This window comes from Acidovorax carolinensis, from assembly GCF_002157145.1.
GTDB classification, from domain to species: domain Bacteria; phylum Pseudomonadota; class Gammaproteobacteria; order Burkholderiales; family Burkholderiaceae_C; genus Acidovorax; species Acidovorax carolinensis.
Map to the genome: position 1 here is coordinate 960,458 of NZ_CP021361.1, position 113,694 is coordinate 1,074,151.

89 protein-coding genes, 14 pseudogenes and 1 other annotated feature (2 of these 104 only partly in view) are annotated in these 113,694 nt (G+C 65.4%); of the genes and pseudogenes, 59 read left to right on the plus strand and 44 right to left on the minus strand.

The annotated features are described in order from the left end of the window. The 3 genes and pseudogenes from CBP34_RS04515 to CBP34_RS04525 all read left to right on the plus strand — a co-directional run. A pseudogene (locus CBP34_RS04515) lies at positions 1-2,061 on the plus strand (efflux RND transporter permease subunit) (it extends 1,097 nt beyond the left edge of the window). Next, positions 2,054-3,529 (plus strand): efflux transporter outer membrane subunit, encoded by a 1,476-nt coding sequence (locus CBP34_RS04520; protein ID WP_094097426.1) that lies wholly within the window; start codon positions 2,054-2,056, stop codon positions 3,527-3,529. The pseudogene CBP34_RS04515 and the gene CBP34_RS04520 overlap by 8 nt, the downstream one beginning before the upstream one ends. 141 nt (positions 3,530-3,670) lie before the next feature. Continuing rightward, positions 3,671-5,013: pseudogene (locus tag CBP34_RS04525) on the plus strand (glycerate kinase type-2 family protein). A gap of 141 nt (positions 5,014-5,154) precedes the next feature. On the opposite strand, the gene CBP34_RS04530 reads toward CBP34_RS04525, so the two are convergent. Beyond that, positions 5,155-6,177 carry a porin gene (locus tag CBP34_RS04530; protein WP_094097427.1) on the minus strand — a complete coding sequence of 341 codons (1,023 nt, stop codon included), beginning with the start codon at positions 6,175-6,177 and terminating at the stop codon, positions 5,155-5,157. Between the two features lie 255 nt (positions 6,178-6,432). Between CBP34_RS04530 and CBP34_RS04535 the strand changes: the two genes are divergently transcribed. The 4 genes and pseudogenes from CBP34_RS04535 (at position 6,433) to CBP34_RS04550 (ending at position 11,603) form a co-directional block, all read left to right on the plus strand. Continuing rightward, positions 6,433-7,056, plus strand: coding sequence for a Crp/Fnr family transcriptional regulator (locus tag CBP34_RS04535; protein ID WP_086911586.1), 624 nt, complete (start codon positions 6,433-6,435; stop codon positions 7,054-7,056). 175 nt (positions 7,057-7,231) lie between these two features. Then, positions 7,232-9,343, plus strand: a complete 2,112-nt coding sequence (locus CBP34_RS04540; RefSeq protein WP_086911587.1) for a sensor domain-containing diguanylate cyclase — start codon at positions 7,232-7,234, stop codon at positions 9,341-9,343. A 113-nt stretch (positions 9,344-9,456) separates the two neighbouring features. Further along, a pseudogene (locus CBP34_RS04545) lies at positions 9,457-10,320 on the plus strand (IS30 family transposase); the annotation flags it as partial. 50 nt (positions 10,321-10,370) lie between these two features. Then, positions 10,371-11,603: pseudogene (locus CBP34_RS04550) on the plus strand (IS3 family transposase). Then, positions 10,649-10,765, plus strand: a sequence feature (AL1L pseudoknot). (Overlaps the previous pseudogene by 117 nt.) A 572-nt stretch (positions 11,604-12,175) precedes the next feature. Here the strand turns inward: CBP34_RS04550 and xdhB are convergent. Together xdhB and xdhA are read right to left on the minus strand one after the other, a co-directional pair. Continuing rightward, positions 12,176-14,599, minus strand: coding sequence for a xanthine dehydrogenase molybdopterin binding subunit (xdhB, locus tag CBP34_RS04560; protein WP_208616371.1), 2,424 nt, complete (start codon positions 14,597-14,599; stop codon positions 12,176-12,178). Then, entirely contained in the window at positions 14,596-16,284 is a 1,689-nt protein-coding gene (gene xdhA, locus CBP34_RS04565; protein ID WP_094097428.1) for a xanthine dehydrogenase small subunit, read from the minus strand. Before xdhA ends, xdhB begins: the two co-directional genes overlap by 4 nt. Before the next feature lie 277 nt (positions 16,285-16,561). On the opposite strand from xdhA, the gene CBP34_RS04570 reads away from it, so the two are divergent. From CBP34_RS04570 to CBP34_RS04590, 6 genes and pseudogenes are all read left to right on the plus strand, one after another. Then, on the plus strand, positions 16,562-18,187 hold the full coding sequence (locus tag CBP34_RS04570; RefSeq protein ID WP_094097429.1) for an ABC transporter ATP-binding protein: 1,626 nt from the start codon (positions 16,562-16,564) through the stop codon (positions 18,185-18,187). Further along, on the plus strand, positions 18,174-19,256 hold the full coding sequence (locus CBP34_RS04575) for an ABC transporter permease (RefSeq protein WP_094097430.1): 1,083 nt from the start codon (positions 18,174-18,176) through the stop codon (positions 19,254-19,256). The genes CBP34_RS04570 and CBP34_RS04575 overlap by 14 nt, the downstream gene beginning before the upstream one ends. Beyond that, the gene (locus CBP34_RS04580) at positions 19,256-20,176 is read left to right on the plus strand and encodes an ABC transporter permease (RefSeq protein WP_094097431.1); all 921 of its coding nucleotides are present in this window, start codon (positions 19,256-19,258) and stop codon (positions 20,174-20,176) included. The genes CBP34_RS04575 and CBP34_RS04580 overlap by 1 nt, the downstream gene beginning before the upstream one ends. 50 nt (positions 20,177-20,226) lie before the next feature. Then, positions 20,227-21,393 (plus strand): BMP family ABC transporter substrate-binding protein, encoded by a 1,167-nt coding sequence (locus CBP34_RS04585; protein ID WP_094097432.1) that lies wholly within the window; start codon positions 20,227-20,229, stop codon positions 21,391-21,393. Between the two features lie 96 nt (positions 21,394-21,489). Next, positions 21,490-21,636, plus strand: a pseudogene (locus tag CBP34_RS19940) (DoxX family membrane protein); the annotation flags it as partial. A gap of 243 nt (positions 21,637-21,879) precedes the next feature. Beyond that, positions 21,880-22,929 (plus strand): adenosine deaminase, encoded by a 1,050-nt coding sequence (locus CBP34_RS04590; protein ID WP_167372745.1) that lies wholly within the window; start codon positions 21,880-21,882, stop codon positions 22,927-22,929. A 16-nt stretch (positions 22,930-22,945) separates the two neighbouring features. Here the strand turns inward: CBP34_RS04590 and CBP34_RS04595 are convergent, their stop codons facing one another. After that, complete coding sequence (locus CBP34_RS04595; RefSeq protein WP_094099069.1) at positions 22,946-23,392, minus strand: HIT family protein; 447 nt, start codon at positions 23,390-23,392, stop codon at positions 22,946-22,948. 298 nt (positions 23,393-23,690) lie between these two features. On the opposite strand from CBP34_RS04595, the gene CBP34_RS04600 reads away from it, so the two are divergent. From CBP34_RS04600 to dcd, 6 genes are all read left to right on the plus strand, one after another. Beyond that, on the plus strand, positions 23,691-23,945 hold the full coding sequence (locus CBP34_RS04600; protein ID WP_094097434.1) for a hypothetical protein: 255 nt from the start codon (positions 23,691-23,693) through the stop codon (positions 23,943-23,945). Positions 23,946-23,979: 34 nt separating this feature from the next. Further along, positions 23,980-24,138, plus strand: coding sequence for a DUF3309 family protein (locus CBP34_RS04605; RefSeq protein ID WP_086911596.1), 159 nt, complete (start codon positions 23,980-23,982; stop codon positions 24,136-24,138). Between the two features lie 206 nt (positions 24,139-24,344). After that, on the plus strand, positions 24,345-24,665 hold the full coding sequence (locus tag CBP34_RS04610; protein ID WP_094097435.1) for a collagen-like protein: 321 nt from the start codon (positions 24,345-24,347) through the stop codon (positions 24,663-24,665). A gap of 113 nt (positions 24,666-24,778) precedes the next feature. Continuing rightward, the gene (locus CBP34_RS04615; protein ID WP_094097436.1) at positions 24,779-25,918 is read left to right on the plus strand and encodes a BMP family ABC transporter substrate-binding protein; all 1,140 of its coding nucleotides are present in this window, start codon (positions 24,779-24,781) and stop codon (positions 25,916-25,918) included. A gap of 151 nt (positions 25,919-26,069) precedes the next feature. Further along, positions 26,070-27,368 carry a guanine deaminase gene (gene guaD / locus CBP34_RS04620; RefSeq protein ID WP_094097437.1) on the plus strand — a complete coding sequence of 433 codons (1,299 nt, stop codon included), beginning with the start codon at positions 26,070-26,072 and terminating at the stop codon, positions 27,366-27,368. Positions 27,369-27,422: 54 nt separating this feature from the next. Beyond that, positions 27,423-27,995, plus strand: a complete 573-nt coding sequence (dcd, locus tag CBP34_RS04625) for a dCTP deaminase (RefSeq protein WP_086911600.1) — start codon at positions 27,423-27,425, stop codon at positions 27,993-27,995. Between the two features lie 63 nt (positions 27,996-28,058). Here dcd and CBP34_RS04630 read toward each other — a convergent pair whose 3' ends face one another. The 3 genes from CBP34_RS04630 to pcp form a co-directional block, all read right to left on the minus strand. Beyond that, positions 28,059-29,756 carry a sensor domain-containing diguanylate cyclase gene (locus CBP34_RS04630; RefSeq protein ID WP_094097438.1) on the minus strand — a complete coding sequence of 566 codons (1,698 nt, stop codon included), beginning with the start codon at positions 29,754-29,756 and terminating at the stop codon, positions 28,059-28,061. Next, positions 29,753-30,742, minus strand: a complete 990-nt coding sequence (locus tag CBP34_RS04635; RefSeq protein WP_094097439.1) for a delta(1)-pyrroline-2-carboxylate reductase family protein — start codon at positions 30,740-30,742, stop codon at positions 29,753-29,755. The genes CBP34_RS04630 and CBP34_RS04635 overlap by 4 nt, the downstream gene beginning before the upstream one ends. Before the next feature lie 83 nt (positions 30,743-30,825). Further along, positions 30,826-31,500, minus strand: a complete 675-nt coding sequence (gene pcp, locus CBP34_RS04640; protein ID WP_094099070.1) for a pyroglutamyl-peptidase I — start codon at positions 31,498-31,500, stop codon at positions 30,826-30,828. A gap of 180 nt (positions 31,501-31,680) precedes the next feature. On the opposite strand from pcp, the gene ypfJ reads away from it, so the two are divergent. Further along, a complete protein-coding gene (gene ypfJ / locus CBP34_RS04645; RefSeq protein WP_086911603.1) occupies positions 31,681-32,553 on the plus strand; it encodes a KPN_02809 family neutral zinc metallopeptidase in 873 nt (290 codons plus the stop codon). A gap of 221 nt (positions 32,554-32,774) precedes the next feature. Further along, positions 32,775-34,268: a DEAD/DEAH box helicase gene (locus CBP34_RS04650; protein ID WP_086911604.1), complete on the plus strand. Its 1,494-nt coding sequence runs from the start codon at positions 32,775-32,777 to the stop codon at positions 34,266-34,268. A gap of 109 nt (positions 34,269-34,377) precedes the next feature. On the opposite strand, the gene CBP34_RS04655 is transcribed toward CBP34_RS04650, so the two are convergent. From CBP34_RS04655 to nosZ, 7 genes are read right to left on the minus strand one after another with little or no spacing between them, the layout of a single operon-like run. After that, a complete protein-coding gene (locus CBP34_RS04655) occupies positions 34,378-35,040 on the minus strand; it encodes a nitrous oxide reductase accessory protein NosL (RefSeq protein ID WP_094097440.1) in 663 nt (220 codons plus the stop codon). A 4-nt stretch (positions 35,041-35,044) separates the two neighbouring features. Then, positions 35,045-35,638 carry a nitrous oxide reductase accessory protein NosL gene (locus CBP34_RS04660; protein WP_094097441.1) on the minus strand — a complete coding sequence of 198 codons (594 nt, stop codon included), beginning with the start codon at positions 35,636-35,638 and terminating at the stop codon, positions 35,045-35,047. Then, the gene (locus tag CBP34_RS04665) at positions 35,635-36,450 is read right to left on the minus strand and encodes an ABC transporter permease (RefSeq protein WP_094097442.1); all 816 of its coding nucleotides are present in this window, start codon (positions 36,448-36,450) and stop codon (positions 35,635-35,637) included. The genes CBP34_RS04660 and CBP34_RS04665 overlap by 4 nt, the downstream gene beginning before the upstream one ends. 2 nt (positions 36,451-36,452) lie before the next feature. Then, on the minus strand, positions 36,453-37,397 hold the full coding sequence (locus CBP34_RS04670; RefSeq protein WP_094097443.1) for an ABC transporter ATP-binding protein: 945 nt from the start codon (positions 37,395-37,397) through the stop codon (positions 36,453-36,455). Continuing rightward, positions 37,372-38,619 carry a nitrous oxide reductase family maturation protein NosD gene (locus tag CBP34_RS04675; RefSeq protein ID WP_204246700.1) on the minus strand — a complete coding sequence of 416 codons (1,248 nt, stop codon included), beginning with the start codon at positions 38,617-38,619 and terminating at the stop codon, positions 37,372-37,374. The genes CBP34_RS04670 and CBP34_RS04675 overlap by 26 nt, the downstream gene beginning before the upstream one ends. Positions 38,620-38,639: 20 nt before the next feature. After that, positions 38,640-41,264 carry a 4Fe-4S binding protein gene (locus CBP34_RS04680; protein WP_094097444.1) on the minus strand — a complete coding sequence of 875 codons (2,625 nt, stop codon included), beginning with the start codon at positions 41,262-41,264 and terminating at the stop codon, positions 38,640-38,642. Between the two features lie 60 nt (positions 41,265-41,324). Beyond that, positions 41,325-43,262: a TAT-dependent nitrous-oxide reductase gene (nosZ, locus tag CBP34_RS04685; RefSeq protein WP_094097445.1), complete on the minus strand. Its 1,938-nt coding sequence runs from the start codon at positions 43,260-43,262 to the stop codon at positions 41,325-41,327. A 698-nt stretch (positions 43,263-43,960) separates the two neighbouring features. On the opposite strand from nosZ, the gene CBP34_RS04695 reads away from it, so the two are divergent. Both CBP34_RS04695 and CBP34_RS04700 read left to right on the plus strand, forming a co-directional pair. Further along, the gene (locus CBP34_RS04695; protein WP_094097447.1) at positions 43,961-44,386 is read left to right on the plus strand and encodes a c-type cytochrome; all 426 of its coding nucleotides are present in this window, start codon (positions 43,961-43,963) and stop codon (positions 44,384-44,386) included. Between the two features lie 12 nt (positions 44,387-44,398). After that, entirely contained in the window at positions 44,399-45,439 is a 1,041-nt protein-coding gene (locus tag CBP34_RS04700) for an FAD:protein FMN transferase (protein WP_094097448.1), read from the plus strand. An 11-nt stretch (positions 45,440-45,450) separates the two neighbouring features. Here the strand turns inward: CBP34_RS04700 and CBP34_RS04705 are convergent, their stop codons facing one another. Continuing rightward, complete coding sequence (locus tag CBP34_RS04705) at positions 45,451-46,296, minus strand: symmetrical bis(5'-nucleosyl)-tetraphosphatase (protein WP_094097449.1); 846 nt, start codon at positions 46,294-46,296, stop codon at positions 45,451-45,453. Between the two features lie 24 nt (positions 46,297-46,320). Here CBP34_RS04705 and CBP34_RS04710 point away from each other — a divergent pair, with 24 nt between their 5' ends. The 4 genes from CBP34_RS04710 (at position 46,321) to CBP34_RS04725 (ending at position 52,791) form a co-directional block, all read left to right on the plus strand. Continuing rightward, positions 46,321-47,625, plus strand: a complete 1,305-nt coding sequence (locus CBP34_RS04710) for a hemolysin family protein (RefSeq protein WP_094097450.1) — start codon at positions 46,321-46,323, stop codon at positions 47,623-47,625. 127 nt (positions 47,626-47,752) lie between these two features. Then, the gene (locus CBP34_RS04715; protein ID WP_086911616.1) at positions 47,753-48,040 is read left to right on the plus strand and encodes an H-NS histone family protein; all 288 of its coding nucleotides are present in this window, start codon (positions 47,753-47,755) and stop codon (positions 48,038-48,040) included. A gap of 556 nt (positions 48,041-48,596) precedes the next feature. Further along, positions 48,597-51,506, plus strand: coding sequence for an aconitate hydratase (locus CBP34_RS04720; protein WP_094097451.1), 2,910 nt, complete (start codon positions 48,597-48,599; stop codon positions 51,504-51,506). Positions 51,507-51,582: 76 nt separating this feature from the next. After that, a complete protein-coding gene (locus CBP34_RS04725) occupies positions 51,583-52,791 on the plus strand; it encodes an FAD-dependent monooxygenase (protein ID WP_094097452.1) in 1,209 nt (402 codons plus the stop codon). A 55-nt stretch (positions 52,792-52,846) separates the two neighbouring features. Here CBP34_RS04725 and CBP34_RS04730 read toward each other — a convergent pair whose 3' ends face one another. From CBP34_RS04730 to kynB, 4 genes and pseudogenes are all read right to left on the minus strand, one after another. After that, complete coding sequence (locus CBP34_RS04730) at positions 52,847-54,058, minus strand: MFS transporter (RefSeq protein ID WP_208616388.1); 1,212 nt, start codon at positions 54,056-54,058, stop codon at positions 52,847-52,849. Positions 54,059-54,338: 280 nt separating this feature from the next. Next, positions 54,339-55,226 carry a tryptophan 2,3-dioxygenase gene (gene kynA, locus CBP34_RS04735; protein WP_094097454.1) on the minus strand — a complete coding sequence of 296 codons (888 nt, stop codon included), beginning with the start codon at positions 55,224-55,226 and terminating at the stop codon, positions 54,339-54,341. Between the two features lie 21 nt (positions 55,227-55,247). After that, positions 55,248-56,627: a kynureninase gene (gene kynU / locus CBP34_RS04740; RefSeq protein WP_094097455.1), complete on the minus strand. Its 1,380-nt coding sequence runs from the start codon at positions 56,625-56,627 to the stop codon at positions 55,248-55,250. Between the two features lie 88 nt (positions 56,628-56,715). Then, positions 56,716-57,341 (minus strand): annotated as a pseudogene (gene kynB / locus CBP34_RS04745) (arylformamidase). A 195-nt stretch (positions 57,342-57,536) separates the two neighbouring features. Between kynB and CBP34_RS04750 the strand changes: the two are divergent. From CBP34_RS04750 to CBP34_RS04765, 4 genes are all read left to right on the plus strand, one after another. After that, positions 57,537-57,854: a FeoA family protein gene (locus CBP34_RS04750; RefSeq protein WP_236748509.1), complete on the plus strand. Its 318-nt coding sequence runs from the start codon at positions 57,537-57,539 to the stop codon at positions 57,852-57,854. Next, complete coding sequence (gene feoB, locus CBP34_RS04755) at positions 57,851-59,722, plus strand: ferrous iron transporter B (protein ID WP_094097457.1); 1,872 nt, start codon at positions 57,851-57,853, stop codon at positions 59,720-59,722. Before CBP34_RS04750 ends, feoB begins: the two co-directional genes overlap by 4 nt. 2 nt (positions 59,723-59,724) lie before the next feature. Beyond that, a complete protein-coding gene (locus CBP34_RS04760) occupies positions 59,725-59,955 on the plus strand; it encodes a hypothetical protein (RefSeq protein WP_094097458.1) in 231 nt (76 codons plus the stop codon). 216 nt (positions 59,956-60,171) lie between these two features. Then, positions 60,172-61,293, plus strand: a complete 1,122-nt coding sequence (locus CBP34_RS04765; protein ID WP_236748510.1) for a sensor domain-containing diguanylate cyclase — start codon at positions 60,172-60,174, stop codon at positions 61,291-61,293. Between the two features lie 22 nt (positions 61,294-61,315). On the opposite strand, the gene CBP34_RS04770 is transcribed toward CBP34_RS04765, so the two are convergent. Genes CBP34_RS04770 through CBP34_RS04780 form a run of 3 tightly spaced genes read right to left on the minus strand, consistent with a single transcriptional unit; the run spans position 61,316 to position 63,798 of the window. Further along, positions 61,316-61,651 carry a YkgJ family cysteine cluster protein gene (locus CBP34_RS04770; RefSeq protein WP_094097460.1) on the minus strand — a complete coding sequence of 112 codons (336 nt, stop codon included), beginning with the start codon at positions 61,649-61,651 and terminating at the stop codon, positions 61,316-61,318. Positions 61,652-61,658: 7 nt separating this feature from the next. After that, the gene (gene argF / locus CBP34_RS04775; RefSeq protein WP_094097461.1) at positions 61,659-62,579 is read right to left on the minus strand and encodes an ornithine carbamoyltransferase; all 921 of its coding nucleotides are present in this window, start codon (positions 62,577-62,579) and stop codon (positions 61,659-61,661) included. 22 nt (positions 62,580-62,601) lie between these two features. Next, positions 62,602-63,798, minus strand: coding sequence for an aspartate aminotransferase family protein (locus CBP34_RS04780; RefSeq protein WP_094097462.1), 1,197 nt, complete (start codon positions 63,796-63,798; stop codon positions 62,602-62,604). Between the two features lie 230 nt (positions 63,799-64,028). On the opposite strand from CBP34_RS04780, the gene CBP34_RS04785 reads away from it, so the two are divergent. Next, positions 64,029-64,355, plus strand: coding sequence for a DUF3579 domain-containing protein (locus CBP34_RS04785; protein ID WP_094097463.1), 327 nt, complete (start codon positions 64,029-64,031; stop codon positions 64,353-64,355). 263 nt (positions 64,356-64,618) lie between these two features. Here CBP34_RS04785 and rpsT read toward each other — a convergent pair whose 3' ends face one another. Further along, positions 64,619-64,918 (minus strand): 30S ribosomal protein S20, encoded by a 300-nt coding sequence (rpsT, locus tag CBP34_RS04790; protein WP_086911630.1) that lies wholly within the window; start codon positions 64,916-64,918, stop codon positions 64,619-64,621. 190 nt (positions 64,919-65,108) lie between these two features. Between rpsT and murJ the strand changes: the two genes are divergently transcribed. Both murJ and CBP34_RS04800 read left to right on the plus strand, forming a co-directional pair. After that, positions 65,109-66,674, plus strand: a complete 1,566-nt coding sequence (gene murJ, locus CBP34_RS04795) for a murein biosynthesis integral membrane protein MurJ (protein ID WP_094097464.1) — start codon at positions 65,109-65,111, stop codon at positions 66,672-66,674. Positions 66,675-66,783: 109 nt separating this feature from the next. Beyond that, positions 66,784-67,635: a SirB1 family protein gene (locus CBP34_RS04800; protein ID WP_086926817.1), complete on the plus strand. Its 852-nt coding sequence runs from the start codon at positions 66,784-66,786 to the stop codon at positions 67,633-67,635. A 69-nt stretch (positions 67,636-67,704) separates the two neighbouring features. Here the strand turns inward: CBP34_RS04800 and CBP34_RS04805 are convergent, their stop codons facing one another. From CBP34_RS04805 to CBP34_RS04820, 4 genes and pseudogenes are all read right to left on the minus strand, one after another. After that, positions 67,705-68,103: a universal stress protein gene (locus CBP34_RS04805; RefSeq protein ID WP_094097465.1), complete on the minus strand. Its 399-nt coding sequence runs from the start codon at positions 68,101-68,103 to the stop codon at positions 67,705-67,707. A 133-nt stretch (positions 68,104-68,236) separates the two neighbouring features. Further along, positions 68,237-69,223 (minus strand): GlxA family transcriptional regulator, encoded by a 987-nt coding sequence (locus tag CBP34_RS04810; protein ID WP_094097466.1) that lies wholly within the window; start codon positions 69,221-69,223, stop codon positions 68,237-68,239. 132 nt (positions 69,224-69,355) lie between these two features. After that, positions 69,356-69,981 (minus strand): annotated as a pseudogene (locus CBP34_RS04815) (DJ-1/PfpI family protein). Continuing rightward, on the minus strand, positions 69,978-70,562 hold the full coding sequence (locus CBP34_RS04820) for a cysteine hydrolase family protein (protein ID WP_094097467.1): 585 nt from the start codon (positions 70,560-70,562) through the stop codon (positions 69,978-69,980). The pseudogene CBP34_RS04815 and the gene CBP34_RS04820 overlap by 4 nt, the downstream one beginning before the upstream one ends. 309 nt (positions 70,563-70,871) lie before the next feature. On the opposite strand from CBP34_RS04820, the pseudogene CBP34_RS04825 reads away from it, so the two are divergent. Beyond that, positions 70,872-71,953 (plus strand): annotated as a pseudogene (locus CBP34_RS04825) (extracellular catalytic domain type 1 short-chain-length polyhydroxyalkanoate depolymerase). A gap of 162 nt (positions 71,954-72,115) precedes the next feature. Here CBP34_RS04825 and CBP34_RS04830 read toward each other — a convergent pair. The 3 genes and pseudogenes from CBP34_RS04830 to purM all read right to left on the minus strand — a co-directional run bounded on the left by CBP34_RS04830 (position 72,116) and on the right by purM (position 76,067). After that, positions 72,116-73,711 carry a methyl-accepting chemotaxis protein gene (locus CBP34_RS04830; protein WP_086911638.1) on the minus strand — a complete coding sequence of 532 codons (1,596 nt, stop codon included), beginning with the start codon at positions 73,709-73,711 and terminating at the stop codon, positions 72,116-72,118. 214 nt (positions 73,712-73,925) lie between these two features. Next, positions 73,926-74,905, minus strand: a pseudogene (locus tag CBP34_RS04835) (AI-2E family transporter). 115 nt (positions 74,906-75,020) lie between these two features. Then, positions 75,021-76,067: a phosphoribosylformylglycinamidine cyclo-ligase gene (purM, locus tag CBP34_RS04840; protein ID WP_094097468.1), complete on the minus strand. Its 1,047-nt coding sequence runs from the start codon at positions 76,065-76,067 to the stop codon at positions 75,021-75,023. Positions 76,068-76,242: 175 nt separating this feature from the next. Between purM and hda the strand changes: the two genes are divergently transcribed. The 6 genes and pseudogenes from hda to CBP34_RS04870 all read left to right on the plus strand — a co-directional run bounded on the left by hda (position 76,243) and on the right by CBP34_RS04870 (position 82,813). Next, positions 76,243-76,941 (plus strand): DnaA regulatory inactivator Hda, encoded by a 699-nt coding sequence (hda, locus tag CBP34_RS04845; protein WP_086926823.1) that lies wholly within the window; start codon positions 76,243-76,245, stop codon positions 76,939-76,941. 192 nt (positions 76,942-77,133) lie between these two features. After that, the gene (locus CBP34_RS04850) at positions 77,134-77,874 is read left to right on the plus strand and encodes a histidinol-phosphatase (RefSeq protein ID WP_094097469.1); all 741 of its coding nucleotides are present in this window, start codon (positions 77,134-77,136) and stop codon (positions 77,872-77,874) included. A 52-nt stretch (positions 77,875-77,926) separates the two neighbouring features. Further along, positions 77,927-79,512: pseudogene (gene pcnB, locus CBP34_RS04855) on the plus strand (polynucleotide adenylyltransferase PcnB). Between the two features lie 14 nt (positions 79,513-79,526). Next, a complete protein-coding gene (folK, locus tag CBP34_RS04860; RefSeq protein ID WP_094097470.1) occupies positions 79,527-80,054 on the plus strand; it encodes a 2-amino-4-hydroxy-6-hydroxymethyldihydropteridine diphosphokinase in 528 nt (175 codons plus the stop codon). A gap of 157 nt (positions 80,055-80,211) precedes the next feature. Then, entirely contained in the window at positions 80,212-81,234 is a 1,023-nt protein-coding gene (locus CBP34_RS04865; protein WP_094097471.1) for a glycosyltransferase family 2 protein, read from the plus strand. A 298-nt stretch (positions 81,235-81,532) separates the two neighbouring features. Then, positions 81,533-82,813 (plus strand): glycosyltransferase family 39 protein, encoded by a 1,281-nt coding sequence (locus CBP34_RS04870; RefSeq protein ID WP_236748511.1) that lies wholly within the window; start codon positions 81,533-81,535, stop codon positions 82,811-82,813. On the opposite strand, the gene CBP34_RS04875 is transcribed toward CBP34_RS04870, so the two are convergent. After that, positions 82,761-83,195 (minus strand): GtrA family protein, encoded by a 435-nt coding sequence (locus CBP34_RS04875; protein ID WP_094097472.1) that lies wholly within the window; start codon positions 83,193-83,195, stop codon positions 82,761-82,763. The genes CBP34_RS04870 and CBP34_RS04875 overlap by 53 nt on opposite strands. 42 nt (positions 83,196-83,237) lie before the next feature. Between CBP34_RS04875 and CBP34_RS04880 the strand changes: the two genes are divergently transcribed. Then, on the plus strand, positions 83,238-84,056 hold the full coding sequence (locus CBP34_RS04880; RefSeq protein WP_236748512.1) for a ChbG/HpnK family deacetylase: 819 nt from the start codon (positions 83,238-83,240) through the stop codon (positions 84,054-84,056). Positions 84,057-84,157: 101 nt separating this feature from the next. Here CBP34_RS04880 and CBP34_RS04885 read toward each other — a convergent pair whose 3' ends face one another. Together CBP34_RS04885 and CBP34_RS04890 are read right to left on the minus strand one after the other, a co-directional pair. Next, a complete protein-coding gene (locus CBP34_RS04885) occupies positions 84,158-85,135 on the minus strand; it encodes a tripartite tricarboxylate transporter substrate binding protein (protein ID WP_094097474.1) in 978 nt (325 codons plus the stop codon). 104 nt (positions 85,136-85,239) lie between these two features. Continuing rightward, positions 85,240-86,298 (minus strand): CDP-6-deoxy-delta-3,4-glucoseen reductase, encoded by a 1,059-nt coding sequence (locus tag CBP34_RS04890; protein ID WP_094097475.1) that lies wholly within the window; start codon positions 86,296-86,298, stop codon positions 85,240-85,242. 181 nt (positions 86,299-86,479) lie between these two features. On the opposite strand from CBP34_RS04890, the gene CBP34_RS04895 reads away from it, so the two are divergent. Then, the gene (locus CBP34_RS04895; RefSeq protein ID WP_094097476.1) at positions 86,480-87,430 is read left to right on the plus strand and encodes an NAD-dependent epimerase/dehydratase family protein; all 951 of its coding nucleotides are present in this window, start codon (positions 86,480-86,482) and stop codon (positions 87,428-87,430) included. 18 nt (positions 87,431-87,448) lie between these two features. Here CBP34_RS04895 and CBP34_RS04900 read toward each other — a convergent pair whose 3' ends face one another. The 4 genes and pseudogenes from CBP34_RS04900 to CBP34_RS04915 form a co-directional block, all read right to left on the minus strand. Further along, positions 87,449-88,099: a DUF4124 domain-containing protein gene (locus tag CBP34_RS04900; protein WP_094097477.1), complete on the minus strand. Its 651-nt coding sequence runs from the start codon at positions 88,097-88,099 to the stop codon at positions 87,449-87,451. Between the two features lie 23 nt (positions 88,100-88,122). Further along, positions 88,123-88,710 (minus strand): hypothetical protein, encoded by a 588-nt coding sequence (locus tag CBP34_RS04905; protein ID WP_094097478.1) that lies wholly within the window; start codon positions 88,708-88,710, stop codon positions 88,123-88,125. A 315-nt stretch (positions 88,711-89,025) separates the two neighbouring features. Continuing rightward, positions 89,026-89,991, minus strand: a complete 966-nt coding sequence (locus CBP34_RS04910) for an IS1595 family transposase (protein WP_094097479.1) — start codon at positions 89,989-89,991, stop codon at positions 89,026-89,028. Between the two features lie 110 nt (positions 89,992-90,101). After that, positions 90,102-91,060, minus strand: a pseudogene (locus tag CBP34_RS04915) (chemotaxis protein). A gap of 239 nt (positions 91,061-91,299) precedes the next feature. Between CBP34_RS04915 and CBP34_RS04920 the strand changes: the two are divergent. Then, positions 91,300-91,788, plus strand: a complete 489-nt coding sequence (locus tag CBP34_RS04920; protein ID WP_094097480.1) for a hypothetical protein — start codon at positions 91,300-91,302, stop codon at positions 91,786-91,788. Positions 91,789-92,188: 400 nt separating this feature from the next. Here the strand turns inward: CBP34_RS04920 and CBP34_RS04925 are convergent, their stop codons facing one another. The 3 genes from CBP34_RS04925 to CBP34_RS04935 form a co-directional block, all read right to left on the minus strand. After that, complete coding sequence (locus tag CBP34_RS04925) at positions 92,189-93,751, minus strand: methyl-accepting chemotaxis protein (protein WP_094097481.1); 1,563 nt, start codon at positions 93,749-93,751, stop codon at positions 92,189-92,191. 330 nt (positions 93,752-94,081) lie between these two features. After that, the gene (locus tag CBP34_RS04930) at positions 94,082-95,347 is read right to left on the minus strand and encodes a CaiB/BaiF CoA transferase family protein (protein WP_094097482.1); all 1,266 of its coding nucleotides are present in this window, start codon (positions 95,345-95,347) and stop codon (positions 94,082-94,084) included. A 206-nt stretch (positions 95,348-95,553) separates the two neighbouring features. Beyond that, on the minus strand, positions 95,554-96,747 hold the full coding sequence (locus tag CBP34_RS04935) for an acyl-CoA dehydrogenase (protein ID WP_086911657.1): 1,194 nt from the start codon (positions 96,745-96,747) through the stop codon (positions 95,554-95,556). 218 nt (positions 96,748-96,965) lie between these two features. Between CBP34_RS04935 and CBP34_RS04940 the strand changes: the two are divergent. From CBP34_RS04940 to CBP34_RS04965, 6 genes and pseudogenes are all read left to right on the plus strand, one after another. Further along, positions 96,966-97,903, plus strand: a pseudogene (locus tag CBP34_RS04940) (LysR substrate-binding domain-containing protein). A gap of 148 nt (positions 97,904-98,051) precedes the next feature. Continuing rightward, positions 98,052-98,270, plus strand: coding sequence for a hypothetical protein (locus CBP34_RS04945; protein WP_094097483.1), 219 nt, complete (start codon positions 98,052-98,054; stop codon positions 98,268-98,270). A 185-nt stretch (positions 98,271-98,455) separates the two neighbouring features. After that, on the plus strand, positions 98,456-99,334 hold the full coding sequence (locus CBP34_RS04950) for a DUF6279 family lipoprotein (RefSeq protein ID WP_094097484.1): 879 nt from the start codon (positions 98,456-98,458) through the stop codon (positions 99,332-99,334). A gap of 494 nt (positions 99,335-99,828) precedes the next feature. Then, a complete protein-coding gene (locus CBP34_RS04955; RefSeq protein ID WP_094097485.1) occupies positions 99,829-101,187 on the plus strand; it encodes a tyrosine-type recombinase/integrase in 1,359 nt (452 codons plus the stop codon). 98 nt (positions 101,188-101,285) lie between these two features. Further along, positions 101,286-101,645, plus strand: coding sequence for a type II toxin-antitoxin system RelE/ParE family toxin (locus CBP34_RS04960; protein WP_086911660.1), 360 nt, complete (start codon positions 101,286-101,288; stop codon positions 101,643-101,645). A 2-nt stretch (positions 101,646-101,647) separates the two neighbouring features. Next, positions 101,648-101,968: a helix-turn-helix domain-containing protein gene (locus CBP34_RS04965; RefSeq protein WP_094099071.1), complete on the plus strand. Its 321-nt coding sequence runs from the start codon at positions 101,648-101,650 to the stop codon at positions 101,966-101,968. Positions 101,969-102,284: 316 nt separating this feature from the next. Here the strand turns inward: CBP34_RS04965 and CBP34_RS04975 are convergent, their stop codons facing one another. Then, positions 102,285-103,526, minus strand: a complete 1,242-nt coding sequence (locus CBP34_RS04975) for an ISL3 family transposase (RefSeq protein WP_094097486.1) — start codon at positions 103,524-103,526, stop codon at positions 102,285-102,287. Between the two features lie 184 nt (positions 103,527-103,710). Here CBP34_RS04975 and CBP34_RS04980 point away from each other — a divergent pair, with 184 nt between their 5' ends. After that, positions 103,711-104,382, plus strand: coding sequence for an ABC-three component system protein (locus tag CBP34_RS04980; protein ID WP_236748513.1), 672 nt, complete (start codon positions 103,711-103,713; stop codon positions 104,380-104,382). A 15-nt stretch (positions 104,383-104,397) separates the two neighbouring features. Here CBP34_RS04980 and CBP34_RS04985 read toward each other — a convergent pair whose 3' ends face one another. Further along, the gene (locus tag CBP34_RS04985; RefSeq protein WP_094097487.1) at positions 104,398-105,663 is read right to left on the minus strand and encodes an IS256 family transposase; all 1,266 of its coding nucleotides are present in this window, start codon (positions 105,661-105,663) and stop codon (positions 104,398-104,400) included. Between the two features lie 63 nt (positions 105,664-105,726). Between CBP34_RS04985 and CBP34_RS04990 the strand changes: the two genes are divergently transcribed. Both CBP34_RS04990 and CBP34_RS04995 read left to right on the plus strand, forming a co-directional pair. Then, on the plus strand, positions 105,727-105,975 hold the full coding sequence (locus tag CBP34_RS04990; RefSeq protein ID WP_094097488.1) for an ABC-three component system middle component 8: 249 nt from the start codon (positions 105,727-105,729) through the stop codon (positions 105,973-105,975). Next, positions 105,962-106,495: a hypothetical protein gene (locus CBP34_RS04995; protein WP_236748514.1), complete on the plus strand. Its 534-nt coding sequence runs from the start codon at positions 105,962-105,964 to the stop codon at positions 106,493-106,495. Before CBP34_RS04990 ends, CBP34_RS04995 begins: the two co-directional genes overlap by 14 nt. A 173-nt stretch (positions 106,496-106,668) precedes the next feature. Here the strand turns inward: CBP34_RS04995 and istB are convergent, their stop codons facing one another. Further along, positions 106,669-107,490: an IS21-like element helper ATPase IstB gene (istB, locus tag CBP34_RS05005; protein ID WP_087745763.1), complete on the minus strand. Its 822-nt coding sequence runs from the start codon at positions 107,488-107,490 to the stop codon at positions 106,669-106,671. Then, entirely contained in the window at positions 107,480-109,024 is a 1,545-nt protein-coding gene (istA, locus tag CBP34_RS05010) for an IS21 family transposase (RefSeq protein ID WP_087748263.1), read from the minus strand. The genes istB and istA overlap by 11 nt, the downstream gene beginning before the upstream one ends. A 114-nt stretch (positions 109,025-109,138) precedes the next feature. Here istA and CBP34_RS05015 point away from each other — a divergent pair. The 6 genes and pseudogenes from CBP34_RS05015 to CBP34_RS20405 all read left to right on the plus strand — a co-directional run. Further along, positions 109,139-109,579 (plus strand): annotated as a pseudogene (locus CBP34_RS05015) (AAA family ATPase); the annotation flags it as partial. Then, the gene (locus CBP34_RS05020; protein ID WP_086911691.1) at positions 109,576-109,839 is read left to right on the plus strand and encodes a chromosome partitioning protein ParB; all 264 of its coding nucleotides are present in this window, start codon (positions 109,576-109,578) and stop codon (positions 109,837-109,839) included. The pseudogene CBP34_RS05015 and the gene CBP34_RS05020, both read left to right, overlap by 4 nt. An 11-nt stretch (positions 109,840-109,850) precedes the next feature. Further along, positions 109,851-110,357, plus strand: coding sequence for a DUF2840 domain-containing protein (locus CBP34_RS05025; protein WP_086913973.1), 507 nt, complete (start codon positions 109,851-109,853; stop codon positions 110,355-110,357). Beyond that, positions 110,354-110,866: a S26 family signal peptidase gene (locus tag CBP34_RS05030; protein WP_086911692.1), complete on the plus strand. Its 513-nt coding sequence runs from the start codon at positions 110,354-110,356 to the stop codon at positions 110,864-110,866. The genes CBP34_RS05025 and CBP34_RS05030 overlap by 4 nt, the downstream gene beginning before the upstream one ends. A gap of 327 nt (positions 110,867-111,193) precedes the next feature. Next, entirely contained in the window at positions 111,194-113,149 is a 1,956-nt protein-coding gene (locus CBP34_RS05035; protein ID WP_086911693.1) for a relaxase/mobilization nuclease and DUF3363 domain-containing protein, read from the plus strand. A 520-nt stretch (positions 113,150-113,669) separates the two neighbouring features. Beyond that, positions 113,670-113,694: pseudogene (locus CBP34_RS20405) on the plus strand (aldolase/citrate lyase family protein) (its annotated part continues 367 nt past the right edge of the window); the annotation flags it as partial.

The window sequence follows — 113,694 nt, forward strand, 5'->3', positions numbered from 1 at the left end:
CATCCCGACCATCGTGGTGCCGGTGGCGCTGCTGGGCACCTTTGGCGCGCTGCTGGCAATGGGCTTTTCGATCAACGTGCTGACCATGTTCGGCATGGTGCTGGTGATCGGCATCGTGGTGGACGACGCCATCGTGGTGGTGGAGAACGTCGAGCGCATCATGAACGAGGAGGGCCTGCCGCCGCTGGAGGCCACGCGCAAGGCCATGAGCCAGATTTCGGGCGCCATCATAGGTATCACCGTGGTGCTGATCTCGGTGTTCTTGCCGCTGGCGTTTTTTGCCGGTTCGGTGGGCAACATCTATCGCCAGTTCTCGGCCGTGATGGCGGTGTCCATCGCCTTTTCGGCGTTCATGGCGCTGTCGCTCACGCCGGCACTGTGCGCTACCTTGCTCAAGCCGGTCGAGGCCGGGCATGGCCACGCCAAGAAGGGCTTTTTTGGCGGCTTCAATCGCGGCTTCGCCCGTAGCGCCAAGGGCTATGAGGGCTGGGTCGCCAAGCTGCTGCGCCGCAGTGGCCGCATGATGGTCATCTATGTCGCGCTGATCGCCGCCGTGGGCGTGCTGTACATGCGCCTGCCCACCTCTTTCCTGCCCAACGAAGACCAGGGCAACCTGCTGGTCAACATCCAGTTGCCGCCCGGCGCCACGCTGGAGCGCACCCAGGCCGTGGTCGAGAAGGTCGAGGAATTCATGCTGCAGCAGCCTGAAGTCAAGAACATGGTTGCCGTGCTGGGCTTCAGCTTCTCCGGCCAGGGACAGAACGCCGGCCTGTCGTTTGTGACGCTCAAGGACTGGTCCGAGCGCAAGGGCGCCGGGCAAACGGCTGAGGCCATTGTCGGCCGGGCCATGGGTGCGCTGTCGGGTGTGCGCGATGCGTTCATCTTTGCGCTGAGCCCCCGCCCATTCCCGAGCTGGGGGTCAGCTCCGGCTTCACCTTCCGCCTGCAGGACCGCGGTGGCAATGGCCATGACGCGCTGGTAGCAGCACGCAACCAGATGCTGGGCATGGCTTCGCAAAGCAAGGTGCTGGCCGGCGTGCGACCCGACGGCCTGGAAGACGCGCCGCAACTGCAGGTCGATATCGACCGCGAGAAGGCCAGCGCACAGGGCGTGGGTTTTGCCGCCATCAACAGCACCATTTCTACCGCGCTGGGCTCGGCCTACATCAACGATTTCCCGAACGCCGGACGCATGCAGCGTGTGGTGGTGCAGGCCGAAGCCCAGGCACGCATGCAGCCGGACGACATTCTGAAGCTCACGGCGCTGAACAGCCAGGGCAAGGCCGTGCCGCTGTCGTCGTTTGCCACCACGCGCTGGGTCAGCGGTGCCATGCAGACCGTGCGCTACAACGGCTATTCCGCCATGCGCATCGCCGGCGGTGCGGCGCCTGGCTACAGCACCGGCGACGCCATGGCCGAGATGGAGCGTCTGGCAGCGCAGTTGCCCGCCGGCTTCGGCTTCGAATGGACGGGCCAGTCGCGCGAAGAAAAGCTCGCCGGCTCACAGGCGCTGGTGCTGTATGGCTTTGCCATCCTGGCGGTGTTCCTGTGCTTGGCGGCCCTGTATGAAAGCTGGTCGATTCCGCTGTCGGTCATTCTGGTAGTGCCGCTCGGTGTGTTGGGCGTGCTGCTGGGCGTCAGCCTGCGCGGCATGACCAACGACGTGTACTTCCAGGTGGGGCTGATCACCATCATCGGCCTGTCGGCCAAGAACGCCATCCTGATCATCGAGTTTGCCAAGGACCTGCAGGCGCAGGGCAAGGGCATCATCGAGTCGGCGCTGGCGGCTGCCCATCTGCGTTTTCGCCCGATCATCATGACCTCGCTGGCCTTCATTTTGGGTGTGGTGCCACTGGCCATTGCGTCGGGCGCCAGTTCGGCGAGCCAGCGTGCCATTGGTACCGGCGTGATTTCCGGCATGGTGGTGGGCACCTTCCTGGCCGTGTTTTTCGTGCCGATCTTCTTCGTGGTGGTGCGCAGCCTGTTCAAGGGCAGCGCGCGCCAGCGGCAATTTGATACCCAGCATTCGCACCAGGCGGACACAGGGAATACCCATGCTTAATCTTTTCACCTCCCGCCGGGCCGCCGGCGCTAGCGCGGCCCGCCTGCCCGCTGCCACGGCGCTTGCCGCGGTGACGCTGCTCGCCGGCTGTTCCATGATCCCGACTTACGAGCGGCCAGCGGCCCCCGTGGCGGCGCAATGGCCTGCCTTGGGCGCCAGCACCGCAGCCAACGCCACCACGGCGGCCGCCGATCTGCCCTGGCAGGATTTTGTGGGCGACGCGCGTCTGCGCGAGCTGGTGGAGCTGGCGCTGCAAAACAACCGCGACCTGCGCGTGGCGGTGCTCTCCATCGAGCAAGCCCGCGCGCAATACCAGATCCGCCGGGCCGACCAGTTGCCAACCATCAACGCTGCCGCCACGGGCAACCGCCAGCCGGCCTCCGATGGCAGTGACAGCATCACCAGCGCCTACACCGCTGGCCTGGCCCTGGCATCCTGGGAAATCGACTTCTTTGGCCGTGTGGCCAGCCTGAAGGAAGCGGCCCTGGCGCAGTTCCTGGCCACGCAGGAGGCGCGCAGCGCGGTGCAGACCAGCCTGGTTGCCTCGGTGGTCAGCACCTGGCTGAGCCTGCAAACCAACGAGGAACTGCTGGCCCTGACGCAGCGCACGCTGGCCACCCGGGACGACTCGCTGCGGCTCAACCGCTTGCGTTTTGACCAGGGCGTGACCTCGGCCCTGGACCTGCGCCAAGCCGAATCGCTGACGGCGGCCGCGCGTTCCACCCTGGCCCAGCAGCAACGCTTGCGCGCGCTCGATGTGAACGCGCTCACGTTGCTGGTGGGGCAACCACTGCCCGAGCGGCTGCTGCCCACCGCGCAGGCCGATGGCCAAGTCGTGGCCCTGCGCGACGTGCCCGAAGGTATGCCGTCCGACTTGCTGGAGCGCCGCCCTGACATTCGCCAGGCCGAGCAGCAGCTGATCGCCGCCAACGCCAACATCGGCGCGGCGCGGGCAGCGTTCTTTCCGCGCATTTCCCTCACGGCCAGCGCAGGCACCGCCAGTAATGCGCTGTCGGGCCTGTTCAAGAGCGGCTCGTGGGGCTGGACGCTTGCGCCCCAGGCCGTACTGCCTATTTTTGATGCCGGGCGCAATCAGGCCGGGCTGGACTCGGCCCGTGCCGAGCGCGAGATTGCGGTGGCCCAGTACGACAAGGCCATCCAGAGCGCGTTCCGCGAGGTGGCCGATGCCCTGGCCGGCCGTGCCACCCTGGGCGAGCAGGTGCTGGCCCAGCAGCAGCAGGCCACCGCCGAGGCCGACCGCTTTCGCCTGGCCGACTTGCGCTACCGCAATGGCGTGGCCAGCTACCTCGATGTGCTCGATGCCCAGCGTGCCCTGTTTGCCACGCAGCAGGCGCTGGCCCAGTCGCAGCTGGCGCAGCGGCAAAACCAGGTGGCGCTGTACAAGGCGCTCGGTGGCGGCTGGCGCGATGCGGCCGAGGGCGCAGCACCCGCTGCAACGCAAAACTGAGGTCCACTGGCCAGGCTTTGCGCCGCCCTGTGCAGTTTTTTAAGCCAGCGGCGTATCGCTCCCGAGGGTTGGGAAGAGGGGCCTGCGCCATGTCGCCTGCGGCGGCTTTGCGCAGCGCAGGCTGCGGCGACAATGTCTGCCATGCAAGCACCTTCTGACCTTTTGGGCGCGAGCCCGCCGGACTTTCGCACCCAGCCGCGCGCATTTCTGCGCGCGCTTTTCGATGCTGCCGTGCGCAGCGCCCAGCCGCTGCACGGCATGCGCGCCTGGCTGCCCGAGCCGCCGCGCGGGCGCACCCTGGTGCTGGGTGCGGGCAAGGCGGGGGGCTCCATGGCCCAGGCGCTGGAGGCCCTGTGGCCTGCCGACGCGCCGCTGTCGGGCCTGGTGGTCACGCGCTATGGCCATGTGCCGCCCCGGCCAGAGGGCCTGGCGCAGCGTATCGATGTGGTTGAGGCAGCGCACCCCGTGCCCGACGCGGCAGGCATGGCGGCGGCCGAGCGCATGCTGGCGCTCACTGCGGGGCTGACGGCCGACGACCTGGTGCTGTGCCTGGTGTCGGGCGGCGGCTCGTCCTTGCTGACGCTGCCGGCCGAGGGCCTGGCGCTGGCGGACAAGCAGCGCATCAACCGCGCCCTGCTCGAAAGCGGGGCCAGCATTGGCGAGATGAATTGCGTGCGCAAGCACCTGTCCCGCATCAAGGGCGGGCGCCTGGCAGCGGCCTGCGCGCCGGCGCGGGTGGTCACGCTCACCATCAGCGATGTGCCGGGCGATGACCCGTCGGTCATTGCCAGCGGCCCCACGGTGCCCGACACCACCACCTGCGCCGATGCGCTGGAGATTCTGGCGCGCTACCGCATCGAACTGCCGCCGCCCGTGCTGCAGGCATTGCAGGATGGCACGCTGGAGACACCCAAGCCGACCGATAGCGTCTTTGCCGGGCATTCCGTGCATCTGGTGGCCACCCCCTGGCAGGCGCTGGAGGCGGCTGCGGCCGTGGCGCGCGGGGCGGGGCTGGCGGCCTACATCCTGTCCGACGAAATGGAAGGCGAGTCGCGCGAAGTGGGGCGGGTGCATGCGGCGCTGGCGCGCAGTGTGGCGCTGCGCGACCAGCCGTTCGAGAAACCCTGCGTGATCCTGAGTGGTGGCGAAACTACCGTGACGGTGCGCCCGCGCCGCGAGGGCGCTGCCCCGGCCGCGGCGGGCGTGCCGGCGAGTTCTGCCTGGGCCTGGCGCAGGCGCTGCAGGGCGTTGGCGGCGTGTGGGCGCTGGCGGCCGACACCGATGGCATCGACGGCATCGAAGACAACGCGGGCGCGTTGGTCACGCCCGACACGCTGGTGCGCGCCGAAGCGACGCATTTGCGCGTGGCCGACCACCTGGACCGCCACGATGCCTATGGCTACTTCAAGGCGCTCGGTGACCTGGTCATCACCGGGCCTACGCATACCAATGTGAACGACTTCAGGGCGCTACTTGTTTTATAGCTGCTAGCGCTTATTGGATAAGCGCTAGAGGCACTTTTTGCTTGAATTCGTTGGGTGACGGGCAAAAGCGCCGCGCATGAAAAAAAGGCACGGCAGATTGCTCTGCCGTGCCTTTCTTGCCTGCGCCCGGGGGCGCGGCGATCAGAAGCGGTGGCGGATGCCCACGCCGAAGCTGTTGCCGTTGGTCTGGCTGGTGATCTTGTCGTTCATGTACATGGCGTACACATCGGTGCGCTTGGACAGGTTGTAGTCGTAGCCCAGCGTGAAGGTCTTGCGGCTCACGTCGGGGGTGGACCACTCCGTCTTCACCCATTCGGCGAGCAGCTTGCCATTGCCCAGCGGCGCCGAGGCGCCGACCTGCACCGTCTTGCCCTTGGTGGAGGCGGTGTCGTCGATCTTCTTTTCGCCATAGCTCAGGTAGGGCTTGACCACGCCGAAGTCGTAAGCGCCCAGCAGCATCCAGTATTTCTGGTTGTTGGCCAGCAGCGTGTTCACCGGGTTGCCGATGTCGGCGTTTTCATAGAAGCCGGTCAGGGTCAGCGGACCGCCAAAATAGAAGAAGTTGACGCCCACGTTGTTCTTGCCGTTCTTGCCAGCCTGTTCGCCAAATTGGTACTGCAGGTTGGCCTTGAAGCCACCGATGTCGGGCGTGGAATACACGATCTGGTTGCTCCAGCCCGTGTCAGCGGGGGTCATGGAGCGCCAGCCGGTGCCGTTGAACAGCGGCACATCCTTGTGCAGGATCAGCGGAGAAAACACAAACGAGTCACCCAGCGGGTTGCCCACCACCGAAGGCAGGAAGTTGGGCGCCATCCAGCGGCCCAGCAGCACCGAACCGAAGCCGCCCGACAGGCTGACGTTGGCATCGCGCGAAAAGAACGTGTCGTTGGCAAAGCGCCCTTGCGTGCCGGCGTCCACCTTGATGAACGAGGTCAGGTTGAAGTGGGCCTTGATGCCGCCGCCCAGGTCTTCGGTGCCCTGCACGCCAAACCACGAGGTGGTCAGGCCGCCGCTATCGACCACCGACTTGCTCTTGGCATCGCCCGCCATTTTCATGGAGCCGGCAAACACGTCCATCAGACCGGTGAGCTGGACAGAGCTTTGGGCATGGGCCCCGGCGGCACACAGCAGCGCGGCGCTCAGGGCGATCAGGTTTTTTTTCATTGAAACTCCTGCAGGGGTTGAAAGTGCCGGTTATCCCGGCCTGAAAGGGCATGACACCGTCATGACAGTGCATAGCGCGCTCCATGATCGTGTCCCCAACAACTTGTTGCAAGTTCCATGCCTCATGCCGCAACCGGATGTTGTTTTCCGTGCTTTTGACCAGGCGCAGAGGGTGGGCGCAGCCCGTGGCAGGGCCCGGCTTCCTTTTGATCTTCCTCAAAACGCGCCGCGCTATCGCACGGCAAAGTGGGCCGCATGTTGCCATCCACATTCTTCTCCCTCCCTGCCCAGATCGAAGTGATCGCCGCTGGCGAAGTGCTTCGCAGGCGCAATCAGGCCCTGACTTCGGTGCTGCACCTCGAAAGCGGGCGGGTGCTGCGCGGCGTCTATGAAGACGGGCGCATGCGCCACCAGCTGGGGGTGGTGGAAGGGCCCTTCTGGCTGGATGCGGCGTCCGCGCTGCTGGAAAAACCTTTTCCGGTAGATATGGTGACAGAGACGCGGGTGCAGGTGCGTCGCCTGCCGATCGAGGAGTTCCGGCGCGGATGTGCGTCGCTGCCTGCCGTGGCCCAGGGCATTTTGCGGGACATGGCCACCGGGTACCGGCAGCAGTCCGAACTGGCGGTGAGCCGGCTCGCGCAGGATGCTGAGGCGCGGTGCGCCCAGTGGCTGCTCAACCACGCCCAGCCCGACCACAGCGGCGCCATGAGCGTGACACTGCACCAGCGCAAGCGCCTCATCGCCGCGCAACTGGGCATTGCCCCGGAAACCTTTTCGCGCGTGCTGCGCCACCTGCGCGAGCACGGCCTGATTGCCGGCACTGGCAACGTGCTCAATCTTCCGCAGCCGCACGCGCTGCAGTCCGTGGCGGGCTGCTGAAGCCTTCGGGCAACCCTGTGGCTCAGGGTTACTCCTTGGGCTAAAGCGAGGGTTCCACCCAAGCGCCCGGGGCGGGGGGCTGCGTATATTTGCCTGAGAACTCTTTGGCAAAGCCGGCTCCCATGTTGCCTCCTGATCTTCTTGCTGTCTTGAACCTGTCGCGCGCGGGGTGCCGATGACCCCGTTGGCGCACGCACAGGCGCAGGCGGAGTCGTCGCCCACCTGGTGGCCGCCCGGATCGCTGGTGCTGCGCCTGATGCTCGTGGCCATGCTGGCCGTGGCCGTGTCGGGGGTGTTGTCTGCGTGGCTGGCTTCGCGTGCCTCGGAACGCGAGGCCATCCGCCGCGTGGTGGGCCAGCAGACCGAAGAGGTCGAGGTGATGGCGCGCCTGCTGGCCAGCAAGATCGAGCAAAGCCAGAAAGTGCTGCGCACCGTGGCCGAGGGCATCACGCCGGAAATGCTCAATTCGCCATCGTCGCTGGAATGGCTGTTGCGTCAGGGCCTGCCGGCCGTGCAGTTTTTTGATTCGATGCAGGTGGCCCGCCCGGATGGGGAGCTGCGTGTCAACCTGCATTCCGGGCGGCTGGAAGATGCGGCCAACCTGGACCCCGCCGAGCGCGATGCCCTGCGGCGCACGCTCAGTGGTGGCAAGCCCCTGGTGTCCGAGCTGGTGGGAGGGCGCACCGCCGAGGCGCGCGTCATGTTCACCATGCCGCTGCGCCGCGAGGATGGTCCGGTTCTGGGGGTGGTGGCCGGGGCGCTCAAGCTGCATTCGCAAGGATTGCTGCCGCCGTCCATGACGTTGCCGGCGCGGGATGATTCACGCCTGATCGTCTTCACCCGCGAAGGCACCATCCTGTCGCATCCCGATCCCCTGCGTCTGCTGGGCAACGTGCGCGACGAAGCCGGGCTGGGGCCGGTTTACGCCCGGTGGCTGCAGCAGGCGCAGCCCGTGGCCGGGCGTGGCACCACCGTGGTGCAGCCGGCGCATATCGTGAGCATGGCCGGAATGCCGCTGCCTCAGTGGCTGGTGGCCCGTGTGAGTGATTCGCGCGCCATGATGGCGCCCCTCGAAGGTGCGCAGCGCAACGCCTGGTGGCTTGCCGCCGCGGTGATGGCCGCCAGCATGGCCCTGCTGGCGGCGTTCATGGTGTGGATGGCGCAGCCGCTGGAACGGCTGTGCCACAGTGCGCTGCAACTGGCGCATGGGGTGCGCAGCGACGCCATCCAGTGGCCCCGCGCCACGGGCGAGGTGGGGGCGTTGGTCAAGGTGTTTGAGGGGCAGGTGCAGCAAAGCGCGCAGCAGCACCAGCAGCGCGCCCAGCTGGAGGGGCAGTTGCAGGCCATTCTCGACAACGCCTCCGTGGGTATCGTGATCACTCGCCAGGGCATTCTCGAAGTGGTGGGGCGGCAGGCCTGCCAGATGCTTGGCTACTGCGACGAGGAGCTGCACGGCCGCCCGGCACGCACCCTCTATGCGTCGGACGCAGACTACCAGCGGCTGGGCGAGCGGGTGCAGGACGCATTCCGGGCCCATGGCGCGTTTGACGAGGATGTGTGCTTCATGCGCAAGGATGGCAGCCCCGTCTGGGCACGGGTGCAGGGCCGGGGGGTGCGGGCCGATGACATGGCGGGCGGCACCGTCTGGATTCTGGAGGACATGACTGCTGCGCGCGAAGCGCAGCAACAGCAGGACTGGGCCGCTGTCCACGACCCGCTCACGCAGCTGTGCAACCGGGATGCGTTTGTCCAGCGCATGGGCGTGCTGCTGGCCGAGCGTTCGGCGCGGGCGCGCACGCCCGGCACGGCAACCGTGGATGCCGCCGCGGCCGGGTCCGAGGGCGACGGCGTGATGCTGTTCCTGGACCTGGACCATTTCACCGTGGTCAACGATGTCGCCGGCCATGATGCCGGGGACGACGTGCTGCGCCATGTGGCGCGACTGGTGGAGTCGCAGGTGCGCCAGATCGGCTGGGCCGCTCGGCTGGGCGGCGACGAGTTTGCCGTGGTGCTGCCGGGTTGCTCGCTCACGCGGGGGCAGGTGGTGGCCGAGCAGTTGCGTGCCGCCGTGCAGGCCTGGGAGCCTTCGTACCAGGGCCGCAGCTTCACGCTGGGCGTGAGCATTGGCCTGGTGGTGCTCGATGCCAGCCTGCAGGATGTGCCGTCGGTGCTGTATGCGGCCGACATGGCCTGCTACGACGCCAAGCGAGCGGGGCGCAACCGGGTGGAGACGCGCCATGCCAGCCAGGCTGCGGCCTCGGGGCGGATGCCGTTGGGGCCGGTGTAGGGGGTGGGTTTTCAGCCTGCTTGCTGGGGCGTGTTTTTTTATATTTGATGTTTTTGGGTTGTGGCGCTTGGCGGCCTCAGTTCCGAAGTGCAACACCGAGAATTGAGGTCAAGATGACAAAGAAGAACTACCAGCATTTGAGCCAGAGCGAACGCCATGCGATAGCCTTGGGGCTGCAGCAAAAGCAAAGCCTCAGCGCCATAGCGCGGGCCTTGGGGCGCTGCAAGAGCACCATCAGCCGGGAATGCCAACGCAATGCGGGCGCCAAGGCCTACACCTCCAAGTTCGCCCAGCAACGCAGCGACAGGCGCAGATGCTTTGCCCGTCCCCAGCCCAAACTGCACCGCGATGGACCTTTGTTCAAGATCGTTCGCGACTATCTGCTCCGGCACTGGTCTCCCCAGCAAATCGCTGGGCAGTTGAAGAAACTGCACCCTGACAACAAGCGCAAACAAGTGTCCCACGAGAGCATCTACACCTGCATCTACGCCCAGCCCCGCGGAGAGCTCAAGAAGGAGCTGGTGGCCTGCTTGCGCATGGCCCGCGCCAAGCGCTGGCCGCGCTCCAAGGGCGAGGATCGGCGTGGACAGATCACCGACCTGCTGAGCATCCATGTGCGCCCACCCGAGATTGAGGATCGTCAGTTGCCCGGGCACTGGGAGGGCGACCTCATCAAGGGCAAAGGCAATGCCAGTGCCATTGGCACGCTGGTCGAGCGCACGACCCGCCTGGTGGTGCTGGTCAAGCTGCCGCACCCCAACCCGGCGACAGCGGCACATGTACTGCAGGCCTTCAGCGACAAGCTCAATGGCATTGCCAGCCCGATGCGCCAGAGCCTGACCTATGACCGTGGCAGTGAGATGGCAGAGCATGCCAAGCTCACCGAGAACACGGGCATGAAGGTGTACTTCTGTGACCCCTACAGCCCCTGGCAGCGGGGCTCCAACGAAAACACCAATGGATTGCTGCGGCAGTACTGAACCGCCCCGGTTTTTGAGGAGGCTCTTTTCTCTGAGAGGATTGAGCCATGAAGAAGTCAAACAAGTTCTCACCCGAAGTCCGTGAACGTGCGGTGAGATTAGTGCAGGAGCACCGGGGGGAGTACCCATCGTTATGGGCTGCCATTGAATCCATCGCCCCCAAGATTGGCTGCGTGCCGCAAACGCTGCATGAATGGGTCAAGCGTGTCGAAGTCGATACAGGCGTGCGCGAAGGCGTCACCACTAGCGAGGCGCAGCGGGTCAAGGATCTGGAGCGCGAGGTCAAGGAGTTGCGCCGGGCCAACGAGATACTGAAGCTGGCCAGCGCGTTTTTCGCCCAGGCGGAGCTCGACCGCCGACTCAAGTCCTGAAGGACTTCATTGACAAGCATCGCGATACCTTCGGGGTCGAGCCGCTCTGCAAGGTCTTGCAGATTGCCCCGTCGGCTTATCGAAGACATGCTGCGCTGCTGCGCGAGCCCCACAGGCGTTGTGAGCGGGCTCTGCGCGATGAGCAGTTAGTGCCGCAGATTCAACGCGTTTGGCAGGCCAACATGCAGGTCTACGGCGCTGCCAAGGTGTGGCGCCAACTGGGGCGCGAAGGTGTTGTCGTGGCTCGCTGCACGGTCGAGCGATTGATGCGCAAGCTGGGGCTGCGCGGCGTGATGCGTGGCAAGGTCGTGCGCACAACTGTCGGTGATGCCAAGGCGCCATGCCCGCTGGACCGGGTCAACCGGCAGTTCCGGGCCGAGCGGCCGAACCAGTTATGGGTCAGCGACTTCACCTATGTCTCGACCTGGCAGGGCTGGCTGTACGTGGCCTTCGTCATCGACGTGTTTGCCCGTCGCATCGTTGGTTGGCGAGTCAGCAGTTCGATGCGAACGGACTTCGTGCTCGATGCGCTGGAGCAGGCGTTGTACGCACGCCAACCCGAGCAGGGCAGCAGCCTGGTCCATCACTCGGATCGCGGCTCGCAATACGTCAGCATCCGGTACAGCGAACGCCTGGCCGAGGCGGGCATAGAGCCCTCGGTGGGCAGCAAGGGTGACAGCTATGACAACGCGCTGGCCGAGACGATCAACGGGCTCTACAAGGCCGAGCTGATACATCGCCGCGCCCCCCTGGAAGACCAAGGAGGCCGTGGAGCTGGCCACGCTGGAATGGGTGGCCTGGTTCAATCATCACAGGCTGCTCGAACCCATCGGGTACATCCCGCCTGTAGAAGCTGAGGCAAACTACTACCGGCAACTCGCCAGTCAGACTGCCATGATGGTGGCCTGACTTAAACCAACTGGCCTCCACGAAAACCGGGGCGGTTCACCCCGCAACCGCCCCGCCGCAGGCGCAGCCAGATGGGGATGGACAGCCGAAACAGCCCAACAGCCAAACGGGCCATCGCTGCGCTCGGCCCCATTTCGCGGGCGCAAGCGCCGCGCGCTGCGCAGCGGGCCGAGCGCAGCGATGGCCCGAAGGGATGTCCGGCTGTGGGTTCCCTTCAGGATGCGCCGAGGAGCGCAGGTTTTGGCGGATCAGGGCTCGCGTCTGTTTGAGTGACGCGAAGCGGCGCGAGTTTAGCGAGACCCCGCCAAAACCGAGCACCGCAGGTTGCCCGCAGCGAAGCGAAGGGACGCAGCGTGTAGGGTCGCCTTTCTTTTGGGTACGTTTCTTTGGCGAAGCAAAGAAAAGTACCTCGCCCGCCGGGGCGAGACCCGGCCTCCGCCCTGATTTCAGGCTCAAAACCTGATCATCGTCCAGGCTTCGACAGGCTCACCCCGAACGGTTGAATGAAAACCGAAGCTCCAAAAACAATAGCTGCCCACGCTTGATACACAAGCGCTACAAACAAAAAACCCTCAATCCCTCACCCGCCCCAACGCCCGCAGCACATTCTCCGCCGTCGCCGGCGCCGTCAACACCACCGGTGCCGTGGCGCCTGCCCCACCGCGCCCCGCCGCCACCGCATTGCGCAGCGCCTCATACACGCTGATCGCCAGCATGAACGGCGGCTCGCCCACGGCCTTGCTGCCGCCCACGTTGTCCTCGCGGTTGGCCTCGGGCCACAGGTCGATCTTGAAGTGCGCCGGAATGTCGCCCGTGGCCGGGATCTTGTAAGTGCTGGGCGCGTGGGTGGCCAACGCACCCTGGTCGTTCCACACCAGTTGCTCGGTGGTGAGCCAGCCCATGCCCTGCACGAAACCGCCCTCGATCTGGCCGATGTCGATGGCCGGGTTGATGCTGTGGCCCACGTCGTGCAGGATGTCCACCTTGAGCACCCGGTTCTCGCCCGTGAGGGTGTCGATCACCACTTCGGTGCAGGCCGCCCCGTAGCTGAAGTAGTAAAACGGCCGCCCGGTGAGCGTGGCCTTGTCATAGTGGATCTTGGGCGTGCGATAAAAACCGTCGCTCCACAGCTGGATGCGGTTGGCATAGGCGTCTTTGACCACTGCCTCGAAACTGCGCACCGCCTTGGGCGAGATGACCTGCCCGTCGGCAAACCGGATCGCGCCAGCGCCGCAACCGTCGAGCCCGCAGACGAATGCGGCCAGGTTGTCGCGCACATGGCGGGCCGCAAACTGCGCGGCACGGCCATTGAGGTCGGTGCCGCTGCTGGCCGCAGTGGCGCTGGCGTTGGGCACCTTGCTGGTGTCGCTGGCCGTGACCAGCACGCGGGGCAGGGGCACGCCCAGCTCGTCGGCCACGATCTGCGCCACCTTGGTGTGTAGGCCCTGGCCCATTTCGGTGCCGCCGTGGTTCACCTGCACGCTGCCGTCGGTGTACACATGCACCAGCGCGCCCGCCTGGTTGAACAGCGTGGCCGTGAAGCTGATGCCGAACTTGACCGGCGTGATGGCGATGCCGCGTTTGAGCACCGGGCTTTGCGCGTTCCACGCGGCAATCTCGGCCTGGCGCTGGCGGTAGCCTGATGTGCGCTCCAGTTGTGGCAACAGCTCGTGCAGGATGTTGTCCTCCACGGTCATCTGGTAGTGGGTGACGTTGCGGCCCTCGCTGGCGTTCTTGCCATACAGGTTGGCCAGGCGCACATCCTGCGCATCGCGGCCGAGCGCCCGGGCGATGTCGCCCAGAATGGCCTCGATCACGATCACGCCCTGCGGGCCGCCGAAGCCGCGAAACGCCGTGTGGCTTTGCGTGTTCGTCTTGCAGCGGTACGACGCGATTTCTACGTCGCTGAGGTAATAGGCGTTGTCGGCGTGGAACACGGCCCGGTCGGCCACGGGGCCCGACAGGTCGGCGCTGAAACCGCAGTTGGCGGCCATCTGCAGCTTCAGGCCCGTGATGCGGCCGGTGTCGTCAAAGCCCACGTCGTATTCATAGGCAAACGGGTGGCGCTTGCCGGTGACCATGAAGTCTTCGTCCCGGTCCAGCCGCAGCTTGACGGCGCGGCCAAACTTGTTCGCGGCCACGGCGGCCCACACGGCCAAATGGCCGGCCTGCGTTTCCTTGCCGCCAAAGCCACCGCCCATGCGGCGGCATTCAACGCGCACGGCGTGGTTGTCGATGCCCAAAGCGTGCGCCACCCAGTGCTGCACTTCGCCGGGGTGCTGCGTGCTCGAATGGATCGACCACTGGTTCTGCTCCAGCGGCAACGCATAGGCGATCTGGCCTTCGAGGTAGAAGTGCTCTTGCCCACCCACCTCGAACGCGCCTTGCAGACGGTGCGCCGATTGCGCAAGGCCCGTGGCGGCGTCGCCCCGGCGCACGAACACGGGGGGCTGCACGTAGCTTTGCGCCTTCAGCGCGTCCTGCACCGTCAGCACGGCGGGCAGCGACGTGATGTCGAGCATCACGGCGCGTACGGCGCGGCGCGCCTGCATGACCGAATCAGCCACCACCAGGCCGATGACCTGTCCGATGTGCTGCACCGTGTCGACGGCAAACACGGGCTCATCGTGCGCAAAGGCGGCCAGCAGGGGGGCGCCGGGCACGTCGGCCGCCAGCACCACCCCACGCACGCCGGGCAGGGCCAGGGCCGCGTCAGCATGAACGCCATTCAAGGTGCCATGCGCCACCGTGGACAGGATGGGCGCCGCGTACAGCGTGCCTTTCACCTCGGGCAGGTCGTCGATGTAGTGGGCGGCACCCGCCACCTGGGCGCGGGCGCTTTCGTGGATGTGCGACTGGCCCATGGCGCGGGTGCTGGCGGGGGCACTGGCCTTGGATGGTGTGCCCAAAGGTGCCGCGGCGTGTGCGTCAGCGGTGGCCGCCACTGGGCTTGCCATGGCGTCGCGGCTGACGGGAAGGGATTCACGCTGGTTCATGCTGTTTTCTCCAGGCGCAAGTCCTCCACGCTCACCGCGTCTTCGCCTTGGCTTTCGAGCCAGAAGCGCTGCAGCAGGCTGGCCAGCACCGTGCGGCGGTAGGCGCCGCTGGCGCGCATGTCCGAGATGGGGTTGAACTCGCCTTGCAGCACTTGCGCGGCGCGGGCAATGGTGTCGTTGTTCCACGGCTGACCGGTCAGTGCGGCTTCGGTCTGGCGTGCGCGGGCCGGGGTGGCCGCCACACCGCCCGCGCCGATGCTGGCGCGGCGCACCATGTTGGCTTCGATATCCAGGTTGATGACCAGGCAGACGGCCGAGATGTCGTCATCAAAACGCTTTGAAATTTTGTACGCGCGCAGCACTTCGGTAACCCCTGGCCTGGGCACCACGGTGCGCACCAGCAGTTCGTCCGGCGCCATCACGTTTTGTCGGTAGCCGGTGTACATGTTTTCCAGCGCGAGGGTGCGCTCGCCGCGTGTGCTGGCCAGCACCACCTGGGCGCGCAGCGCGATCAAGAGCGGCATCGAATCGCCAATGGGCGAGCCGTTGGCCACGTTGCCGCCCAGCGTGCCCGCGTTGCGCACGGGCAGCCCGGCAAAGCGGGTGACGAAACGGTGCAGCTGCGGCCATTGCGCGGCGAGGGCGGCAAAGGCGTCGGTCAGCGTGACCGCTGCGCCGATGTGTATGTGGTGCGCGTCCTGCTGCACCGCGCGCAACTCGGCCGCGCGCGTCACGTCCAGAACCTGTGCGTATTGCTTGTGCAGCTTGGTCACCCACAGCCCCACATCGGTGCAACCAGCCACGACCTGGGCGCCGGGGTGCGCGGCCCGGGCGGCCAGCAGGGCGGGCAGTGTGGTGGGGGAAATATAGGAAGAATCGGCCTCTGGCGCCTGTTTGGTATGCGCTAGAAGCTCTAGTTTTTGTAGCAAATCGGCTTCGTTGACGGCCATGGCCGGCAGCGCTGCCATGTGCTGCGCCGCATCCAGAATGGGGCGGTAGCCGGTGCAGCGGCACAGGTTGCCAGAGAGCTCTTCCTGCGCCAGTTCGCGGGTGATGGGCTGGCCGTGGCAAACATGGTCGAGCGCCGACGGGCCGCCCCGAGGCGCGAGGCCCCCCTCGGGGGGCAGCGTACCGCACGCAGTGGGGAGCGTGGGGGCAATGTACTTCTGGTACATGCCGAACAGGCTCATCACGAAGCCTGGGGTGCAAAAGCCGCACTGGGAGCCGTGGCACTGCACCATGGCCTCCTGAACAGGATGCAAACCTACTGCGCGAACGGGGGGCGTCGTTGCGCGGTGCTCGGAATCCTCATGGACCTGCATGTCCATTCCGGTTCCTGCGCTCCGTGCGCCTAGCCCGCCGTCCGCTCGCGACGGTTTGTGGAGTAGCTCTACCGGCTGAATCAGCGGGTCTGCGGTCAGGTCCTCCACTGTCCACAGCGCCATGCCGTCGATCGAATGCGCCAGGCGGATGCAGCTGTTCACGGCGCTGTAATGCACCTTGCCATCGCGTGCCTCGCCCAGCACCACGGTGCATGCGCCGCAGTCGCCCTCGCCGCAGCCCTCCTTGGTGCCGGTGCAGCCCAGGTCCTCGCGCAGCACCTGCAGCAGCGTGCGGTCGGGTGGTACATTGCCCAGCGCCACCGGTTGGCCGCGGCGCAGAAATTGCAGGGGTCGGGTTGTCATAGGAAAAATGCCACGTCGATGCGCGGAGATCGTAAACAGGTTGTTGGGGTGCAGCGCACCAGTGCGCACCGGGCCAAGGCGCCAGTGCAAGCTTATGCCGCCCGGGCAAGCACCGCAATTTCCACGCCAGATGAAGGGCGTGCCGTGGCAGGCGCACAGGCACCGTTTCGTGGTGGCTTTGCTGCTAAAAAGATAGCTGCTAGCGCATATGGAACAAGCGCAAGGCCCTCATTTGAATCCAATTGCCGTTCATGAAAACTGAGAGACAATCGCCTGCATGAGTTCCACCCCCATCTCCCGCCCGCCGGGCTCTTCGGGCATGTCCGGCGCAGTGCCGCCCCGGCTGCAGCTGGTGGGCATTACCAAGCGCTACCCGGCCGTGGTGGCCAACAGCGCTGTCTCGCTGACGGTGCAGCCCGGCGAGATCCATGCCGTGCTGGGCGAAAACGGCGCCGGCAAGTCCACGCTGATGAAGATCATCTACGGCTCGGTCAAGCCCGACGAAGGCAGCGTGCACTTCAACGGCCAGGCCGTGCAGGTGCGCAACCCGCAGGAGGCGCGGGCGCTGGGCATTGCCATGGTTTTCCAGCATTTCAGCCTGTTCGACACCCTCACGGTGGCCGAGAACGTGTGGCTCGGTCTGGACAAGCGCATCACGCTGTCCGAGGTCACCCAGCGCATCACCGCCACGGCGGCCGAGTACGGCCTGGGCATCGATCCCCTGCGCCCGGTGCACACGCTTTCCGTGGGCGAAATGCAGCGCGTGGAAATCATCCGCGCCCTGCTCACCCACCCCAAGCTGCTCATCTTGGACGAACCCACCTCGGTGCTGACGCCCCAGGCGGTCGAAAAGCTGTTTGTGGTGCTGAAAAAGCTCGCGTCCGAGGGCTGCAGCATCCTCTACATCAGTCACAAGTTGCACGAAATCCGTGCGCTGTGCACCGCCTGCACCGTTTTGCGTGGCGGCAAGGTGACGGGCGTGTGCAATCCGGCCGAAGAGTCGAATGCATCCTTGTCGCGCCTGATGATCGGCGCCGAGCCGCCCGCGCTGGAGCACCGTGCCGTGCAGACCGGCGCCACCGTGCTGCGTGTGCAGGGCCTGTCGCTGCCGCGCGCCGACCAGTTTGGTGTGGACTTGATCGATATCCAGTTCGAGGTGAAGGCGGGCGAGGTGGTAGGCATTGCCGGGGTTTCGGGCAACGGGCAAAAAGAGCTGCTCTATGCACTGTCGGGCGAAGACCAGCGCGCCGAACCCGCCAGTATTCAGGTGGCGGGCCAGAATGCGGGCCGCATGGGCCCGGGCCAGCGCCGCGCCCTGGGCCTGCACTTTGTGCCCGAAGAGCGCCTGGGCCGGGGCGCGGTGCCCACCATGGGCCTGGCGCACAACCTGCTGCTCACGCGAACCAACTCGGTCAGCGGCAGTGGCTGGATCAAGGTAGGCGCGTTGCAAAAGCACGCCCAGAGCATCATCGAGCGCTTCAACGTGAAGGCGGGCGGCCCCAACGCGGCAGCCAAGTCGCTGTCGGGGGGCAATCTGCAGAAGTTCATCGTGGGGCGCGAGATCGATGCCAACCCCGCGTTGCTCATCGTCTCGCAGCCCACCTGGGGCGTGGACGTGGGTGCGGCCGCGCAGATTCGCGGCGAAATCCTGGCGCTGCGCGACGCCGGCTGTGCCGTGCTGGTCGTGAGCGAGGAGCTGGACGAATTGTTTGAAATCTGTGACCGCCTGCATGTGGTGGCCAAGGGGCACCTGTCGCCATCGGTGCCCCGCGCCGACGCCACGGTGGAGCGCATTGGCGAATGGATGAGCGGCCTGTGGCATGCCGACGTGCAGGCGCATCTGGCCCGCAACCGCGAGCAGCTCGCGCAACTGAACCAGGGGGCGCAGCATGTTCCGACTTGAACCGCGCCCGCAGGCGTCGCGCTGGTGGAGCTATGGCTCGCCGCTGCTGGCCCTGGCCGTCACGGTGCTGATCGGCATCGCCCTGTTTGCCGCGCTGGGCAAGGACCCGGTGCGCGGCCTGCAGGTGTTCTTCTGGGAGCCGGTGCGCTCGCCCTACGCGGTGGGCGAGCTTATGGTCAAGGCCACGCCGCTGCTGCTGATTGCACTGGGGCTGGCGGTGTGCTTTCGCTCCAATGTCTGGAACATTGGCGCCGAGGGCCAGTTTGTCATTGGTGCCGTGGTGGCCGGTGGCGTGGCGCTGCTGGCCGACAAGACCACGGGCCCCTGGATCGTGCCCGTCATCTTGCTGGCCGGCGTGCTGGGGGGCATGGCCTGGGCGGGCCTCACGGCGCTGCTGCGCGACAAGTTCAATGCCAATGAAATCCTGGTCAGCCTGATGCTGGTGTATGTGGCCACGCTGGTGCTGGGCTACCTGGTCTATGGGCCCTGGAAAGACCCCATGGGCTACAACTTTCCGCAGACCAAGACCTTCGAGAAGGTCACGCAGATTCCGCGCCTCATGCAGGGCTCGCGGGTGAGCATTGGCCTGTTGCTGGCGCTGGCGGCCGCGGGCGCACTGTGGGTGTTTTTGTTTCGCACGCGCGCGGGCTTTGCCCAGCAGGTGGGCGGGCTGGCGCCGGCGGCGGCACGCTATGCCGGTTTTTCTTCGCGGCGCGCGCTGTGGACGGCGTTGCTGGTCTCGGGCGGTGCGGCGGGCCTGGCGGGTGCGCTGGAGGTGGCGGGCCCCATCGGTCAGCTCACGCCCTATGTGCCAGCGGGCTACGGCTTTGCGGCCATCATCGTGGCCTTTGTGGGGCGGCTGCACCCGGTGGGCATGGTGTTCTCGGCCATTCTCATGAGCATGTTTTATATCGGCGGCGAGCTGGCGCAGTCGCGCCTGGGCTTGCCCAAGTCGCTCACCGGCGTGTTCCAGGGCTTGCTGCTGTTCACGCTGCTGGCCTGCGACACGCTGATCGCCTACCGCGTGCGCTGGGCTGGCACCCGCCGCACACACCAGGGAGGCAAGTGATGGAGTCGTATGCATTGCTGATCGGCGCCACGCTGAGCGCGGGCACCGTGCTGGCCCTGGCGGCCCTGGGCCTGCTCATCAACGAAAAGGCCGGCATTGTCAACCTGGGGGCCGAGGGCATGATGCTGTGTGCCGCCATTGCGGGCTTTGCCACCGTGGTGCACACCGGCAACACCTGGCTGGGCTTTGCCGCTGGCATGGCGGCGGGGGCGTTGCTGGCCGCCATCTTTGGCGTGCTGGTGATCTGGCTCAACACCAACCAGTACGCCACGGGCTTGGCGCTCAGCCTGTTTGGCGTGGGGTTTTCGGCCTTTGCGGGCATCAGCTATGTGCAGGCCAAGCTGCCCGAACTGCCCAAGTACGCCATTCCCGTGCTGGGCGATGTGCCGCTGCTCGGGCCCGCGCTGTTTCAGCAGCACCCCTTGGTGTACCTCACCATGGCGCTGGTGGCGGGGCTGATATGGTTCCTGTACCGCTCGCGCGCTGGGCTGGTGCTGCGTTCGGTGGGCGAGTCGCCCGAGTCCGCCCATGCGCTGGGCTACCCGGTGCGCCGCATCCGGCTGGCGGCCGTGATGGCGGGCGGCGCCCTGTGCGGCCTGGCGGGCGCCTATATCTCCACCGTGTACACGCCGCTGTGGGTGGAGGGCATGGTGGCCGGGCGCGGCTGGATTGCGCTGGCCCTCACCACCTTTGCCACCTGGCGGCCGGCACGCGTATTGCTTGGTGCTTACCTGTTTGGTGGCGTGACCATGCTCCAGTTCCATTTGCAGGCCACCGGCGTGCAGGTGGCCAGCCAGTTGCTGAGCATGCTGCCTTACGTGGCCACCATCGTGGTGCTGGCGCTGATTTCACGCAATCCGGCGTGGATCCGGGTGAACATGCCGGCGTCGCTGGGCAAGCCGTTCTATCCTGGCGCCTGAAGTTTTGCGTACATTGTTGCAACCCGCTTTCTCATTCCTAAGGAACCTACATGACTGATCTCCAGAAACGCTCTGTGCTCAAGCTGGCCGCGCTGTCCGCCGTGGCAGCTGCCGCGCTCGTGGGATGCGGCAAGAAGGAAGAACCGGCACCGGCCCCTGCGCCCGCACCGGCGCCCGCCGCCGAAGCACCAGCACCCAAGCCCGAGCCACTGAAGATCGCATTTGCCTATGTTGGCCCCGTGGGTGATGGCGGCTGGTCTTACGCGCACGACAACGGTCGCAAGGCCCTGGAAAAGGAATTCGGCGACAAGATCGTGACCAGCTTTGTCGAAAGCGTGCCCGAGTCGGCCGACGCCGAGCGCGTGCTGCGCGACATGGCCGGCCAGGGCAACAAGCTGATCTTCGGCACCACCTTCGGCTACATGGAGTCCATGCTCAAGGTGGCGGCCGACAACCCGGGCGTGAAATTCGAACACGCCACCGGCTACAAGACTGCCGACAACATGCGCACCTATGACAGCCGCACCTACGAAGGCGCGTACATGGCTGGCGTGATCGCTGGTGCCATGACCAAGACCAACACCCTCGGTGTGGTGGGCTCGGTGCCGATTCCGGAAGTGATCCGCAACATCAACAGCTTCACGTTGGGCGCGCAGTCGGTCAATCCCAAGATCAAGACCAAGGTGGTCTGGGTGAACGAATGGTTCAGCCCGCCCAAGGAAACCGAAGCTGCCACCTCGCTGATCAATGGCGGCGCCGACGTGCTGTTCCAGAACACCGACTCGCCTGCGGTGCTCAAGACCGCCCAGGAAAAGGGCAAGCGCGCCTTCGGCTGGGACAGCGACATGACCGCCTACGGCCCCAAGGCCCACCTGGCCTCGGCCGTGATCAACTGGGGCCCCTACTACATCAAGGCCACCAAGGACGCACTGGACGGCACCTGGACCACGGGCCAGAGCTGGTGGGGCGTGAAAGAAGGCGCGATCGACATTGTCTCCGTCGCCGACGACGTGCCGGCCGACACCAAGACGAAGGTCGAGTCCATCAAGGCAGGCCTGAAGGACGGCAGCTTCAGCATCTGGAAGGGTCCCATCGTGGGCCAGGACGGCAAGCCTGTGCTCGAAAAGGACGTGGTGGCCGATGACAAGTTCCTCGGTGGCATCAACTTCTACGTCAAGGGCGTGGAAGGCAAGATCCCGGGCGGCGACAAGAAGTAAGCCCCATCACGTTGTCCTGACCGCCACCATTGAAAAGCTGAAAAAATGTCCAACGACCTCGGAAAACTGGTTCTTCGCCTGACACTGGGCATCCTGATGCTGCTGCATGGCATCGCCAAGCTGTCGGCCGGTGCTGATGGCATCGTCGGCATGGTGGCCAGCTATGGCCTGCCGGGTGTGCTGGGTTACCTGGTCTATGTCGGTGAAGTGCTGGCGCCACTGCTGCTCATCGTCGGTCTCTGGACCCGTCCGGCGGCGCTGGTGGTGGTCATCAACATGGTTGTTGCCATCTTGCTGGCGCACATGGGTCAGCTGGGGCAGTTGGGCAAGTCTGGCGGCTGGGCCCTTGAGCTGCAGGGCTTTTTCCTCTTCACGGCGGTGGCCGTCGCATTGCTGGGCGGGGGCGGTTCGGCCTGGGCGGTCGGTTCAACTGATCCATTCGCCCGGTCAAACACTGCACCTTGGCATTACCTCTGGAGCCTGCCGATGTTTAAAGTGCCCCCAGTCACCGCAGAGCGTCTGCAGCTGCTGCTGCGCGCCATGCCCAAGGCCGAACTGCATATCCACATCGAAGGCTCGCTGGAGCCCGAGCTGATCTTTGCCCTGGCGCAGCGCAACGGGGTGTCGCTGCCCTATGCCAGCGTGGAGGATTTGCGGCACGCCTACGCCTTCACCAACCTGCAGAGCTTTCTCGACATCTACTACGCGGGCGCCAGCGTTCTGCTGCATGAGCAGGATTTTTACGATATGGCCCGCGCCTATCTTGCGCGAGCTGCTATGGATAACGTAGCGCACGCTGAAATCTTCTTCGACCCGCAGACCCACACCGCCCGCGGGGTGGCGATGGAGACCGTGATCAACGGCCTGCACCGCGCCTGCGCGGACGCGCGCTCCGAGCTGGGCATCAGCGCCACGCTGATCCTGTGCTTTTTGCGGCACCTCAGCGAAGCATCGGCCTTTGAAGCGCTGGAGCAGGCGCAGCCTCTGCTCGACAAGATCGTGGGCGTGGGGCTGGACAGCAGCGAGCTGGGGCATCCGCCGGAAAAATTCGCGCGTGTCTTTGCCCGCTGCCGCGCGCTGGGCCTGCATCGGGTGGCCCATGCGGGCGAAGAGGGGCCGCCCGCCTACATCTGGAGCGCGCTCGATGCGCTCAAGGTCGAGCGCATCGACCACGGCGTGCAGGCCATGCACGACGCCGCCCTGATGCAGCGCCTGGCGCAAGACCGCATCCCGCTCACGGTGTGCCCGCTGTCGAACCAGAAACTGTGTGTGTTTCCCGACCTGAAGAACCACAACCTGCGCCAGTTGCTGGACGCTGGCCTGTGCGCCACCGTCAACTCGGACGACCCGGCCTACTTTGGCGGTTACATCAACGAGAACTTCACCCAGGTGTTTGCGGCCACGGCCATGACGGCCCGGCACGCCTACCAGTTGGCATTCAACAGTTTCGAGGCCAGCTTTGTCAGCAATGCCGACAAGCGCGTGTGGGAGCACCGCCTGAAGGAAACCTTCGAGCGCTTCGTCGAGCACGACTAGGGGCTGCGCACGACGGTCAGCCTGCAGCCAGGGCGGTGCGCAAATGCTGCGCATAACCCTGCAGCACCTCGGCCGCTGGGTCTTTGCGCGGCCACGACAGCGCAATGCCGTCGCCTGCATGGCGCGGCACCACATGCAGGTGAAAGTGAAAAACGGTCTGGTCGCCCTCGCGGCCATTGGCCTGCAGCAGCGTCAGCCCCGGTGGGTCGAAGACCGCCTGCACGGCACGGGCGACCCGCTGGGCCGTCTGCATGACGGCCGCCGCCTCGTCGGCGGTGATGTCCAGCAAGGTGGCCGCATGGCGTTTTGTGGCCACGAGCACATGGCCGGGGTTGACCTGGCCGATGTCCATGAAGGCGATGGTCAGCGCATCCTCGTACACGCGGGCCGATGGAATTTCGCCCGCCACCAGACGGCAGAAGATGCATTGGCCGGGAGGGGATGTGTCGACAAACATGGGCATTGCGGGGCTCCTGAGGGTGATCGTGCGGTGGTTTGCGGTGTGGCTTTTGCCGCGGGCTGCCTGCGGCCGTGCCGCATCGTTGGCAAGGCTGCACAGGCCTGGCTGCATTCTGCCGCTGCCACCGGCTCAGCCCGTGGGTCGCTGCCATGGTGCGTGGCTGTGTTCGCTAGCGCACCGACATGCGGGTGATAAAGGCATAGCCTGTCAGGGCACTGTCCGGACACATTCAAGTCCGGCCAGTTGACTCACGCGGGCGCTTGGCCTTGCGTGCACCCCTTGTGCATTTCAAAGGAATTCCATGAGCACCCTGCATTTCACCGCCGCGCTGCTGACGGCAATGGCCCTGGTCGCGTGCGACAAACAACCTGTCGTGGTCACCGTGCCCGCGCCTGCGGTGGCCGTCCCTGTGCCGGTGCCCGGACCTGCGGGCCCACCCGGTGCGCCAGGTGCGACGGGTCTGGACGGCAGCCAGGGCGCGCAGGGAGCGACCGGCAAGCCGGGCGAGGGCACGACCGTGATCGTGATGCCGCCGGCCTCGGCGCCGGCCAATTGAACGTACGCCCCGTACCGCGCCAAGGAGAAATCTCATGAGCCTCGGAACCGTGCTGTTGATTGTGTTGATCCTGCTGCTGATCGGCGCCATTCCGTCATGGCCGCACAGCAAGAGCTGGGGCTATGGGCCCAGCGGTTTGCTGGGTCTGGTGGTGATCGTCGTGCTCGTGCTGCTGGTCATGGGGCGGTTGTGACGGGCGCTGCCGAACAGCGATGCCGAGTGCAGCGCGCGCAGCACCCTCCATTTCGCCTATGCGCTGTAGCGCACAGAGCAAAGACCGCAATGGGCGTAGCCTCATAACCCTGGTTGATGCGGGCCTGCCGGGCCCGTGGATCCATTTCCGAGGATTGCACGCACGCAGGTGGGTGGTTCTCTCTACCCACCTCGAAGGAGATTTTCATGAAATATGCACATCTGATTGCCGCCACCCTCATGTCGCTGGGCTTGAGCGCATGCTTTTCGCTGCCACCCGGCCCGGCCGGCCCGCAAGGTGCCACCGGTGACACGGGTGCCCAGGGGCGCACCGGCTACACGGGCGCTACCGGAAACACCGGAAACACGGGCAATGTTGGCGCCACGGGCTACACCGGTGCGACGGGCGCGACCGGTGTCACCGGGGCCACGGGCTATACCGGTGAAACGGGCGCCACGGGCAATACCGGCAATACCGGAAGCACGGGCAAGACCGGTGGCACCACGGTGATTGTTCCGGCGCGCTGAACTGGCTGGGGCAGGCCGGCGGGTACGAGACCGGCCTGATAAAATCCCACGCAAAGACCGCTGTCCCGGCGGTCTTTTGCTTTTTGCACGCCGGGACCATGTAGAGGAACACCATGTACAAAAACCTCGCCACCGCACTGCGTGCGGCTTGTGTGAGTGCGCTTGCGGGCGCCTGTTTGATCTCTCCCGTTTTTTCCCAGACCCCCACCCAGACCGAGGCTCCGGCCAAGGCGGCCCCGCTCCAGGTGGTCAAGGCCGGCTTTGTCTATGTCACGCCGGTCACCGAGGCCGGCTGGACACGCCAGCACGACGAGGGCCGCAAGGCCGTCGAGGCTGCGCTGGGTGCCCATGTGAAAACCACCTTTGTCGAAAACGTGCCCGAAGGGGCCGATGCCGAACGCGTGATCCGCGACCTGGCGGCCACGGGCCACCAGATCATCTTCACGCCCAGCTTTGGCTACATGGAACCCACGCTCAAGGTGGCGCAGGACTATCCGGGCGTGAAGTTCGAGTCCATCACCGGCTACAAGACCACGGCCAATGTGGCCACCGCCAATGCGCGCTACTACGAAGGCCGATACCTGGCGGGCATTGCAGCCGGCCGCATGAGCAAGACCGGCGTGGCCGGCTTTGTGGCGGGTTTTCCGATCCCCGAGGTGCTGCAGGGCATCAACGCGTTTGCCCTGGGCATGCGTTCGGTGAACCCGAAGGCCCGGGTCAAGGTGGTGTGGCTCAACGTGTGGTTTGACCCGCCCAAGGAGCGCGATGCCGCCATGGCACTGTTCAACCAGGATGTGGATGTGATCGCCTTTCACACCGGCTCTACCGCAGTAATGGCGGCGGCGCAGGAGCGCGGCAAGATGGCCGTGGCCTACCACTCGGACATGCGCCGCACCGGGCCCGATGCGCAGATCGTGGCCATCACCCACCAATGGGGCAACTACTACACCGAGCGCGTGCGCGCCGTGCAAAACGGCAGCTGGAAAAGCGGCAATGTGTGGGGCGGCGTGCGCGAGGGCATGATCCGCGTGGGCGACTTTGGCAGCCGGGTGCCCGCAGCCGTGCAAAAGGAGGTGCTGGCCGCGCAAAAGGCGGTGGGTGCCGGCAGGCTGCACCCCTTCCGCGCGGGCAAGTCACCCGTGCGCGACAACGAGGGCCATGAGGTCATCCCCGCCGGGCAAACGCTTTCGGACCCACAGATTTTGCAGATGAACTGGCTGGCCGAAGGGGTGCAGGGCAAGCTGCCGCGCTGATACGGCTTCGCAATCCAGGAGATAACTGTGTTGCTCCGCCTTGCCGTGCGATAGCACTGTCTGCGGCTTCGCGCCTGGTTCTCGCATGGATTGCAAATCCTTATGACACAGGTCGAGCACGGCAGCGCTGGCTGCCGCTAAGCTAACAGCCATGCCTGTATTTCGCTCCGCCCTTTTGCGCTTTGCCGACGACGGCACGGCCGTGTATGACGCCGATGGCCTGCTGGCCGTGGGCCCCGATACCCAAGGGCGCCAGCGGGTGCTGGCTGCGGGGGCCTGGTCTGACCTGGCGCCGCGCTTTGGCGGCGGGCCTGTCGAGCACCTGCCGGGCCGCATCATTGCCCCGGGGTTTGTGGACATGCACATCCACTTTCCGCAGACCGATGTGATCGGCTCGCCTGCCGATGGCCTGCTGCCCTGGCTGGAAAACTACACCTTTCCCCATGAAAAACGCTTTGTAGCGCCCGAATACAGTGCGCAGGTAGCTCAGTTTTTCATAGCAGAGCTGCTGCGCAACGGCGTGACCACGGCGCTGGCGTTTGCCACCTCGCACCCCGCGTCGGCCGAGGCGCTGTTCGTGGAGGCGCAGCGGCACCAGATGCGACTGATCACCGGCAAGGTGCTGCAGGACCGCCACTCGCCCGACGGCGTGCGCGACGACACCGAGCAGAGCCTGATCGACACCGAGGCCCTCGTCCAGCGCTGGCATGGCGTGGACCGCCTCGGTTATGCCATCACGCCGCGCTTTGCGCCCACCAGCACGCCCCCGCAACTGCGTGGCGCCGGGGAACTGGCGGCGCGCTACCCCGATGTGTGGATCCATTCGCATGTGGCCGAAAACCTCGATGAAATCCGCTGGGCACGCGAGCTGTTTCCCGCGTCGCGCAGCTACCTGTCGGTGTACGACGACTTCGGCCTGCTGCGCGAGCGCGCCGTGTACGCCCACTGCATCCACCTGGACGAACCAGACCGCGCCCTGCTGCGCGACACTGGCGCGGTGGCAGCCATCAGCCCCACCAGCAATTTGTTTCTGGGCAGCGGATTTTTCGACTACGCCGAGGCCGACCGGGTGGGCGTGGGCTACGGGCTGGGGAGCGACGTGGGCGGCGGCACCAGCTTCAGCCCGTTTCACACCATGATGGCGGCGTATTACGTGGGCCGGGAGGGTCAGACCAAGCGCGGCCTGAGCCTGTCGCCCGCCCATCTGTGGTGGCAGCACACGGCCGGTGCCGCCAGGGCGCTGGGCCTGGCCGGCGTGGTGGGCAATTTGCAGCCCGGTTGCGAGGCCGACTTTGTGGTGCTCAACCCCCAGGCCACGCCGCTGCTGGCGCGCCGCACGGCCCAGGCGGACAGCTTGGACGAGCTGCTGTTCGCCATGATCGTGCTGGGCGATGACCGGTTGGTGGAAAAATCGGTCATTTCTCAAGCAAAATACGGCTCTTGCGCTTGATGGTCAAGCGCTGATAGCTATCAAAAACATAGTACTGGCGAGGAGCCCTCCACCATGAGCATCAAAAGCGACAAATGGATCCGCCGCATGGCGGCCGAGCACGGCATGATCGAGCCTTTCGAGCCTGGCCAGGTGCGCGAGGTCGAGGGCCGAAAAATCATCAGCTACGGCACCAGCAGCTATGGCTACGACATCCGCTGCGCGCCCGAATTCAAGGTGTTCACCAACATCCACAGCACGGTGGTGGACCCGAAGAATTTCGACGAAAAGAGCTTTGTCGATTTTCACGGCGACAGCTGCATCATCCCGCCCAACAGCTTTGCGCTGGCGCGCACGGTGGAATACTTCCGCATCCCGCGCAATGTGCTCACCATCTGCCTGGGCAAGAGTACCTATGCACGCTGCGGCATCATCGTCAACGTCACGCCCTTCGAGCCCGAGTGGGAAGGCTATGTGACGCTGGAGTTCTCCAACACCACGCCACTGCCCGCACGCATCTACGCCGGTGAGGGCTGCGCGCAGGTGCTGTTTTTCGAGAGCGACAAGGACGATGTCTGCGAAGTCTCCTACAAGGACCGGGGCGGCAAATACCAGGGCCAGGTGGGCGTCACGCTGCCCAAGGCCTGAAAGCAGACACGGCGCGGCGTATCTCCATGCGCCTTGCCACGGCGGTGTTGGCGGTGCCGCCGCTCAGGTTTCCACGCAGACCCTGTTGCGCCCCTGGCCCTTGGCCTCGTAAAGGGCTCGGTCTGCGCGGCGCAGGATGTCGGCGCCGCTCTCTTGTCCGCGCATGGTGGCCACGCCCACGCTCACGGTGATGGTGCCGACCACCGGGTCCTGCTGATCGGCCATGGTGGTGACCAGCGCCTGGGCTATTGCCTGGGCCCCGGCCAGGTCGGTGTCGGGCAGCAGGGCTACAAACTCTTCGCCACCGAGCCGCGCGACCACATCCGAGCCGCGCAGCCGCGATTCGAGCGTGCGCGCCAGGCGGCGCAACACCTCGTCGCCAGCCTCGTGGCCGTAGGTGTCGTTCACGCGCTTGAAATGGTCTACGTCCACGGTGATCAGACTCAGCGGCCGGCTGCTGCGCCGGGCCAGCGCGAGGGCAAACGCCATCTGCGATTCAAACCCGCGCCGGTTGAGCAGGCCGGTGAGGGCGTCGGTGCGGGCCTGCAGGTCGAGCGCGCGGTTCGCGGCCTCCAGCTCCAGCGTGCGCAGGCGCACCTTTTCCTCCATGGCTTCGCGCGCGGCGAGCAGGCGGTGGGTCATGCGGCCGAGTGCCTGTGAGAGCTGGCGCACTTCGCGGTTGCTGTGCACGGCCGGAATGTCGCTGCCGGGGCGGCCGGCCTCCACGGCGCTGGCGGCATCGGCCAGCGCATACAGGTCCACGCTCAGCCGGCGTGCTGCAAGCCACGCCAATACCGACGCGAAAAGGGCCGCCGCCAGGCCGATGAGCAGGGCCAGGCGCACCGTGTGGTCGGCCTCGGCAAAAGCCAGTTCGACCGGCTGGCGCGCCACGATCCGCCAGCCCAGGTCACTGGCCGCATTGCGGGGCTGCAGCTGCGTGGCGGCGGTCAGGTAGCGTTTGCCGTCCTGCCACTGCACCACGGCGCTCTGTGTGTGCCCGCCACCGCGGTTGTTGTTGACGTGGGTTCCTGCGGGCAGGCGCTGGCCGGCGGCCTGCAATGCACTGGCGCGGCCATGGGGGGCTAGAATCATCTGGCCCTGGCGATCGAAGATGAAGAGCTCCACGGCGCTGTTTTCGGATGTGGGCGGGGTGAGGGTTTCCAGCACCTCGCGCGTCCACTCCCAGCTGCCGTGGATGCCCAGCACGCCCACGGTGGTGGGGCCGATGCGGATGGGCGCTGCGAAGTCGACGAACCGGTAGGGCTCGCCGGACGCCATGGGGGGCAGCAGCTTTTCCAGCAGTTTGGCGGCGTGCACATCGCCCACATGCACCCCTCGCAAGCCACTTTGGAACCACGGGCGCGCGGCCACGCTCTGGCCTGCCAGCAAGCCGCCCGTCGCGTTGCGGACCACGCCTTGGGCGTCGGCCACACCGATCCAGACATTGGTCGGCTGCATCGCCTGGCTGCGCGCGAGCATGTGCTGGGCCTCGGGCGAGTCAAGTCCTTTGGACCACACCATTTCGGCGCCGGCCAGCACCTCGGCCTCCAGGCTGCGCTGCATCAGCCCGATGGCCAGAAGCTTGCCAGCGTTCTCGGCGACCACCTGCAGCGACGCCCCCGCATCGCGCTGGATGCGGTGCTTGAGCAACTCGCCAAACCCCAGCGACAGCAGCACGGCCAGCCCGACGACCAGCGCGCCAAAAACCAGCGCAATCTGCGTGCGCAGTCCGCGGTCGGAGAATCGCTTGAAAACGTTCATGCGGGCACTCGCTCGGCCGCTGCGGGCATCGGGGGCTCTGCCGCAGCCCGGCGCATGGCCAGCCGCGCGGCGGCCAGATCCCAGCCAGCCCAGCCACAGCTTTTGAACAGCACCGGGCCTTTGCCGGCCCGCGTGCCGTGGGTCCATGGGCCGCACACCGCGTTCCTCAGCATGGGCATGGTGGCCACGTCGAGCCCAGCCTGCAGCAGGTCACCCGCTTCGTGGCCGGCATCGCCGGTGTCCACCACGATGGTTCCGTGCAGCGCCACATGCTGGCACAGTGCGGGCGCCAGCTCCACCATGGTGGGGGTGAAGGCACCCACGGCTGCAATAAAGGCGTCCGACCGGGGGGTGGCGGACAGCACCACGGCCTGGGCCGGGGTGCAGGTGGCGACCAGCGGGCAGTGGGGCAGGGCGGCGTCGGTGTCGGCCACCACGCGTGCTTGCGCACCCAGGGCGTGCACCTGTGCGGCCAGGGCCTCGGCGCTGGCGGCGCTGCGCGAAGCGATCCACACCTCTTGCACCCCCAGCCCCACTACAAACGCCTCGGCATGGGCCCGGCCCTGCACCCCGGCGCCCACGATGAGCAAGGGCCCCTGAGGCACCGGGGCCAGATGGCGGGCCGCCAGTAGTGACACGGCCGCGGTGCGGCGGGCGGTGACCGTGGGGCCGTCCAGCACCAGCCGGCGCTCGCCCGTGGCAATGTCGAACACCACCACATCGCCCTGGATGGACGGGCGCCCGGTGCCTGCGTTGCCGGGAGTGAAGGTGATGAGTTTGGTCATGGCCACGCTGCGGTCAGTGGCGGGCATCACAAACAGGCTGCCGCCTTGCGCCAGCGGCAGCACGCTGCGGGCCGGAACGGACACGGTGCTGTCCCACAGCAGGGCGGCGATTTCATCGGCCAGCGCCGACCAGGGCAGCAGAGCCGCCGTGGCCGCCGCATCCAGCGAGCCCGGGGCGTCGGAAAAGGGTGCACATGACATGGCCCGCACTGTACACACAGCGCCGGACCGCTTCGCGGGCGCACAAGCCCGCACCGCGGGATTGGCCCATGCCATCCGGCGGCTTAATGGGTGGCGCCCGCCTGCAGGGCAATGTCCTGCGGCGCCAGCACGGCCGCCCACAGCGCCGCATGGATGCCGCGCACCATGTCGCGCAGCGGCAGGTGGGGTGTGCCCTGGCCGCTGGCCCAGGGCACATGCACAAACCCGCCGCGCGCCCCGGCCGGGCCCGCGCCCTGCGCCAGCAGGTGCATCAGCCCATACAGCACATGGTTGCAGACAAAGGTGCCTGCGGTCTGTGAGACCTCGCAGGGCACGCCCGCGCGCTGCACGGCACGCAGCATGGCCTTGATGGGCAGGCTGGCAAAGTAGGCGGCAGGCCCTTCGGGCACCACCGGCGTGTCGATGGGCTGCATGCCAGTGTTGTCGGGAATGCGCGCGTCGTTGATGTTGATGCCAATGCGCTCCATCGACAGTGCGCCGCGCCCGCCCGCCTGGCCCAGGCACACCGTCATCACGGGCTGATGCGCTTGCACCAGCGCCGCCAGCCGGTGCAGCGACTGCCCGAACACCGTGGGCAGCTGCGCTGCCACCACGGTGTGGCCGGCAATGCGCTGGCCATGCAGCGCCTGCGCGATGAGCCAGCTGGGGTTGAGCGTGTCGCTGCCAAACGGATCGAACCCGGTGAGCAGAATTACGCGTTCTGCGCGCGGTGAGAGGGGGTGGGGGTCGTGGATCATGAACTGGGGCTGCATGGTGCCGGTAAAGGGGCAAAAAATGAATCGGCAAGTGCAGGGGCGGGTGCACTGGGGCAGTACATCGGTGCACACGGTCACATGGTAATTCGCTGCCCGAATCGCTGCACGGCGCGTAACATGCGGGCTTGGCCCTTCAACGGTGGAGGGCGCTGGAGACATGCAATGAAATGGGAAGGCAACCGCGAATCGGACAATGTGGAAGACCGCCGCAGTGGAGGTGGCGGGATGCCCGTGTTCGGGGGGCGCAGCATCGGCATAGGCACCATCGTGATCGCCTTGCTGGGTGGCTGGGCACTGGGCATCAACCCGCTGACCATCTTGAGTTTGCTCAGCGGCGGCGGCGCGCCCACGGCACAGGTGCAGCAGGGACCCGCCCAGCGCCCACCCGCCGATGACACCATGGGACGCTTTGTATCGACGGTGCTGGCTGACACCGAGGATGTCTGGCAGGCGGTGTTTCGCCAGGGCGGCGGCACCTACCAGCAGCCGCGTCTGGTGCTGTTCCGGGGCGCTACGCCCACGGCGTGCGGCACGGGCCAGGCCGCCATGGGGCCCTTTTATTGCCCGGCCGACCAGAAGGTGTACATCGATCTCGGGTTTTATGAAACGCTCAAGAGCCGCCTGGGGGCGCCGGGCGATTTTGCGCAGGCCTACGTCATTGCCCATGAGGTGGGCCACCATGTGCAGAATCAGCTGGGTATCAGCGCCAAGGTGGACCAGATGCGCGGCCGCGTGAGCCAGGCCGAGTACAACGCCCTGTCGGTGCGGCTGGAGCTGCAGGCCGACTGTTTTGCCGGCGTGTGGGCGCACCACGCACAAAATGCGCGCCAGATTCTGGAGCAGGGCGATGTCGAAGAGGCCATGAACGCCGCCGCCAAGATCGGCGACGATGCCCTGCAACGTTCCAGCGGGGGCGCCGTGGTGCCAGAAAGCTTTACCCACGGCAGCAGCGCCCAGCGCCAGCGCTGGTTCAACAACGGGCTGCAAAACGGCAATGTCAAGGGCTGTGACACGTTTTCCAGCCGCAATCTCTGATTTTGGGGTGCCACGTGGGGGCGCCGCGGCGGCGCCCTGGGTGCCCGCGGTGCGAAAGCGAAACACCGCCAATATGGCGCTGGCGCTTATGGATAAAGCGCTAGCAGCTATATTAATAATAGCTATTGGCGGGGCGCAGCGTCGGTGTTGGGCGCCCGTCGTGCAGGGGCAACGCGCAAAATAGCGCCACTTTTGCCACCGGTGCGACAATAGCGGGCTAAATGACAAGTTCTTTTTCCAATCTATCGCTGGCCGAGCCGCTGGCGCGCGCCGTGGCCGAAATGGGCTACGAGTCCATGACGCCCATCCAGGAGCAGGCCATTCCGGTGGTGCTTACCGGGCAAGACGTCATGGGCGCAGCCCAGACGGGCACCGGCAAGACAGCGGCGTTCTCGCTGCCTCTGCTGCAACGCCTGCTCAAGCACGAGAGCAGTTCCACCTCGCCCGCACGCCACCCGGTGCGCGCCTTGGTGCTGCTGCCCACGCGCGAACTGGCCGACCAAGTGGCACAGCAGATTGCGCTGTATGCCAAATACACCAAGCTGCGCAGCACCGTGGTGTTTGGAGGCATGGACATGAAGCCCCAGACCATCGAGCTGAAAAAGGGCGTCGAAGTGCTGGTGGCCACGCCGGGACGCCTGCTCGACCATATCGAGGCCAAGAACGCGGTGCTCAACCAGGTCGAATACGTGGTGCTCGACGAGGCCGACCGCATGCTGGACATCGGCTTTCTGCCCGACCTGCAGCGCATTCTTTCGTACCTGCCCAAGCAGCGCACCACGCTCTTGTTCAGCGCCACGTTCTCGCCCGAGATCAAGCGCCTGGCCGGCAGCTACCTGCAAAACCCGGTCACCATCGAGGTGGCCCGCCCGAACGAAACAGCCTCCACGGTCGAGCAGCGCTTTTACAGCGCCAACGACGATGACAAGCGCCGTGCCATCCACCAGGTCCTCAAGACCCGCGGCATCAAGCAGGCGTTCATCTTTGTAAACAGCAAGCTCGGTTGCGCGCGCCTGGCCCGCAGCCTGGAGCGAGAAGGCCTCAAGACCACCGCGCTGCATGGTGACAAGAGCCAGGACGAGCGGCTCAAAGCCCTGGACGCTTTCAAGCAAGGCGAGGTCGATCTGCTGGTGTGCACCGATGTGGCGGCCCGTGGACTCGACATCAAGGACGTGCCGGCCGTGTTCAACTTCGACGTTCCGTTCAACGCCGAAGACTACGTGCACCGCATTGGCCGCACCGGCCGCGCCGGCGCCTCGGGCCTCGCCGTCACCCTGGTGTCGGGCAGCGATGCCCGTCTGGTGGCCGACATCGAGAAGCTGCTCAAGACCAAGCTCGATATCGAGGCCCTTGAATACGACGAAGACAAGCCCCGTGGTCGCATCAACGACGGCCGCCGCGCCTGGCGCGAAGCGGGTGAAACGGGCGACCCGCGCGATGCGATTCCCCCGCCGACGCTTCGCGAGCGCAGTGAGCGCCGGGAACACAGGGAACACCGGGAACCGCGTGAAAACTACCGGGGCTTTCGTCCTGCGGTGGCCTCGCGCGATCCGTTCTTCGAAAAGCCGTATGAAGCGAGCAGCGTCGAAACCGCTCCCGCCTGGGAGGCCGCAGCCAAGTCGCCCGCGCGCAGCAGCGTGTCAGCCAACATCAAGCCCAAGCGCAAGGTGGCAGCCCTGTTCAAGGCCGTGCAGCCGGAAACCTCGGACCAGTGATTCGCTGACAGAGCGGCGGCGGTGCAGGCCTGGATGGCACCGCCAAGCCGGTCTTTTCTTTATGAACCACAATGGCTGCTAGCCCTTATGCAGCAAGCGCAAGCTGCTATCAAAAGATACTGTTCTGCGTGGATGGGTGCGTGCGGTGCGCTGCACTTCGCCCGGGCGCAAGCCGCTCCAGCAGGGTGGCATCGACACCGTCGAACGCGATCACGCGCCCGCCCCGCCGCCCGCTATAGCGCTGCGCTGCTCCGGCCGAGGCGAATGCGGGCAGGTTGCCTGCACGCATCGGCCCGCGCGCGGACGAGCCTTCCACATACATTGCTGTCTGGGCCGCAATCCATTCGCTCGTTTCGGTGTCGGTGACATAGCGGGCCACCAGCTCCTGCGCCGTGCGCCCGGCGCTGTACTGCCCCACGTTGGCCAGATACTGGAACAGGCTCAGCGGGGAGTCAAAAAAATGCGCATCGCCGTTGGCGAAGATGGCCTGGGCCGCCCATTCGGGTGACTGTGCCGGGTACATGCCGCACACCGGGCAGCGTGCATCCACCGGGATGGCCCGTGGCGCTTCCAGGCGCTGACCAGCAGCGGGGTCGAAAGGTGTGGGGAGCGCCACCACGCACACATCCTCGGGCAGGACTCGCCCGGCCGCACCATGGCCTGCGTCCGATGAATGGAACTTCCACGTTGCTGCGCCCGCCAGCGCGCCCACCCCTGCCAGCCCGGCGAACAGCGCCTGACGTCGGGTGTGTGGCGTTTGCAGCAGGCGCATGGGCTTACATGCGGGTGTCGTGCAGGGCACCGCCGCTCAGGTCCACCATGTCGGCCGTGATCTCGGCAAAGCGCAGCACCTTGCCGCCGTATTCGGCGGCGAACTTCTTTGCGTCGGTCTCCTGCGCAAAACTGCCGATGGTGGGGCCCATGGAGCCGTGGCGCTTGCCGCCCACCACATACACGGCGGTCTTGGCGTCAATCCAGTGGCCGCGCGGCGCGTTCCAGTCGGCCTGGCCCATGTCCTGCACATACACGGCCCGCACGGTACGCACCTGTTCGCCCGCCAGCAGCGTGCTGAACAACTCGACCGTGTCGCAGAAAAACGAGGGCTGGCTTTGCCCGGCGAAGTGCACTTGCGCCTTGGGACCGGGGTAGTCGGCCAGCAGCATGCCGTCGAGCTCGCAGCTGGTGGAGCGGTCGATTTCCACCGGGGCCAGCGCCTGCGCGGTGCTGGAAGGGTCCGAGCAGCCAGACAGCGCAGTAAGTCCCAGCGCGCCCAGCGATGCCAGGGCGGCCCGGCCCAGCAACCGGCGACGCACGCCGTTGATGGCGCCGGCATCGGCGTGGCGACGGCAGGTACACAGGTATGAGGTCATGGTTTGAATCTCCAGCTTGCCAGGCCCAGTGGCACCACGATCCAGCCGACCATCACGGCGCCCATCAGCCAGGGCTTGGCCAAGGGGGCGGGGACGATGGTGGTGAGGCCGTACAGGGTGCGCACGTCTTCCAGCGAAAACACGTTGAGGATACGGAACACGTCCGCGGGGTTGAGCAGCAGCAGATAAGCCATGGTGGCACCGCCATAGGTGCCACCGGTGGCTACCAGGGCGCCCAGCAGCAGCAGGTCAAACACCAGCACAAAGAAGAACCAGGCGGCAATCGCCAGGCCCGAAGCGCGCGTGCGCTCGCGCGCCAGCACCGACAGCAGCACGGCCATGCTCAAGAATGCCAGGCCCAGCAGCACCGAGCTGAGCATGAAGCCGCCATAGTGGAACAAGCCTGCCCAGCTGAACTGCCGGTACAACAGCACGGCGACGAGCCCGAAGCCGGCCAGCGTAGACAGAGTGAGCGCCGCGGCCAGGCCGAGGTATTTGCCGAGCAGCAGCTCCAGCCGCGTGATGGGCAGCGACAGCAGCAGGTCGAGCGAGCCGCGCTCGCGCTCGCCCACGATGGCGTCAAAGCCCAGCAGCAGTGCGATCAGCGGGATCAGGTAGATCACCAGGCTGACCAGGCTGGCAATGGTGAACTCGATGGAGCGAAAGCCCACGGTGCCCTGCTGTGCGCCACCGAAGTAGGCGATGGCCAACGAGAACACGGTGAACACGAGTGCTACGGCCAGCACCCAGCGGTTGCGCATGCGGTCGCGAAACTCTTTGCCTGCGATGGTGAGGATTTGTCGGAATTCCATGGCTAGCCCTTGCGCAGGTCGAAGTACACGTCTTCCAGGGACGGCTCCTGGATCTGCAGGTCCTGCAGCGCTGCGCCCAGCGGCGCCAGCGCACCCAGCACGGCCATCTTGCTGCCGCGTGGGCAGTTCACGTGCAGGCCCTCCGGCGTTTCCGCCTGGGTGATGCCGGGCACTGCAGCCAGCGCCCGCAGGGCCGCAGGCCGGTCCGCCGCAGCCAGCGTGAGATTGATGGTCAGCGGCATGTTCGCCTGTTCACGCAGCGCTTGCACGCTGCCCAGTGCCTGCAGTTTGCCGGCAGCGAGGATGGCGAGGCGATCCACGCGTTCCTGCAGCTCGGCCAGGATATGCGAGGTGATGACGATGGTCACGCCACCCGCTTGCAACTCGCGCAGCGTGGCGTAGAAGTCGCGGATGGCTTGCGGGTCCAGGCCGTTGGTGGGCTCGTCGAGCAGCAGCACCTGGGGCTCGCCCAGCAGGGCCTGCGCAAACCCCAGTCGCTGGCGCATGCCCTTGGAATACTCGCGCACGGCGCGGTTGCCCGCGTCGGCCAGGCCCACCCGTTCCAGCAGCGTGGGGCATTGTTTCAGGGGCGCACCCTTGAGGCGGGCAAAAAAGCGCAGTGTCTCCAGCCCGTTCAGATTGTCGTAGAGCACCACGTTCTCGGGCAGGTAGCCCACGTGGCGACGGGCGGCGCGAAAGTCGTGGCCCTGCACCGAGGCGCCGCCCACGCGGATGTCGCCGGCCGTGGCGGAGACCAGGCCCAGGATCAACTTGAAGAGCGTGCTCTTGCCCGCACCGTTGTGGCCGATGAGGCCACAGATTTCACCGCGCTCCACGCGCAGGTCAATGCCGTCCACGGCGTGCAGCGCGCCGTAGTGCTTGTGTGCGCCCCGCACTTCGATCGCGGGTGGATCGGAGAGATCAGGGTTTTGAGGGTTGCGTGTCACGCCAGTGGCTCCGTTGGGGGTTGCTCGGTTGCATGCGGGGTTTGGGGTCCACCACGGTAGGGACGCGCAGCACGGGAAATTGCTGGCCCACCAGGCGCAGTGCCTGCACCGCAGGGCTTGCCAGCAGCAGCTTGATGGTGGGGTGCCGCCAGGTGAGGCGGTCTACCATGTCGTTGGCTTCGTAAGGCACGTCGCCCACGCCATTGCCGTCGCGGTCCCAGCCCAGGTAGTTGCTCCAGTAGTTGCCGCTCTGGGTGCCCCAGCGTTCGTCGCGGGCCCCCACGTAGCGCACCTGCTCGCGGTTGCCGACAAAGTCGTTGCCCTCCACCTCGTTGCGGGTGGAGCCTGCCGACAGGTGCACGCCCACCGAGTTGCCGGTGACCAGGTTGTTGCGCAGCTTGACGTATTCGACGTCGTAGATGAAGAAGCCGCGCCCGTTGTCTGCCACGACATTGTTCTCGATCACCGAATCCTGCATGGTGCGCAGCATGATGCCGTGGTCCGAGTTGCCCCAGGCGCGGTTGTTGCGCACCACCTGGTCGCGCACCTCCATGAGCGCCAGGCCACCCCGGTTGAGGTAGGTGTCATTGTCTTCCCACAGGTTGTAGTAGGAATTCATGTAGTGCGTGCCGTAGCGGCTGTGGTGCAGTCGGTTGCCACGAAATACCGCGTGGTGCGACACATCGACATACAGGGCGTCGCGCACGAAGCTGATGTGGTTGCCTTCGATGCGTGCGCCCTTGGTGTTGTACAGCTGCACGCCATTGCCGCGCTGCGACGAATTGACGTCGCGCAGCCCCGTGATGATGTTGGAAAGCACCTGCACGTCGTTGGCCTTCTCGATCCACAGGCCGAACAGGTTGTAGGTGAGGTCGTTGTGGCGCACCACGGCCCGGTGCGCGCCAGGGTAGAGGTAGATGCCGGCGTTCTGGTCCTTGAGACTGGTGCCCGAATCGCGCACGATCAGCCCCTCGATGACGACATCGGGCGCCGTGACGCGGATGGTGTCGCCGGTCTGCCCGCCGCTGAGCGTGGGGCGGTCCACGCCGCGCAAGGTGAGGGCCTTGTCGATGCGCAGGTTCACGCGGTAGAAACCGCGTTGCACTTCCACCACATCGCCGGGCGCGGCCGCAATGATGGCGGCCTGAAGATCCTGCCCTGGGCGAACTTGCACCGTAGCCGCCCACAATGGGTTGCCCAGCAAGGCGAGGGCTGCGGTCACTGCGAACGCCAGGTGGCCTCTCACAGCACCATCCAGCCCATGGCCTTGAGTGCAAGGAACAGCGCGGCGCCAATCAGCAGGTTCTTGAAGCCCACATAGCTCATCATGTCCATCACGCCCGCCACGCGGAACCGGTCGCGCCACCAGGGGCCGTCTTTCACATAGCGTTTGCCCGACAGGCGGATCAGCACCTCGTACACGCTCCAGCCAAACCACCAGCCGATGATGGCGCCCGACGACAACGTGCCCATGGCGGTCATGACCCAGGCCACACTCGCGGCCACGGCCAGCGAAAAGCCTGCGATCTGCAGCGCCTTGCGTGAAGCCCAGCCCTCGCGGCTCCAGGGCCACAGGTGGTCTACCAGCTCCAGCCACAGCCAGCGCAGGCCGTGCGCGCCAGCCTTGTGGATGGGGTGTGCAGGCGCCGTGGGCATGCGCGGATCGGGGCCTTGTGCTGCCTTGGCGCTGATCTGCTCGGTGAAGCTGGCGGCCGGGTGGATCGGGATGAAATAGCCGTTGTCGCCAATCGGCGTGATCTCGAGGCCGTCTTTCTCGCGGCGCTTGCGCTCCTTGGCCAGGGGTGGGCAGCCCTTGGTGTCGGTGTAAAGGATCATGCAGTCAAGGCAGTGCAGGCATTCGCGGTGGTCGATGCGCCCGTCGGCATCAATGGCCTGTGCGCCGCAGCCCACCGCACAGGCCTTGCAGCTGTTGCAGTCCTGCTTGCGCTTCAAGCCAAACCAGCGGAACGTGCTGGGCATGGCCAGCGATGCGCCCAGCGGGCACAGGTATTTGCAGTAGGGCCGCTCGATGAAGATCGACAGGCCCAGGATCGCTGCCACAAACAGGCCGAAGGGCCAGGCGCGGTTCTGGATGCCGACCAGGAACGTGGTCTTGAACGGCTCGACTTCCGAAAGCTTCTCGGCCAGCCCCATCGAGAACATCGACACGGTGATGAGCCCGAAGAAGATGGCGTACTTGAGCCACTTCAGGCGGTCGTGCCATTTTTGCGGCAGCTGCGTCTGAAACCGCTTGAACCCCACCACGCGCGCCACCTTGTAGATGGCTTCGGAGAGCGAGCCAAACGGACACATCCAGCCGCAAAACAGCCCACGACCGAACAGGAACACGGTGGCGATGATGAAGATCCAGAACAGGAAGATGAACGGGTCGGACAGGAACAGCGACCAGGTCCACTGGAACAACAATGCGTGAAACCAGGTCAGCACCTGCGTAATGGAAGGCTGCGCCATGGCGCCAAAGCCGACAAAGCCGATGCTCAGCGCCCAGGCCGTGTACTTGAAGGCGTTGACGGGCCATTTGTTCTTGTGGGTGGACAGGCGCGTGAGTTTCTCGCGATAGGCGTAGACCACCGTGACAGCGACCAGCAGCAGGGCAAAGAGTGCAATCTCGACGGCCCGCGATTTCCAGACGCGCACCCACGGGGCATCGGGCTCGTCGATCTTGGGGCGGCCGCCTTCCAGTGCGGTGGCGGGCAGCCAATAAGGTGTATCGAAGCTGGTGAAGCTGCGCGCGCCGGTCGCTCGGTCCACGCGGTTACCCAGAAAACTGAGCTTCCAGGGATAGGCGGCTGAAAACGCGGGTGAACGGATGATGAAGATCGCCGATTCATTGAACGAAGGGGCGCCTGCCGCCTCGATGCCATACAGGTTCATGGCATCCAGATCGCGGAAGGTGAAAGCGTCGGCGCCCTGGCGCACCTGCACGCGGTCATAGATGCCGCCGCGCACAAACCCTGAGCCCTTGAAGGATTCCTTGCCCGCCGTGCGGATCACGAAGAGCGCGTTTTCACCTTCCTTGAGCTGAAGGCGCAGATTGTTCCAGCTGTTTTCGCCCAGCACGCTTTTGCCTATGTCGGGGTGGTTCAGGTCGCCGAACCACAATTCGATGAATGGTTCGGGGCTGCGCTCGAGACCCACCTGTTCTGGCAGTACCCGCAGGCGTTTTACCAGGCCTTGATCTGCCAGTTCGGCCCAACTCAGACGTTTGGCGCCGACCGCAAAGCGGGCCGGCTCGCGCACGGTGGGGGCAAGAATGCCCACCTGGCGTGCCACCGCGGAGCCCGAGGCCATCATGACCTGGTTCTGAGCGATCACGGTGACCGTGGCGCCCGAGATGGCGTCCAGCCCCAGCACGTTCTCATCGGGGCGTGACTGACCCACCTCGATCTTGTCGGTCACCGACTTGCCAAGGTACTGGTCGTTGAATTTGAGCAAGGCGGATTCGGGGATGCCCAGCAGCAGGATGGGCTCGGAGTGCTTGAGAACCTTGACACCGACAAATTTCCCGGTCTTGTCCATGCCGATCAGGGTCACCACGGGCTTGCCTGAATACGCAGGCGTGTCGGTGATGTCGGTGGACAGCATCACATAGCCCAGCAGTTTTTTGTCTGCGGTGGCGTTGTCGTAAGCCTCTACGTAGGGCGGCTGGCCCTTGCGCTCGGAAAAATGCGTGGCGCCCGGAAAGACATCGGCGCAAGGCAGCAGCGCACACATGTCCTTGGCGCTTTGCAGGTCAGCGGGCAACTCGGCCTCGTAGGCGCCCGCCTGGGCCCTGGGCACAAAAAGCGCCAGTGCCAGAAAAAAAGCGACCCCGAGGATCGCGAGCCGTTGGCGAAGCAAAATCATCACGCTTTCCCTTGAGCGGGTTGCGCAGCACCGCTGCCGCGCAACCCAGTGAACCTTCTATCAGCCTTCAACAATCATGCGCGTGCGCATTTCAAGGTGAAGAGCATGGCAGAAGTTGGTGCAATAAATCCAGTACACGCCAGGTTTGTCGGCCACGAAGTTGACCGAGGCGGTCTCCAGCGGGTTGACGACAAATTGCACGTTGTACTTGGGAATGGCGATGCCGTGCGTCAGGTCTTCGATCTTGTCCAGGTTGGTCAGGATCAGTGTGACCTCGTCGCCCTTCTTCAGTTTGAATTCGCGCAGACTGAACGCCGGGGCTTGCGAGGTGAGCTTGACCGTGACCTTCTTGCCATTGCGGAACACGCCGCTTTCCTTGGGGTCCTTGATGGCCAGCGGGAAATCGTCGTGCGAATAGACCTGCTTGGGGCGCACCAGTTCGCGCTTGAAAATGATGAAGTCATGTGGCTCGCCGCGCACCGGATGGTCGGCCAGCATCACCATCTTTTCGCCCGAGATGTCGAACAGCTGTTCGTTCTCGGGGTGCAGCGGGCCCACGGGCAGGAACCGGTCCTTGGAGAACTTGCAACCCACGGCCAGGTACTTGCCGTCGGCAGCCTTGGTTTCGGACTGTGAGGCGTTGATGTGGCCTGGCTGGTAGTGCACATCGGCGCGGTCCACCACGTACTTGGCGTTCTTGTCGCCCGCATGGAACTTGATGGCGGCCTCCACGTTCCACTTGACCACTTGGCTGTCGAGGAACAGCGTGGTGTAGGCGTTGCCGCGGCCATCAAAAGCGGTGTGCAGCGGCCCCAGTCCGACTTCGACCTCGGCCACGATGGCGTTGTCGAGCTTTTCGGACTTGCCGTCGAACCAGTCCAGCACCTTGGCCAGCTCGATCACGGTGCAGGTGGGCGAGAGCTTGCCGGCGCAGATGAAGTACTTGCCGTCGGGGCTGGCGTTCACGCCGTGCGGGTTCTTGGGCGTGCTGACATAAGCGACCAGCGCGGTCTTGGGGTCTTTGTTGGCTTCGCGTGTGCCATCGACCACGGGCACCTTGGAGTCGCCATAGGTCTTGAACTTGCCGGCTTTCACGGCTTCTTCGATGCGGGCGATGTGGAAGAACGCACAGGCATCACGCTCTGCCGACATCATGTCTTCGTAGTGCGCGCCGCCTTCGATGTTGTACTGGTTGGTGGCTGCGAGCTTGCCGTCATAGGATGTGGCAGTCAGATCGCAATTGCCGTCAATCAGCACCTGCCAACGCACTTCCATGCTTTCGGCGTCCACGCAGGTGAACATGGTGCGGTATTTTTCGGGGGAGTCGACATCCTTGCCGTTGTTGGGCAGCGGGATGTGGAATTCAGCGCCGCAGAACACGCGCGTGGTGTAGTTGATGGCGGGATCCACCGGGTCGGCCTTGTCCGGGAAGATGCCGTGAAAGCCCTGCACATTGGGCAATTCGGTGATCTTGTCGCAGATGAAGTAGTCGAGGCGGATGCGGGCAATGCGGCTGTTGATCTTGTCGTTGATCCAGGCGTAGCGACCGTCGTAGTTGCCGTCCTTGTATGAGGCGTGGGTGTGGTGGGTGTCGCCCACCGTGTAGCGCAGGCTGCCATCGGGCTTGGTGCCCATGATTTTCTTGGATTCGTTGGTGATGCCCCAACCGACCAGCGCGTCCGGCACGAAGCAGGGAATGCGGTGGATTTCACGGCCGGACGGCAGACCCAGCACGCGCATGTCGCCGTTGTGGCCGCCGCTCCAGAGACCGTAATAGGTGTCGAGTTCCCCGGGTTTGAGGTGCGTGGCGTTGGCCGCGTCGGTGTGGGCGGCAGCAGGTGCGGCAGCAGGGCCCGAGGCGGCTGTTGCGGGCGCGTTGGCCGGCTTTTCGGTGCACGCGGCCACGCCAGCCGTCAGGCCTGCGAGGGCTGCGGTATTGATGAAACGACGACGGCCCATGCCGGCGGTTTCTGGATTCACTTCTATCTTGTTGCTCATGGTTTACCTCTTTAGGATTGGCTCAGAAAAAAACGGGGGTGCCCGCGCCGGTGGCGGCGCTGCCGTAGCGGCAACAGCGCGGGGAGTTGGATGAAACAGGGGAAGATTCGTGACTGCCACCGTGGCTGGCAGCAGCGAAAAAGCGGCAAGGGGAGGTGCTCCGCCCACCAGGCACTGGGGGCAGTTGAGCGTGGCTGAATCTGGTTCCACCGTCCCGTCGTCGTTGAGTGCAAAAACCTTGAGAGCACCACCTGTGGAGCACACAACATCCAGCATCTTCCTGGGCTGAACCATGGGGGAGGTGGTGGCTACACCCAGGGACATCAAAAACCACGCCAGGATCCACCAGCGGACTCGGACCATGGATTGGGAGGTGTGCATGGCGCTGACTATAGATTCATTCAAAATGAATCAAATTGATGTAGGTCATATATTGGCAACCGAAACCAAGGGTCCTGTCAAGCTTTCGGACCTATATTACGCATGTTGCGTGAATCATTGCATCCTGCTTATGATGCTTTCCAGGTATGCCGTTCCCTTGGGTGTGAGTGAGAACTGGATGCCTTGGAGCGAGTGAGCGATTCGCGCGGTTGGTGGTGCACCAGAAGGCGGCGCCTTGGTGGATAGGGCGCCTTCATGACCGCTGGAAAACCTTCTCCTTTCTTCTTTTTATTGACGTTCAGTACAGGAACATCCCCATGAAAAAACTAACTGGCCTGCTTGCCATCGGTGCAATCTCTTTGGCGCTCGGCGCCTGCGGCGACAAGAAATCGACGGAGGCGGCTGCGCCGGCGCCCGCTCCTGCCCCGGCAGCGGCTCCTGCTCCCGCTCCTGCTCCTGCTCCTGCGGCCCCAGCACCAGTAGCTGAGAACTCCGTCGGCAAGGGTGTGTACGGAAAAACCTGTGCCCTGTGCCATGCCGCCGGCGTGGCGGGCGCTCCCAAGCCCGGCGACAAGGCCGACTGGGGCCCGCGCATTGCGCAGGGCAAGGACACGCTCTACAAGCATGCAATCGAGGGCTTCACGGGCGCCAAGGGCATGATGCCGGCGCGCGGCGGCGGCGCCACCTTGACCGACGACGAAGTGAAGGCCGCTGTGGACTTCATGGCCGATCAGTCCATTTGATGGCGACGTGCCATGAAATCCGCTGAATCGACGGTGTTCAGCCCGACCAGGCGCCGGATGGCCATGGCACTGCCCTTGCTGGGATGCGTGTCGTGGGCCTCGGCGGCCCCGGTTTCCCGGGCGCCGCAACGTGCATCGCGTGCCTTGATGGGCACGCAGGTCGATATCGTGGCCGATGGTGAAGACGGGTCCGTTCTGCGTCGTGCCATCGATAAAGCCTATGCAGAAATGGCGCGGCTGGAAGCGCTTTTCAGTCGCTACCAGCCTGACAGCGCAGTCAGCCGCATCAGCCGTGCTGCCGGTATCCAGCCAGTGGCTGTCCCGGCAGAAGTGATGGCTGTACTGAAAACGGCGCAACAGATGTTCCGGCTCAGCGATGGTGCATTCGACATCACGGTGGGTTCCCTCAAGGGGTGGAGCTTTGAAGCAGGCCAACACACAGTGCCTCCAGCCAGCCTGGTGGCCAGACAGCGGCAGTTGGTGGATGCGCGGCGGCTCGTGCTTAATGAGTCGGCGGGTACGGCCTATCTCACCCGCCATGACATGGCCCTGGATCTGGGGGGTATCGCCAAGCTGCCGATCCTCGAAGCCGGCATGCGCGTTTTGCGCCAGCAGGGCGTGAGCAACGCACTCATCAACGGCGGTGGCGATGTGTTGGTGGTGGGGCAACTGCAGGGTCGCCCGTGGCGCGTGGGCCTGCGCGATCCGCGTGCGCCCGAGCGGCTGCTGGGCGCGCTTTCTGTGCAGGGGCAAGCGGTGGTGGCATCTTCCGGTGATTACGAGCGTTACTTCTTCGCTGCCGGTAAGCGCGAGCACCATATTCTGGATCCCCGCACGGGATACCCCACTGTGGGCGTGCATGGCGTCAGCCTGCTGGCCCGTGACGTCGCGCAAGTGAATGGGCTGGGCGCTGCGATGATGGTGCAGGGCGCCAAGGCCGGGCAGGCGCTGGTGGCGCGCCAGCCGGGGGTGGATGCGCTGGTGGTCGCGGGCGACGGCGGCGCATGGTATTCCGCTGGCATGGCGGTAGCGCTGGGCCGTGGGGCCGGGTGAAGACGACTTTTTCAGGTGCCTGGTGCTTGCGCCTGTTCGCAGTGCACCTGCAGCAGTTCGCGGTCGTCCAGCGAGCCGCCAAAGCGCACTGCGCTCAGGCAGCCGCCCCACACGCAGCCGGTGTCCAGCCCGAGCAGATCGCGGCGGTTGAGCCAGCCCAGTGTGGACCAATGCCCGAAGGCCATCAGCGTGCCGGCCGTGCGCCGGCCCGGCACATCAAACCAGGGCAGAAGGCCGGGTGGCGCCGCACTGGCGCTCTCGGTGCTGTCGAAATCCATTACTCCCTTTTCTGAACAGAAGCGCAGCCGGGTAAGCGCATTCACGACCACGCGCAGGCGGTCCGGTCCGGTCAGTGAATCGTCCCAGTGGTCCGGCGTGTTGCCATACATCTGCTGCAGGAAGGCGGGCAGATCGGCGCCCCGCAAAACACGGTGCACTTCGTCGGCCAGATCCAGGATTTCGGCCGCAGTCCAGGAAGGCAGCACGCCGGCATGCACCATCAGCAAAGCTTGTCCGCCGTGCACATGCTGGCGGGCCAGCGGCTGCAGGCGTAGCCATTGCAGCAGCGCATCGCGGTCTGGCGCATTGAGCACGCTGGCCAGCGTGTCGCGCCGCGACGGCGGGCGGGCGCCATGGGCGGCTGCGAGCAGGTGCAGGTCATGATTGCCCAGCAGGGGGCGCAGGGCATCGCCGTGCGCCATGCAGCGGCGCAGCACGGCATCGGAGTCCGGACCCCGGTTGACGAGGTCGCCCAGAAGATAGACGGTATCGCGGCTTGCAGAAAAGCCGATCAGGTCGAGCAGGCGCGCCAATGCGCTGTCGCAGCCCTGTATATCGCCAATACAGTAAAGTGCCATGGTGTTCTTCTTACCTTTTGATTCATGGATTTTCTGCTGATCGCGCTGCTGACACTGCTCAATGGCGTGTTCGCAATGTCAGAACTTGCCTTGGCGTCCAGCCGCAAATCCCGGCTGGTTGCCATGGCGGAGGGTGGCGACAAGGGTGCGCAGGCTGCCCTGACCTTACTCGACAATCCCACGCAGTTCCTGTCGTCGGTGCAAGTGGGCATCACATCCATCGGCATGCTCAACGGCATCATTGGCGAAGCCGCTTTCAGCAGCGACCTGGGCTTGTGGCTGCAGACCCTGGGCGTGCCCGAAGGTGCGGCCAGCGTGAGCGCCACGGCCATCGTGGTCACGATCATCACCTTCATCACGATTGTTTTTGGCGAGCTGGTGCCCAAGCGCATTGGCCAGCTGTATCCGGAGGCTGTCGCCCGGTTCGTGGCGCGCCCCATGACCTGGGTGGCCCAGGGGGCCAAGCCCTTCGTGCGTCTGCTGTCGCTGTCTACCCAGGGGGTGCTCAAGCTGCTGCGGGTGGACAACGACGCAGGCCGGATGGTCACCGAAGAGGAAATTGCCGCCAGCCTGGAAGAAGGGCGTGATGCCGGTGTGATCGAGCACCACGAGCACCAGATGGTGCAGAACGTGTTTCGTCTTGACGACCGGCCGCTGACGTCACTGATGGTGCCGCGCACCGACGTGCATTGGCTCGATGCGGATCTCTCGGTGCTCGAGGGCCTGCGCATGGCGGGTTCTGGCGGCGACCGTGGCGCCCATTCCTGGTACCCCGTGTGTCGCGGCTCGCTCGATGAAGTGGTGGGCGTGATCAGCGTGGCGCGCATGCTGGAACTGGGCCCCGAGGCGCCCGGCAGCGTGGAGTCGTATGCGCAGCCGGCAGCCTTCCTGCCCGAAACCCTGAGCGGGATGGAATTGCTGGAGCAGTTCCGTGCGCGGTCTGGGCGCATGGTATTCGTGGTGGATGAATATGGCGTGGTGCAGGGCATCATGACCCCGCGCGATTTGCTGGAAGCCATTACCGGGGAATTGCAGCCGGGCGCATCGGCCGATGCCTGGGCCACCCAGCGTGACGATGGCACCTGGCTGCTCGATGGTTTGATGCCCGTGACCGAACTGAAGGCTCGGCTCGAAATTCGGGATTTACCCGAAGAAGACCGTGGACGCTATAACACGCTTGCGGGCCTGTTGATGGCCGAATCCGGCCATTTGCCCGCAGTGGCCGAGCGTATTGCCTGTGCGGGGTGGATATTCGAAATCCTGGATCTGGATGGCAAGCGCATTGACAAGGTGCTCGCGCGGCCAGACCCCCAGGTTGGGCAAGTTTGAATATTGGGCGTAGCGCCCGCGCCTGAAAATCAGGGGTGGATTTGGCTGCTAATACGCGGCGGCGTGCACAACGCGCGCATTATTCCTATAATGCAAGTTCCTTTGCAATTACTTTTAATTACACACCATGTCCAGCTACAAAGAACTCCTGAAGCAGCGTGAAGCCCTTGAGCAGAAGATCAACGAAGCCCGGCGCAATGAGCTTTCCGAAGCAGTTGCACAGGTTCGTGCGCTGGTCGCGGAGTTTGGCCTGACCGCCCAGGATGTATTTCCCGCTGGCCGGGCGCGCAGTGCCAGCGCTGGCTCGAAGGTGGCCCCCAAATACCGCAACCCCGCCACGGGACAGACCTGGACCGGCCGCGGTAAACCACCAAAGTGGATTCAGAACGAGAGCCGTGAGAAGTTCGCCATTTAACCCACGCTGCGCATCAGCCATCAAAAAAGTCCGCATTAGCGGACTTTTTTGATGGTGCATTCATCGGATCACCATGCCGGCATGATTGTGTCCTGTCTCGGCGTTCGTGTTACAGAGCTTGCCAGATATTGGGCGGTGAATCATGGTCTCAAAAGCATGATTCCTCAGCCAGTTCATGCCCGGTGATGTTGGCGTTTTCCCAATACCATCGTGATCCAGATGAATCGCCGCCCGCCGCCGCCCGTATGACCGCAATGGGGCATTATCCCGCCAGGCATTTGTCTGTCCGCCATGACGGGCACCGTTTCCACGCGGAATGAAATGGCACAAGCGTGCTATTTGGTGCTGTTTCCAGGGTGTCGCCTATCTCCGCCGCAGAAATGCCATGCACCATGGCAGTAGTGGGGTAATGCGGATGCTGGCCCGGCGTGGGGTTGAATCCTGCGTCCCATATCCACCCACAACAGCAGTATTTCAACGCTGCGCATGACCCCACCATTGCACCGCCATATGGGACTGCCAGAATAGGCCCTGTTGTCTCTTACAGGAGTTCGCCATGGCCTCATCGTTCAAGCCCGCCCGCCACGCTTTTGCATCCACGCTGAAGAACTTCAAGACTGCGTCCGGAAAAACGGGGCAGTTCTATTCGTTGCCCGCGCTGGCCAAGGAGTTTCCGCAGATCAACCGCCTGCCGGTGTCGATCCGCATCGTGCTCGAATCGGTGCTGCGCAACTGCGATGGACGCAAGGTCACGGCCGAGCATGTGCGGCAGCTGGCCCACTGGGCGCCCCAGGCTGCGCGCAAGGATGAGATTCCGTTTGTGGTCTCGCGCGTGGTGCTGCAGGATTTCACCGGGGTGCCGTTGCTGGCCGACCTGGCCGCCATGCGCAGCGTGGCCGCCAAGCTGGGCAAGAACCCCAAGAAGATCGAACCGCTGGTGCCGGTAGATCTGGTGGTGGACCACTCCATCATGGTTGATCACTATGGCAAGAAGGATTCGCTCGACCTGAACATGAAGCTCGAATTCCAGCGCAACCGCGAGCGGTACGAGTTCATGAAATGGGGCATGCAGGCCTTTGACACCTTTGGCGTGGTGCCGCCTGGCTTTGGCATCGTGCACCAGGTCAATCTCGAATACCTGGCGCGCGGCGTGCACAAGCGCAAGGACGGTGTGTATTACCCCGACACCCTGGTGGGCACCGACAGCCACACCACCATGATCAACGGCATTGGCGTGGTGGGCTGGGGTGTCGGTGGCATCGAGGCCGAGGCCGCCATGCTGGGCCAGCCGGTGTACTTCCTCACCCCCGATGTGGTGGGCATGGAGCTGACCGGCCAGTTGCGCGAAGGCGTCACCGCCACCGACCTGGTGCTCACCGTGACCGAGATCCTGCGCCAGCACAAGGTGGTGGGCAAGTTCGTCGAATTTTTTGGCGAGGGCACGCGCACCCTGGCGCTGCCCGACCGCGCCACCATCGGCAACATGGCACCCGAATATGGCGCCACCATGGGCTTTTTCCCCGTGGATGAGCGGACGATGGAGTACTTCAAGGGCACGGGCCGCACCAAGGGCGAGATCGAAGCCTTTGAGGCCTACTTCAGGGCCCAGGGGCTGTTCGGCGTGCCGCTGGCGGGCGAGGTGGATTACTCGCAGGTCGTGAAGCTTGACCTGGGCTCGGTCACCCCCAGCCTGGCCGGCCCCAAGCGCCCGCAAGACCGCATCGAGCTGGGCAAGGTGGCGGGCCAGTTTGCCGACCTGTTCAGCAAGTCCAATGCCGACAATGGCTTCAACCGCCCGGCCGAGTTGCTGCACACGCGCTTTCATATCCACCGCCGTGATGAGATTGCCGGCGTGGTCACGCCCGATGGCAAGCCCACCCCGGCAGGCGCACCGCGCTCCGTGGTCGAGATGGAGGCCAACAAGCCGGCCCTGGCCACCGCGCACGAAGAGGCCAGCACGGCCACGCTGCCCGCCAAGGGGGTCGACCCCACGGTGGGCAATGGCGATGTGCTGATCGCTGCGATCACCAGCTGCACCAACACCAGCAACCCCAGCGTGCTGCTGGCGGCCGGCCTGCTGGCCAAGAAGGCCGTCCAGGCGGGGCTGCGGGTCGCGCCGCACATCAAGACCTCGCTGGCGCCGGGCTCGCGCATCGTCACCGAATACCTGACCGAGACGGGCCTGCTGCCGTACCTGGAAAAACTCGGCTTTGCGCTGGCCGGCTACGGCTGCACCACCTGCATCGGCAATGCCGGCGACCTCACGCCCGAGCTCAACGACGTCATCACCGGCAATGACCTGGTGTGCGCCGCCGTGCTGTCGGGCAACCGCAACTTCGAGGCGCGCATCCACCCCAACCTCAAGGCCAATTTTTTGGCCAGCCCGCCGCTGGTGGTGGCCTATGCCATTGCCGGCACGGTGCTCAAGGACCTGATGACCGAGCCCGTGGGCCAGGGCAAGGGCGGCAAGGACATCTACCTGGGCGACATCTGGCCGAGCAGCGACGAGATCTACGCGCTCATGAAGTTCGCCATGAAGGGCAAGGCCTTCCGCGAAAACTACGCCAAGGTCAAGACCGAGCCCGGCAAGCTGTGGGAAAAAATCAAGGGCGTGAACGGCACCACCTACACCTGGCCCGCCAGCACCTACATTGCCGAGCCGCCGTTCTTTGCCGATTTTGCGCTTGAAAAAGGTGCGGATGGCGCAGGCCAAAATGGCCCGGTTTCGGTGCAGGGTGCCCGCATCATGGCGCTGTTTGGCGACTCCATCACCACCGACCACATCTCGCCCGCCGGCTCCATCAAGGAAAGCTCGCCCGCCGGCCAATGGCTGCTGCAGAATGGCGTGCAAAAGGCCGACTTCAACAGCTACGGTGCCCGCCGCGGCAACCACGACGTGATGATGCGCGGCACCTTTGCCAACGTGCGCATCAAGAACCTCATGATCGCGCCCACGGCCGACGGCTCGCGCGAAGAGGGCGGTGTCACGGTGTTCCAGAACGAGGGGCCGCTGCAGGGCGAGAAGATGTTCATCTTCGACGCGGCCATGCAATACATGGCGCAAAAGACGCCCACCGTGGTGTTTGCCGGCGAGGAATACGGCACCGGCTCCAGCCGCGACTGGGCCGCCAAGGGCACGCAGCTGCTGGGCATCAAGGCCGTGGTGGCCAAGAGCTTTGAGCGCATCCACCGCTCCAACCTCGTGGGCATGGGCGTGCTGCCGCTGCAGTTCAAGGGCTCCGACTCGTGGCAATCGCTGGGCTTGGTGGGCAACGAGATCATCGATGTAGTGCCCGATGCCGCACTCACCCCGCAAAGTGACGCCACGCTGGTCATCCACCGGGAAGACGGCACGCGCCAGGAGGTGGTGGTTACGCTGCGCATCGACACGCCGATCGAAGTGGATTACTACCAGGCGGGCGGCATCTTGCCGTTTGTGCTGCGCCAGCTGCTGACGGGCGCCTGATCGAGCCGCTGAACCCGCGAGCCGCGCCCGCCCGTCTGCCCGTCTGCCCGCCGGTTGCGCGCGGCACAATGTGGCCATGAGAAAACAGGTGTTGATCGCGGGGGGCGGCATTGGCGGGTTGGCAGCGGCCCTGGGGGCTTCGCGCGCCGGGTGGGAGGTGCGGCTCTACGAACGGGCTGCTGCATTCAGCGAGGTGGGCGCCGGCGTGCAGCTGGGGCCCAACGTGGTGCGCCGCCTGCAGGCCTGGGGCCTGCAGCGCCCGCTGCAGGATGTGGCGGCATTTCCGGGGCGCTTGCAGGTGCGCAGCGCCCTCACGGGCAAAGAGCTGGCGGCCATGCCCCTGGGCAGCACGACCGTGGAACGTTACGGCGCGGCCTACGCCACCATCCACCGCGCCGACCTGCATGGCCTGCTGCTGGCCGCCGTCAGCAAATACACCGACACGCAATTTCATCTCGATCATGCGATCGACCGCTTCACCGACGCCGAGGGCGTGGTGACGGTGCGCACCAGCCGGGGCAAGGAAGTGGAGGGCGATGCCCTGGTGGGGGCCGACGGCCTGTGGAGCCGCACCCGCGCGCAATTGCTGGGCGAGCAGCGCCCGCGCGTGACAGGGCACCTGGCCTACCGCGCCCTGGTGCCGCAGCATGCGTTGCCCAAGGTGCTGCGCACCCGCCAGGTCACCGCCTGGCTGGGGCCGCGCCTGCATGTGGTGCAGTACCCCGTACGCCGGGGCGAGTTGCAGAACCTGGTGGTCATCGTGCAGGGCCCCGCGCCGCACGACCTGGAAAACTGGGACCATGCGGCCAATGGCGCAGACCTCGAAGCGGCGCTGACGGGCACCTGCACGGCGCTGCAGCAGGTGGTGCGCGGGGTGGTCGATGCGGGCGCTGGCTGGCGCCTGTGGCCGCTGTGCGACCGCCCCCCGGTGCGCGGGCCGGCCGAGATGGCGCGGGGCGTGGTGGCCTTGCTGGGCGACGCCGCCCATCCCATGCGCCCGTATCTGGCGCAGGGCGCCGGCATGGCCATTGAAGACGCCGCAGAGCTGCAGCGCGCGCTCGCCATGCACGACCTGGATGTGCCGCTGCGCCTGCGCCGCTATGCGCTCAACCGCTGGCAGCGCAATGCGCGCGTGCAGGCCCGCTCCACCCGCAACGGCCGCATCTTTCACGCCACGGGCCCCGTGCGCTGGGCGCGCGACTTGTCGCTGCGCCTGCTGGGCGAGCGGCTGCTGGACGTGCCCTGGCTTTACCGGGGCGACGGCTCCAGCGCCAGTTCGCTCTGATTGCTATTGAAGATATAGCTGTTAGCGCCTGATTTATAAGCGCTGACATGCTTTTTTATGCAGATTCTTTGCTGGGCTCCACGGGTTGCTGCAGCAGCGGTGATGCCGGCAGCCAGCGAAACGCGGTCGAGCCCAGCGCCAGCAGTGAGGCAATCGCGCCCATCACCGCGCTGTAGGGCTCCAACCCCTGGCCCTGCGCCCAGTTGGCGACCCAGCCGGTGAGCGACTGCACCAGCCCCACGCCCAGAAACATGGCCATGGTGAACACCGACAGCGCGCGCCCCGTCAGGTCGGGCGGGTAGGACGAGCGCACATCCGAATACTGCAGCACCGAATAGCCCGACACCAGTGCAATGCACACCACCAGTGCCAGGTTCAGCGTGGCATGGTGCACCAGCCCCAGGGCGAGGTACAGCGCGGCCACCAGCAACGAAAAGTTGGCCACCCAGGCCCGCCGGCGCGCCGGGCCGGGGTCGATGCGGCCAAAAAAGGCGGGGGTGAACAGCGAAATCAGCGACATGCCCAGGGCCATGTTGCCGCTCTCGACCAGCGTGAATGCGTAGCGGTCGATCAGCATCGGCCCGATCCACAGGCCGCGCAGCGCCAGAAACGAGGCGTAGCCGACCATGCCCAGCAGCAGGATGCCCAGCGTGTGCGGCAGCATGAACAACGCGCCAAAGCGGCGCACGGCGGTGCCCCAGCGCTCGCGCGCGGGCGCCGGGCCGGCGAGGGCGGGCTCGTGCACGCAGCGCCAGATCAAGAGCCACGCCAGCGCCGACAGCACGGCCAGCAGCACTAAGCCGCTGCGCCAGCCCGAGCGCTGCACCAGCCAGGCCAGCGGCGTGCCGGTGAGCAGCAGGCCCAGCCCGCCCACGCCCAGCCCCACGCCCGACATGAAGGCAAAGCGCGAACTGGGGAAATGCCGCGCAATGAACACCGTGCAGGCCAGGAAGGCCGGCGCGCAGCCCACGCCAATGAGCAGCTGGCCGAACATCAGCCAGCCATAGTGGGGCGCCCACGCCGACACGGCGGCGCCGGCAATGGCCAGCGGAAAGGCGCTGAGCACGGTGCGGCGCAGGCCATACAGGTCCATGCCGATGCCCATGAAAAACTGCGTCACGCCAAACGACAGGCCAAACAACCCGGCAAACGCGCCCAGCGACGCCGGCGAGAGGCCAAAGTCAGCCTGCAGGCCCGTGGCCATGATGGCGGTGACGGTGCGGTAGGCCTGGCTCAGCGCAAAGGCCGAGAGCAGCGCCAGCAGCATGAACCACAGCGTGGCCTGGGGTGGCGGGACGGGTGCCACGGGCGAGGCGGGCGGCAAGGCCGCGGGGTGCGGCGGGGCGGCGGTGGGGGCGGAAGAGGAGGAGGGCACGGGGTGAAGCGGGAGATTCAGCTCAAGAGGGTTGCGGGGGCAAGGCGGGCATTGCCTGGAGCCAGCAGCCTACCAGCAGGCGCGTGCGGGCGCTGTCGCGGTGGGATCACTTCGTATTTGATAGCTGCCAGCGCTTTCTGCACAAGCGCTGGATGGCTATTTGATCCCAATTTTACAGGTCGGTGCGCAGCTTCCAGATCTCGGGGAACAGCACCACATCGAGCATCTTGCGCAGGTAGCTCACGCCGCCGGTGCCGCCCGTGCCGCGCTTGAAGCCGATGATGCGTTCCACCGTGGTCACATGGCGGAAGCGCCAGAGGCGAAACGCGTCTTCGAGGTCGGTGAGCTCCTCCCCCAGCTGGTACAGGTCCCAGTGCTGCTCGGGGTTGCGGTACACGGTGAGCCAGGCGCGCTCTACCGCATCGCTTTCGGCGTAAGGCAGCGTCCAGTCGCGGTCGGTGTGGCTGGCGGGCACAGGAAGGCCACGCCGGGCCAGCAGGCGCAGGGCTTCGTCGTACAGCGATGGCGCCTCGAACGCGGCCTGCACCTGGGCCAGCAGGTCGGGGCGGTGGGCGTGGGGCTGCAGCATGGCGCGGTTCTTGTTGCCCAGGGCGAATTCGATGCAGCGGTACTGGTAGCTTTGGAACCCGCTGGAGCTGCCCAGATAGGGCCGCATGGCGCTGTATTCGGGCGGGGTCATGGTGGCCAGCACGTCCCAGGCGTGCACGAGCTGCTCCATGATCTTGCTCACGCGCGCCAGCATCTTGAACGCGGGCTGCAACTCGTCGCCTGCAATGTGGCCGATGGCTGCGCGCAGCTCGTGCAGCATGAGCTTCATCCACAGCTCGCTGGTCTGGTGCTGCACGATGAACAGCATCTCGTCGTGCGCGGGCGACAGCGGCTTTTGCGCCGTGAGCACGGCGTCGAGCTGCAGGTAGTCGCCGTAGCTCATGCTCTGGCTGAAGTCGAGCTGGGCGCGCTCGGCATGCACGATGGCTTCGGGCCGGGCGGATGCGGGCGCGGGCGTTGCGCTGGCAGGGTTTTGGGAAAAAGGGCACATGGCGGGTTGGTTCCTTCGCGGTCAGGTCACTGCGTGCTGCCGGTTGAATTCGGGGCGCTGCCACTCGGCTGTGTCGAGCACCTGGCGCAGGTGCTCCACGGCATTCCACACGTCTTCAAAGCCGATGTACAGCGGCGTGAAGCCAAAGCGCAGGATGTCCTTGTGCGGGCCATTGCCCCCATCACCCTTTCGGAAGTCGCCAATCACGCCGCGCGCAATCAGCGCCTGCACGATGGCATAGGCGCCGGAGTCACCGGCGACGGGCCGCCCCAAGGCGGTGACAGCCCCCTCGGGGGGCAGCGACCCGCGCAGCGGCGGAGCGTGGGGGCCATACTCACGGGTCAGACAAACCTGCGAGCCGCGCCGGGCGTGCTCGCGCGGGGTCGCCAAGCCCAGGCCGTGGCCTGCGCAGCGCTCTTCCACCAGCGTGATGAACAGGTCGGTCAGCGCCAGTGACTTGGTGCGCAGCGCGGCCATGCCGCCCAGTGCCTCGGCGGCGGTAAACACATCCAGCCCGCATTGCAGGGCCGACAGGCTGATGATGGGCTGCGTGCCGCACAGGTAGCGCATGATGCCCGGCGCGGGCTGGTAGTCGGGTGTGAAGGCAAAGGGCGCGGCGTGGCCCCACCAGCCCGACAGCGGCTGCATGAACTTCAAATCCGGCCGGGTGGCGTGGCGCGGGTGCACCCACGCGAACGCGGGCGCGCCCGGGCCGCCGTTCAAATACTTGTAGCCGCAGCCAATCGAAAAGTCGGCGTCGGCGCCGTTCAAGTCCACCGGCACCGCTCCCGCGCTGTGCGCCAGGTCCCACACGCACAAGATGCCCTGCGCGTGCGCCGCTGCGGTGATGGCGGCCATGTCGTGCATGGCGCCGGTGCGGTAGTTCACATGCGTGAGCATCAGCACGGCCACGTCGCTGGTGAGGGCTGCGGAAATGTCGTCCGGCTCCACCAGCAACAGCTCCAGCCCGCGCTCCTTGCACAGGCCTTCGGCAATGTAGAGATCGGTGGGGAAGTTGCTGCGCTCGCTCACGATGCGGCGGCGCGCAGGGCTGTCTTCGCGGGCGATGTTCAGCGCCGCGCTCAGCACCTTGTAGAGGTTGATGGAGGTGCTGTCGGTGCACACCACTTCATTCTGGCCCGCGCCGATCAGCGGGGCCAGCTGGTTGCCCAGGCGCTGGGGCAGGTCGAACCAGCTGGCGGTGTTCCACGATTGGATGAGGTCGGTGCCCCATTCGCGGGTGACCACATCGGCCACGCGGGCGGCGGTGGCCTTCGGTGCCACGCCCAGCGAATTGCCGTCGAGGTAGATCACGCCGGGTGGCAGCGTGAAGTGCGCGCGCAGCGGCGCCAGCGGGTCTTGCGCGTCCAGGGCGCGGCAGTCTTGCAGGGTGGTGGTCATGGCAGTCAGGAATTTTTACTTTTATTTTGATAGCTGCTGGCGCTTTCCGGATAAGCGCTAGAGGACAAAAATGCTTGAATGCATTGCATCACAGTGCGCGGAGCACGGCGCGCACCGGCGAGGCATCGGCGGTGGTCAGCTTCAGCGGCAGGGCGATCAGCTCGTAGTCGCCCTCGGGCACGTCGTCGAGCACCAGGTTTTCCAGCACGCGCAGGTTGCGGCGGCGAATGACCTGGTGGCTCTCGAGCGTCTTGCTGTCGGCCGGGTCGATGCTGGCGGTGTCGATGCCCACCAGCAGCACGCCCAGGTCGGCCAGGCGCTCAATCGTTGCCGGTGCGTAGGCGGTGAGCTCTGCGTCCCATTGCGTGGGGGCTGTGGCGTAAGTGCGCACCAGCACCCGCTGGGGCAGGGTGGCGTTCACCGCGTGGGCAATGTGCTGCCACTCGATCAGCGGGCCGCAGTCGATGGCATGGACCACGCGGCAGGGGCCCAGAAACGCGTCGAGTGACACATCGCCCATGGCGGCGCCGTGCTCGTCGTAGTGCAGCGGTGCATCGGCGTGGGCGCCCACATGGGGCGACAGCGTGATGGCGCTCACGTTCACCGGGCAGCCCGGGGCGATGGTGGCGCTCCACTGTTGCTGGTAGGGCGTGTCGCCGGGAAACACCGGTGTGCCGGGGTGGACAGGGGGGAAATGTCCCAGAGCTTTTGCATGGGTGAAAAGGTAGCGCGCTGGCCGATGCGTGGTGTCGCTTTATGGCAACGCGTGGGCAAAAAACCCGGCGCTGCGGCGCGACCGCAGGAATTGCGCCGCATCAAGAAAACACGGGTTGCCAGTGGGTGCCGCCCCCCGTTTTATCGCTCAAGCAATAAAATGAGAATTGTTTTCATTTGAAGGCTAGTGAAACCTTGACCGATCTGCCCCGCCCCGATGCAGTGGCCACAACCCGCGATCTCCCTGTTGGCCTGGCCGATCTGCCGCTGCGCGTGGACGCCTGGGTGAGCGGGTTGCGCATGGACGCCGCGCCCCAGGACGGCGATGTGCTGCTGCGGCTGCTGGAAATCGGCTTTTTGCCGGGCGAGCGCGTGCGCGTGGTGGCGCGGGCCTTTCCGGCGGGCGACCCGCTGGCGGTGCGCGTGGGCCGCACCACCTTTGCCTTGCGCCGGCGCGAGGCCGCCCTGGTGCAGGTGAGCACCACGGCGCCCGTGGGTGAGGTGGTGGCATGACGACGCTGGCAACCCCCCTGAGCCTGGCGCTGCTGGGCCATCCCAACAGCGGCAAGACGGCCTTGTTCAACCTGCTCACCGGCAGCCGCCAGAAGGTGGCCAACTACGCCGGCGTGACGGTGGAGCGCAAGGAGGGCCTGCTCACCACGCCCTCGGGCCAGCGCGTGCGCGTGTTCGACCTGCCTGGCGCTTACAGCCTCAATGCCCTGAGTGCCGACGAAGCCGTCACGCGCGACGTGGTCACCGGCCAGCGCGCTGGCGAGGCCGCGCCCGACCTGCTGGTGTGCGTGGTCGATGCCACCAACCTGCGGCTGGGTTTGCGCATGGTGCTGGAGACGCAGGCGATGGGTATACCGATGGTGCTGGCGCTCAATATGAGCGACGCCGCCCGCCGCGCGGGCATCACCATCGACCGCGATGTGCTGGCGCGCGAGCTGGGCATGCCCGTGGTGGAAACCGTGGGCATCCGCAAGGGTGGGGCGCGCGAGCTGCTGCAGTTTCTCGATGGCTGGCGTGCCCAGGGCGCGGTGCAGTCGCAGCCTTGGCAGCCCCAGGGCACGGAGCAGGTGCTCAAGACGCAGCAGGAGGCCCGCCGCATCCTGCGCCTGGCGGTGCGCGAACCGGCAGAGTTGATGCGGATGGATGACGCCATCGACCGCGTGGTGCTGCACCCGCTGTGGGGCATGCTGCTGCTGTCGGCCACCATGTTCTTGATGTTCCAGGCAGTGTTCAGCTGGGCGGCGCCACCCATGGAGGCCATCAAGGATGGCGCTGAGGCGCTGGGCCATTGGGTGCATGCCCTGCTTCCCGATGGCGTGCTGCGCAGCCTGCTGGTCGATGGCATCCTGGCTGGCGTGGGCGGGGTGCTGGTGTTTTTGCCGCAGATTTTGATTTTGTTCCTTTTCATCCTGGCGCTGGAAGACTCGGGCTACTTGCCGCGCGCGGCCTTCCTGCTGGACCGCGTCATGGGCACGGTGGGTCTTTCGGGGCGCTCGTTCATCCCGCTGCTGTCGAGCTTTGCCTGCGCCATCCCGGGCATCATGGCCACGCGCACCATCACGCACTGGCGTGAGCGGCTGGTCACCATCCTGATCGCGCCGCTCATGACCTGCTCGGCGCGCCTGCCGGTGTATGCGCTGCTGATCGCTGCCTTCATCCCCGCGCGCACCGTGTGGGGCGTTTTCAGCCTGCAGGGGCTGGTGATGTTCGCGCTGTACCTGGGCGGCATCCTGAGCGCCATGGCCGTGGCGGCCGTGTTGAAGATCTGGCGCGGCCCGATGCGGGCCACGCCGCTGCTGATGGAGCTGCCACCCTACCGGTTGCCCCACCTGCGCAGCCTGGCGCGGGGGCTGCATGAGCGCGCCATGATTTTCTTGAAGCGCGTGGGCGGCATCATCCTGGCGCTGACGGTGCTGCTGTGGTTTCTGTCGTCGTATCCGGCTGCGCCCGAGGGGGCAGCGGGTCCGGCCATCCAGTACAGCCTGGCCGGGCAACTGGGCCGCGCGCTGGAGGTCGTCTTCGCGCCCCTGGGCTTCAACTGGCAGATTGCCGTGGCGCTGGTGCCCGGCATGGCCGCGCGTGAGGTGGTGGTGAGCGCGCTGGGCACGGTGTACGCCCTGTCGGCCTCGGGGGACGACATGGCGGCGCAGCTCGGGCCGCTGATCGCCCAGCAGTGGTCGCTGGCCACGGCGCTGTCGCTGCTGGTGTGGTTTGTGTTCGCGCCGCAGTGCCTGTCCACGTTGGCCACCGTGCGGCGCGAAACCAATTCCTGGCGCCTGGCCTTGCTGATGGTGGCCTATCTTTTTGCCCTGGCCTATGGAGCGAGCTGGACGACCTACCGGCTGGCGCTGTGGTGGGGAGGCGCCTGACCATGTGGCAAGACATTGCGGTGGGCGCCATCGTGGCGCTGGCGGTAGGCTATGCAGCCTGGTATTGGCTGCCGGCAGCGCTGCGCAAACGCCTGGGCACTTTGCGGCCAGGTCTGGGCAAGGCGCCGTCCTGCGGGGCCTGCAGCGATTGCGGGGGCTGTGCCACGCCCGTGCGCACCCCCGATGCGCACGCGCCAGAGCACAAGGCGGTATGGGTGGCGCCGAAACGGTGATGGGGTTGGGGGCCGTGCACCGTAGTTTGGCCAGTTCGAAGGTTCGGACTGCCGCTGGGAATTGTTGTTACAGTGCGAAACAACTTCAGTCCCCGCTCGCGAGGCGATCACAGATGGGACGGTTCTCCTGGTACCCATTTCCGAGCGCTTTCCCGCCATCGTCGCACCCCATCCATGACCGCCGTACCTGCCGCGACAACCCACTGGGTGGTCCGCATGAATCACCGCAATCGCAGCGCGTCCTGGCTGATCTTCGTTGCCGTGCTATCGCTTCACTTCCTGGAGCATGGTTATGGCCCCTGGACTTGGGGGCTCATGGTGCTGCAGTTTTTGGTGTATCCGCATGCCGTGTACCTGCGGGCCCGCCATGCCAGGGATCCGCTGGCAGCAGAAATCCAGAACATGCTGCTCGACAGCTTCTGTTTTGGCCTGTGGGCGGCGGCGCTGGGGTTTCCGCTCTGGATTGTTTACACCCTGGTCATTTGCGGCTGCATCAACATGACTGCTTTTCGGGCGCTCAAAGGGGTGCTGCAGGCATTGGCATGCGCAGCAGCGGGGGCGGTGCTGGTGGTGGCCGTGGACGGGTGGCGCTTTAGCCCCGACACCTCGCTGCGTGTCAGTGCCTTGAGCATGCTGTGCCTGTCGGTCTATCTGGTCCTGTTTGCCCGCGACGCCCATACCCGTACCGTGACGCTCAGCACGACGCGGGCCAGGCTGCGCCAGAGCGAAGCGGCGTTGCAGGGCCAGCTGCAGGCCGTCCAGTCCTTGCAGGCCCAGCTGACCGAGCAGGCCCACCGCGACCCCCTGACCGGTCTGTACAACCGCCGCTACCTGAATGCTGCGATGCAGTGGGAAATTGACGGTTGCGCACGCGAGGGCGCCACGCTGGCCCTGTTGCTGTTCGACCTGGACCACTTCAAGCAGATCAACGACCGCTTTGGCCACGCCGCCGGAGACGAGGTCCTGTGCCAGATCGCGGCCTTGCTGCAGCAGTCCATGCGACCGAGCGATATCTGTTGCCGTTATGGCGGAGAAGAGTTTTTGCTGCTGCTGCCCGGCATGGCGCTTCAAACCGCCGTTGAGCGGGCGCAAGCCTTGCGCCAGCAGGTGGCACAGCGGCGCTGGCTGGCCGAGGGGCAACCGGTGGATGTCACCCTGTCGGTGGGTGTGGCTTGCGCGCACGACGCCACCATAGCGCCGGCTGCGCTGATCGCCCTGGCAGACCGGGCGCTCTACCAGGCCAAGGCCGAGGGGCGCAACCGGGTGTGCGTGGTTGGGGCTACACCGGCGGCAGAGGCCGAGGGCGTTTCAACAACGCCCATGGTACCGGCCGCGTAGCGCCGGAGGGCTTGCCAAGCCGTCAGGCAAAAGGCGCTTCGACGGGATAAGGCGGCAGGCCGTGCCGCATGCGTGCGCGGTCGCAGGCTTCGCTGCCCGCCACAAACTCGCGGCAGGGCGATGGGCGCCACTCGTAGATGCCGCAGGCCGCCTGGGTGCCCACCGTGCCCGTGAGTGCCGCGCAGCGCGGAGGGCTGTGGTCGGTGCCGCGCATGCGGCAGTTGGCGCCGGTGACTTCCACCACCAGACCATCGGGCACGTCGCCCCCCATTTCCTGCGTTTCATGCACCGAAAAGTCCACGCGGAAACTCGCGCAGCAGGCGCAGCAGGCGCCGCAGGTGAGGCAGGGATGCGTCATACAGCTTTCATGCAACCCGGCCGAGCAAAAGGTACTCCATGAGTGCCTTTTGCACGTGCATCCTGTTTTCTGCCTCATCCCAGACCACGGACTGCGGCCCGTCGATCACATCGGCTTCCACCTCTTCGCCACGGTGCGCCGGCAGGCAGTGCATGAAGAGGGCGTCGGGCTTGGCGGCGGCCATCATTTCGGCGTCCACGCACCAGTCGGCAAAGGCCTTCTTGCGTTCTTCGTTCTCTGCTTCATAGCCCATGCTGGTCCACACGTCGGTGGTGACCAGGTCCGCGCCCCTGCAGGCTTCCAGCGGGTCGCTGAAAAATTGATAGCTACCAGCGCTTGTCCCGCCTGCACCAACGGCCAATTTCTCATCAATTTCGTAGCCACGGGGCGTGCTCACATGCACCTTGAAGCCCAGCAGTGCAGCCGCCTGCAGCCAGGTGTTGGCCATGTTGTTGCCATCGCCCACCCAAGCCACCGTTTTTCCCTGGATGGAGCCCCGGTGCTCGATGAAGGTGAAGATGTCGGCGAGGATCTGGCAGGGGTGGTACTCGTTGGTCAGGCCGTTGATGACGGGCACGCGCGAGTTGGCAGCAAAGTCCTCGATCTTTGTCTGCTCGTAGGTGCGGATCATCACCAGGTCGACCATGCGGCTGATGACCTTGGCGCTGTCTTCGATCGGCTCGGCGCGGCCCAGCTGGCTGTCGCCCGTGGTCAGGTGCACCACGCTGCCGCCCAGCTGGTACATGCCGGCCTCAAAGCTCACGCGCGTGCGCGTGCTGGCCTTCTCGAAGATCATGGCCAGGGTGCGGTCCACCAGCGGGTGGTGCTTTTCGTAGGCCTTGAACTTCTTCTTGATGAGCGCGGCGCGCTCGAACAGGTAGGCGTACTCGTCGGCGGTGAGGTCGTTGAACTGCAGGTAATGTTTCATGGCACTCTCGTTGCGGGCTGGCTTATTCCGCCAGCAGGGCTTTGACCAGAGGGGTGAGCGTGGCGACGATTTCGTCGGCCTCGGCGATGGTGAGAATCAGTGGCGGCACGATGCGGATCACGCTGTCTGCCGTGACGCTGATCAGCAATCCGGCTTCGGCCGCGCGGCCCACCAGCACGCCGCAGGGCTTGGCCAGCTCCACGCCCAGCATCAGGCCCTGGCCGCGCACTTCTTTCACGCCGGGCAGGCTGCCCAGTGCGTGTTGCAGTGCCGTCTTGAGGTGCAGGCCCACCGTGGTGGCGTTGTGCAGCAGTCCGTCTTCTTCCATGATGCGGATGGTTTCATTGCCCGCACGCATGGCCAGCGGGTTGCCGCCAAAGGTGGTGCCGTGGTTGCCCGGTTGCAGCACGTTGGCGGCCTTGGGGCCTGCCACCACGGCGCCAATCGGCACGCCCGAGCCCAGGCCCTTGGCCAGGGGCATCACATCGGGCACGATGCCGGCCCACTGGTGGGCAAACCACTTGCCGGTGCGGCCCATGCCGCACTGCACTTCGTCGATCATCATGAGCCAGTCGCGCTCGTCGCACAGCTTGCGCAGTTGCTGCAGGTATTCGACGCGCATGGGGTTGATGCCGCCTTCGCCCTGGATGGTTTCGAAGAACACGGCCACCACGTTGGGGTTGCCTTCGGTGGCCTTCTGGATCGCGTCGATGTCGTTGAGCGGCACGCGGATGAAGCCCTCCACTAGCGGGCCGAAGCCCATATTGATCTTGGGGTTGCCGGTGGCCGACATGGTGGCGATCGAGCGCCCGTGGAAGGCCTTTTCATACACCACGATCTCGGGCTTGGCGATGCCCTTGTCCACGCCGTATTTGCGCGCGATCTTGAGCGCGGCCTCGTTGGCCTCCAGGCCCGAGTTGCAGAAGAACACGTTGGTCATGCCCGAGCGCTCCACCAGCCGGGTGGCCAACTGCTCCTGCCCCGGCACATGGTAGTAGTTGGACGAATGCATGATCTTGCCGATCTGGTCCTGCAGCGCGGGCACCAGCTTGGCGTGGTTGTGGCCCAGCGTATTCACCGCAATGCCGCCCAGGGCATCGAGGTATTGCTTGCCGTTCACGTCCCACACGCGGCAACCCTGCCCATGTGACAGCGCAATCGGCACGCGGCCATAGGTGTTCATCACGTGGGGCGAGGCGGCCTCAATGAAAGCGGTCATGCAGTGGACTCCAGACGGTGGGGTGAAGGGCCGACCCGTGCTGGCCGCAACCCGAAAAAGCGAAGCACGATTCTAGGGCGAGCGCAGGCGCCCGAAGATGACGATTGCGCATCACTGCAATGCCTTGGCGAAAGCGCGGGCCGGCCAGCTCTTATATAAGAGTTAGAATGTGAGGCGCGGCGTAGCAAGCAGTGATCCTGCGGTATCCGCCCTCTACCTATCACACCCCGATGGTTTCCCCCACCTCCAAAGAAGTCTTCATCCAGGGCATCACCCACGCAGGGAAAACCTTTCGTCCCAGCGACTGGGCCGAGCGGCTCGCCGGGGTGATGAGCAGCTTTCGCCCTGGGGGGGCCAAGCCCGGCAGCCACCTGAGCTACTCGCCCTGGTGCATTCCGACCACGCTCAATGGCGTGAAATGCGTGGTGGTCAACAGCGACCTGCGCGACCACGAGCCCATGGCCTGGGATTTCGTCATCAACTTTGCGCGCGACAACGACCTGCAGGTCGCCGAAGCCTGTCTGCTGCCCGACCCGTCCCTGCCCGTGCAGCGCTAACTGCCGCCCGCTGCTGATAGAGCAGCTGGGGCTGCGCCCCAACATCCCATGAAGTGTCAAGGACAGAGCAGTGTCGGCTGTGCCGACCATGGTCTGTCCCCGAAGCAGCAGGGTGCCAGCAAACGCGCGCTGTGCCCGCTTGGGCTTTGCCCAACAAAAAACCGCCCGAAGGCGGTTTGTTGCTTTGCTGGCAGCGCACCCGTTACAAACGGCGAACGGTATGACCCGTCCGGGCTGTTTGCCTGCCGGGGCAGGCGGTGAATTTAGGCTGCGAGTGCCAGGGCTTTCACCTTGGCAGACAGACGGCTCTTGTCGCGAGCAGCCTTGTTCTTGTGGAAGATGCCCTTGTCGGCCACGGTGTCGACCACGGCCTGCATCTTGGCGAACAGTTCGCTCGCCTTGGTCTTGTCGCCAGCCAGAACAGCCTTTTCGACGTTCTTGACAGCGGTGCGGTATTTGGAACGCAGCGAGGTGTTCGCGGCGTTGATCTTGACGTCCTGACGGACGCGCTTGCGGCCCGACGCCAGGCGCGGGTTCTTTTTCTTGGGTTTAGCGGATGCCATTGATGTGTTTCCTTGTGTCTGAGGATGATGCCAGCGAAGCCGGCGATTATAGCCCAGCCCGCCGCACCTGCCCATCCCCTCCTTGACCCGACCCCTCGTGAGGTGGCGGAGGCGTAAGAGCACGTCACCGCGCATCTGTATCCGCTGTCAGCGTACGGGCAGTGCACGGGCAGCGAATACACTCCCTGCGGTGTCCCTGTTCAAAGCCGCTTCCACCGTCTCCCTGCTGACCCTGGCCTCTCGTGTGACGGGCCTGGCGCGCGACCTCCTGATGGCCTCGATGTTTGGTGCCAACGCGCTGACCGATGCCTTCAACGTTGCCTTCCGCATTCCCAACCTGTTCCGGCGCCTTTTTGCCGAGGGCGCTTTCAGCCAGGCGTTCGTGCCGGTGCTGGCGGCCTCCAAGGCCCAGCATGGCGAGGCCGCCACGCGCGTGCTGATTGCCAGCGTGGCCACCGCGCTGGCCTGGGTGTTGCTGCTCACCTGCGTGCTGGGGGTGCTGGGCGCGCCGCTTCTGGTGTGGCTGCTGGCCAGCGGCCTGCGCCAGAGCCCGACCAGCTTCGACGCCGCCGTGCTGATGACGCGCTGGATGTTTCCTTACATCGGCTTCATGTCGATGGTGGCGCTGTCGGCGGGCGTGCTCAACACCTGGAAGCGCTTTGCCGTTCCGGCGGCCACGCCGGTGCTGCTGAACCTGTGCATGATCGCCGCGGCCTGGCTGGGCGCGCCGCAACTGGCGGCCCGCGGCATCGAGCCCATTTACGCCATGGCCGGTGGCGTGATGCTGGGCGGTGTGCTGCAACTGGCGGTGCAGGTGCCCGTGCTGTATCGCCTGGGCCTGCTGCCGCGCATCGGCGTGACCTGGGGCGCCGTGCGCGCCGCCTGGGCCGAGCCCGGCGTGCGCCGCATCCTCACGCTGATGGCGCCCGCGCTGCTGGGGGTGGGCGTGGCGCAGATTTCGCTCATGATCAACACCCAGATCGCTTCATATCTGGCGCCGGGCAGTGTCACCTGGCTGTTTTACGCCGACCGGCTGATGGAGTTCCCCACCGCCTTGCTGGGCGTGGCCCTGGGCGTGGTGCTCACACCGCAGCTGGCTGCCGCCAAGGCGGCGGGCGACGCGCAGCGCTATTCGGCCATGCTCGACTGGGGCCTGCGCATCGTGGTGCTGCTGGCCGTGCCCTGCGCGGTGGCGCTGCTGACCTTTGCCACGCCCCTGGTGGCCACGCTGTTTCACCACGGCGCCCTGCTCGACAGCGATGTGGGGCAGATCGCCATCGCCCTCGCCGGGTACGGGGCCGGCCTGCTGGGGCTGGTGGCCATCAAGGTGCTGGCGCCCGGGTATTACGCCAGCCAGGACATCCGCACGCCCGTGAAGATCGCCATTGCGGTGCTGGTCATCACGCAGTTGCTCAACGTGGCCCTGGTGCCATTCATGGCCCATGCGGGGCTGGCGCTGTCGATCGGACTCGGCGCGCTGGTCAATGCGCTGTGGTTGCTGGTGGGGCTGCTGCGCCGCGGCAGTTACCGGCCGCAGCCCGGCTGGGCGCGCTTTGCCTTGCAGGTGGTGGCTGCCAGCGCCCTGCTGGCGGTGCTGCTGGTTTGGGCGGCGCAGTATTTCCCCTGGGTGCAGATGCGCGCGCACGCCGGCCAGCGGGCGGGCCTGCTGGCCCTGGTGCTGTGTGCTTCGGTGGCGCTGTATTTCGGCGCGCTGTGGGCCGCCGGACTCAAGTTGCGCCAGATGCTGCGGCGCTAAGAACGTGAATACGTTCTGAGGCCGCCGCGCCGCATGCGCGGCAATATGACCCTCCACCCTGCGCTTTGTGTGGCTTGACGCGACACGGCGCCCACCGTACAACCCCGTCATGTCTCTCAGCTATTCCGTTCCCACCGCACTGGAATACTTTGCCGCGCTGGTGCAGAGCGACGAGCATTTTCCGCTGCTCGAAGCCGCCGCCAGCCTGGCGCAGGACGAATACATCGACCTGGATGTGCAGCAGCTCTTGGGCGACGTGGACCAGCTGCTGGCGCGCCTGCAGCGCCGCATGCCCGCCGATGCGCCCGCGCTGCAGCGCCTGCGCACGCTCAACCAGTTCTTCTTCACCGACCTGGGTTTCGCCGGCAACGTCAACAATTACTACGACCCCGAAAACAGCTATCTCAATGCCGTGCTGCGCACGCGCCGCGGCATCCCGATATCGCTTGCCGTGCTGTGGATGGAGCTGGCCCAGGGCCTGGGGCTGCAGGCGCGCGGCATTGCGTTCCCCGGGCATTTCATGGTCAAGGTGCTGCTGCCCAAGGGGCAGGTGGTGATGGACCCGGTGTCGGGGCAATCCCTCAGCCGGGAGGATCTTTCCGAGCGGCTGGAGCCATACAAGCGCCAGAGCGGTCTGGTGGATGACTACGACGTGCCGCTGGGCCTGTACCTGCAGGCGGCCACGCCGCGCGACATCATTGCGCGCATGTTGCGCAATCTCAAGGAGGTGCACCGCACGCAGGAAGACTGGCAGCGCCTGATCTCCGTGCAGGACCGCCTGATCGTGCTGCTGCCCCAGGCCTGGAGCGAATGGCGCGATCGCGGGCTGGCCCATGCCGAGCGCGGCAACGTGGCCCAGGCGGTGGCCGATCTGCAGACCTATCTGGCGCATGTGGAAGATGGGCTGGATGTGGCTGCCATCGCCGAACGGATCAGCACCCTGCGCAGCGCCGGCAGCTGAATGCACGTCTGAAATGCAAAAAGCGCTTGCCAGGCAAGCGCTTCATGCTATTGATTAAGTAGCAAACTGTCAGGCGCCCGCAGCCTTGACGCACAGGACGGGGCACGACACCGTCATCAGCAGTTCCTGGGCCACGCTGCCCAGAATCAGCTTGCCCACGGCGGTGCGCCTGCGCAGGCCGATCACGAGGACCGAGATGTCACGCGACTCCACCAGGTCGTTGATTTCATCCACGGCGCTCTTGCCGCGCACGAACTGCTTGAACTCGGCGGTAATGCCTTGCGCGGCCAGCAACTCTTCCACCCGCTCCACCTCGTAGCCGGCGGCCAGCGAGGTGTCGTCCTGCTGGCCACCGGGGCCGGCGTTCACCACCATCAGGGGTTCCTGGCGGCGCTTGGCGATTTCGATGCCCTTGTCCAGTGCGGCCCGGCCCTCGGGGCGGGGTACGTATGCGACGAGGATGGTCATGTCTTGTGTCTCCTGGGTATTTTTGGGATGGCGGCTCGCCCAAGGCTTGGGGCGGCCGTGCGTGACCGGGTGCAGTCTGCGCCCGCAAATGGTAACGCCTGGCGCAGGGGTTTGGGCGGTGCTGCTTTGGCGCTCAACGCGACCGGTTGCCTCCCTCCGAGGGTGTTCCCTGCTGCCCGAAATGGTGCCAGGCCCGGCGCAACTGCGTATCTGAACTGAAACCCGCCAGCGCCGCCGCCTGGGTGACGTTGTGCCCGGCCCGCAGCGCCGCCTCGGCAGCGGCCAGGCGGATGCGGCGCAGGTACTGCAGCGGGGCGATGCCCGCATGTTCCAGAAACAGCCGCGTCAGATGCCGGGGCGAGGTGTGCGCCACCTGCGCCATGGCCGGCACGTTCCAGGCGGCTTGCGGCTGCTGGCCCACGGCATCCTGTACGCGGTGCAAGGCGGCGTGCAGGTGGTTGCGGTGGAGCAGGAAGGGCGAGCGTTCGGGGTCGTGGGGGCCGCGCCGCAGCGCCACCACCATGGTTTGCGCCACCTGGGCTGCCACGGCGGGGCTGCAGGTGTCGGCAATGCGCTGCAGCATCAGGTCGATGCCCGTGGTCACGCCCGCGCTGGTGTGCAGCGGGCCGTCGGCCACGAAAACGCGGTTGCTCACCACATCGCAGCGGGGCTCCACGGCGGTCAGTTCATCCAGGTGCTGGTGGTGCGTGGTGGCACGCCGGCCCGCCAGCAGCCCGGCGTGCGCCGCCAGCACGGCGCCAGCGCACACGGTGACCAGCTCCAGCCGCCCACTGGCCAGCCGCAGGCCGCGCAGCCAGTGCAGCAGGGCGCGTGCGTCGTCGTGGTCCACATCAATGCGCTGCCCTGGCAGCCCCACCAGCACCACCCAGGCGGGGGTGGGCAATGTGGCGGGCAAGGGCGCCAGCCCCGTCAGCACCACGCCCACCGAGGTGGCCGATTGCGGGCTGGGGCTGACAAAGTGCAGCGCAAAGCGTGCGGGCTGGCCCTGCGCCAGCAGCACCTGGTTGGCGATGCGCAAGGCCTCGGCCGGGCCCGCCCAGTCCAGCACGAGGCTGTCGGGCAGCAGGGCAAAACAGACGTGAATGGGCAGGTCAGGCACTCATGGCTCCTTGCTTTGCACGCCATCGCACCATTCGACTCGGCCCAGACCCGTGCCACCGTGAAATGGGCTCCGCCGGGCCACGGGAGGCGTCGCTCTCCGGGAGAAGTCGCGCAGCGGCACAAGGGGGCTTCAAGGTCGTGGGTTCCATGGCGTGTCCATCTGGCGGGCGGTGCGTTCGGCCAGCGGCAGTCCGGCCAGGCGCGCGACCAGGTGCAGGCACATGTCGATGCCGGCGCTGATGCCCGCCGAAGTAACCCTTGCGCCCTGGTCCACCCAGCGCACTTTCTCCTGCACCGTGAGGTGCGGAAACCGCGCGCGCAGATCGGCAAGATCCTCCCAGTGCGTGGTGACGGGCCCCTGCGTCAGCACGCCGGCTGCCGCCAGGATGAAGGCGCCGGTGCACACCGACGCGCTGATCTGCGCCCCCGCGCCGCGCCCGCCACCCAGGCCCGTGTGGCGGGGCAGGCTGCGGCGGCATCCACCACACCGCCCGGCACGATGAGCACATCCGGGGCCGATGCGGTGGCAAAGTCGGCATCGGGCAGCACCTGCAGGCCCGCCCGGGCGCGCACCGGCTGCAAGGTGCGTGCCACGCACTGCACGGCAAACAGGGCCGGGCTGCCCGGCTGCAGGCGCTGTTGCATGCGGGTGGCCGTGGTGAAAACCTCGTAGGGGCCGCCCAGGTCCAGCAATTCCACCTCGTCAAACACCAGAATCGCCACCTGCAGCGGGCCGGAGCGGGGGGCGGCGGTCATGCGGCAGCGCCTGTGGCGGCTTCGCTGGCGCAACGGGCCAGTGCCTCATCCACCGTGCACAGGGTGGCAAACCGCCCTTGCAGCACCGTGGCGGTGCGGGCCTTGATGTCGGTTGCGGCCAGGGGCTGGCCATCGGGCTGCACCATGTCCCAGGTGTGGGTGGCGTCGGTTACAAAGTCCACCTGCCAGCCCAGGTCGAATGCGTGGCGCGAGGTGGTTTCGCAGCATTGTTCGGTGCGGATGCCGCTCACGATAAGGCGGCCGATACCCTGCTGCGTGAGCCACACCTCCAGCCCCGTGCCCACCAGAGCGCTGTGGCGCGACTTGGTGAAGGTGGCGGCGGCGTCAAACCCTGCCAGCCCGGCCAGCGGGCGCACCTGGCCGGATTCGGCGGAAAAGGGATTGGCCGGCACGGCCGGGCCCTCGCGGTGGAGCACGCGCACCACGGGCACACCTCCGGCCACGCAGCCCGCAATCAGTGCGTTCTGCGCCGCCAGATAGGCGGGCAGGCCCTGCTCGGTGAAAAACGGGCGGTGGCGGAAGGATTCTTGTGCATCAATCACTATCAGACATGATTTCATAAAAATGCTTTCTCAATGAAATAGAGATAGCGCTTATCGTGACTTCGATACAGGCGGTCGTCCAATCCGCAGCAGCCATATATCGATCAATTCAGGCCATTTTTAGTTAGTAGGGTGCAAGGAGTGCCCAAAACCGTGCAGACAAAGGCGCCGGAGCACGATGGCTGGGTGTTTGATTTCAACGCCCGACAGGCGTTGAACGTAGGTGCCTCCGCCACCGGTTGCTACTGAATCAGGAGTGAATGACGCGTTGGCCCGTAAGCTGCTATCGTGAGCAGGGTTTTCCCTGATGAATGGCACCCCGTACCCATGTCCCGCCGCTCACCCCTGTTCTCCCTGTCCGCGCTGACGCGCGCCTATCGGCGCAACCTCAAAGCCTTTGCGCGCGCCACCAAGCCCGTGCGGGCTGCTGCCACCAAGCCGGTGCGTGCCAAGGCAGTAGCGGTTTCCCGCGCGCGGCCCCAAGCGGCGCCCGTCGCGCGCACGCCGCGCAAGCCGCTGCCGGCCAGCGGCGAGTGGATTGCCGGCATTGCCCCGGCCCCGCAGGCGCGCGGCGCTTTCACCTGTATGTTCCGCCGGGACTCGCGTTGCGGTCGGGCGAAAAGCTGCCCCTGTTGGTGATGCTGCACGGCTGCGGCCAGACGGGGCGCGAACTGGCCGCCAGTTCGCGCATGAACCGCCTGGCGGTGCGCCATCGCTTTCTGGTGCTCTATCCCGAGCAGGAGCGCCTGGCCAACGCCCATGGTTGCTGGAACTGGTTTGATCGCCGCAGCGGCAAGGCCGATGCCGAAGCCGCCACCCTGCTGGCCGCGATCGACCTCGTGGCCCGGCGCCACCCGGTGGACATGGCCCGCGTGGCCGTGGCGGGCCTGTCGGCCGGGGCCAGCATGGCGGCGCTGCTGGCGGCGCGCTACCCTGAGCGGTTCTGTGCCGTGGCCATGCATTCGGGCGTGGCACCCGGCTCGGCCGAATCCGCCGCCACCGCCATGGCCGCCATGCACGGGCGGCGGGAAGGGCACCTTCCCGACCCGCCGCAGGCGCTGGCGGCCAATGGGGCGGTTCCTGCGCCACTGCCCCCCTTGCTGATCCTGCATGGCGACGCGGACCATGTGGTCTCGGTGCGCAACGCGGCCGCGACGGCCGAGTTGTGGGCCCAGGCCCTGGGAGCGCGCGCCGGCCCGATGCGCACCTTGCAGCGCGGCAGACGCCATGCGGTGCGGGTGACCGAATACAAGGCGCGCGGCCGCATCCAGGTCACGCTGCGCGAAATCGTGGGCTTGGGCCATGCCTGGAGCGGCGGCGCGCCCGGCCTGCATTACAGCGACCCGGCGGGGCCCGATGCGTCAGCCCAGGTCTGGGCATTTGTGGCGCGGCAGTTCAAGAAAGTCTGAGACAAAATGGCCGCTGATGCTTATAAATTAAGCGCGAGGTGCTATCATTTTTGGTGCGCGGTGCCCGCAGCCGGCCTAGGGCCCGTTGCCCCGGAAAAGCCGGCGGCGACCCCTCCCGCATCGCTCGCCAAGGACTGGCGGGCGACCCAGGGCACCAGGCGCTCAGGCCAGTCGCAGCGGTGCAGCGCCGGCCGAACGAGCGGCGTGTGCCTTGTGCGAGGCGTCCAGTTGGAAGGTGGCCACCACCTGCGTCAGGTCGTGCGCCTGCTGCTGCAAGGCAGCGGCGGCCGCTGCGGCCTCTTCGACCAGCGCGGCGTTCTGTTGCGTGCCCTGGTCCATCTGCGACACCGCCTGGTTGATCTGCTCGATGCCACCGGTCTGTTCGCGGCTGGCCTGGCTGATTTCTTCGATCATGGTCGACACCCGCAGCACGCTGTCCACCACCGCCTGCATGGTGGTGCCGGCCTCCTGGGCCAGTTGCGTGCCGGCCTTGACCTGTTCGGCGGAATTGCCGATCAGGGCCTTGATTTCCTTGGCGGCCTCGGACGAGCGCTGCGCCAGGCTGCGCACCTCGGTGGCCACCACGGCAAAGCCCCGGCCCTGCTCGCCGGCGCGCGCCGCTTCCACGGCGGCATTGAGCGCCAGGATGTTGGTCTGAAAGGCAATGCCTTCGATCACCCCCGTGATGTCGGCCACCTTGCGCGACGACGCTTCGATGGAGCCCATGGTCTGTACCACTTTTTCGACCACCGTTCCGCCCTGGCGGGCCACGTCGGAGGCCGACTGCGCCAGCATGCTGGCCTGGTGCGCGTTGTCGGCGTTCTGCTTGACATTGGAGGTCATTTCCTCCATCGAGGCGGCCGTCTGCTCCAGTGCGCTGGCCTGGGACTCGGTGCGGCTGGACAGGTCGTGGTTGCCGGCCGCGATCTGCTGCGACGCGCTGGCGATGTGCTCGGTGCCGCTGCGCACCCGCTGCACGATGCGGTGCAGGCTGTCACGCATGGCCTGGATGTCCAGCATCAGGCTGGACTGGTCGCCGGGCCGGGTGGTCACCGCTACCGCCAGGTCGCCCTGGGCGATGCTGCGCGCAATGCTGCGCGCATAGTCGGGCTCGCCGCCCAGCTGCCGCAGCAGGTTGCGCGAGACCAGGGTGCCCAGCACCAGCAGCGCCACGCCCAGCACCAGTGCCACCGCGCCAAAGCCCAGGGCGCGTTGCCAGATTGCGGTGTTGACGGTGTCGATATATACGCCCGAGCCAATCACCCAGCCCCATGGCTCGAAGCCCTTGACGTAGGAGGTTTTCTCCACCGGTGTGTCACTGCCGGCCTTGGGCCACATGTAGGGCACGAAACCGGCACCGTGGGCCTTCACGGTGCGCACGAATTCCATGAACAGCGGCAGACCGTTGGGGTCCTTGTTGCCGCTGAGGTCCTGCCCGTTCAGTTCAGGCCGGACGGGGTGCATCACCATGCGGGGATGCATGTCGTTGATCCAGATGTATTCATTGCCGCTGTAGCGCAGGGCCTGGATGGCCGCCGCCGCCCGTTGCCGGGCTTCTTCGTCGGGCATGGCGCCCTTGCTGCTCAGTGCCTGGAAATGCACTGCAATGCCATGCGCCACCTCGACCACCTGCCGCACCCCGGTTTGTCGTTCTTCAAGGATCAGCTTGCGTTCGGAAACCAGGAACCAGGCCGTCATCACCACCATGCCAAAGAGGGCGCACAGCACCAGGAGGGCCAGTTTTCTTGCGATAGTCATAGGGAACGCTTGACCTGAAAGGAGAGATAAAAAATCCAAGCCCTCTTGCAAAAGGCTGCAGATCGTGTTTGTTACACGCTGATTCTAATCTTTGACGTTTGAAACACCCTGCGGAGATGCCTAGCCGCTCTGCCGTTGCACCCTGGTGTTGCACGAGCGTGACAGATGCAGGACGGGCGCACGCAAGCCGCCCCCCGGATGCGGCGGCCCGGGGCTACACCAGCCGCGCGGCCACCAGTTCTTTCTTGAGGTAGGCGTAAAAGAGCGGCGCTGCCACCAGCCCGGCCGGGCCAAAAACGGCCTCGGCCACGAACATCACGCTGAGCAGTTCCCACACGCCCATCTGCGTGCGACTGCCCACCACCTTGGCATTGATCACGTATTCGGCCTTGTGGATCAGGATCAGGAACCCCAGGCAGGCGGCCGCTGCCATGGGCGACACCGACAGCCCCACGATGGTGATGACCACGTTGCACAGCAGGTTACCCACGATGGGCACCAGCCCGGCCACGAAGGTGAAGGTGATGAGTACCGGCGTGTAGGGCAATTGCAGGCCCCAGTAGGGCAGCACGAACAGCAGGAACAGGGCCGTGAGCAGGGTGTTGAAGGCCGCAATCCAGAACTGCGCCGCAACAATTTGTCGAAAGGCCTCGCCGAACCGGCTGATGCGCTGCGCCAGTTGCTGCGCCAGGGGCCGCGCGCCAGTCCGGGCGGGCGCACGGCGGCCAGCGCCCCGATCAGCAGGCCGACATAGGCAAACAGCAGGCCCGCCAGCCAGGCACGCCCCGCCATGGCCAGCGCGCCGGCCTTGGCGCCCAGGTAGCTGGCGATGGCGCGCTGGATTTCGGCGGCACCCTCGGGCAGGTGCACTGCCATGTCGGCGGGGAGCTTCAGGCGCAGCTCCAGCACCGTGCGCGCCATGTAGTCCAGCAGTTCGCGGTATTGCTGCGGCAGTTCGACCACATAGCTGCGCGACTGCGTCAGGCCCACCGCCAACAGCACCAGCGGGCTGAGCATGACCAGCGCGGCAGCGGCCACCTGGGCGCTGCGCGGCGCCACGCCGGCATGCGACGGCGGGCGCCGCAGCAGGGCAAACCAGCTGCTGAAGGCCCGCGTCAGCAGGAAGCCCAGACACACGCACAGCAGGCCGGGCAGCAGGCCGCGCCACATGATCAGCAGCAGGGCTGCGGCCATCAGCAGGTAGCTGGCGGTCTCGATGCTGCGCGCTGTCGTGCGGGGGGAGGGTGCCGCCAGGGCGATGGCTGTGGTGTCGGAACGGGAACGCGCTGCCATCGGAGGCTGTGGGGTGTCAGCGCACGACCACGGCGGCGCCATCACCACGCGGTGCGATGGTGCCAATCGTGTAGACCTGCTCACCGGCTGCGCGCAGCGTGGCGGCCGTGGCCTCGGCATGGGCCGCATCCACCACCACCACCATGCCGATGCCGTTGTTGAAGGTGCGGTTCATCTCGATGTCGTCGATGCCCGCCGTTTTCTGCAGCCAGGCGAACAGCTCGGTCTGGGGCCAGCTGCCTTTTTGCAGATGGGCGGCCGTGCCGTCGGGCAGCACGCGGGGGATGTTCTCCAGCAGGCCACCACCGGTGATGTGGGCCAGGGCTTTAATGGGGTGTGCGGCCAGCGCCGCCAGCACGTTCTTCACGTACAGGCGCGTGGGTTCCATCAGGGCTTGCTTGAAGGGCTTGCCATCCAGCGTGGCAGGGGCGGCATCGCCTGCACGCTCGATGCACTTGCGCACCAGCGAGAAGCCGTTGGAGTGCACCCCGCTCGAAGCGAGGCCCAGCACCACGTCGCCGGGCTGCACGTCCTTGCCCGTGAGGATCTTGGACTTTTCGACCGCACCCACGGCAAAGCCGGCCAGGTCGTATTCGCCAGGGGGGTACATGCCGGGCATTTCGGCGGTTTCGCCGCCGATCAGCGCGCAGCCACTGAGCTCGCAGCCCTTGGCAATGCCGCCCACCACGGCAGCGGCCGTGTCCACGTCGAGCTTGCCGCAGGCGAAATAGTCGAGAAAGAACAGCGGCTCGGCGCCCTGCACCAGCACGTCGTTCACGCTCATGGCCACCAGGTCGATGCCCACGGTGTCGTGCATGTTCCATTCAAACGCCAGCCGGAGCTTCGTGCCCACGCCGTCGGTGCCGCTGACCAGCACGGGCTCCTTGTAGCGCTTGGGCACCTCGAACAGCGCGCCGAAGCCGCCAATGCCTGCCAGAACGCCCTCGCGCATGGTCTTTTTGGCCAGCGGCTTGATGCGCTCGACCAAGGCGTCGCCCGCGTCAATGTCAACGCCGGCGTCTTTGTAGGACAGGGGGGTGGGAGTGGATGCAGAGGAGCTCATGGCAGGGATGGCACGGACCAGCGTGCGCGGCAGACTAAAATTTGCGCAGATTTTACGGGTTGCGCACCGCGCACCCTCCGTTCACCCTTACTTCCCGCCCCGTTTTGCCATTCAAGCCCATGCTGTTTCCTGTCTTTCATCCCTGCGCCGGCCGTTGTGCCTGCGGGCTGCAGCCATGAAGCAACTGGCCCTGGACATTGGCCTGGCGACGGGGCCCACGCTGGAGCGTTTCTTTGCCGGCCCCAACGAGGCCGCGCTGCAGCACCTGCGGCTGTGGGTGGGCGAGGGCAGCCAGCCCGGCACCCGTTCGCCGGTGCCTACCTACCTGTGGGGCGAGGCGGGTAGTGGCAAGAGCCATCTGCTCAAGGCGGTGCACCAGGCCTTGAGCGAGCAGGGAGCCAGCGTGGGCTGGCTCGATGCCTCGGTGGCCATGCCCGCTGAGTTTGACGAGCGCTGGGCGGCCGTGATCCTGGACGATGTGCACCTGTACAGCACCGCCCAGCAGGCCATGGCCTTCAACTGGTTTGTGAATGCCATCAGCCCCGCCAACGGTGCGCCGCGCTGGGTGCTGGCGGCCGGCAACCTGCCGCCGGCAGACCTGCCGCTGCGCGACGACCTGCGCAGCCGCCTGGGCTGGGGCCATGTGTTCCAGCTGCAGTTGCTCGACGAAACCGCCCGCCGCGCGGTGCTGCGCCAGGAGGCCGATGCCCGGGGCGTTTTTCTGGGCGACGAGGTGATGGACTTCATGCTCAACCGTTTCTCGCGCGACCTGGGCAGCCTCATGCAACTGCTCGATCAGCTCGATGCCTATGCGCTGCGCACCCAGCGCGCCATCACCATTCCGCTGCTCAAGGCCATGCTGGAGTCTGAGTGAAGAGCAACCCCCTGTGTCGCCTTCGTCGCCTTCCCCCCTCTATTGAATCGCTGCGCGATTCGGAGAGGGGAAGCTCCCGGCGCACGCAAGCGAAGCGCCGCATACGCGGCTTGGCTGCCCTTGCGCGGCGGCCTCGGCCTGGTCCGCGCCAATTGCTGCTGCAGGTAGGGTCTATCGCATGCCAAAGAATCAATGACTGATACCCAGACAAATCGCCCCCGGCTCACGCTGTTCGACCTCGACCACACGCTGCTGCCCATTGACTCCGACTACGAGTGGGGCGAGTTCACGATCCGCATCGGCTGGAACGACCCGGTCGAATTTGCGCGGCGCAATGACGAGTTCTATGCGCACTACCAGGCCGGCACGCTGGATGTGCATGACTATGTGCGTTTTGCCACCGAGGCCGTGCGCCAGCGCGGGCCCGAGGCTGCCGCTGCCGCCCATGCGCAATTCATGCGCGAAGTGATCGAACCGGCCATCCACCCGCAGGCGCGCGATTTGCTGCGCCAGCACCAGCAGGCCGGCGATGATGTGCTCATCATTACCGCCACCAACGAATTCGTGACCCGGCCCATTGCGAAGGCCCTGGGGGTGCAGCAGCTGCTGGCCATGCAGCTGGCCCGCGACGCGCAGGGCTGGTACACCGGCGAAATCGACGGCATTCCCACCATGCGCGAAGGCAAGGTGCGGCGCATGGAACAATGGCTGGCCGAGCGGCGGCTTTCCTGGGCGGATGTGGAGAGCACGTTCTACAGCGATTCCATGAACGATGTGCCGCTGCTGGAAAAAGTCAACCACCCCGTTGCCACCAACCCCGACGCCCGGCTGAGGGTGCTGGCTCAAGAGCGTGGCTGGCGCATACTGGATCTGTTTCCGACCGGCACAAACCAGAATGCGCAGCCTGCTCCAGTGCAGGATGCCGCACCCTGAAACCGCACCGTGACCGCATGTTTGCGCCGCTCCATCTGTTTACTGCATACCCATGATCAAGAAGTTCATCGACAAACTGCTCGGCAAATCCACGCCCGGCACCTCGCGCGGCAAGCCGCATTTTGGCAAGCGTGAAGAGGTGCCCGCCTCGGTGCATGGCATCAATCCCGAGCTGGTGGACCGCCGCGCCGCCGATGTGGTGGCCACGCTCAAGCAGGCAGGTTTTGAGGCCTATATCGTGGGTGGCGCTGTGCGCGACCTGCTGCTGGGTTTGCGTCCCAAGGACTTTGACGTGGCCACCAACGCCACGCCCGAGCAGGTCAAGGGCCTGTTTCGCCGCGCCTTCATCATCGGCAAGCGCTTTCGCATCGTGCATGTGGTGCATGGACGGGGACGCGAGCACGAGGTGATCGAGGTATCCACCTTCCGCGCCTACCTCGACAACGCCGCCGCCGGCCAGGTGGCGGGCAACGAAAAGACCAGCAAGGCCCAGCTGTCGGGCATGCAGCATGCCGTGGATGCCAGTGGCCGCGTGCTGCGCGACAACGTATGGGGCCCGCAGGACGAAGACGCCACGCGCCGCGACTTCACGGTCAATGCCATGTATTACGACCCGGTCAGCCAGATCGTGGTGGACTACCACAAGGGCCTGCAGGACGCCAAGAAAAAGACGCTGCGCATGATCGGCGACCCCGCCACGCGCTACCGCGAAGACCCGGTGCGCATCATCCGCGCCGTGCGTTTTGCCGCCAAGCTCGGCGCGCTGGGCTTCAGCATCGAACCCAAGACCGCTGCGCCCCTGGTGCAGTCGCAGGCCTTGCTGGCCGAGGTCCCGCAAAGCCGCATGTTCGATGAAATGCTCAAGCTGCTGCAAACGGGGCATGCCATTGCCACCATCGAGCAGCTCAAGAAGCTGGGCATGGCCACGGGCATCTACCCGCTGCTGGACGTGGTGGTGGAACGGGCCGGCACGCCCTTCGTGAATGCCGCCCTCACCGACACCGACCGCCGCGTTGGCGAAGGCAAGCCCGTGGCCCCAGCTTCCTGCTGGCCTGCGTGCTGTGGGAAGATGTGCACAAGGGCTGGATGGAGCGCCAGAACCAGCGCCAGCACCCGCTGCCCGCGCTGCAGGACGCGATTGATGACGTGTTCGACAAGCGCATCGGCGACGTGTCGGGCCGCGGCAAGCTGGCCGCCGACATGCGCGAAATCTGGGTGATGCAGCCGCGCTTTGAAAAGCGCGTGGGCAGCGGCCCCTTCGGCATGGTCGACCAGCTGCGTTTTCGTGCCGGATTCGACTTCTTGCGCTTGCGCGCTGACGTGGGCGAAGTGGAAGAAGCCCTGGCCGAATGGTGGCAGGACTTCCAGAGCGCCAGCGATGACCGCCGCGACGACCTCATGGACCAGGCCCGCGAAGAGCAGAAGGCGCGCCAGAAGGCCCAGCCCGTGGTCAAGCGCGTGCCGCGCGCGGCTCCCGCTGCAGGGGCTCCCCGTGACGCAGCGGCCGGCAAGGCAGCGATGCACGACGACGCTGCTGCGCCGCTGGCTGATGGAGAGGCGCCCAAGAAGCGCCGCCGCCGTCGCAAGCCCGGTGGCGGCAGCAGCGAAGGCGCTGCCTCCGCAGCCGCCGGCGAATAAACGGAGATTTTGCGATGCAGGGTGCGATCGCACCTGTGGCCCCCGTGGCCCCTGGGGCCGTGTCTGCCTGGATCGGCCTGGGTGCCAGCCTGGGTGACCGGCTGGCCACCTTGCGCACCGCGCTGTCGGCCATTGGCGCCTTGCCGGGCACGCGCGTGCAGCGCGTTTCATCCCTGTATGGCAGCGCGCCGGTGGATGCAGGCGGGCCCGACTACCTGAACGCCGTGGTGCAGTTGTGCACCACCCTGGCGCCGCACGCCTTGCTGGCGCAACTGCAGGCGATCGAGTTGGCGGGCGGGCGCGAGCGGCCCTACCGCAACGCCCCGCGCACGCTGGACCTGGACATCCTGCTGTATGGCGACCAGGTGATCGACACCCCCACCCTCACGGTGCCGCACCCGCGGCTGCATGAGCGCGCGTTTGTGCTCTATCCCCTGGCCGAGCTGGCGCCCGAGCTGGTGCCTGCGCAGCAGTTGGCGGCCGTGGCGGTGCAGCGCATCGAACGTATCGCCGAACCCGTCTGGGCCGATGGCGTAGCGTAGTTCGAGGTGGGTGCGGCGCTGCAGGGGTGGCGTTCGCTGGGCTATGGGTCTATTTTTCCGCTTGGGGCCGTGGCCTTAAGGCGAGGTTAAGTGGTAGCACTGCAAACTTGCGCGTCGCCTCCTTTCCAGGGGCCGGGAATGTTTTGTGAATCACCTGATGCTTGCCCGGGAATCGATTGCGTCGCTGGGCATTTCTGCCGCGGCCAAGACCACTGGCATAGAGGCGGTGCCGCGCGCGTTGGAGTCGATCTCCTGCGTCGTGCCTTGTTACAACGAGTCTGAGAACCTTGAGCGCCTGCTGCCGCAACTGAGCGCAGCGCTGGCGCTGCTCGCGCCGCAATGGGAAATCGTGCTGGTGGACGACGGCAGCACCGACGCTACCGGTGCGCACCTGGCCCAGTGGACCCGTCAGCCGGGCGTGCGCGCACTGCAGTTGTCGCGCAATTTCGGCAAGGAGGCTGCACTCACCGCCGGCCTGCAGGCGGCGGCGGGTCAAGTCGTGGTGATGATGGATGCCGACCTGCAGCATTCGCCTGCCATGCTCGATTCCTTCGTTCGGCATTGGCGCGCAGGTGCCGATGTGGTGTATGCCATGCGCACGCACCGTGAAGCTGAAAGCGGATTCAAGCGCCTGGGGGTGCGCTGGTTCTACGGCCTCATCAACGGGGCCGACCGCTTCGAGGTGCCGCCCGGCGCTGGCGATTTCCGGCTCATGGACCGCAAGGTGGTCACGGCGCTGCTCGCGTTGCCCGAGCGCAACCGGTTCATGAAGGGGCTGTACGCCTGGGTGGGTTTCGAGGCGGTGGCCGTGCCCTATGTGCCAGATGAGCGTGCCCACGGCCAGAGCCATTTCAGCCCGCTGCGCATGATTGCCCTGGCGCTGGATGGGCTTACGGCCTTTACGGTCTGGCCGCTGCGCGCAGTGGTTGCGCTGGGCTTTGCGCTGGCGCTGCTGGCGTTCGGCTACGGGACTTACCTTGTCGTGGACTATCTGATGTACGGCCATGACGTGAATGGCTGGACCACCATCGTCGTAAGCCTGATGTTTTTCGCGGGCGTTCAGCTGGTGTCGCTGGGCGTAGTGGGTGAATACGTCGGCCGAATCTACGGAGAGGTCAAGCAGCGGCCGCTGTATGTGGTCAAGCGCGAACTCGGTCGAGGCCTGCAGGAGGACGCATGACCGAGCAGACCCCGCGATCGGCCTGGCGCGGCGGCCTGGCCGTGCTGGCGCTTGTCATGGTGTGGCTGGCGGCCACGGCCTGGATGCGTCCGCTGGTGCTGCCCGACGAGGGCCGCTATGCCGCCGTGGCCTGGGAAATGCTGCGCTCGGGCGACTGGTTCACGCCCACGCTCAATGGGTTGCCGTTCTTTCACAAGCCGCCGCTGTTCTACTGGATCACGGGCGCGGCACTTTCGGTGCTGGGGCCCACCGAGATGGCGGCCCGTGCCGCATCGCTGGCGGGGCTGCGCTGGCGGCCTTGTCGTTGTACCTGTTCACGCGCCGCTGGTGCGGCCCGCAGGTCGCCCGCCGGGCCTTGTGGGTGCTGCTGGTGCAGCCGCTGTTCTACGTGGGCGCCCAGTTTGCCAACCTCGACATGCTGGTGGCGGGCTGCATCACGGCCACCACGCTGGCGCTCGCACATGCAGCGCTGTGCTTCGAGCAAGGTCAGCCGCACCGCCGCGTGTTGCTGCTGGCCTATGGGCTGGCAGCGCTGGGTGTGCTGGCCAAGGGCTTGATTGGCTTCGTGATCCCGTCGATGGTCATAGGCCTTTGGCTCGTTCTGCGCTGGCGCTGGCGTACCGCGTTGGCGCTGTTGTCGCTGCCGGGCCTGGCGCTGTTTCTGCTGGTGGCAGCGCCTTGGTTCCTGGCCATGCAGCAGCGCTTTGAGGGGTTTTTGCACTACTTTTTTGTGGTGCAGCATTTCCAGCGTTTCTCGGCGGGCGGTTTCAATAATGCGCAGCCGTTCTGGTTTTACCCTGCGGTGCTGGCTCTGCTGAGCCTGCCCGCACTGCTGTGGGCACGCGGGCTGTTTGAGCGCGCCTATTACACCGATTCGGCGATTCCGCAGCATGTGGCGGTCCGCCAGTTCATGGCCGTAGCGGTGGCCTGCGTGCTGGTGTTTTTTTCGCTGCCGCAGTCCAAACTGATCGGCTACATCTTGCCGGCCGTGGCGCCATTGGCCTGGCTGATGGCAGATGCGAGCCAGAAGGCCAGCGCAGCGCCGTCACGCCAGCGCTGGTGGTGGGCCACCCTGGCATTGAGCGCCTTGCTGGGCCTGGCCGTGGTGGTGGGGCTGACGGTAGACCAGCGCCATTCGCGGCGCAGCCTGGGCTTGGCGCTGGGTGAGCGGCATGTGCCAGGGCAGCCGGTCTTCATGCTGAAAACCTATCTGTACGACGTACCGTTCTATGCCCGCCTGCAAGAGCCCGTGTTCGTGGTGGATGACTGGAACAACCCCGAGATCGCGCTGCGCGACAACTGGCGCAAAGAAGTTGCCGATGCGGGTCAATTTGCCCCCAAGCTGGCGGCGCGGCTGCTGTTGACGCCCGAGTCGCTGCCTGCGGCGCTGTGCCGTGTGCCCGTGAGCTGGGTGATCGCGGCAGGAGATCTGCGCGAACGCTACCCGTTTCTCGCACTTGCCGAGGTGGTGAACACGGCCCGTGGGGAAACCCTCTGGCGTATCGATTCGCGCCAGAGTGCGCAATTCACGGCCCTGAACTGTGCAGGAACGCCCAATGGCGACTCAGCAGGTAAGTAGCGCCGGCCACGCCGACGAGTACGCCGGCCAGCAGCAGGTCGTAGCGCGCGGTGGTCCAGTGCAGCAGCAGGGCGTAGGCACCCTCGTTGACGAGAAAACCGCCGGCGGAGATGCCGAAGAATCGAAGCCCTGCGCGGCCGATGGGCCCGCCATGGCCGCGGAAACTGAGCTGGTGATGCCCGGTGAACGACACGCCCAGCGCCACCAGCCAGCCGACCACGTTGGCCTGCAGCGGTGCCCAGCCGCCCAGGGCAACCAGGGCAGCGGCCACGCTCCAGTGCACGGCGGCCGCGGCGCAACCGACCACGATGAACCAACCAATGCGGCCACGCTGCCGATGGCGGCGGGGCGGGATGGGGTGGGTGCGGCGCGTTCGAAGCATGAGGCGCCGCAGCATAGCAGTTGGCGCCGCATCAGCCTGTGCGTGGACGACTACGGCCTGCACGCGGGCATCAACCAGGCCGTGCTGGCGCTCGTGCACCAGGGCCGTGCTCAGGCCGTGTCGGCCATGGTGGGCGGCCCCGCCTGGGCTGCGGGCGCGCCCGCCTTGCGCGCACTTGACCCCCGCCAGGTGGAAGTGGGCCTGCACCTGGATCTGACCGAATGCCCGCTGCAGCCCGCGTTGCGCCGGCCGCTGGGCCCGCTCATCGCAATGGCCTATCTGCGCCGGCTGGACTCACGGGCCTTGCGCATCGAGATCTGTGCCCAGCTCGACGCCTTCGAGCAGGCCATGGGGCGCGCGCCGGCCTATGTGGACGGCCACCAGCATGTGCACCAGCTGCCCATGGTGCGCACATTGCTGCTGCAAGAGCTTGCGCGCCGCTATCCTGCGGGCGGTTTGTGGCTGCGCGCCACCCACAGCCCGCAAGGCGCCGCGCACGCCGACTCTCTCACGCGCTTCAAGAGCCATGCCATTGCATTCCTCGGGGCAAATGCACTGTCGGGGCTCACCCGGCGCCAGGGGCTGCGGCAGAACGCACGGCTTCTGGGGGTGTACGACTTTGCGGGCGGGGCGCAGCGTTACCGGGCGCGGGTGCAGCGCTGGCTGCATGCCGCGCGCGACGGCGATCTGTTGATGTGCCACGCGGGCGTGCCCGGCACCGCGCCCGATGCGCTGGCAGGTGCGCGGCAGGATGAATTCGCGGTGCTCAGTGCCCCAGACTTCGAGGATGCGCTCAGGGCCGCGCATGTGCGACTGCAGTGTATGGGGCAGATTCTGCTTGAATCGCTTCCAAATTTATAGCTGTTAGCGCTTTGCTGGAAAGCGTTTTCGGTGTATTTGGCTTATAAACCGCAGCGACCGGTGGGGCGGCTGCTGCGGGTGGCATGCCGATGGCCTGCGGATCAGTCCACCTTCGCGCCCGAGGCCTTCACCAGGGACTGGTATTTGGCGCGCTCGCTGGCCATGAAGGCGTCGAACTGTTCGGGGGTGGTGGGCACGGGCTCGGCCAGCAGCGTGCCAAAGCGGGTTCTGGTTTCGGGGGCGTTCAGCGCCGCCACGAAGGCCTTGTTCAGCTTGGCGATCACCGGCTTGGGCGTGCCGGCGGGCGCCACCAGGCCCCACCAGGTGTCGATCGAGAAGCCCTTGAAGGTTTTGGACAGGGGTGGCACGCCGGGCAGGGCCGGGCTGGCCTGCAGGCTGGTTACGGCCAGGGCCTTGAGTTTGCCGGCGCGGATGTTGGGCGCGGCGGTTGCCAGGTTGTCGATGTTGAAATCGACCTCGCCGCTCAACAGGGCCAACTGGGCCGGGTTGCCGCCGCGGTAGGGGATGTGCAGGGCAAAGATGCCCGCGCGCTGCTTGAACATTTCGCCGGCCAGGTGGCCCGCGCTGCCATTGCCGCCGCTGCCGTAGTTGAGCTTGGCGGGGTTGGCCTTGGCGTAGGCGATCAGGTCGGCCACGGTGTTGATCTTCAGTTGCGCCGCCTTGTCGGCGTTCATGACCAGCACGTTCGGCACGCGCACCATCTGGGTGATGCCGGCAAAGTCCTTGCCCGCGTCGTAGGGCATCTTGGCGTACAGCCAGGGGTTCACGGCATGTGTGGCGGTGGCGGCGATGCCGATGGTCAGGCCGTCCGGTGCGGCCTTGGCGATGGCGTCGGCACCAATGTTGCCACCCGCGCCGCCCTTGTTGTCGATGATCACCGTGCCCAGCGAGTCACGCACCCGCTCGGCCAGCGCGCGCGCCGTGATGTCCAGCGGGCCGCCGGGGGCGTAGGGCACGATCAGGCGAATGGGCGCGCCCGTGTCCTGCGCCATGGCCAGGGAAGAAGAAAAAACCGCTGCGGCAGCGGCACTTGCAAGGAGGATGTTTCGGCGGTTCATGGCTCCATTGTGCAAAAAACGGAGCGCCCGCCCTGAAAAAAGGCCGCTGGCCGGTGTGATGGGCACTGTGCCAGCGGCCTCAATTCACGAGAAATTTGGCGGCTTCAGCCGTGCTTGTCGGCCTCGGAGGTAAACGAGTCGGCAAAGAACTCGTCGGGCGGCAGGCCGCGCTCGGCGCTGTAGGCGGCGCGTGCCGAGTCCACCACGATGGGTGCGCCACAGGCATAGACCTGGTGGCCCGAGAGGTCGGCAAAGTCCTGCAGCACGGCCTGGTGCACAAAGCCGGTGCGGCCCGTCCAGCCGTCTTCAGGCAGGGCATCGGACACCACGGGCACATAGGTGAGGTGCGGCATTTGCGCGGCGCGCTCCAGCATCCAGTCGTGCAAATACAGGTCACCCGGCCGGCGGCCGCCCCAGTACAGCGTGGTGGGGCGCGTGATTCCCTTGAACTGCATGTGCTCGATCAGTGCCTTGATGGGCGCAAACCCCGTGCCCGACGCCAGCAGCACGATGGGCTTGTCCGAGTCTTCGCGCAGGAAGAAGCTGCCAAACGGGCCTTCGACACGCAGGATTTCCTTTTCCTTTAGGTCGCCGAACAAATGGTCGGTGAATTTGCCGCCCGGCATGTGGCGGATGTGCAGCTCCAGCCCCGGCGCCTCGGCCTGCGTGTGGGGGGCATTGGCCATCGAATACGCACGGCGCGCGCCATCGCGCAGCATGAACTCGATGTATTGCCCCGCGTGGTAGCGGAAGGTGTCGGCCGCAGGCAGCTGCAGGCGCAACTGCATGACATCGTGCGATTTCTTCTCGAACGCAGCCACGCGCACCGGCATTTTCTTGATGGGGTAAGCGCTCTCGTCGGTGACCTGGCGCGATTCGAGCACCACGTCGGTCAGGGGATGGGCGCAGCAGGTCAGCACGAAGCCCGCGGCTTCTTCGTCGGCCGTCAGGGCCTTGGACTGGTGCGCGCCATGGTGCACGGCGCCGCTGAGCTTCTTGCATTTGCACGAGCCGCAGGCGCCGTCCTTGCAGCCATAGGGCAGGCCCACGCCGCTGCGTATCGCTGCGGCCAGGATGGCTTCGTCGGCATTGGCACTGAAGGCGCGGCCGCTGGGTTGCACGGTGATCTGGAACGCTGCGTTGGCAGTCTCGGCGCTGGTCATGTTCTGGGTATCCTTGGACTATTCTTCAAGCTGTCTTCATGCGAATGGCCCCGATTTTGCCCTTAGAACCTGATCAATCACTTAACAGTCCCATGGCCTGCCGCCGTGTGTGGCTGCCCTGCACGCCTGCGGCACATCGCAGCCACAGCGCGCGCCGTGCCCGTTCATGGCGGGGTGCGCAATGAGCACGGTGGCCCTGGCCAGCGGGCTGGGCGCGCTGCCTTCGCGCTTTCGGCGCGAGCGCCTGCTGATCGTGGGCTATGGCGATGTGGGTCAGCGCGTGGCGCTCAGCCTGCTCGCCGGCCCAGGGGCGCAGCGCCTGCGTGTGCTGGCACTCACCTCGCAGGCCGGGCGCGTGGGCAATCTGCGCGCACAGGGGGTTACGCCGTTGGTAGGCAATCTGGACCATGCTGTCACGCTGCGCCGCCTGTCGGGCCTGGCCACCCGGGTGGTGCACCTGGCCCCGCCCCCGGGTGAAGGCGCTGGTGGCACCGCCTGGTGGCGCGACCCGCGCACCGTGGCCCTGGCCCGGGCCTTGCGGCTGCGCAGCTTGCCGGTGTCGCTGGTGTATGCCTCGACCAGCGGCGTGTATGGCGACTGCGCGGGCGCGCGGGTGGCCGAAACCCGCACCGTGGCCCCTGGCACGCCGCGGGCCCAGCGCCGCGTGAATGCCGAGCGCGCCGTGCGCCACCTGGGGCGTGCCGGCGTGCGCGCCAGCATCCTGCGCATTCCGGGCATCTACGCACCCGACCGCGAGGGCGGCACCCCCGAGGCGCGCCTGCGCAAGGGCACCCCCGTGCTGACGGCGCAAGACGATGTGTACACCAACCACATCCATGCCGACGACCTGGCGCGCGCCTGTCTGGCGGCGCTGTGGCGTGGCCGGCCGCAGCGGGTCTACAACGTCAGCGACTCCAGTGATATGAAGATGGGCGACTATTTCGATCTGGCCGCCGACCTGTATGGCCTGCCGCGCCCGCCCCGGCTGCCGCGCAGCACGGCGCAGGATGCGTTGCCGGTGATGCTGCTGAGCTTTATGAGCGAATCGCGCCGGCTCGACAACCAGCGGCTGCTGGGCGAGCTGGGCTTGCGACTGCGCTACCCCACTGTGGCGCAGGGCCTGCGCGCCTGATCCCCAACCACCGCGCTGTCAGCGTGGATAGCTGTTGCCCTGGCTGTCGTAGCAGCGAAACACGTTGCACTGCGTGATCCTGCGCGGTGCTGGCGGTGGGGCGGGCCGGGTGTAAACCGGGTGGCGCGGCGGAACCAGCACCACCGAAGGGGGTGTCTCCGGCCTCAATGCACGGGCTTTTTCCACCTCGGCATAGGCCTCGGGGCCCAGGCAGTCCAGGTCCACCTGGCGCTGTGCGGCTTCGACGCGCAGGTTCTGGTCATAGGTGCCGCTGGCGCTGCTGATGATGACATCGAGGTTGCGGCGCGAACGGGCGCACTCGGCAGACCGCGCATAGTCCTGCGGGCGCGCTGCCGGACGGGCGGCGCGGGCCGCGAGGTCGCGCTCCCGCTGGGCGTCGCGATCGTCGTCGATTCGCCGGGCGGCCGCTTCGGCCTGTTGCTGCTGCTGTTTGCGCGCCAGTGCCTCGGCGGCCTGTTCACGCTCCAGCCGAATTTCCTGCGGCGTCTTGCGGGGCTCCACCTCGCGCACCGAGGCGGCCCCCGTGCAGGCGCCATCGGTGTAGGTGACCTGCCCGGTGCGCGCATCGGTGCAGCGCAGCACCTGGGCCTGCGCGGCGAGACTCATCAGCACCGCACCGGCGGCCAGGCAATTGCGCACAAGGGGCATGGTGGTTTTCCTTCAGGGTGTCCTCAGCTGCCCTGGCCACGCGGGGCATCGCTTCTCCAGCGCGGCTGGTCCGGGCGATCCGGGCGATCCGGGCGATCCGGGCGATTTTGCCGCGCGTTGTCACCTGGCTGGCGGCGGTCGTCATCGCGCTGCGGGCGGCGGGCCTGGTCACGGTTGCCCTGGTCCCGCTGGGCCTGTTCCCGCTGCGCCTGTTCCCGGCGGGCCTGATCGCGTGCCTGATCGCGCTCGCGGTCCCGGCGGGCGTCCTGCTCGCGGCGGGCATCCTGGGCCTGGCGGGCTTCGCGATCGCGCCGGGCTTCCCGGTCACGCAGTGCTTCGCGTTCGCGATGTGCTTCCCGCTCGCGCTGGGCACGCTCGCGTTCACGCCAGTCATTGCGTTCGTCATACCGGCGCCCGTAATAGCCGGGCGGCGGGGCCACCGGGTAGCCGTACACGGGAGCAGGGCTGCCGTAGATGTAGGCGGGCTGCTCATACACGCCGTAGCCCGAGGGCTGGGGCGTGTAGTAAGGGTCGCCAGGAACCACGGCGCAGCCCGTGGCCAGCGCGGCAAGCGCAACGGCAGAAACAATGCGGGCAAGTTGGTGTGTCATGGTGATCAGACTGTGGCGCTGCAGCAGGCGTTCCGCCCGCTGCGTAAAGCCCTTGAAAAGCGCCCCGGCGGGGTGTTACAACTTCTCGGGCCTATGGCATCCATTCATTAGACGCCTGAAGGCGCTACTTGGTTGACCCGGCCCCCGTGTGGGGCCTTGCCGACGCCACGCCGCAGGATGAGGCCCTGCCTGCCTGTCTGCATTGCAGTGCAAAACCCTGGCGATTGCGTCTGCAGGCTGCTGAGATGCTGAAGAGTGCTACTGAAGTTATAGCTTTTTGCGCTTCGCTGATGGGCGCTGGAGGCATTTTTTAGGCTATGTCCCAATTACGTGTTGCGAAGCGCGCCCCAGGGCTTCTTGCAAGCAATGCGCAGGCAAGATGGACTGCCGATACCGCTCGAGCATGCGTCGCCACCCCAGATAATTGGCAAGGTATTTGGTTGCCACCCCATCAAAGCGGGCCATCCAGTTCTTTAGCCTGCCGTGATAGGCATTGACGTTCTGGATGTGCAAAGCACCCTCTAGAACCCGCTGCCCCGGTCGGGGGTGTACCACGCAATGCGTGATGCCACTGGCACGGGCGAATGCGGCGTAAACGCTGGCGCCATCCGTGCACAGCACTGCCTCACGGTCAATCAGAGGCAGGAGCACCTCTTGCACATGTGCCGCGTCCAGCCTGGCCAGCTGAAAGTCGGCGGTATGCCCTGCGCGGTCGCGTACCACCAGCACCGGGATCTGGTCTTGGCCCGTGCCACGCGTGACCCCGACACCACCGCGTCGACGCGCCGCACGCAACAGGTGGCGCTGCCCCTTGAAGGACTCCAGGAAGAAGGTCTCATCGGCTTCGACAATGCCGCCCTCATGCCTGTCGCGATGCTCGGCGGCGGCGCGCAAAAAGCGCTGTCGCCACAGAAAGGCCGTGTTCTTGTGCACACCGCAGGCTCTGGCGGCCTGGCGCACCGTGAGGCCATCGATCAAGGCTTGGGCATAGGTCTGCCAGCAATCGGCCTTGCGCAAATGCGCCAAGGCGGTGCCGGTCAAGGTATTGCAGGTACGGCGGCAGGTGCGGCATCGGTAACGCCGCAGGCCTCGACTCCAGCCCCATGGAGCCAGTTGCGCTGGCGGCGCCTGGCAATGAGGGCACGCCGGCAAATCGGGCAGGCACTCTCGCCCAGCGGCTATGACAGCGGGCTCGTGCAGTATCCGCAGGGCGGTGGATCTCTGGGTGTGGCTCAGGTGGCTCGCTTGCGCCAGCCAGTGCTCAAAGGCTTGGGCGACCATGGTGACCTCCTCTATGAGTGGCCTACCTGGAGATTACTCCTGCAACACGTAATTGGGACATAGCCATTTTTCACCAAGAAAATGGCCTCTGGCCACCACACCCGGTTTGGTTATGCCGGCAGCACGCGCCGGATGGCATCGGCCAGGTCTTCCGCCACAAACTTGGCCACATAGCCGTCCGCACCGACGCTGCGCACATGGTGTTCGTTGGCCGAGCCCGACAGTGACGAGTGGATGATCACCGGCAGCCCCTGAAAGCGCGCATCCTGCTTGATGTGCCGCGTGAGCGTGAAGCCGTCCATCTCGGGCATTTCCAGGTCGGTCAGCACCGCCGCCACCTTGTCCAGCGCGGTTTTGCCTTCGGCGGCGGCCTGGATGGCCAGTGCATTGAGCCGGTCCCAGGCTTCCTGCCCCGACTTGACCATCTCGAACGGGGCGTGCAGCAACTGCAACTCCTGCTCGATGAGCGAGCGGGCCACAAAGGAATCGTCGGCCGCAAGGATGATGGTGCCAGGCTTCATCACCAGGCGGGGCCCCACCTTCTGGGCATCGACCTGGTTGTCCTCGGGCGGGGACACCAGCTGCAGGATGGCCTCCACATCCAGCACCTGCGCCAGCCGCGATCCATCGGTGTTGCCATCCAGGCGCGCAATGCTGGTCACCAGCTTGCCGGATGTGCCGCTGGCCTCGGCCGAGAGCACCTGCTTCCAGTCGAGCCGCACGATGTCTTCCACCGACTCCACGGCAAACGCCTGGGTGGTGCGCGCATATTCGGTCACCAGCATGATGTTCAGCCCGGTCTTGGGCTTGCAGCCGACGATGGCCGGCAGGTCGAGCACCGGGATGATTTGCCCGCGCAGGTTGACCACGCCCAGCGAATACGCCGAAGCGCCCGCAATGGGGGTGATGCTGGGCATGGCAACGATTTCACGGATCTTGAAAACGTTGATGCCAAACAGCTCGGACTGGCCCAACGCGCTGTCGGCGCCCAGGCGAAAAAGCAAGAGCTCGAATTGGTTGTTGCCCGTGAGGGGGAGCGCGCTTCAATATCTCGCGGTGCGGTTTTCATGGGAATGTCCTTGGCGCTGATACGCGCTTTTACAAATTTTAGAAGCAGGAGCGCCCGGGCGGCGGGAAGTATGCGCCCAGGCCGACAAACAGGGCTGCGGCCGGGCCAACACTGCCAACCGTGCAGTGAGGCAAGCCCACGCACAAAGCGAGGCAGCAACAAGTGGCGGCGCGCCGCGCCGGGCCCGACCGAACCAATCCGCCGTATGCTCTGCGCCTTTTCCCGCATTGCACCGCCCCATGACCGACCTCCACGACGACACCCCCGCACCCGTTCAAGAACCCCGCCTGTGGAGCGACGAGCGCTGGACGGCGCGGGTCATCAAGAACGAGGACGACGATGGCTGGGCGGTGGCGATGACACTGCACGGCGAGGCCGAGCCCGCACTGGTGGGTCCGTGGACCATGGGCCGCGACAAGAAAAACCCCAAGCCGCTCGACGTGTCGGCATTCAACACCCTGGTCAAGACTGCCAGCGAGGTGCTGCGCCGCCATGAGCAGCAGCTGCACGCGCAGCTCAACAAAAACCTGTTCGTCACCACCGCCCAGGGCCAGCGCGTGCGCGTGGCCCTGGCCATCGTGCCCGATGAAGAAGGCGCCACGGCCACCCTGAGTGCCCAGGATGAACTGGGCGAGGAACTGGCGCGGGTGCCAGCGCCACCCACCTTCAAGCTGACTGCCGCCAGTGCCCTGGCCTGGGTGGAAAGCGGTTTTGAGCGGCGCCTTTAACGGGTGCCCCTGAGGGGCGCAGGGCCGCGCGAAAAGGCCTGCGGGTGTTTACGCCGCTGGCCGCCCGGTCACCGGGGGCGCTGGGTAGGGGCTGGTCCCGGGTAGTTTTGTTGCTCTGGCCCGATACGGTTTGCCCCGCTCGCACAGGTGCCCGTCGAAGGGCTTCGGCGCGATCTGCCTGAACGGCACTTGAGACATCCAGGAGGTGGATTCTTAGGTTCCAAAATGCTATGTAATACATAGCTGCTTGCGCTTAATGGTATTGGACTAGTGCCCGGTTTTGCCTGAATTATCAGTACCAGGCAAAAATCCACCACGGCCCCGCCCCTCCGGGCAACGGCAGGGCTCCCGGAGGTACGGGGCGTTGTTTCAGGCGGCCGGCAGCCGGGGGGCGTGCCGGTCACGCCCCGGGGGCGATCGCATCGTGCCCCTCTCCAGGCAATAGCCGGAACACGGCCACGGCGTCCACCAGCTGCTGCGCCTGCGTTTTGAGGCTGTCGGCCGCTGCCGCGCTTTGTTCGACCAGCGCGGCGTTCTGTTGCGTGGCCTGGTCCATCTGCGTCACGGCTTCGCCCACCTGGGCCACGCCCGCGCTTTGCTCGCTGCTGGCAGCGCTGATCTCGCCCACGATGTCCGTTACGCGGCGGATGGCGCTGACCACCTCGGTCATGGTGGCGCCCGCCTTGTCGACCAGTGTGGTGCCTTGTTCCACGCGCTCGACGCTGGCGTGGATCAGGGTCTTGATCTCTTTGGCGGCCTCGGCGCTGCGCTGGGCGAGGCTGCGCACCTCGCTGGCCACCACCGCAAACCCGCGGCCCTGCTCGCCTGCTCGCGCGGCTTCCACGGCGGCGTTCAGCGCCAGGATGTTGGTCTGGAAAGCAATGGAATCGATCACGCCAATGATGTCGGCAATCTTCTTGCTGCTGTCGTTGATGCCCTTCATGGTTTCCACCACTTCGGCCACCACATCGCCACCCTGCACCGCTACGGTGGATGCATTGACGGCCAGCTGATTGGCCTGGCGGGCGTTGTCGGCATTGGCTTGCACGGTGGAGTTGAGTTCTTCCATCGACGCCGACGTTTCCTCCAGTGCGCTGGCCTGCTGCTCGGTGCGGGCTGATAGATCGTTGTTGCCATGGGCAATCTCGCTGCTGGCGGCCGCCACGCTGTTGGCGTTGCTGCGTACATTGCTCACCACGCGCGACAGGCTCATCTGCATGGCATACAGGGCGTTGAGCAACAGTGCGATCTCGTCCTTGCCGCGCACCTCGGTGGCCACCGTGAGGTCGCCGCTGGCCACGGCTTGCGATACGCGCACAGCGTTGTCCAGCGGGTTCACCACGGTGCGGCTGAACGCAACGGCCCCACCAATGCCCAGGGCGCACACCACCAGCATCACCACCAGGCTGATGGTGGTGGCGCGTTGCGCGGTGTCTGCGGCGCGCGCAGCCACTTCGCTGCTGGCCTTGGCGATCAGTTCCCCCGCTTGGTCGAGCAATTGCGCGGGCTCGCGGTCCATGCCCGCCACGGCCTTGTCGCCGGCTTGTGGGTCATGGTCGGCCGCCGTGAACGCCTCCAGCCCCTTGCGGTAGGCGGCGCCCATGCGTTCGTGGGCCTGAACAAACTGCGACACCCGCTCGCGCCCGTCGCCGGAAGGCATGGCGCCCAGCAGCTTCTGCGCCTGCTCGTTCACGGATTTCTCCCGCTTTTCAAACGCCGCCCAATAGCGCGTGAGTTGCGCCGGGTCTTTACCGCGCAGCAGCACGTTCTTCCACTCCTGCACCTGCACCTTGAACTCGTTGAGCACGCTCGACGCCAGTCTTTCATGCTCGAAGCTCTGGGCCACGGTGGTTTCGTAGGTTTGCAGCGCCTGGTTGAGCCGGCTGATGCCGAACAGGGCCGCTGCGAACAGGAGCAGCAATGACACGGTAAAGGCGAGGGGTAGCTTCAGACTGAGCTTCACGGGGATTCCTTGTTGGGTTCCGCAAACCACTGCAGTGGCAGGGAAAGTGACCGGGCCAGTCGTCTTGATCAGTCGGCCTGCGGTTGCGCTGCGCCGGAGCGACTTGCGTAGTCACTATGGAGGCGAATATGAGTTTTTGTACTCGTCTTCAGCACCGCATCGGTGTGGCGCTCAGTTCGGTACAAAGGGGCGAAATTGTATCAAATTGAACGCCGTTGTCGCGCTTGACGCCAGCGCGGTGGCAGATTGGCTCCGCACCTTCAAGCAAAACAGCCTTGCCGACAAGTGGCAAGGCTGTTCACGGAGCGAGGCGTTGGGCTGGCGTTTTGGTTACAACACCCCGCTGGCCCGCAGCGCCGCAATGCGCGCCGCATCCAGCCCCAGTTCGCGCAGCACCTCGTCGGTGTGCTGGCCCAGCGCGGGCGGCGCATTGCGCAGCACGGGCGGATTGGCCGACAGGCGCAGCGGGCTGGCCACGCCGGTGATCTGCGCCACGCCGTCGCCGGCCTCGCCGTCCTTCCAGCGCGGCAGCGTCACGGCCAGGCCGCGGGCCTTCACCTGCGCATCGTCAAATGCCTGGGCGATGTTGTTGACGGGGCCGCAGGGCACGGCCTTGTCTTCGAGCAACGCGATCCACGCGGCCGTAGTGCGTGTGCGCGTGACGGCCTCCATGGCGGGGATGAGTTCAGTGCGGTTTTGCACGCGCAGCGTGTTGGTGGCAAAGCGGGGGTCCGCGGCCCACTGGGGCTGGTCGGCCGCCGCGCAAAAGCGCTGGAACTGGCCGTCGTTGCCAATGGCCAGCAGCATGTTGCCATCTTGCGTGGGAAAGTCCTGGTAGGGCGCCAGGCTCGGGTGGCTGTTGCCCATGCGGCCGGGCGCCTCGCCCGTGGCCAGGAAGCCCGAGGCCTGGTTGGCCAGCACGGCCATGCCCACGTCCAGCAGGGCCATGTCGATGTGCTGGCCCTGGCCCGTGCCGCTCACGGCGTTGTCGCGCACATGCAGCGCGGCCAGGATGGCGTTGCTGGCATAAATGCCGGTGAACAGGTCGATCACCGCCACGCCCACGCGCAGCGGGCCGCCGCCGGGTTCGCTGTCGGCCCGGCCGGTGATGCTCATCATGCCGGTCATGGCCTGCACCATGAGGTCGTAGCCCGCGCGCTCGGCATACGGCCCGCTTTGCCCGAAGCCGGTGACCGAGCAGTAGATGAGGCGCGGGTTCAGTGCGCGCAGGCTCTCGTGGTCAAGGCCATATTGTTGGAGGCCGCCGACCTTGAAGTTCTCGACCACGATGTCGGCCTGCAGGGCCATCTGGCGGATGAGCGCCTGGCCCTCGGGTGTGGCCATGTCGATGGTGACTGAGCGCTTGTTGCGGTTGCAGGCCGTGAAGTAGCTGGCTTGGTTGGTGTTGTTGCCGTCGGAGTCCTTTAGGAAGGGCGGGCCCCACTGGCGCGTGTCGTCACCCAGGCCGGGGCGTTCGACCTTGACCACATCGGCCCCCAGGTCGGCCAGCATCTGGGTGCACCAGGGGCCGGCGAGCACGCGGGAGAGGTCGAGCACCTTGATGCCTGCAAGGGCGCCTGCGTTGGATGTGGTCATGGAGTGAATGCTATTAATTGAGTAGCTACTCGCGCTTTGCCAGAAAGCGCTAGAGGCCAAAAACCTGCGGAATGGGCATGAGGGGTGAGGCGGGCGTGTCTCCAGGCCAGGGACGCCGAGCAAGGGCCGCCCCGCAGCGAGGGCGTCGTCCCCCTTCCCGGCGAAGCCGAGAGAAGGGGGAAGGCGCGCAGCGCCTCAGGGGGATGTCACGAAAACGCAGCAATGCCCGTCTGTGCGCGGCCCAGAATCAGCGCGTGCACATCGTGCGTGCCTTCGTAGGTGTTGACCACTTCCAGGTTCACCAGGTGGCGTGCCACGCCGAATTCGTCGCTGATGCCGTTGCCGCCCATCATGTCGCGGGCCATGCGGGCAATGTCCAGCGACTTGCCGCAGTTATTGCGCTTGATCAGCGAGGTGATCTCCACCACGTTCTGGTGCTCGTCCTTCATGCGGCCCACGCGCAGCGCGGCTTGCAGGCCCAGGGTGATTTCGGTCTGCATGTCGGCCAGCTTTTTCTGGATGAGCTGGTTGGCGGCCAGGGGCCGGCCAAACTGCTTGCGGTCCAGCGTGTACTGGCGCGCGGTGTGCCAGCAGAACTCGGCCGCACCCAGGGCGCCCCAGGCAATGCCGAAGCGTGCGCTGTTCAGGCAGGTGAAGGGGCCCTTCAAGCCCTGCACTTCAGGGAAGGCGTTTTCTTCGGGCACGAACACGTCGTCCATGACGATTTCGCCGGTGACCGAGGCACGCAGGCCCACCTTGCCGTGGATGGCGGGGGCGGTGAGGCCCTTCATGCCCTTGTCCAGAATGAAGCCGCGGATGGGGCCGACGGTGCCGCCTTCGCTCACCTCTTTGGCCCAGACCACGAACACGTCGGCCACGGGGCTGTTGGTGATCCACATCTTGCTGCCCTTGAGCTTGTAGCCGCCGGCCGTTTTGTAGGCACGGGTGGCCATACTGCCGGGGTCGGAGCCGTGGTCGGGCTCGGTCAGGCCGAAGCAGCCGATGAATTCACCCGTGGCCAGCTTGGGCAGGTATTTCTGTTTTTGTGCTTCGGTGCCGAATTCGTTGATGGGCACCATCACCAGCGAGCTTTGCACGCTGGCCATGGAACGGTAGCCCGAGTCCACACGCTCGATCTCGCGCGCCACCAGGCCGTAGCTCACATAGTTCAGGCCGGCGCCGCCGTATTGCGTGGGGATGGTGGGGCCCAGCAGGCCCAGCTCGCCCATCTCGCGGAAGATGGTGGTGTCCATCTTCTCGTGGCGGAAGGCTTCCAGCACGCGGGGGGCCAGCTTGTCCTGGCAATAGGCGGCGGCCGCGTCGCGGATGGCGCGCTCGTCATCGGTCAGTTGCTGGTCGAGCAGGAAGGGGTCATCCCATTGGAAAGCGGCTTGGGCCATGGTGTTGTCTCCGGTCGGTGGGTCAAGGAATCAAGGAAGGGGGCGCCGGACGTCATGCGGGGTGCGCATGGCGTTGTTGCGTGAGGGGTATCGTAGGCCTGCCGTGCAAGGCCCGCAAGCGACTTCTTTTCATCCAGAAATGCGTTTTAGGAATGTATGGAATACTCGTTGCGTGGGTTCTCCTTGAGTGGAGGGCCGGTAACGAGTTCGAGTCCAGCATGCGCCGCAATATTCCATCGACCCAGGCCCTGGCCTGCTTTGAAGTCGCCGCCCGGCACGAGAGCTACACGCGCGCCGCGCAAGAGCTGTCGCTCACGCAAAGCGCGGTGTCGCGCCAGATCCAGGCGCTGGAAGAGTTTCTGGGCGTCCAGCTGTTTCGCCGCACGCGCCACGGCGTGGTGCTCACGCCGGCGGGCGCGCACTATGGCCGCCAGGTGGCGCGCTGGCTGCAGGGGCTGGAGCGCGACACGCTTGATGTGATGGCCCACCAGGGCGAGGGCGGCACGCTCACGCTGGCAGCGGTGCCCACCTTTGCCACGCGCTGGCTCATCCCGCGCCTGCCGCAGCTGGCCCAGCAGCACCCCGACATCGTGGTGCATATCGAAACCCAGACACGGCCCTTTCTGTTTGCCGACACCACGTTTGACGCCGCGCTGTATGCCGGCACGGCCGAGCAGGTGGCCAACTGGCCGGGCGTGCAGGCGCAGCTCCTCATGCACGAGGAAGTGGTGCCCGTATGCAGCCCGCGCCTGCTCGAATCCAGTGCGCCGCGAGGGCGGGGCGCGCCTACCAGCCCATGACGGCCCAGGCGCTGACCGCGCTGCCGCTGCTGCAGCAAAGCACCCGCCCTTATGGCTGGCGGCAGTGGTTTGATGCGATGGGTGTTCATGCCCCACACGCGCTGGACGGCCCGCGTTACGAGCTGTTCTCCATGCTGGCCGTGGCCGCCACGCACGGCATGGGCGTGGCGCTGATCCCGCCCTTGCTCATCGAGGCCGAGCTGGCCAGTGGCGAACTGGTGGTGGCCTGCGCGCACCCCCTGCGCGGCGAGCGTGCCTACTACCTCGTCAGCCCCGCACAGGCCCAGCCCCCGGTGCTGGCGGCTTTTGCGCGGTGGCTGCTGGGCATGGCGAAGGGTGATTGGCCCGGGCCCTGAAACGCGCGGCCCTGGCCCGCAGCGGCCGCAGGCCCGTCAGTGCAACGGGCAGGGCCAGGTTGTGGGGGGCATGCGCTTGCGTTGCGCAGGCCATCGGTCTAACCTGTTGGCGTCAGTTGCACGCACAACGGCTACTTGGAGACCGACCATGACGAACAGTTACCACGCAGCGCATTTCGACCCCACGGTGGACGAGATCGATGTTCTCAAACGGCTGGAGATGGGGGAGGTCATCACCCAGGACGGCGCGCTCAAGGAGCACCTTTCGGGGCGACTGCTGCAGTGGGGGCTCATCAGCAAGAATGCGGGCGGTGTAATGGCCATTACACCCTTGGGGCGCCAGTTGATCCGTCGCCAAAATAACTGAGCTGAGCATCGCTGCCCCGGCCGCTGCAAACGCAGTTGCGCCGTTGGCCAATTCGTCCCCAGGCCTGTGGTGATGGCGGCTGCTTGGTGGTAATCCTTTTGCGCTGGTGAGGGTATGAGCGTCCGCATGGCACAGCGCCGGGTGATGCACTTATCCTGTGCTGCCACCTCTCACCGCAAACCCTCGTGCCCGCCTTGTTTCCTCTTCGCAAAGCGCTGTGTATTGCCATCCTGGCGATGGGTGTTCTGTTGTTGCAAGCCTGCAGCACCGTGCGGCTGGCCTACAACCAGGCGCCCCACCTGGCCTACTGGCAGTTAAACAGCTACCTCAACTTGTCAGAAACCCAGACTGAACGTGTGCGCGGAGAACTGGGTGACCTGCACCAATGGCATCGCGACACCATGCTGCCCTGTCATGCCGAGTTGCTGCAAAAGATGCAGCTGCAACTGCCGGCCCTCATCTCGCCAGAGCAAGCCTGCCGCATTTATGACGATGCGCGCACCCAGTTCGAAAAGGTGCTGGCCCAGGCCGAACCCGGTTTTGTGTGGCTGGCATCGCAACTGTCCGAGGCCCAGATCCGCAACCTCGAGCGCAAACAGGCCGACAGCAACGCCGACTGGAAGATGGAGTGGCTGGAGCTCACGCCCGCCAAACTGCGCGAGCAGCGCTATAAAAAGCTGCTGTCGCGTGTGGAGGGTTTCTACGGCACGCTCGAAGACCCGCAAAAGGCCGTGCTGCGCGCCAGCATTGCCCAGTCGTCTTTTGACCCGCGGCTTGCCTACGGCGAGCGTGTGCGGCGGCAAAAAGACCTGGTGCAGGTGCTTCGCAGCATCAGCGCAGACCGGGGCAACACTGCGCAATCCCGGGCGCTGCTGCAGGCCTTTGTGGCCCGCATGATGGCGTCACCCGACCCTGCTTACCAGCGTTATGCCCAGACACTGGTGGACGAAGGTTGCGAAGGCTTTGCGCGCTTGCACAACGCCATGACCCCCGGGCAGCGCCAGCGCGCGGCGCAATCGCTCAAAGGCTATGAGCAGGATTTCTTGAAACTGGCCGCGCGGTGATGGGCCGCTGCCAGCGCCGTCCTTCCGCGCTCTGCACTGCGCTGCGGGCGCATCCAACCATCAGCAGAACATCAATGCCAGCAGGGCCGCGTCTTCCGTCATGTTCTGCAGGGCGTACCCCGCCAGCCGATAGGCCAGCATCGTGGCGTGGGCGATCAGGTCGTGGGCGGTCATGGTGATGGTGCGGTGTGGCGCGTGCGGAAGTCACATCGTCCCGCCCAGCAAAAAGGCCGATAGCTTGTGGAAGCTACCGGCCTTATCTGTGGTGCCCGGGGCCGGAATCGAACCGGCACGCCTTGCGGCGGGGGATTTTGAGCGCTGACTTTTCCTATACGCTGACATCAGTCAGGGCACGATGCAGTGCTCTCAGCTCGGTTCCCTCGAAGGGGCGGTAGCGCTGATCATACCTTGGCCTAGTACCGCATTCGACCTGCTTGACTTTTGCCCGGCTCCTAGCTGGCTCCTGCGTTCAGGTCGCAACCCAAGGAGATCAGATGGCCAAAATTAAGCTTACCAAGACTATCGTAGACGCTGCCAAGGCTGGCGCGCAAGATATTGAACTGCGTGACACGCTGGTGCCCGGCTTTCTTTGCAAGGTGACGCCGACCGGGCGTAAGGTGTTCATGGTCCAGTACCGGACGAATGCTGGCGAACGTCGTAAGCCGGCAATCGGGCAGTTCGGAGAACTGACCGTCGAGCAGGCACGATCACTTGCACAGGACCTGCTTGCGGAGGTGCGGCATGGAAAAGACCCGAGTTCGCTCAAAGCGGCAGCGCGGCAAGCCCCCACCGTGAAAGAGCTGTGTACCCGTTTCATCGAGGACTACTCGAAAGCACACAACAAGCCAAGCACGGTTGAGGGCAACCTCAAATACATCTCGCTGCATATTGCGCCTGCCTTGGGCGGCATAAAGGTGCCGGATGTTACCCGTCAAGACATTGTTGCGCTGATGAAAAAACGGGAAAAGGCGCCCACTGGTGCCAATCGCGTGCTCGCCTGCCTGCGCAAGATGTTCAATATGGCCGAGATATGGGGGTATCGGCCAGATGGCTCTAACCCATGCAAACATGTTCAGAAGTATCCGGAGAAGGGCAAAACCAGGCTTATCACCGACGTGCAGTTGTCTAAGTTGTACGCATACCTGGATCAAGCCGACGCGGAAGGCCTGGAGCATCCGACTCTGACCCTTGCGATCCGGTTGCAGTTTGAGTGTGCCGCGCGCATGTCCGAAATACTGACGCTTCGCTGGGAGTGGGTCGATTTCCAGAATCGACGGATTGTCTGGCCTGACAGCAAGACCGGGGGCATCTCCAAGCCTATGAGCGAGGAGGCTGTGCGCCTGCTGACGAACGCACCGCGCTTCGGAGAGTCCCCGTTTGTCTGCCCGGCGATCTTCAAGCCTTCGCGCCCGCTGCCGAAGCACACCTACTACCAAGGCTGGAAGCGCATTCTCGACCGTGCCGGTGTTCCGCACATCGGAACCCACGGTATCCGGCATCGGGCGGCAACCGATATCGCCAATTCCGGGGTGCCGGTAAAGGTCGGGATGGCGCTAACCGCGCACAAGACGGTCACGATGTTCATGCGCTATGTGCATACGGAAGACGACCCGGTGCGTAACGCCGCCGATCTGGTTGCGGCCAGACGCAAAGGTTTGGTGGAGGAGGGGCGAACTGCCGCGACAGTGTCCGCACCGTCTTCCGGCGTTATTGAGGTTCAGGCAGCAGCTGGCGTTGGATCGAAAACGTCAGCGGGGGCCTATCGTCCGTTTCGCCATCGGCTCACTGGGGAGCGGGCAGTGCCGCCTGGGACGAAGCGCACAGAGGCCCAGGCAGGCACAGGGGGAGCTTGAAATGCTTTGCCCAATCACGCAAGGTGCCTGGCAAGGTGTCTCCATTCGCGGGCGGACACATTCAGGTTGCCCGATCTATTCCCGAACGGATATAATTTATGACTGAAAAGAGGCGACCATTGTTCTGGGAAGGCTCCTCGAAGAAGGATTTTAAAGAGTTCCCCATTCCAGCCCAGAAGGATATGGGTGTTGCGTTATTTGTGGTGCAGTTGGGTCGCATGCCAGATTCCTCAAAGCCCTGGAAAGGGCTGGGGTCAGGTGTGTACGAACTGGTGGAAGACCATCGGGGCGATACTTTTCGTGCGGTCTACACTGTGCGGGTAGGGGATGCGGTTCATGTGCTGCATGCGTTTCAGAAGAAGTCCAAATCCGGTATTGCGACGCCGCAGCCGGATGTGGACCTGGTTGAAAAACGGTTGAAGGCAGTTCTTGCCCGGTACGGGCTCAGTGGGAGATGACGATGCGAACCAAAGACAGCCACAAGGGCACGGACAACGTTTTAACTGATCTCGGGTTTGACGACGCGGAGGAGTTGTCGGCGAAGGCCGTACTTGCCGTGAAGCTCAATGAAATCATCGAAAAACGGGGCTTGAGCCAGACCCAGGCGGCGGGCATCACCGGCATGACGCAGCCCAAGGTGTCACAAGTGCGTCAGTACAAACTCCAGAATATCTCGCTCGAACGCCTGATGCAGGCGCTCGTGTCGCTTGATCAGCAGGTGGAGATCGTCGTTCGTCCTGCTCGCCGCGCACATGGCGCAGGCATAACGGTGGCGGCTTGATGTTCAGGCGTAAAAAAACGCCAGGCGTGGCGGTGCGATGAAGTTCGCTTACGAAGACTTGAGCGACGACCAGTTTGAGAAGCTGGTCGTATTCTTGTGCCAGCGCCTGCTTGGCATCTCTGTGCAGGGGTTCGCCAAGGGGCCGGATGGCGGACGCGATGCTAAGTTCGTCGGCACGGCTGAACTCCATCCGAGCAAGGCGGCCCCCTGGGTTGGTACGATCATTGTTCAGGCCAAGCACACCAACGGCTACAACCGGAATTTTTGGCTCTCTTTCATTTCGGGTGGAACGCCACATTCCCCACCACAGCCATGGTCAGGCCCTTGCTTTTTGCAAAGGACTGCCTGGCAGGTGAGTGAGCTTGCCAGCAATCAAGAACGCCATGGCGATGAAGTGATCAGTGGTGCCATAGCCACGCGCCTTGGCCTTGGCTGCTTGCAGCAGTGAGTTCACCGCCTCCACATAGCCGGTGTGCAGGTGAGAGGCATCAAACGCCTTGAGTATTCCCGCCCAGTGCTGCTGGATGGTCTTGGCCAGATCAGTGAAGGGCCGCAAGCGGCTGCGCTGTGCCCATCGCAGCCATTTCTTGAGTGCCTGTGCACTGCTGGCGGCATCCGCGTCTGAGTTCCTGTAGACATCGCGCAGCGCCTCCTTCATCCGCCACGCCCTGGCGGTCTTCAGTCGGGTGTGGGGCAACCAATCCATCTTGGCCTGCTCTTTGTCCGTCCACTTGGCTTTGTCCTTGAGCCAGCACCAGCGGGTCTTCTTGAGCCAGCGCTCGCCCCGGGCCTCTTCCCTCCGCACAGCGTCCACTGCCCGGTTGGCCATCTGCACCACATGGAATCCATCAAAGGCGATGGCCGCCTGGGGCAAGTGCTGGCCTGCTCCTGCGATAAAGGCCTTGGACATGTCCATGCACACCACCTGGATGGCTTCGGGCCTGCCTTGGTGACTCTTGAAGTCCTCGGTAAATCTCTGAACCGTGCTGGCATCCTTGCCGGGTGTGGCGTAGATCAGTCGCGCCCGCTCAAGATCGTGCACCAGGGTGATGTAGCTGTGGCCTTTGGCGCAGCTGGTCTCATCGATACCGATGACCGCCACACCCGCGTAGCTCTCCTTGGCGCGCGCCAAGCTGACATGGGCATCGATCTGGCGCCACAAGGCGTTGTCCGCACAGCGCAGGATGCGTGCACACGCGGCCACCGGCATCTCCCGGGCCAGCGTCAGAGCCAAAGCCTCGAACATGAGCGTGAAGCGGCTGCCCTCTCGCGCCCAGGGAACACTCAGCTGGGTCGTACAGCCGCAGACGCTGCATGACACGCGAGGCAGCGCGCAGTGCACGTAGGCTTCAAACTGAAAGAAATCAAGATGCCGCCAGCTGCGCTGGCGGTGGTCATGCAGTTTCTGGTCAGCTGCGGCGCAAACGGGGCAGGCGGCATTGCCCGATTGCCAGACCACGTACAGGTCGATGCGGCTGCGCTCGACATCCAGTGCAACACGCTCCACAGCCCAGGGTGCGGCCAGCCCCAACGCTTGGCAGAACAACGCTTCTTGCATCGGGAGGGCTCCTGTTCAGGGGGTGTCAATGGATTTATTTGAACTGTAGTGTTCCACCCGAAATGAAAGAGAGCCGAATTTTTCGGAGTCCGATTTCTTCAGTACTACGGCGCAGAACACGGTACTCGGCAAGGAAATTCCGCGCATCAAGAAGTTGCGTGACGGCAAGCAGCTCGACCACTACATGCTGTTTGCCAACAGGCGCTTGGCTGGCAACGCCCAAAGCGAGATATGTGAGTACCTCGCAGCGCAGTGCGGCATTCCCTCGTCGTCGATCTACTTGTGTGGCCTGGAGCAGTTGGAAGTCTGGTTGAAGACCTTCCCCGATGTGGCGGGTAAGGCCGACCTTGATCCAGTCGATTCACCGTTGATTGTCAGTCCCGATGACCTTGCTGAAGTCGTGCAGGCTTTGGCGCGGCAGAAAGAAGGAGTGTCGGCACTGCTTGACGATCCGCCGACCACGCGGGTGACATATGAGCAGAAAAACCTGCTTAATAATATGAGCGCCGAGTATGCAAAGGCGCAGCGCAAAAAGTACCTGAAAGAGACGGCTCAGATTCGTGCATTTCTGTCCGCCCCGGAAAACCTTGAACTGCTGCACGTATACGAATCGGTGGTCGATGAGTTTGAACTCAAAATTATTGCTAAACGCAAGGACTATCAGACTTTTGACGAAGTGATGGAGTATCTGGTGGACCTGCTGTTCAACCGTGATCCCATCTTGCGGCAGCATGCCCACAAGCGCCTGACACGCGCTGTGCTGTTCTACATGTACTGGAATTGCGATATCGGGGAGGTGGGGGGCGTGTCCGAATTTCCGTGTGTGAGGCTCATTGAACCTTCACCGATTTCGTGAAGCTGGCTGGATATCTTACGTGCTCGGTTTCATAAATCGTTCTTCGTAGAGGATTGCAAACTGGTTCATCGCTGATTTCCAATGGTTGGCTGCTCGCCCCCAGTCCTCGGTGATGTTGCGCAGGGCCAGCCAGATCAGCTTGGTGGCCGCATCGTCGCTGGGGAAGTGTCCTCTGGTCTTGATGATCTTGCGCAGCCGCGCATTCACGCTTTCAATCGCATTGGTCGTGTAGATCACGCGTCGCACCTCGGGCGGGAAGGCGAAGAATGGGATCACCTTGTCCCAGGCCCTGCGCCAGGCGCCCACGACCGTGGGAAATTTCTGGCCCCAGGGCCCCGTTTCAAACGCATCGAGCTCAGTCTGGGCCGCTTCGGCGCTCACTGCTGTGTAGATGGGTTTGATGGCCGCCGCCAGGCTCTTGCGGTCCTTCCAGCTTGCGAAGTCCAGGCTATTGCGGATCAGGTGCACGATGCAGGTCTGCAGCGTTGTGGCTGGGAACACCGCGCCCAGCGCCTCTGGCATACCCTTGAGCCCGTCGGTGACGGCGATCAGGATGTCATGGACACCGCGCGTCTTCAGATCGTTGAAGACTTTCATCCAGAACTTGGCACCCTCGGTGTTCTCGATCCAGATGCCCAGGATGTCGCGGCTGCCATCGGGCAGCACACCCAGCGCCAGGTACACGGCCTTGGCGCGCACCACGCCATCCTCGCGGATCTTGACCCGCAGCGCGTCAAAGAACACCACCGGGTACATCGCCTCCAGCGGGCGCGTCTGCCAGGCCGTGACCTCGCTCATCACGGCGTCGGTGACACTGCTGATGAGGTCGGGCGAGACGTCCACCGAGTACATCTCGGCGAGAAAACCCTGGATCTCGCGCACCGTCATGCCCCGGGCGTACATGGCGATGATCTTGTCATCGAAGCCGGTGAAGCGCCGTTCGTGCTTGCCGATGAGTTGTGGCTCGAAAGTGCCCTCGCGGTCGCGGGGAACGTCGATGCGCAGCGCTCCCGCATCGGTCAGCACCGTCTTGGCGCTTTTGCCGTTGCGGTGATTGGCGCCAGCCCCTTCGGGCTTGGCCTGGCCGCTCGCGTAGCCCAGATGATGGCTCATCTCGGCGCCCAGGGCGCGCTCAAGAACCAACCTCTTGAACTGCTGGAAGATGCCTTCGAGCTCGGCCGGCGTTACCGGTCCGGGGATGAGTTGCTCCAGCAGCTTGGCTGAGAATTGCGGCTGCGCCGCCTTGTCCGCTGCTGCGGTGGTCTTCGTCTTGCGTGGCATTCATGCTCCTTGTTGACATGCTATGCCTCACACACAAAGTTTCTGACAGGCTCGAGGTGGGCGATGCTGCGTCCGACTAAGCACTCTCACCCGGACCGAACGGTCATCAATGTGTCGCTGCTGTTGCTGGCGCGCCTTAAGTCGCGCCGGCTGGACGACTACGACAGCTTGCGCAAATACGCCAAGAAGTCTGTAGGAGGCGGCGATGTGCTGTTCCTGCCGGCGCTGAATTTTCTTTATCTAATGGGATTGATCGACTATCGTCCCAAAACTGACGCCGTGGAATACGTGGGGCCCAATGAAGCTCTCTAAACTTTATTCGAACAAGCCGGAACTGTTCGAACCCGTGGACTTCGTCGCGGGCTTGAACGTCGTCATGGCGGAGATACGCCTGCCGGAGAACCGCGACAAGGACACTCACAATCTAGGCAAGACCACGCTGGGGCGGCTGCTCGACTTTGGTTTTCTCGTGGGCCGCGACCCAAAGTTTTTTCTCTTTAAGCATCTCGACCTTTTCAAAGACTTCGTTTTCTTTCTCGAAATCGAGTTGCAGGATGCCTCGTACGTGACCGTGCGCCGCAGTGTGGAAGAGGCTAGCAAGATCAGCTTCAAGAAGCACCAGGCTGGCCATCAGGACTTCTCAGCCCTACCGATGTCAGAATGGGATCATCAGGACGTGCCGTTTGACCGCGCACGCGATCTGCTCGATGGCCTGCTGGATTTGCGCGCGCTCAAGCCCTGGTCTTTCCGCAAGGGGCTGGGTTACCTGTTGCGATCACAAGACGATTTCCGCGATGTGTTCCATCTGCTGTCGGCGCCGATCCAAATCTGAGCCACCGTGCCGACTGAATATTGAGCCAGGGGTGGAAGCCGACGTTTCAAGGGTCGGCTGTGGATAAGTGTAGGTGCTATCCTGGTTTGCTGATCTCCTTGCTGATGTGTTGAAGGCGCTGGGCAAGCCGCGAAGGGCGTAGCCCGTAGCGGCTTGCCCTGCGCGGTGCCTGCTCAGAATGGGTCGGGCTCAGCCTGCGTTGAGGCACTCTTTCGGTCCTGTTCCCGGGCCTTGATCCGCTTCTTCGCAGCGGCCGTGCTGCGGCTGAACCGGATCGACTCGTTGCCCGTCTCCACGATGTGGCAGTGGTGCGTGAGACGGTCCAGCAGCGCGGTGGTCATCTTCGCGTCGCCGAACACGCTGGACCATTCGGCGAAGTCCAGGTTGGTCGTGATCATCACGCTGGTGTGTTCGTACAGCTTGCTCAGCAGGTGGAACAGCAGCGCCCCGCCGGCCTGGCTGAACGGCAGATAACCCAGCTCGTCCAGGATGATCAGGTCCATGCGCAGCAAGCTGGTGGCGATGCGACCGGCCTTGCCCTGCGCCTTCTCCTGCTCCAGTGCGTTAACCAGATCGACCGTGGAGTAGAACCGCACCCGCTTGCCATGGCGGGTGATGCCCGAGACGCCGATGGCAGTGGCCAGATGGGTCTTGCCCGTGCCCGGGCCGCCCACCAGCACCACGTTGTGCGCCTCGTCGGTAAAGGCAGTGCCGGCCAGCGTGGTGACGAGCTTTCGGTCCACCGGCGAGACCGAGAAGTCAAAGCCCGCCATGTCCCGGTGCACCGGGAACTTCGCCGCGTGCATCTGGTGGCTGATCGAGCGCATCGCCCGGTCCGTGCCCTCGGCCTGCAGCAGGTGCTCGATCAGCCAGCGCGAGGTCTCGATGCCCAGGCCGCCGCCATCGCCACCGCCTTGCTCGACCAGATCAGCCCAGGCACCGGCCATGCCGTGCAGGCGCAGCGCCTTGAGTTCGACCAGCACATCAGTCTTCATGGCGGGCTCCTTCGGTGGTGGCGCCCACGGCACTGTCCGCGGTGTCGGCCCGAAGGCTGTCGTAGCGGGCCGTGTTTGCCAGCGGTGGCGTTGTCACCTTCAGCCGTGTGGCCGCCGTGGGAGGTGCCGGCTGCGCGTTGAGCCGGCTCAGCACGTTGACCACATGCTCCACGCTCACCTTGCCTGGCGCACCGCTCTCCAGCGCCAGCTCGATGGCCACCAGCACCGCGTCCAGACCGGCGCCAAGCACAATCGCCAGCACTTGCGCCATCACCCGGTCGCCTCCCGGGTTACGCAATAGCCCGCGGCGCAGCCGCTGCAGTGGCTCGGGCATGTCCGCAAAGGGCGCTCCGTTTCTCAGCGCCCCGGGCTTTCTCTGCAGCAGCGGGATGTAGTGCTGCCAGTCGTACCGGGTCTCGCCCGCGTTGCTCAGACGTTCGTGGCGGGCGATGACCTCATCATCGGCCACGATGACCACGCGGCCCGGGTACAGCCGCGTGCTCACCATCTGGCCCACGCGTTCGCACGGCACCGAATACCGGTTGCGCGCCACAGACACCAGGCAGGTGCTGGAAACCCGCGCGGGTTTCTCGACGTAGCCGTCGAAGGGCAGCGGCATGGGCATGAGGTGCGCCCGCTCGTGTTCGAGCATCTCCGACACGCTGAACTGCTTGTGCTCGGGGTGGCGTACCTCGTCCCACAACGCGCGGCAGCGCTGGCCCAGCCAGGCGTTGAGTTCGGTGAAGCTGCCGAACTTGATCTGCGCCGCGTCGATCCAGATGCGTCGGCGGCTGTCCTGCACGTTCTTCTCCACCACCCCTTTCTCCCAGCCGCTGGCCACGTTGCAGAAGTCCGGGTCATAGAGGTAGTGCGCGCACATGGTGGCAAAGCGCTCGTTGACGATGCGTCCCTTGCCCTTCTTGACCTTGTCTACAGCGGTCTTCATGTTGTCGTAGATGCCCCGGCGTGCCACGCCGCCCAGCGCGGCGAACGATCGGGTGTGGGCATCGAACAGCATCTCGTGACCCTGGCTGGGGTACGCCACCAGCCAGAAGGCCCGCGAAGCACACAGCTTCATATGCGAGACCTGCACCCGGTAGTAGATGCCGCCGATCACCATGCCTTCCTCGCTCCAGTCGAACTGGAAAGCCTCTCCCAGCTCGAAGGCCAGCGGCACGAAGGCATTGACGGCCGCCCCCTGACCCTCGCTCTGGCGCCACGCCCGGATGAAGTCGGTCACCCGCGTGTAACCCCCTTCGTAGCCCGCTTGCCTGATCTCGGCGTACAGCGCCTTGGCCGTGCGCCGCTCGTGTTTGGGCCGCCGTGCATCGGCCTTCAAGGCCAGCATGAGCGCGTCATGAAACGCCGTCAGTTTGTTGGGCTGTTCGCTGCGGCGGTACCTCGGTGGGCCGTCCACCTCGCCGTGCAGCCACTTCGCCACCGTGTTGCGCGATAGCCCTGTCATGCGCGATATCTCGCGCTCCGATTTGTTCTTGCGGGCATACAAATGCCGGATCCTGCCAATCATGTCCATGGTGATCACTCCTTGTCCTCTGCTGCACAAAAAAGCAGCAGATTAAGTTGTTCACCTGGCTCAGTTTTGGGTCGGCACTACCCTCAAAAGTGGCTCAGTTTTCGGTCGGCGCCAACATCCTTGCACCAGGAAGCGCCGCAAATCGCCTTGCAGGCGGATTTCGTGGTGATTGATGGACCACCTCGGGTCGCGGCACTCGCGCGCTCCGCGCTGCTGGCCGCGGACCTGGTGCTGATTCCAGTCCAACCCAGTGCATATGACGTGTGGGCCAGCCATGAGATGGTGCAGCTGATCACCGAGGCGCGGGTGTTTCGGCCGCAACTGCGCGCGGCCTTTGTGATCAACCGGCGCGTGGTGGGTACGGTTATCGGGCGCGAGGCGCGTGCCGCGCTGGCCGACCAACCGTTTCCCGCATTGGTGGTGGAAGTCTCCCAGCGCATTGTGTTTGCCGACAGTGTGGCTGCTGGTCGGCTGGCGTTTGAAGTGGCACCAAATTGCGCAGCCGCGCGCGAGATCGCGGCGCTGACGCAGGCGGTGCGGGAGGTGTTGGGATGACCAAACCACAGCCGTCCAATTCGCAGCGGCGGGCACCAATTGGCCGCAGGCCCGGTGCCGATCCAGCATCTGCCTGGGTGCAGCAGGTCGATGCAGTGATTGCAACCGCAAAGGCATCGATCTACACCGCACGGCTCACCATCGATGTCACACCGGTGATGCGCGGACGCATCAAGGTCGTCGCGTTTCAGCGCGGCGTTACGGCCGTCGAGATGTTGCGTGAACTGCTGGAGCGCGAGTTTCAGGAGGGCACGTCATGATGCAACCAAACATGCAGGCAGTGGTACAGACGATGCGTCCTGAATTGCCGGCGCATAGACCCGTACCTATGCAGGTTTCCCTTGCCTTCGTCGAGCTGCGGGTGAATGTGTGGCTGCGCTTCGGCAAGCCGGTGCGCGAGACCGTACTGAACCGCTGGCGGCGCGTCGCGGTGTTCGAACCTGGCGCGGTTTGCTGCCGCGTGAAGTGGATTGCTAATGATTACGGCACAGCACTTTGGCAGTTGATGGTGCTGCAGGCACCCATGCCACTCGACGGCGGACAGCGCGTCGCGGGTGTTGTGCCAGGCGCGCGCATCCTGCTGCTTGCCGAAGGTGAACTGCAGGTCAAGGCCGTGCTTGCAGTGACTGACGCTATTGAGCAGTTGGGTATCGATCCGTGTACCGTGGCGGTGACGTACTGGCGCACGGTTGGCAACCGGCTGGCTGCACGCGAGCCGCTGCCAGAATACACCTTCGAGCGACATGCGGCGCGCATGGCGCGCGGAGCGCTGCAATGAAGCGGGCTGCGGTGATTCTCTGCATGGACATCGGCCTGGTGGCACTGCTGATGCCGCTTGCGATCCCCAACCGCGTGCGCCTGGTCTACAACCCCAGCGACAGCGTGCCGCGCGGCTGGTACCGCATCGGGCCTGCAGACTCGCTGCACGTTGGCAGCATCGTGCTGGCCCGACTTCCGGCACCGGTTGCAGCGCTGGCGGCGCAGCGCGGTTACCTGCCAGCTGGCATCCCATTGCTCAAGCGCATTGGTGCTGTGGCACCACAACGGGTGTGCGTTGATGGCGCATCGGTACGCATCGACGACTTGACGGTAGCCGTCATGATGCATGTTGATGGACGCGGCCGTTCGCTACCGGCCTGGCAGCAGTGCCGACGCCTGGCGCACGGTGAACTCTTTCTCTTGAGCAATACCAATCCGGCATCGTTCGACAGTCGTTACGTCGGCCCCATCCGTGCATCGGATGTGATTGGCGTTGCGCGGCCGATTTGGACGTGGAGCACGCCATGAACATATCTTCTGTCGTGCAGATGCTTTGCCGCCAGCGTGCAGCTCGGGCTGCAGCGCTGCCTGTTTGGCAGCGCTGCAAGCATCGCATGCGGCTGGCGTGGATTCGGAACCGGGCAGGAAGTCGAAGGCGTCAGGGACCGGTGAAGACAGAGGGCAAGATAAAAGGGCCGGCACGCACCCGGCCGCAACACCAGTCTGCACGTGGGGTTGACGCGGCACGGCGGCTTGCAGCCGGTGTGCCGCGAAGGAGCGCAAACCCGCAGGGCATCAGGGTTGGCCGCGTGCCGTCTTGGATGCGATTCGCTGCATTGCGCGGGAGCTTGTGCCATGGTCTCACGTGACGATGACCGTTTCAGAGTCAAGTCGGGAGCGCCCAAGGGCGATTCCGGCGCAGGCAATGGACAACGTGCGCAGCGCTTCGTCTCGCAGGTGTTGAAGCAGGTCTCGAAGTCCGGTGCGAAGGCTTCTGGCTTGGGTGGTGCCCGGCCTGCATCGACGTTCGGTCGGGGGCGCGTTGCAGCCGGAAGGGCGGGGCAAACGCTGGCGGTTACCGCCCGACGCGTGGTCATCAAGTCCCGCTATGTGGTGTTGAAGAAGGCTGGGGCTAAATCTGCTTCAACGCACTTGCGTTACATCGAGCGTGACGGCGTAACCCGCGACGGGCAACGCGGCCAGGCCTACGGGCTGGAGACGGACACCGCTGACCTTAAGGCATTCGAGGAACGCGGTAAAGGGGACCGCCATCAGTTCCGCTTCATTGTCTCGGTGGAGGATGCCGGGGAGCTGGAAGACCTGCGCGGTTACACGCGAGAGTTCATGCAGCGCATGGCCACCGACCTGGAAACTCAGCTGGATTGGGTGGCCGTCGATCACTGGGATACGGACAACCCGCACACGCACATTGTGCTGCGCGGGCGCGCTGGGGAGGGCCGGGGAAAGGGCCAGGACCTGGTAATTGCGCCGGACTACATGGCGCACGGCATGCGCATGCGGGCCAGCGAGCTGGCGACCGAATGGCTGGGGCCGCGTACCGAGCTGGATATCCGGCAGGGTTTGTTGCGGGAGGTTGAGCAGGAGCGGCTGACGAGTCTGGACCGGGCGCTACAGAGACAGGCCACCGTGGATATTGTGGACCTGACCCAGCAACCCAATGATCGACAGCGCCAGACCCTTCTTCGTGCTCGGTTGCAGCGGTTGGAGGCGATGGAACTGGCCGGGCGCATCGACGCGAACCAATGGCGACTATCCTCAAACATGGAACAGACACTGACCACCATGGGCGAGCGCGGCGATATCCTGCGCACGATGCACAAGGCGCTGAAGGGGCAGCAACGGGACTTTGTACTGGAAACTGAGCCAGCAACACCCATCATCGGTCGCATCACCGCCAAGGGCCTGGCCGATAAGCTCAATGACCGGGGCTATCTGGTGGTGGATGGCATTGATGGCCGCGCGCATTATGTTCGCCTGCCGGTTGGTGTTGACCTGGCCGAACTGCCGGTGGGTGGCATTGTGGAAGTGAAAGTCACTGGAGGAGAACGAGCGGTGGACCGCAACATCGCGGGTATCGTGCGTGAGGGTCTTTACCGTACCGTTGATCACCTTGCACTGTTCCGGCAGGAAGGCGCAACAGACCCACAAACTTCGGTAGATGTTCACGTGCGTCGGCTCGAAGCACTGCGCCGATCCAGGGTCGTGGAGCGTATGGCTGATGGTGTGTGGCGCGTACCAGCTGACTTTTCGTCGCGCGCTCAGGCCCATGATGTACAGCGGGCTGCGAGGATTACCGTCGAACTGCGTTCGCACCTATCCATCGAGCATCAAGTGCGCGTTCAGGGCGCGACATGGTTGGACCAAAAAATGGCGGGCGATGCCATGGAGCTGTCGCCGCTGGGCTTTGGTGCCCAGGTGCGTGATGCCTTGCAGGACAGGATGGGTTTCCTCATGGAGCAAGGTTTGGCCGAGCGGCGCGGCTCGCGTGTGGTTTTAGCGCGCAACCTGTTGTCCACTTTGCGGGATCGGGAACTGACCGAGGTGGGCAAAGCGATTCAAAATGAGACTGGGTTAATTCACCGTCCGCTACGTGATGGTGGGCGCGCAGACGGCGTCTACCGCCGCTCAGTCCAACTCGCCAGCGGCCGTTTCGCGATGCTGGACGACGGCATAGGTTTCAGCCTTGTGCCATGGCGGCCGGTAGTTGAGCAGTGGCTGGGGAGGCAAGTGGCTGCTGTGGTGCGTGGGTCATCGGTTAGTTGGGATATGGGGCGGCAGCGTGGACGGTAGGCGCAGGGCCATACGCTGCCGTTACCAGCAACGCATGCGCAATTAAGGTCGACCGGTTTGAAAATGCCAAAGCTCCCTTTGCGGAAACTGCACTGCCTGACTCGCGCGTCGTCTCCAAATTTACGGAAGGAGCCCGAGCGTTTCAATAGCATTTCGACATCTGGCTTCATGAATTTACTGTGTAGGGTTGGAGGAACACCGTGATGCCGACACCTGGGCCATCCATCTGCTGTACGCCCGTGATCAAGGCTTCAATCCCGACTATACGGTGGCTGACCAGTGTACTGGACTGCGCGCCGGACAGAAGATTGTTTGGGAGGACAAGCCTTGTCATGGCGACGTGTTTCACATCTTGCAGCAGTGCGAGAGTCTGGCCAATGTACTGGCCAGCGGTGCCACTTCCAGGCGGCAAGTGCCTATTCCAGCGATCGTGACCGGTTGCGCAGCGTGCAAGAGTTGCGCTGCGCAAATTGTAGGGCGGGCGTTGCGCACGGCTCCAAACGGTGGCCGATATTGCCCCGCTGGCATGTACGCTTACAGCAGGA

Bases quoted from the DNA above. Each gene is read 5' to 3' on its own strand.
- CBP34_RS04580 (WP_094097431.1), top strand. From the start codon at position 19,256: ATGGAGTCGTATGCATTGCTGATCGGCGCCACGCTGAGCGCGGGCACC.
- CBP34_RS04920 (WP_094097480.1), top strand. From the start codon at position 91,300: ATGACCGACCTCCACGACGACACCCCCGCACCCGTTCAAGAACCCCGC.
- folK (WP_094097470.1), top strand. From the start codon at position 79,527: ATGCAGGGTGCGATCGCACCTGTGGCCCCCGTGGCCCCTGGGGCCGTG.
- CBP34_RS04780 (WP_094097462.1), bottom strand. From the start codon at position 63,798: ATGACCGCTTTCATTGAGGCCGCCTCGCCCCACGTGATGAACACCTAT.
- guaD (WP_094097437.1), top strand. From the start codon at position 26,070: ATGCCTGTATTTCGCTCCGCCCTTTTGCGCTTTGCCGACGACGGCACG.
- CBP34_RS04585 (WP_094097432.1), top strand. From the start codon at position 20,227: ATGACTGATCTCCAGAAACGCTCTGTGCTCAAGCTGGCCGCGCTGTCC.
- CBP34_RS04980 (WP_236748513.1), top strand. From the start codon at position 103,711: ATGCTGTTTGCCAACAGGCGCTTGGCTGGCAACGCCCAAAGCGAGATA.
- CBP34_RS04905 (WP_094097478.1), bottom strand. From the start codon at position 88,710: ATGACACACCAACTTGCCCGCATTGTTTCTGCCGTTGCGCTTGCCGCG.
- CBP34_RS04850 (WP_094097469.1), top strand. From the start codon at position 77,134: ATGACTGATACCCAGACAAATCGCCCCCGGCTCACGCTGTTCGACCTC.
- CBP34_RS04530 (WP_094097427.1), bottom strand. From the start codon at position 6,177: ATGAAAAAAAACCTGATCGCCCTGAGCGCCGCGCTGCTGTGTGCCGCC.
- CBP34_RS04830 (WP_086911638.1), bottom strand. From the start codon at position 73,711: ATGACTATCGCAAGAAAACTGGCCCTCCTGGTGCTGTGCGCCCTCTTT.
- CBP34_RS04600 (WP_094097434.1), top strand. From the start codon at position 23,691: ATGAGCACCCTGCATTTCACCGCCGCGCTGCTGACGGCAATGGCCCTG.
- CBP34_RS05025 (WP_086913973.1), top strand. From the start codon at position 109,851: ATGCAGGCAGTGGTACAGACGATGCGTCCTGAATTGCCGGCGCATAGA.
- ypfJ (WP_086911603.1), top strand. From the start codon at position 31,681: ATGAAATGGGAAGGCAACCGCGAATCGGACAATGTGGAAGACCGCCGC.
- CBP34_RS04930 (WP_094097482.1), bottom strand. From the start codon at position 95,347: ATGACCACATCCAACGCAGGCGCCCTTGCAGGCATCAAGGTGCTCGAC.
- CBP34_RS04695 (WP_094097447.1), top strand. From the start codon at position 43,961: ATGAAAAAACTAACTGGCCTGCTTGCCATCGGTGCAATCTCTTTGGCG.
- CBP34_RS04955 (WP_094097485.1), top strand. From the start codon at position 99,829: ATGGCCAAAATTAAGCTTACCAAGACTATCGTAGACGCTGCCAAGGCT.
- CBP34_RS04635 (WP_094097439.1), bottom strand. From the start codon at position 30,742: ATGTCATGTGCACCCTTTTCCGACGCCCCGGGCTCGCTGGATGCGGCG.
- CBP34_RS04725 (WP_094097452.1), top strand. From the start codon at position 51,583: ATGAGAAAACAGGTGTTGATCGCGGGGGGCGGCATTGGCGGGTTGGCA.
- CBP34_RS04665 (WP_094097442.1), bottom strand. From the start codon at position 36,450: ATGGAATTCCGACAAATCCTCACCATCGCAGGCAAAGAGTTTCGCGAC.
- CBP34_RS04985 (WP_094097487.1), bottom strand. From the start codon at position 105,663: ATGCCACGCAAGACGAAGACCACCGCAGCAGCGGACAAGGCGGCGCAG.
- CBP34_RS04595 (WP_094099069.1), bottom strand. From the start codon at position 23,392: ATGCCCATGTTTGTCGACACATCCCCTCCCGGCCAATGCATCTTCTGC.
- CBP34_RS04960 (WP_086911660.1), top strand. From the start codon at position 101,286: ATGACTGAAAAGAGGCGACCATTGTTCTGGGAAGGCTCCTCGAAGAAG.
- CBP34_RS04715 (WP_086911616.1), top strand. From the start codon at position 47,753: ATGTCCAGCTACAAAGAACTCCTGAAGCAGCGTGAAGCCCTTGAGCAG.
- CBP34_RS04990 (WP_094097488.1), top strand. From the start codon at position 105,727: ATGCTGCGTCCGACTAAGCACTCTCACCCGGACCGAACGGTCATCAAT.
- CBP34_RS04720 (WP_094097451.1), top strand. From the start codon at position 48,597: ATGGCCTCATCGTTCAAGCCCGCCCGCCACGCTTTTGCATCCACGCTG.
- xdhB (WP_208616371.1), bottom strand. From the start codon at position 14,599: ATGAACCAGCGTGAATCCCTTCCCGTCAGCCGCGACGCCATGGCAAGC.
- CBP34_RS04875 (WP_094097472.1), bottom strand. From the start codon at position 83,195: ATGCTTCGAACGCGCCGCACCCACCCCATCCCGCCCCGCCGCCATCGG.
- kynU (WP_094097455.1), bottom strand. From the start codon at position 56,627: ATGACCACCACCCTGCAAGACTGCCGCGCCCTGGACGCGCAAGACCCG.
- CBP34_RS04760 (WP_094097458.1), top strand. From the start codon at position 59,725: ATGTGGCAAGACATTGCGGTGGGCGCCATCGTGGCGCTGGCGGTAGGC.
- CBP34_RS04890 (WP_094097475.1), bottom strand. From the start codon at position 86,298: ATGACCAGCGCCGAGACTGCCAACGCAGCGTTCCAGATCACCGTGCAA.
- CBP34_RS04540 (WP_086911587.1), top strand. From the start codon at position 7,232: ATGACCCCGTTGGCGCACGCACAGGCGCAGGCGGAGTCGTCGCCCACC.
- CBP34_RS04660 (WP_094097441.1), bottom strand. From the start codon at position 35,638: ATGACCTCATACCTGTGTACCTGCCGTCGCCACGCCGATGCCGGCGCC.
- CBP34_RS04630 (WP_094097438.1), bottom strand. From the start codon at position 29,756: ATGAACGTTTTCAAGCGATTCTCCGACCGCGGACTGCGCACGCAGATT.
- pcp (WP_094099070.1), bottom strand. From the start codon at position 31,500: ATGATCCACGACCCCCACCCCCTCTCACCGCGCGCAGAACGCGTAATT.
- argF (WP_094097461.1), bottom strand. From the start codon at position 62,579: ATGAAACATTACCTGCAGTTCAACGACCTCACCGCCGACGAGTACGCC.
- istB (WP_087745763.1), bottom strand. From the start codon at position 107,490: ATGAAGACTGATGTGCTGGTCGAACTCAAGGCGCTGCGCCTGCACGGC.
- hda (WP_086926823.1), top strand. From the start codon at position 76,243: ATGAAGCAACTGGCCCTGGACATTGGCCTGGCGACGGGGCCCACGCTG.
- CBP34_RS04975 (WP_094097486.1), bottom strand. From the start codon at position 103,526: ATGCAAGAAGCGTTGTTCTGCCAAGCGTTGGGGCTGGCCGCACCCTGG.
- istA (WP_087748263.1), bottom strand. From the start codon at position 109,024: ATGGACATGATTGGCAGGATCCGGCATTTGTATGCCCGCAAGAACAAA.
- CBP34_RS05030 (WP_086911692.1), top strand. From the start codon at position 110,354: ATGAAGCGGGCTGCGGTGATTCTCTGCATGGACATCGGCCTGGTGGCA.
- CBP34_RS04655 (WP_094097440.1), bottom strand. From the start codon at position 35,040: ATGCGCCTGCTGCAAACGCCACACACCCGACGTCAGGCGCTGTTCGCC.
- CBP34_RS04610 (WP_094097435.1), top strand. From the start codon at position 24,345: ATGAAATATGCACATCTGATTGCCGCCACCCTCATGTCGCTGGGCTTG.
- CBP34_RS04705 (WP_094097449.1), bottom strand. From the start codon at position 46,296: ATGGCACTTTACTGTATTGGCGATATACAGGGCTGCGACAGCGCATTG.
- CBP34_RS04910 (WP_094097479.1), bottom strand. From the start codon at position 89,991: ATGGTCGCCCAAGCCTTTGAGCACTGGCTGGCGCAAGCGAGCCACCTG.
- CBP34_RS04900 (WP_094097477.1), bottom strand. From the start codon at position 88,099: ATGCCCCTTGTGCGCAATTGCCTGGCCGCCGGTGCGGTGCTGATGAGT.
- CBP34_RS05035 (WP_086911693.1), top strand. From the start codon at position 111,194: ATGGTCTCACGTGACGATGACCGTTTCAGAGTCAAGTCGGGAGCGCCC.
- CBP34_RS04605 (WP_086911596.1), top strand. From the start codon at position 23,980: ATGAGCCTCGGAACCGTGCTGTTGATTGTGTTGATCCTGCTGCTGATC.
- CBP34_RS04865 (WP_094097471.1), top strand. From the start codon at position 80,212: ATGCTTGCCCGGGAATCGATTGCGTCGCTGGGCATTTCTGCCGCGGCC.
- CBP34_RS04785 (WP_094097463.1), top strand. From the start codon at position 64,029: ATGGTTTCCCCCACCTCCAAAGAAGTCTTCATCCAGGGCATCACCCAC.
- CBP34_RS04895 (WP_094097476.1), top strand. From the start codon at position 86,480: ATGAGCACGGTGGCCCTGGCCAGCGGGCTGGGCGCGCTGCCTTCGCGC.
- CBP34_RS04820 (WP_094097467.1), bottom strand. From the start codon at position 70,562: ATGAAATCATGTCTGATAGTGATTGATGCACAAGAATCCTTCCGCCAC.
- feoB (WP_094097457.1), top strand. From the start codon at position 57,851: ATGACGACGCTGGCAACCCCCCTGAGCCTGGCGCTGCTGGGCCATCCC.
- CBP34_RS04945 (WP_094097483.1), top strand. From the start codon at position 98,052: ATGACGAACAGTTACCACGCAGCGCATTTCGACCCCACGGTGGACGAG.
- purM (WP_094097468.1), bottom strand. From the start codon at position 76,067: ATGAGCTCCTCTGCATCCACTCCCACCCCCCTGTCCTACAAAGACGCC.
- CBP34_RS05020 (WP_086911691.1), top strand. From the start codon at position 109,576: ATGACCAAACCACAGCCGTCCAATTCGCAGCGGCGGGCACCAATTGGC.
- CBP34_RS04590 (WP_167372745.1), top strand. From the start codon at position 21,880: ATGTTTAAAGTGCCCCCAGTCACCGCAGAGCGTCTGCAGCTGCTGCTG.
- CBP34_RS04570 (WP_094097429.1), top strand. From the start codon at position 16,562: ATGAGTTCCACCCCCATCTCCCGCCCGCCGGGCTCTTCGGGCATGTCC.
- CBP34_RS04650 (WP_086911604.1), top strand. From the start codon at position 32,775: ATGACAAGTTCTTTTTCCAATCTATCGCTGGCCGAGCCGCTGGCGCGC.
- CBP34_RS04615 (WP_094097436.1), top strand. From the start codon at position 24,779: ATGTACAAAAACCTCGCCACCGCACTGCGTGCGGCTTGTGTGAGTGCG.
- kynA (WP_094097454.1), bottom strand. From the start codon at position 55,226: ATGTGCCCTTTTTCCCAAAACCCTGCCAGCGCAACGCCCGCGCCCGCA.
- dcd (WP_086911600.1), top strand. From the start codon at position 27,423: ATGAGCATCAAAAGCGACAAATGGATCCGCCGCATGGCGGCCGAGCAC.
- CBP34_RS04995 (WP_236748514.1), top strand. From the start codon at position 105,962: ATGAAGCTCTCTAAACTTTATTCGAACAAGCCGGAACTGTTCGAACCC.
- CBP34_RS04805 (WP_094097465.1), bottom strand. From the start codon at position 68,103: ATGACCATCCTCGTCGCATACGTACCCCGCCCCGAGGGCCGGGCCGCA.
- CBP34_RS04680 (WP_094097444.1), bottom strand. From the start codon at position 41,264: ATGATTTTGCTTCGCCAACGGCTCGCGATCCTCGGGGTCGCTTTTTTT.
- CBP34_RS04885 (WP_094097474.1), bottom strand. From the start codon at position 85,135: ATGAACCGCCGAAACATCCTCCTTGCAAGTGCCGCTGCCGCAGCGGTT.
- CBP34_RS04765 (WP_236748510.1), top strand. From the start codon at position 60,172: ATGAATCACCGCAATCGCAGCGCGTCCTGGCTGATCTTCGTTGCCGTG.
- CBP34_RS04575 (WP_094097430.1), top strand. From the start codon at position 18,174: ATGTTCCGACTTGAACCGCGCCCGCAGGCGTCGCGCTGGTGGAGCTAT.
- CBP34_RS04770 (WP_094097460.1), bottom strand. From the start codon at position 61,651: ATGACGCATCCCTGCCTCACCTGCGGCGCCTGCTGCGCCTGCTGCGCG.
- CBP34_RS04935 (WP_086911657.1), bottom strand. From the start codon at position 96,747: ATGGCCCAAGCCGCTTTCCAATGGGATGACCCCTTCCTGCTCGACCAG.
- CBP34_RS04730 (WP_208616388.1), bottom strand. From the start codon at position 54,058: ATGCTGCTGGCGCTGCTCTCGGCCTTTGCGCTGAGCCAGGCCTACCGC.
- CBP34_RS04535 (WP_086911586.1), top strand. From the start codon at position 6,433: ATGTTGCCATCCACATTCTTCTCCCTCCCTGCCCAGATCGAAGTGATC.
- CBP34_RS04520 (WP_094097426.1), top strand. From the start codon at position 2,054: ATGCTTAATCTTTTCACCTCCCGCCGGGCCGCCGGCGCTAGCGCGGCC.
- CBP34_RS04965 (WP_094099071.1), top strand. From the start codon at position 101,648: ATGCGAACCAAAGACAGCCACAAGGGCACGGACAACGTTTTAACTGAT.
- rpsT (WP_086911630.1), bottom strand. From the start codon at position 64,918: ATGGCATCCGCTAAACCCAAGAAAAAGAACCCGCGCCTGGCGTCGGGC.
- CBP34_RS04710 (WP_094097450.1), top strand. From the start codon at position 46,321: ATGGATTTTCTGCTGATCGCGCTGCTGACACTGCTCAATGGCGTGTTC.
- CBP34_RS04800 (WP_086926817.1), top strand. From the start codon at position 66,784: ATGTCTCTCAGCTATTCCGTTCCCACCGCACTGGAATACTTTGCCGCG.
- nosZ (WP_094097445.1), bottom strand. From the start codon at position 43,262: ATGAGCAACAAGATAGAAGTGAATCCAGAAACCGCCGGCATGGGCCGT.
- xdhA (WP_094097428.1), bottom strand. From the start codon at position 16,284: ATGACAACCCGACCCCTGCAATTTCTGCGCCGCGGCCAACCGGTGGCG.
- CBP34_RS04700 (WP_094097448.1), top strand. From the start codon at position 44,399: ATGAAATCCGCTGAATCGACGGTGTTCAGCCCGACCAGGCGCCGGATG.